Source organism: Oryzibacillus soli, from assembly GCF_051594765.1.
Lineage (GTDB): Bacteria > Bacillota > Bacilli > Paenibacillales > NBRC-103111 > Paenibacillus_AR.
In genome coordinates, this window is record NZ_JBPPGJ010000015.1 from 1 (window position 1) to 115,343 (window position 115,343).

Below are 115,343 nucleotides of genomic sequence, written 5' to 3' on the forward strand. Positions count from 1 at the left end.
CAGATTATTCTCCTTTACGAATGCCTTCACCTGTTCTTTACTAAACCGTGCCACCTGTGTCATCCTCTCAAACCGACCTTTCCTTCTAGTTTACTAGATTTGGTTTTGAGAGTTTACACAAAATATTTTACAGACTCATTATCCCCTTTACTCAGGATAAAAAAAGGATCATTTTGGAAAATCAGCACTGGAAACGGGAACATTTGTTTGGTATAATCTAACTATAGGAACAAACACTCCCGTCTCCAGATCTATCTCGTGATCCAACCGGCCATTCCCTGCCTCGTTGCAATTGGATATCACTACGTTTGATCCCGTTACATCGGCTTCCAAGCCCTGTTTTTATTCGCATCTATGTGAAGGGTGGTGCAGCTCTTGAGCTTTCCTTTCGAATATGTGACGTCTGAATTGAAGACGGAGTCTGCATGCATCCAGTATTTATACCACCACAAGTGGCCCCACGGGTTTTCTTGTCCGGCGTGCGGGCACTGGCGAGCTTACACCATATCCACGCGCAAGCTTCCCTTGTACGAATGCAGCTGCTGCAAGCATCAGACCTCTCTCCTATCCGGGACGGTTATGGAAGGCAGCCGCACCTCCCTTGTGAAGTGGTTCCAAGCCATCCAGCTCATATCGGATCCGGAGCACGGCATAAGCGCCTTAACCCTTTGTCGCATCCTCTGTGTGACCTATAAGACAGCATGGAGCATGCTCCATAAGATTCGCTATGCCATGGGACGCGCCGAAGCCGAGGAGCCTCTCCACGGACAAGTGGTTATCCATGACGCCTGTTATGGGAGACCCCACAATTCAACCGTTTTCCAGCATCCCGAGGAATCGCCCGTTGTGGTAGGTTCAGTTGTATCGGAAGATCAGCCATCCCGTATTATGTTTCGGATGGTGCCGACGGAGTGGATGTTGGGCCGCCAAATTCTCCCGATCGCCGCCCGCTCCTTTATTCGGGACCACGTCAGCGAATCTTCAAAACGTTCCTGCTCCATTCATCTGCTTCGTTTCGCTCCCGCTCGAACCAAGATTGCTCGGCCGCTCTTTCGGGGAGCTTGTCTTTGGCTGAACCAGACCTTCCGCGGAATCGGCAAGAAACATCTTCAAGCCTACTTGGATGAATTCTGCTGCCGCACCAATCTTACTCTAAGCTCTGCCCCCATCTTTGCAGGTATAAGTCACATCTGCGCCGCTTTCGGTACCATTACCTACCGGGCCCTCACAACCAAGCCGGTTATTTCGAAGCAACAGATCGCGCTCCTATACCGCAAAGCGGGATAAGTCTGCCTGCACTTTTATGTCGCTCTAGCACTTACCTCCGCTGCTTCTGCTGCCATTTCGATTCCACTTTTCATTCATGGTGAGAGGGGGAACTTTCCTCATGCATACTTCTACATCCGATCAGATTATCATCAGCCATACGCAACTTCTAATGAGCTCAGATCCCCTGGTCTCTCCCCTTTTCCTGAGCGAGTGGGATAATGGACAGAAGTATCCGTTGGGAGCACCATCACCTCCGCCACCTCCGCCACCTCCGCCACCTCCACCACCTCCACCACCTTCATCACCTTCACCATCTCTATCACTTCTACCACCTACCACCTTCTCCACCAGCATCCTCTCATGTCGACTCTAACAGCAGCAACCTTCTCTACTCCCCTTCCCTCAATCCATATTCAACAAAAAACACCGTTTCCGGCCCTAAAGGGCTGAAAACGGTGTTCGCATAACTGATAAAATTCGACGATCAGATTAAAGAGACAGGCGGGCTGCCAGTTGGTACAGCTCCGTGTTGAACTCCTTCTTGGTGGTGACTACCTTGTGAATATCCGTAGCCACAAGCTCGCCCTTGATGACGCCGCAGGCTTTGCCGGAGTCGCCTTCGATCAGGCGGCGGACGGCGAAGTCGCCGAGGCGGCTGGCCAGAATCCGGTCGTTGTGGGTCGGCGTACCGCCGCGCTGGATGTGGCCCAGTACGGTCAGACGGGCGTCGATGTTGACTCGGGTGGTGATGGACTTGGCGATTTCTTCGCCGCTGCCCACACCCTCGGCCAGGACGACGATGGAGTGGCGTTTGCCGTTATCGAAGTTCTCCTTCATCCGGTCTGCGACCTCGTCCAGGTTGAACGGTACTTCCGGCACAAGGATGGATTCGGCGCCGCTGGCCAAGCCGGCATAGAGGGCGATGTCGCCGCAGTGGCGGCCCATGACCTCGACGATAGAAGCCCGCTCATGGGAGGACATGGTATCGCGCAGCTTGTTGATCGCATCCACCACAATGCTGACGGCGGTATCGAAGCCGATGGTGAAGTCCGTGAAGGAAATGTCGTTGTCGATGGTTCCCGGCAGACCCATGGTCTTGATGCCCAGCTGGCTCAGCTTGTCAGCGCCTTGATAGGACCCGTCTCCGCCGACGACCACCAGGCCGTCGATGCCGTGCTTGCGGAGGTTGTCCGCTGCGGTCTGCTGGCCTTCCAGTGTCATCATTTCCTTACAGCGAGCAGTCTGGAGAATGGTGCCGCCGCGCTGGATGATGTCGCCCACGCTGCGAAGATCCATCTTGCGGATGTCGCCGTGGATCAGGCCGTAATAGCCGCGCTGGATCGCATAGACCTCCAGACCGTTAAAAAGAGCACTCCGGACAACGGCGCGGACGGCCGCGTTCATCCCTTGGGAGTCGCCACCGCTTGTAAGCACTGCAATGGATTTAACTGCGCTCATAATTGTACCTCCTGAATGGATTTTGCCCATATAAAAGGCTGTTAAGCGTATGTCAATGGATACCCGAATTCCTCTTGCCGCGTAATACGTTCTGTCAGGAAGAAGAGAACCGAATCCAAACGCTATTGACCCAGAAAAACATTCTCGTCATGGGGCTGCGCTTCATCAGCTGCTTGGTGATCCGTCTGACGTCGGCTTGGGAACGCACCTTGGGGTCGGACAGATACAAGGCGATGAGGCCTTCGATAATCATGCGGTGGAAGGAGGGGGCGGACAGTTTAGTCACCTTGCCCCGCGCTTCCCGGACGACCATGGAGATGCGTTCCACGGCAGCCTGCTGGCCGCCATAGTAGTTGCAGAAGTTCAAATCTCCACCGATCCGGTCTTCTTCCTGGTCGATCAGATAATCCAGAAGAATATGCAGCCCGCATACGTATGGGAAATAAGCTTCCCGAATGGCTTCTACCTCATCCGCCGTCAGCTCCGGATCCGTCGCTGCCAGGAACAGCATGAACACGCCTAGGGTAGAGCCAGTGGCGGCTGCGAATTCGTTCCATTGCAGATACCGGAACCGTTCCTGGTGCTCCTCCCACCATCGGAGCAGTTCCTTCTCCCGGCAGTCGTGACGGATATGCTTATAGACCTGGAGATCGCAGTACAAGGAGACCAGCTCGCGGATGGGAGCAGCGACCAGTGAATAGGACGGAAGCAGGCAGATGCAGGATTGGCAAGTCGAGACCAGCTGTGCCAGATATCCGCCGTCCTCCTTCTCCTGCCGGAAGGCGTAATAATCCTTCAGCGGTTCCCGGGGATCAACGGCGTCCAGCATGGATTGGTGCAGCATCCGGAAGTCCTCCGGATCCATCGACGTGCTGCGGTCGCACAGGTTGTCCAGATAATCGCTGATGGTCTGGAATGCGACGATCAAGGGGATCAGTACATGGCGCTGCTCCAGATTGGCGGTGGCGTAGACGGCTCCGCCCTGGCAATGGAACTCCTTGTCCGTCATGCTGGCCAAGGCTTGGCGCCGCAGCTCCTCATCCGCCATCCGCTCGGCGGTGCTGCGCCAATGATTCAATTGGCTCCGCACCTCCGGAAGCACGTAACGGTATACCCGCTGCATGAGGCGCAGCGGATTGCGGGGATACGGCTTGGCTTTATCGGTTAAACGGTTCAAGACTATGCCCTCCGCTTGCGTTACGGTATGAATATTCCAATAAACCCACAATCTCGTGCTTCTGCAGAGCGGTCAAGAGGCGTTCCAGCTTCAGCTCATGCCCCGAGGTTACCGTTCCCTGCACCAGATCGATGAAGAGGCAGGGATCCCATGTCCGCTGGAGATAGAATTGGTGCAGGCTCACCCGAAGCTCTACCGCCTCGACCTGCTCCCAATCGCCGTTCCTGAGCAGCTCCGACTTCACCGTCTGAAGGCGCTCGAAAACCGGATGAGGACCTGCTTGAACCATCCAGTACTTGGCGTTCTCATAGTCTCCCTCCATCCGGTGCATGATGCCGTGCCAATAGCTGCCGGTCGGATTATGGATATCCTGGGACAGCACGTGGGACCGGTTCAGGCTCTCATTCCACAGATGCAGTCCGGCCTTGACCGCCAATCCGAAAGCCAGATCGAAACGGGACCGGTCCTCCGCCAGGTCGGAGGTGATCAGATCGGCGATTCTCCGGTCCAGCCCTTCGTCCCATATACCTGTCGGGAATAAGCTTGGATCCCGGTCACGCAAACGTTCGACCAAACGGATGAACGGTTGATCATTCATGGATGCTTCACTCCAATCCGCCGCCGGGACGAGCCGTCGTTGACGGCATCGCCATTTTTACGAAATTTCATTCTTTCATTATATATCAAAGTTTGGCCAAAACACTGCGAAGAATTCCCGAACTTTTGGCAGATCAGCCCGTACGGAACCAGATGTTCAGATCGTTCACTCTGCTGGCCAGCTCGGAGATCTCCCCGTTGAGCCTGCAGCTCTCGTCGAAGGAATCCTCCAACCCCAGCCGCTCCTGCATTTCGATGATGAGGCGCTCGAAGGCCATGATCCGGTCCGGAATGCGCCCGCGGATCTCCTCCCATTCCGTCAGGATGGCGAACTGCTCTTCCGCGGAGTACATTTCCCATTCCTTCGCAAGCCGCGGCACCGGGATTCCCAGTCGTTCGTCATAGCGGAAAAACGGCATCAAAATCCCCATTCCCCTTTTCGTGTCGGCTTTGTTAAGCATTATATTTTAATCTCCCGCTGCCCGTCAATCATGATATACTATGCTTTAATACTTAAATAACCAGACAGGAGCACCTATGGAAAGAGCAAACGCACCTCAACCGAACGTCACCTTAGCCCAAATGTTCGCCTTTTTCATTCCCCTCGGCTTGTCATCCAGCCTGGTTACCATATCCCACGTCATCATCAACGGCACCTTGACCCGCTCCGCCCATCCCGAGGCCGTGCTCTCCAGCTACGCCGTGGCCATGAGCCTTCTCGGCATTACCGAGAAGCCTGCCGTGCTCTTGAGACAGACCTGCTCCGCCCTGGTGCGGGACCGGATCTCCTTTCGGGCCATCTCACTGGTATTCGTCTATCTATTGATCGGGATTCTCGTCGTCGGCGGTCTGGTGTCCTACTCAGACGTAGGCCGTCTTGTCTTCGGCGGCCTGTACGGAGCGTCTCCGGACGAGGTGGAGCCGATCATGCACGTCTACCGGGTGCTGATGTTCGTCAGTATCTTCTCCGGTCTGCGCTGCCTGTTCCATGGGGTCATCATCTTCAATAAAAGAACGCTGTGGCTCACCCTTGGCATGGTGGTTCGGCTGGTCGGCATGTACGCCCTCTCCCAATATTATCTGTCCAAGGGTGTGGAGAGCGGCCAGGTTGGCGCCGTCATCTTCCTGGTGGGCATGGTGGTGGAGGCCGTTGTAGCCGTATGGGAAGGGCTTCGCTTATACCGCAAAGAGCTCCCGGAGAAGAAACCGGACCATCCTTATGAGAAGCCCAGCCAGATCTTCTCCTTCTACCGGCCGCTGCTTTTCTCTTCCTTTATTGCCGTCATCATCGCACCGGCCATCAACATCTGCTTGGGCCAGACGCCGGAATCCCAGCGGTCCATCGCCGCCTTCGCCCTGGCCGGCAGCGTCTGCCAGCTGGTGATCAGCTTCTTCTCTTATCTGCACCAGATCGTCTTGAACTTCTATCGTACGGATGCCCGCAAGGTACGTCAGTTCACCCTGCTGATGGCCTTCATTCCAACCCTTCTGTTGGGGCTCCTAAGCTTTACCCCGCTTGGGTCCTGGGTCATGACGGTTGTTCTCGGCGCCAAGTCCCAATTGCTGCATGAAAGTCTTCTAACCCTGCGGTTCTTCATGATTATGACCCTGGCCTTCACGTGGCTGGACTATTCCAACGGTCTGCTCATGCTCCGCGGCGAGACCAAGGTTATGGTCTGGTCCCAGGCCTCCAACGTGCTGGTCACCGTCCTGATTCTGATCGGCGGGCTCCTGGCCGCTCCCGGCTTGAACAGCCGCATCGGTGTTCTGGCCCAATCCTTCGGAGTGGTGGCGGAGCTCGCGGTGGTGACCTGGTCTCTTCGCTTATCCGCCAAAAACAGCGCCCGGATCCGTCCGGCCGAGCAGCTTCGGGGATAAGAGGCCGCAGGGTCCTATCTCCTAGAAAGGCAAGGTGTTTATCCGCATGTCTCAAGAACCGGTGATCAAGACCTTTTCCTTCTCCTACTTCATGACCATGGCACTGGTGATCTCCTTCTTCCCGTTATACTTCGACTCCCTGGGCTACAGCAAGCTGCAGATCGGCTCCCTGTACTCCATAGGGCCGGCTATGGGCATCGTCTCCAATCTGGTATGGGGGCTTCTGAGCGACCGCTTCCAGACGCTGAAGAAAACCATCCTTGCCGTCCTGGCGGGCCAGCTGATCATGGTCCTCCTGCTGTTCCGGACCGACGTCTACAGCATTCTGTTCATCATCATGACCGGATTCTATTTCTTCCAGACCCCGCTGAACGGCTTGAACGACAGCCAGATCCTGCTCCATGTCAAGTCGACGGGCAAGAGCTATGCCGGCTTCCGTATCTTCGGCTCCATGGGCTTCGCCTTCGCCGCCGTTCTCTGCGGGTTCGTCCTGACCAGCATGGGAGTAAGCGTCATCGCTTACCTGACCATCGGCAGCGTCTCTCTATCCCTGCTCCTGGCACTCTTCCTGAAGGATAATCGGGCGGGGATGAAGCGGATGGAGCTCTCCGGCGTATGGAAAGTGGTGTTCTCGAAACGTTTCCTCTTGTTCCTGGTGCTGATTCTGGTCATGTCCATCGCCCACCGCAGCAACGACGGCTTCCTGGCCTTGTATATGAAGGACTTGGGGGCGGACAAAGATCTGGTCGGCCTGGCATGGATGGCCTCGGCGGTCAGCGAGATCCCGGTGCTGTTCTACTTGAGCAAGCACGGCCACAAGTACAAGGAGCTGCCCCTGCTTGCCGTCGCTTGTGCGGTCTATGCGATCCGATTCTTCCTGATGAGTCTCGCGCAGGGTCCCGGCTGGATCATCGCAATCCAGGCCATGCACAGCCTGTCGTTCGGCATCTTCCTGGTCACGGCGCTCCGCTACATTCAGCAGATCGTACCGGATGAATACCGGGCCACGGGGCAGGCGGTCTACAATATCGCTTGGAGCGGCGCAGCCGGACTAATCAGCGGCTTTGCCGGAGGCCACATCTACGATCTATGGGGCGGAGTGATCCTATACCGCTTCGCGGCCGCTACCGCCGTTCTGGCCGGCATCGGCTTTGTCACCACCCACTTCCTGCAGAGGAATACGGGCGATGTCCCGATTACCATATCGAAAGGGGAATCCGTATGAACCAAGAAATCGAACGCAAATACCTTTTGAACGCTTTCCCGAAGCGCGAAATCGATAGCGGCGAATTGAAGGTGGTCAGCCGCCGGACGATCGAGCAGACCTACCTGGCTCTTACGGAGACGGAGGAAATCCGGGTCCGCAAGCTCTTCGCGGAAGGCAGCAAGCCGGTCTTCACCCACACCTTCAAGAAAGGGCACGGCCTCTCCCGCGGGGAAGTGGAGTATGAGATCAGCGCCGAGATCTATCATCAGCTCCTGGACGACTCCGGCTACTCTCCTCTGATCAAGACCCGCACCAAGGTGCAGGATCCGTCGGGGCGATTGATCGAGATCGACGAATACCACCAATTCGATCTGCTGACCGTGGAGACGGAGTTTCAGTCGGAGGAAGAAGCGCTGGCCTTCGTGGCGCCGGCATGGTTCGGCCCCGAAATCGGCAGCGAGCTCGAATACCGCAACAAGCGGCTGTGGTCCTCTGTCCAGCGCAGGCCTGAGACGGGACTGGGGGATTAAATGCGCACCGCAGACCAAATAAAGCCGATTCCCCCCAACAGGAGAATCGGCTTCTTTAGATTCTACCAAACATATAAAAACGGCTCTCCGTGGAGAGCCGTGGGATTTCGGAAAGTCTCTTACAGTTTAACCACGTTAGCGGCTTGCGGCCCGCGGTTGCCTTGAGTGATGTCGAATTCCACTTGTTGGCCTTCCTCGAGCGTCTTGAAGCCGTCGCCAGTGATGGCGGAGTAGTGCACGAATACATCGTTGCCTTGATCAACTTGGATGAAGCCGTAGCCTTTCTCTGCGTTAAACCATTTCACTGTACCCTTCAAATGAATAACCTCCTATGCTTCCCGCTTAAGCGGAAAAGCATGCCCCGACCGGGCATATAAATGTATATCGCCACGGAAGTGACGAGTAGTTAAATTATACCATGTGGCTAGGGGTTAATCAACGATTTCCTGCCGGGGTTGACTACCCGGAGGAGCCGGACAGAGCCTGGAATAAAGGGCAGCCCGGACTCTATCAGGTCCGGTTCCAGCCCGCTGTAACGCAGCTCAGCCATCAGGTCATCCAAGCGTTCATAGGGCCGCTGCTTCAGATCCAGCAGCGGATAGATCCGCAGCTCTCCCCCCGGCTTGCACACCCGGGCCATCTCCAACAGGGCGCTGAGATGGAACTCATACGGCAGGGATTCTGCATACAGGAACAGGAAGTGGCTGCAGAATACGTAGTCGAAGGCTCCCGACTCAAAAGGCAGCTCGGGCAACCCGGCCCGAACATAGGCACCCGTGCCTTGCATGGCCATATAATCCTGCAGGAACAAGTTCAAGGATTCCCTCCTGCGCCTCGTATGCTCCTCCAGGGAGCCGTAATACGTCCAATCGAACTTATGGGTCAGCCCGGCCAGCTTGCCCGCCGCTTCCTCCAGCTCCCGAAGGCCATGGGCCTCCATCTCCTCCGCCGACAGACCGTACAGCGGGTCTGCCGCAACGGCATGGAGTCCCTTCTGCCGGGCGCCTGCCCCGAAGGAGGAAGCTCCCCCGGCCACATCCAACACGCGTGCACCTTCCCGTAGCGACGGATCGCAGGCGAACATCCGGACATATTCCGGATAAGACCTGCACGTCATCGCAAAGCCATGCTGCTCGTAATACTCCTTGTTTCCCATCGGTATCGCTCCTCTGCTCCGCTCATTCTGCCCCCGGGCAAGCTCTCTTCCCCGGCGGGATCCTCCGGTATCCGGAGGTAACCCGGATTGTAGCATCTTTTCCATCTACTGGCAATCCCTGAACTGCGACACTTGAATGAAACCTCCTACCTGGGGTATAGTAGAAAAACGATGGAAAAGGCCGCAGGGTCAAGAAACGGAGCCGATTAACATGATCAAGAAGGTTGAGATTTACAAGAAGGACAAATGGAACATGCTGACCGTGGAGATTAACGGAAAAACCCTGATTCTCCGGGAAATCTCCGATCAATGGGGCGAGGACTGCCATACTTTCCTGAGCCGTCCGGCCATGATGCAGTGGGCCGAGGAGCGCTTCTCGAAGGAAGCCTACGACGGAAGCGAAGAAGAACGGCAGCAAATTTTGCAAGCTTTCCGCCAAGTTTAGGGATTGACAACCGAATTTGTCTCTTGTTATGATAAGTGTAACAACAGAATACCTCCAAAGGGGAGTAGCTTTACGATATAGTCGTCAGTTCGGGATTCACCATCCCCGGCTATATCAACAACGTGAGTTGTTGCAAGACCTTTGCCTGCCTGAGCGGGTAAAGGTCTTTTTTGATGAAAAAGAGACCGGACCTTATCCGCCAGGGATGAGGTCCTTTTTATTTTTCACCGGGAAGGGGGACGGCAAGACGGGCTTCATGGGTCAGGCATAAGGCGTGGCAAAAGAAAGAAAGATATAAAAACTCGGATATCTGGAGGAAATGCATATGGAATTGTTAAGCGTAGAATGGTTCTCGGCTTTGTTAAGCATCATCCTGATCGACCTGGTCCTGGCGGGAGACAACGCCATCGTCATCGGCATGGCGGCACGCAACGTCCCGAAGGACAACCAGCGGAAAGTCATCTTCTGGGGAACGGCCGGCGCCATCGTGATCCGGATCATCTCCACCATTGCCGTCGTCTGGCTGCTCAAAATTCCAGGCCTTCTGGCGGCCGGCGGCCTGCTGCTCCTGTGGATCGCCTACAAGCTCCTGGCCGATGACAAGGATCATGAAATCGAGGCGAAGAACAGCGTAATGGCCGCCATCCGGACCATCATCATCGCCGACGCCGTCATGGGCATCGATAACGTGCTGGCCGTTGCCGGCGCCTCCCACGGTTCCTTCCTGCTGGTCGTAATCGGCCTGTTGGTCAGCGTTCCGATTGTCGTATGGGGCAGCACCCTGTTCATCACCCTGGTAAAACGGTTCCCCATCATCGTCTATGCCGGCGCCGGCGTCTTGGCCTTCACGGCCATCAAGATGATTATGAGCGAGCCCATACTGAAGGGCTTCACCGAGGACTTGTCCTGGGGGAAATGGATCGTAGTCGCCGCCGGCGTCGCCGCCACCCTGTGGCTGGGCAAGCGCAAGAAGGACCGGTCCGCTGTCCCGGCCCACGGCCAAGCATAATCTTGAATCTTCGAAACGATTTCCTGTATATGCATAAAATGCCGTCTTCCGATCAAACTAATAACGGAAGTGACCATTCGGAAGACGGAGGTATGCGACATGCAAAATTCGCAAAACCAGCGTTACGGCATCCAGCCGGAAAGCAATCAGGCTGCTGATGCGTCCAAGGATTACGGAACCCGCAGCACCGCTGCCGGCTCCGGCACATCGCAAGAATATGGGAATGCGACAAGCAGCTACACCGGCCTGAACGACCGCAATACAACCGCTTACGGCACCGCGACGGGAGCCGGAACATCCGGCACGGTTCAGAGCACGTACACCGGAAGTCCCGTTCAGAGCTCCTACACCGGCACTCCCGTTCAAAGCTCTTATTCCGGCACTCCCGTTCAGAGCAGCTACACCGGCTCCTATGGAACCACAGGGACGGGAGCTGGCTATGGCAATCCGGTCAACACCGGTTACACCTCCGGAAGCTATGGCACTCAAGCAGGCCAAACCGGACTGCAGCAGCAGCCGATGAACCTGACCCAGGCCGGCGTCAGCAATTTCTCCCAACAGGTGAACACCGCTTACCAGCATCTGCAGCAGGTGCAGCGCGAGCTGACCCAGACTCAGAACCAGATCGAGGTGCAAGCCCAAGCCCAGATCCGCCAGATCCGTCAGCTGCAGCAGCTTATCGATACGGCGGGCACGGAGATCCAGCAGATCGAAGCCTTGTCCCGGACCTCCAATGCGGCCGGACGGAATTACATGTCTTAGGAATGAAAAACGGTTGGATCCGGGAGTTATCCCGGTCCAACCGTTTTTTTGGTGATGCTGCGGTGCGGGAATCAGAGCTTCGTATGCGGCACCCGGTCCGGTGCGGTGCGGACCTGGATCAGGGACGGCCCCCGCGCCTGCAGGGATTGGAGCAGTGCTTCCTCCAGCTCCGCCGCCGTCTGCACCCGGTACCCCTTGCCGCCGCATGCCTCCGCCACTCCGGCGAAATCCGGGTTGCGGATGGCGCTGCCCAGCGGAATCAGCGCCGCCCCTTCCATCCGGTTGCGCTCCATGGCGTAAGCGCCGTTGTCGATGATGAGGAGAACCAGCGGGAGCTCCAGCTCCACCGCCGTCTGGAACTCCATCAGCGTCTGAACGGCCCCTCCGTCTCCGGCGATCGCGAGGACCCGGCGCTCCGGTTCCGCCAGGGAAGCCGCCACGGCCGCCGGCAGCGCGAAGCCCAAGGTGCGCCACCGACCGGATACCAGCACCCGCTGGCCCGGCTTGGCCTGGAAGATCCGGTCGAACCACAGCGTGTGGTCGCCCGTGTCCACGCACAGCACGGCGCCCTCCGGCGCAGCGTCGCTGACCGCCTTCATCACCCGCTGCGGCGGCACGGGTGAGCCATCCTTGGCCGCCTCCTCCGTGATGGCGGCCTTCCACGCCTTCGCCTCCCGGGCGATGCGCTCCGCCCAGGGCGCCCGGTCCGGGGGAGCCGCCATAGTCCCGGCTCCCCCCTGCCCTTGCCGCAGGGCGGCGATCAGGCGCGGGAGCACCTCCCGGAGGTCGCCGACGATGCCGTGGTGCAGGGGATGGCCCATGCCGAGCTGCTCCCGCGCTGCGTCCACCTGGACGACGGTGCCCCGGACATCCGCCGGGGCGTAATCGTCGGGCCACCAGGTGGCGCCCAGCAGGAGGAGCAGATCGGCCTCGGCCATTAAGACGCTGGCGGCCTCACTGCCCGCTTGCCCGAGACCACCCGCGTAGAGCGGGTGGTCATTCGGGAAGAGCGGGCGGGCCGGCAGCGTCGTCACCACGGCAGCGGAGGCGAGCTCCGCCAGCTCCCGCGCCTCCGGCGCCGCCGAAGCAATGCCCCGGCCCAGGTACAGGAGGGGCCGGGACGCTTGCCGGAGAAGGGCGGCAGCCTTCTCCACCGGATCATTCGGCACCTGCATGCTCTGGTGCAGGTGCGCGGGATACCCGGCGGTGACGCCCTTCACCGTCATCCGCCACAGATCCCTCGGCACCGACAGATGAGCCACGGTGCCGGCCGTCACCGCCTCCGTCAGCAGCCGCTGCAGCGTCTCCGGCAGAGCGTCCGGATGGGCCAGCAGCTCCGTCGCCGCCGTGATTCCGCCCATCAAACGCTGCTGGTCGATGTACTGCTTCGTCCGCGTCCCCATCTTGGCCGTATCCACCTGGCCGGTAATCGCCATCACCGGCACCTTGTCCGCCGCCGCATCCGCCAGGCCGTTCATCAGATTCACGATGCCCGGTCCGCTGGTGGCCATGCAGACCGCGAGCTTCCCGGTCAGCTTGGCCTCCGCCGAGGCCATCAGAGCCGCCGCTTCTTCGTGCCGGCACGGGACGTACCGAATCCGGTTCTGCTTCGCCATCTCGTCCAATACATATAGGGTAGCGTCACCGATGACCCCATAGATCCGCTCCACGCCCCACTCCGCCAGCTGCTTCAACACATATTGGGCGGCATTTAGGCCCTCTGCCGGGGACGTTTGCCCTGAGTTGACAGGCCGCCATTCCGTGGCCGCCGTGGTCCCGGCCGCATCCGCCTTCTTTTCCATCACCGTCTGTCCCATTTCCCCCGTCCTTTACAATGGTTTCGGCCGGCAGCTTCCGGCCCTACCGGATATGGTTCCCTGCAACGGGAAGGAATCGCTCCGGAAAAAAGGAATTTTCCTCCCGGACGGCGAACACAATAAGAACCGGGGAATGGTGGCATTTTCCAGCGGGCCTCGAGGTCTGCGAGTGAAGGAGCCGGCGGAATGGAATTGTCAGGCGGAAAGGTGAATGTCCATGTCGGATATCGGAACCATTACGACGTTTGTAATCATCTCGTTTAGCTTTGCATTGATCCTGATCATGAAGAAGGATACGCTTCACCCCTCCTTCAAGAGAGGCTTGGCCCTCATGGCGGCGGTCATGATGGCGTTCTCCTTTTTCCTGATCGTCTACAGTCTCTTCACCATGGGATAATCCCGAATAATTGCCAACCGAACGGGCGCATACTAACCTCTAAAACTCGTGCCGCTTCCCAACGGAATGCCGAGCGCCGCCAACGGCGCGTCTCGCGCTTCCGGCAGCGGCCGGAACAAGGAGGCTCCGACCGTATGCACCGGCGCATGCTGCTCTTCACGCTTACCTTCAGCCTGCTTGCGGCCTGTGCCGCACCGGCTGTTCCTACCGCCGTCCATTCGGGCGGCAAACCCAATACGAACAGGAGGGTTCCCATGAACCAAGTTATGAAACGTTCCGAAGTTCCCGCAGAGCACCGCTGGCGGCTGGAGGATCTATTCGCCGACCAGGCGGCCTGGGATAAGGAATACAACGAAGTCAAGGAGCTGCTGAAGAAAGCGGCCGGCTTCCAGGGCAAGCTGGACAACGCCCAGGCGATCAAGGATGTGTTCGCGCTGGAGGACGAAATCTCCCTCCACTCGGAGCGCCTCTACGTCTATGCCAACATGCGGCATCACGAGGATACCGCCGAGCCCACCTATATGGCCTTATCCGAGAAATCCAAGAAGCTCTCCGTCGAAACCGGCGAAGCGCTGTCCTTCATCACGCCGGAAATCCTGAGCCTGTCCGATGAGCAGCTGAACGCCCTGGTGAACGACCCGGTGCTCAGCTTCTACAAGCTGACGCTGGAGGAGATGGTCCGCCAGAAGGCCCACGTTCTGTCGAAGGCCGAGGAGTCTCTGATGGCCCAGGTGGGCAACATCTCCACGGCGCCCGGCACCATCTTCTCCATGCTGAACAATGCCGACATGAAGTTCCCGAAGGTGAAGAACGAGAACGGCGAAGAGGTGGAGCTGACCCACGGACGGTACATCCAGTTCCTGGAGTCCAAGAACCGGGAAGTCCGCGCGGCTGCCTTCAAGGCCATGTACGACACCTACGCCAAGCAGAAGAACACCATCGCCTCCACCCTGAGCGCCAACGTGACGAAGAACATCTTCTACGCGCGGGCCCGCAAGTATCCTTCGGCTCTCGAGATGTCGCTCTTCGGAGACAACATCGACAAGGCCGTCTATACGAATCTGATCGATACGATCCATGAGTCTCTGCCCCTGCTGCACCGGTACATGAAGCTCCGCAAGCGGCTGCTTAAGGTCGATGAGCTTCATATGTACGATCTGTTCGCCCCGCTGGTCGAGGAGTTCGACATGAAGATCACCTACGACGAAGCGAAGGAAACGGTGAAGGACTCGCTGCAGCCGTTGGGTTCGGATTATCTGAAGGTACTGTCCGAGAGCTTCAGCCAAGGCTGGATCGACATCTACGAGAACGAGGGCAAGCGCAGCGGCGCTTACAGCTGGGGCGCATACGGCACCCACCCTTACGTGCTGCTGAACCATAAGGACAATCTGAACAGCATGTTCACCTTGGCGCACGAGATGGGCCATGCCATGCATTCCTATCTGTCCGACACGAACCAGGAGTACCGCTTCGCCCAATACACCATCTTCCTGGCGGAGGTGGCGTCTACGCTGAACGAGGCGCTGCTGATGGATTATCTGCTGAAGAAGTCCACCGACCCCAAGGAGAAAATGTACCTGCTCACCTACTACGCCGACCAGTTCCGCACCACTGTCTTCCGCCAGACCATGTTCGCGGAATTCGAGAAGCTGGTGCACGAGCGCGCCGAAGCCGGCGAAGCGCTCACCCCGCAGGATTTCAGCAAGATCTATTACGACTTGAATCTGAAGTACCACGGCTCCGAGATGGTGGTCGACAAGGACATCGAGATGGAATGGGCCCGGATTCCCCACTTTTACAACAGCTTCTACGTGTACAAATACGCCACCGGCTTTTCCGCCGCCACCAGCTTCTCCAAGCAGATCCTGGATGAGGGCCAGCCGGCCGTGGACCGCTATCTGGGCTTCCTGAAGTCCGGCGGCAGCGACTTCTCCATCAACATCCTGAAGAAGGCCGGAGTCGACATGTCCTCGCCGGAGCCGATCCGTCAAGCCATGGACGTATTCAAGAGCCTGATCGAGCAGATGGAAGAATTGACCAAATAATGTCCCTTTTCAGCCTTCGAGCACCGGTTATCCGGCGTTCGGAGGTTTTTTTGGCGTACGGTGGGAAATCCGCTGCAACCTTCCAGCTCTTGCGCTCGTCAGAGAGGCCAAACAGGAACGTGCACATCCTGCCAATCCAAGTACCCGAGGAGGTCCACTCTCCATGAAATCCCGCACCCTGCTCACCGCTGCCTTGAGCGCGGCCCTATTGGCGGGAGCCTACGGCGTCGCCGCCCAGATGAGAACCGCTGACGCCGCCGATCACGGAGGCTCGCCGCAGATTCCGGCTGATGGCTCCTATGCCATCATCGTCAACGGAAGCGGGCTGGTTCTCGATACCCCCGCCCGTCTAGAGGGCAGCACCATGCTGGTGCCGCTCCGCAACATCGCTGAGGCACTGGGCGCTACCGTCCGCTACGAGGAGGAAACGGAGTCCGTCACCGCCATCCAAGGCGAGACGTCCGTCACCTTCCGCATCGGCAGCACCCAAGCCATGAGGAACGGCAAGCCCCTCGAGCTGGGCACCGCCGCCGTCATGGACGGTACGTACACCATGGTTCCCGTCCGTTTCTTCAGCGAAGCCTTCGGCACGGTCGTCAAGTGGGACGGCACCAACCGCCTGGTAACCATCGATCATGAATCCAAGCTGATTCCCGCCGTGGAGTCCTATTCCAATCTGAAGAAGCTTCTGAAGGAAAGCCAAGCCAGTATGGAGGTCTACGGCAAAGCCGTCACCATGGGCAGAGAAGCGGTTGCCGTTCCGGCTGCAGGAGCGGCATTGGAAAAGGGATCTGCGCCGGCAGCGGAGAGCAAGGCCAAATCCTCTGCCGATTACTCCACGACCAACGTCCAAGTACAAGGCGTCGATGAAGCCGACGTCGTCAAGACGGACGGGGAGTTCATCTACCGGGTGAACCGGGATCAAGTCATCATCGCACGGGCATACCCGGCGGACCGGCTGGAGCTGGTATCGGCGATTCCCATGAACACCAAGGAGCTTCAGCCCATCGAGCTGTATGTGGATGGCGGACGCTTGACGGTCATCGGCATGTCCTATGATGAACCGGCCGGCATCTCCTCTTCTTCTCCACTGATGGAGAAGAAGAGAATGATCGCTCCCAATCGCAGCTCCTCCGTCAAAACCTTGGTCTACGACATCTCTACGCCTTCGGCCCCCAAAGTGGTGAAGGAGGTATCCATGGAAGGCCGGTACGTGACGTCCCGCAAGATCGGCAGCCAGCTGTATGTTCTATCCGATCAGACCGCCGACCGATACACCATCCTGAACGGCGACAAGGAGCTGCCCGCTCCCTCTTACCGCGACACCGCCGTACCGGAAGGCCCGGTTGCGCTGGATTACAGCCGCATCCGGTATTTTCCGGAGTCTCCCATGGATTCGTATCTCGTCATCGCCGGTATCGACATCGCCCAGCCGGAGAAGAAGGCACAGGTCTCCGCCTACCTGGGATCCGCCCAGAACGTGTACGCCTCCGAGAAGAATCTGTACGTTGCCGTCTCCCGGTATAAGCCCATTCCCCGGGTCATGGGGGAAGGCACGAGCACCTCGTCCAAGGAGTCCGTCGCCGTGGCGCCGGAGCATACCACCACCCTCTTCAAGTTCCGGATGGACGAAGGCCAGGTCCGGTTCAGCGCCGAAGGCAGCGTACCCGGGAACATCCTGAATCAATTCTCCATGGATGAGCACGGGGGCTTCTTCCGGATCGCCACCACCAAGGGGGAGAGCTGGAGAAACGACGAATACACCTCCAAGAACAATGTGTATGTCCTGGATGAGTCGCTTAACGTGACCGGCAAGGTGGAGGATATTGCACCCGGCGAGCGCATCTACTCGGTCCGGTTCATGGGTGGGCGGGGGTACATGGTGACCTTCAAGCAGGTGGACCCTCTCTTCGTGCTGGATCTGGCAGACCCGCACCACCCTACTATTCTGGGGAAACTGAAGATTCCCGGATACAGCGACTACCTCCATCCTTATGACGAGACTCATCTTATCGGCTTCGGCAAAGACGCCGTAGCCTCCAAGGATGGCAATGCCGCCTATTATCAAGGCATGAAGATCGCGATGTTCGACGTCAGCGATGTCGCAAACCCGAAGGAGCTGTTCAAGACGTCCATCGGCGACCGGGGGACCGATTCGGAGCTGCTCCGCAATCATAAGGCACTGCTCTTCTCCAAGGAGAAGGGGCTAATGGCCTTCCCCGTGACGGTGATGAACGTATCGGAGGAAGCGAAGAAGAAGCAAGGGTCCTCCGCATACGGCCAGTTCGCTTTCCAAGGCGCCTATATCTATAGAGTGGATCTGCAGGACGGCTTCCAGCTCCGCGGCACCTTAACGCACCTGTCGGAGGACGATCAGCTGAAGTCCGGGGACGTCTGGTACGACGGCTCCCGCTCCATCGACCGCCTCCTCTATATCAGCGACTCCCTCTACACCCTGTCACCCTCCGAGATCCGCGCCCATGAGCTGGGCTCGCTGAAGGAGCAGGGAAGGCTGGTCCTGCCATAAAGCATTTTCATAATCAAACGGCTGGTGCAGGTCCTCCTGCCCAGCCGTTTTGTCGGTGAATCGGTTACAGACGCGCGAATCTTGAAGAAAAATATCGAATGGTCGGAAGGATTTGGACCGTCAATGGGGAAGTATACATAAATTGGACACATCTATCTTCCCAGGGGAGGGGCACCGTTGACGACCCGTGATGAACACGTTATCGAATCCAAAGTAAAACACGATCTGCAGCCGGAGGAAATGCTGCGCGTCATCTTCGACTATACGGCGAAAATCGCCAACGAGCGCCACCTGGACCGGGTGCTGATGCTCATGGCCAACATGGGACGGGAGATGATCGTCTCGGACCGGTGCAGCGTCTGGCTGGTGGACCGGCACCGCAATGAGCTGTACACCACGGTCGCCCATGGCGTAAGCGGCATCCGCATTCCTCTCACCGCCGGGCTGGTCGGTCATGCCATCGGCACGGGCGAGCCCATCTTCATCGATGATGCCTACACGAACGAACCCTATAAGATGGTCCTCGCCACCGGCGCCCTGGCTACCGATAAGACGACCGGCTACCGGACCAAAGCGCTGATGGTCGTCCCCTTCCGCAACAATGACGGGGAGATCATCGGGGCCTACCAGGCCGTCAACAAGCTGACCGAATCCGAGGTGTTCTCCGCGAAGGACCTGGAGTATCTGACCCTCGCCGCTTCCTACGCAGGCAAGTCGCTGGAATCCGTTCAGCTGCATACCGAGATCGAGGAGACCCAGAAGGAGATCATCTTCACCATGGGCGAGATCGGCGAAAGCCGGTCCAAGGAGACGGGCAACCACGTCAAGCGCGTAGCGGAATATTCCTATGTTCTGGCTATTGGATTAGGGATGCCCCGGGAAGAAGCCGAGCTCTTGAAGATGGCCTCCCCCATGCACGACATCGGCAAAGTGGCCATTCCCGACTCGGTGCTGAAGAAGCCGGGGAAGCTGACGGACGAGGAATTCGACATCATGAAGTCCCATACGGACATCGGCTATTCGCTTCTCCGAAATTCGTCCCGCCGGATTCTGAAGACCGCCGCTATTGTGGCCTACGAGCACCACGAGAAGTGGAACGGCAAGGGCTATCCCCGGGGGCTTCGGGGGGAGGAGATCCATCTGTACGGCAGAATCACCGCCATCGCAGACGTATTCGATGCCCTAGCCAGCGACCGGGTCTATAAGAAGGCGTGGGAGCTGGACCGCATTCTGAACCTGTTCCACGAGGAGCGGGGCAGCCACTTCGATCCGGCTGTCGTCGACGCTTTTTTCGCCAACCTGCCTAGGATTCTGGAGATCCGGGAGGAATACCGGGATGAGATGCTGGAGGAGACGGCCAAGAGCTGATGTCTGCTTCTCCGGTTACAACAACAGCGGCTGTCCGAGACCTGTCAGGTCCGGGCAGCCGCTGTTTTTTTGAGGTGGGGCCTTCCATCAACGGATTACATCTATACCAGCTTGATCGAGCAGGAGCCTGCCGGCTCGCCGCCCCAAGCCAGCTCGAAGCGGTCCCCGTCCTGTACGGCGCCGACGCCCTCCGGCGTTCCGGTGTAGATAACATCGCCGGGGCCGATCCCATAATGCTCTGCGCAGAAGTCGAGGATGGTCTGGATGTCGAAGATCATGCGGGACACATTGCCCCGTTGAACCTCGATCCCGTTCCTCGTCAAGGTGAAGTCCTTCTCCGCCAGCGCCGCGGTCCCGGGGAACGGCATCCACTCCCCCAGGGTGGCGGAGCGCAGGAACCCCTTGGCAGGCAGCCACGGAGTACCCTTCGATTTGATGACGGACTGGACGTCCCTCAGGGTCAGGTCCAGCCCGAAGGCGAAGCGGTCGACCAACAGGTCCGCCCGCTTGCCCGGCTCATAGGCGCTGCCGATATGAAGCACCAGCTCCGCCTCGTAATGGACCTCTCCCCGGTTGCCCGGAACGGGGATCGTCCCTCCGTCCATCGCCGTCAAGGCATGGGTCGGCTTCGTGAAGAGCATCGGCTCCTTCGGCAGCTCATTGCCCAGCTCTTCGGCATGGGCCTTATAGTTTCTTCCCACACAATACACGTTCCGAATGCTATCCCACATGTCCATAAGTCCCGCCTTAGTCAGATTTGAGAAATTGGGTGGTGAACGATTGTTTGTCCAGCGCGGCGAACCGGAAGCCCATGTCCTTGAGCCCCCGGATGACCTCGGGCAGCGCTTCGACGGTTGTCTTCTTGACCGTCACGTCGTGCATCAGGACAATAATCCGCTCCTTGCCCCGGGCCAGCGCCATGACGGACGAGATGATGTCCGCCTTGGGCTGGACGGCCTGAGCGGCATCCGTCGAGGTGACGTTCCAGTCGAAGTATTGGTAGCCCTCCGCCCGCACCCGCTTCACCAGCTGGGGCATGATCCAGGGCTCCCCCTTCCGCCGGCCCAGCCGGGTATTGGAGCCGCCGGGGAACCGGAGGATGTCCGAGCCTTGGCCCACCGTTTCCTGCAGGAAGCGGTCCAGCCTCCGGACGTCCTCCATGAAAGCGCCCGGCTCCTTGTACAGCTTGGTGTAATCATGGGTGTATGTATGGTTGCCCAGCTTGTGCCCTTCGGCCGCTATTCTCCGGTAGAGCTCCTTATCCGTCTCGGACTCCTTGCCCGTGACGAAGAAGGTGGCCTTGATGCCGGATTCCCGGAGGATGCGGAGGATCGACTCCGTATTGCCGGAAGGACCGTCATCAAAGGTCAGATAGGCAATGCGGTCCGCCTCGGGCGGCCCGGCAGCAGGCTCACGCTGGGCATCGGCCCCGCTTGCCCCTACGTCCGGCTCCACCGGTACGGTCTGCGTCCCGGACGATCCCGGGGCCAATCCGGAGCCGGCAGCGGGAGACGGGTCGGCCTCGGCCTGATCTGCAGCCGGGGCCGGCATCGATTGGTCAGCGGAGGCGCCGGAGGGAGAAGGGCTTGCTCCTCCGGAATTGCCGGAGGAGGCGCCCTCCCGCCCGCAGCCGCTGACCAAGAAGGAGGCAGCCAGGATCGCCGCCGCGGTAACCGTCCATAACCTGGGGATTCTCGGTGTCATAACCCTCGGTCCTTTCCCTGGTGTTGGTACGGTTATTGTGTTCGCGATTCCCTTGCGCTATGGCTGCCAAATCATGCAAGCCGTCCCTTTACCGGGCGGCTCCGCTAGCCGCGGCTTCGATGCGTCCCTCACGGTCGACCTTCGCTCCGTAAGAGATGGAGGACAGCCGGTCGAACAGCTTATCTCCGTCCGCAGCCTCCATCCGGATGGGACGGGCGAATTTGTTCCACACCGGAACGGCGGACATCCTGCAGTCGCCGGTCTTCGAGCACTCCGCGTTCAGCACGACGGTCTCCCACGTGGCGGGCACCGTATTCGTGGTAAACAGGAAGTTGCCCAAGCTGTAGGCGATCCATCTCCCCTTGTACTGCTCGAAGCCCTGCAGGACGTGGGGATGGGAACCGATGATCAAGTCGGCGCCGGCGTCGATGAACTTATGCGCCATAGTGCGGTGGGTCTCCAGGGGCCGGTCCTTGCGTTCCTCGCCCCAGTGGGTCATCACCACCACCAGGTCCGCTTCCTTCTTGGCCTTGGCGATGGCCTCCAGAGCCGGCTTGGTATCATACAGCTGGGTGGTGCCGGGCTTCGTGGCCCCCGCCTTCCAGGAATTGTCCGGCACCTTATGGCTGAAGCCCAGAAAAGCGGTCTTGATCCCGTTCTTCTCCAGGATCACCGGCTGGTAGGCTTCGGCCACATTCTTGCCGGCGCCGGTCCGGTGGATGCCCTCCTGATCCAAAGCCTTCAAGGTGTCGAGCAGGCCGTCCACGCCGTAGTCCATGATGTGGTTATTGGCCAGATTCACTAGATCGAAGCCAGCTTCCTTGAAGGGCTTCAAGGCCTCGGGTCTGGATCGGTAGGTATACTCCTTCTTCTGCTCCTCTCCGCGGACGGAGATCGGAGTCTCCAGATTGGCTACAGTCCAATCCGGCTGCTGCAGCTCCTGCTTCAGCTCGCGGTAGGGATAATCATACCCCATCTGCTTCAGGGTCGTTTCGACCGTGCTGGCAAACAGGACGTCGCCGACAAAGGCCAGCTTCACGCTGCCTCCGGCAGAGGCCGGAACGCTCTCCGGCTTCGGAGTAACGGGCAGCCCTGCGGCCGCCGACGGAGACGGCTTGACCGAAGGGGCAGAGCTTGCCGCCGGCGTGCTGCTGGCGGCGGGTGAGGCCGGAGCGGTCTTCGCGGCGGTGGAAGCGGATGCACCGGGCGTCGTGCCGGGTGATGCATAGGAGCCGGAGACGGCGGCGGTCTCTTCGCTGCCCCGCTGGGCATAGATCCACACGCCTCCGGCACACACCGCCGCCGCAGCGGCAACGGCCAGCACGGCCCGAAGCGGCGGCCTCTTGCTGTTCCTTCGCGTCCGGCCATGACGTTCCGAACGGGATCTTTCCATGTTCGGGGATCACCTTCTTTATGAAATCAATCGATTAAACCTCCCCTATTATAGCAGAAAACCCGGGCTGCATACGCCGCAGCTCCGGGTTCTTTTCCACTTTTTAGCCACTCCCATGCAGGATTACTGCTGCAGGTTGCTGCTGTTGACATTGTTCATGGCGCTTCCCATGTCGGCGTTCCCGCTTCTCATGCTGCCGCCGCCGGCGCCCATACCGCCCATGGAGCCGGCAGGCATCTGCTGCTGCATGGAGCCCGGCTCGGAGTAACCGCGCTGGCCTTGGCCCTGCTGGCCGGCAGTCATCATGGATTCGTTCATCGGCTGATAGCTGTGAAGGAAGGCTTTGGCCGTATGGTCGTTCATGGTCGGCACTTGATAATAGCCCTGCTGATTCATCAGGATGAAACACTCATACGCTTGGTTCGCGCAGGTGACGGCTCCGTTGATCAGCATCTGGCGGATGTTCGGATCCGCGCACTCCAGGGAAGCATGCATATGGTTGCGGGCGCTGTTCTTGTGACAGGACAGCAGGGAGCCCAGAATCTGCTGGTCGTTCATTTGGCTCTGCTGGGTTTGGGGAGCCTGGTCCATCGGATTGCGGAGGCCGTACTGGATGTTTTGAGGCTGCACGCTTGGCATCCCGTAAGGACGCTGCATGCCGGACGCTGCATTGTAGTCATGGGTATAGCCGACCAGCTGGTCGTAGGACTGCATGGCGGTCTGCATGTGGCGTTCGATCATCTGGCGGAGCTGGCGGTCCTGCACCATTTGGGCATACATGCCGAAATGGTTGATCATGTTGATCTTCTCATTCAGAATCTCATGGACTTCCATCGTTTCGTGGGCACCGTAAGGCATGGTTTTGACATCTCCCTTATTTGGAAAATTTAGCATATTGCTCATACCGGAATATACTGTTCCCCAGTTCCCCCCTCTCTATGCACCGATTCTATGGTAAGATGAGAAAAGTGAACATCGGCGCACCGCAGCGCCGTGATAAGGAGGATGCTCATGCCCGCACCTGCGACCGTCGAACGCAAGCAAGCCCTTGCCCCCGGACAGTCAGGACGGATGGCGGTATTCGCCGCCGTGACCATCCTGTATTGGATCGGATTGTATACGTATGTTCCCGTGCTGTCCCCCTACCTGGAGGACCGGGGGTACTCCTACTCCGTCATCGGCATCGTTCTCGGCAGCTACGGCCTCGTCCAGATTCTTGTCCGCCTTCCCTTGGGCATCTGGTCCGACCGGCTCGGCGTCCGCAAGCCCTTCATCATCGCCGGGATGGCCGCCGCCACCGTCAGCTGCCTGCTGTTTCTCCTGCCTGGCTCCTGGGCCTGGTCCTTGGCCGCCCGGGCGATGGCCGGCGTCGCCGCCTCCACCTGGGTGGGCTTCACCGTCCTCTTCGCCAGCTATTACCCGAAGGAGGAAGCCACGCGGGCCATGGGTACCATCAGCTTCCTGACCGTCATCGGCCAGCTGGCGGGCATGGCGGTATCCGGCCTCCTGGCGGAGCGCTTCGGCTGGAACGCCACCTTCGTGGCCGGGGCATTGGCGGGAGCCGCCGGCATGTTAGCCTCATGGGCCATCCAGGAGCCTCCCGGGGATCCCGGCCGCGCCCCCATGCAGGCCAAGGATCTGGCCTCCGTCGTCCGGAGCCCCATGCTGCTGAAGGTATCCGTGCTCTCCATCCTGGCTCACGGCATTCTCTTCATCACCATGTTCGGCTTCACCCCGTCGCAGGCCATCCAGCTGGGCGCCGACAAAGCCGGCTTGACCCTGCTCAGCGTCTGCTTCATGGTCCCCCATGCGGTGACCGCTATCTTGTCCGGGAAGCGGTTCGCACCCCGGTACGGCCCGTGGAACACGGCCATGGCGGGTTTTGCCGTTAGCGCCTGCTGTACGGCCCTTATTCCCTTCGTCCCCAGCTTCGCCCTATTATGCGTCACCCAAGCCGTCAACGGCTTCGCGCAAGGCCTTCATATGCCGCTGCTCTTGGGGCTGGCCATTCAGGAGATTGAGCCTGCCAAGAGAGCCACCGCCATGGGCTTCTACCAAGCCGTTTATGCCCTGGGCATGTTCTCCGGTCCCTTCGTGGCCGGCTGGCTGAATGAAAGCTACGGATTGGCCGGCGGCTTCTGGCTCGGAGCGGCCATCGGCCTGTTCGCGACCCTATTGACGGCGGTATGGAAGCATTCCCGACCTTGATCATAAGGAGGACTGTGCATGACGGAAGCGCTGTGGCTGGACTGGTACCCGGAATTGCTGCATCACGTGTATTGGCACCGCAAGGAAGAGTTTCAATTGTCCTCCGACCGTTATGCGTATTGGACGCTGTTCGCCGTGGTGGATGGCCGGTTCGCCTACCGGATCGGCGGCCAGGAAGGCACTGCCAAATTCCCCGACTTGGTCCTCTGCCCCCCCGGGTCGGACTTCGAGCGCAGGGTGCTGGAGCCCCTGTCCTTCCACTTCCTCCAGTTCCATCTGGTCCACCGTCACGGCGGCTCCGCGAAGCCTTCGGAGCCTCCCTTCGTGAAGGCCTCCCTGACGGATGTGAAGCGGCTCGCCAATACATACAGCCACCTTCGCACGGCGGTCCGTCAATCCGACGCTTCCGCCGGCAGCTGGGCGGACCACCTGCTGAAGGACCTCTGGCACCAGCACCTGTTCGAGCAGCTGCGGTCCCCCGACTGTCTGTCGGACGATGCCGTCACGACGGAGGATCCGGTAATGGCGGAGGCGTACCGGGTGATCCGGGAGAGCGCCTGCACGCCCTTGAGCCTGTCCGCCGTGGCCGCTTCCTTGGGACTAACGCCGGTGCAGCTCACCCGCAAGTACCGGACGGCCTTCGGCTCCAGTCCCTCGGAGCACGTAACGGCCCTGCGGATGCAGAAGGCCAAGGCCCTTTTGTCCGGAACCTCCTACAGTCTGGAGAAGATTGCGATGGAGTGCGGGTACGAGAACGGCTTCTACTTGAGCCGCATCTTCTCCAAGCGCATGGGCATGAGCCCCTCCGCCTTCCGCAAGACCTACCGGATCTAAGGCAGGCCGTTTGGCGATCAGCTGGAAGTTCGGGTAGGATAAGAGGGACAACCCTTTAGACATGCGAGAGGAGCTTAGCGTCACGTGAATTGGAAAATCAACCTGGCCGTGCTGTGGGCCGGCAACTTCCTGGTCATGGCCGGCATGACCATGATCACGCCGTTCCTGCCGTTATACCTGAAGACGTTGGGTATGGCCGATACCCATCAGGTGGCCGTCTGGGGAAGCCTGATCTTCTCCGTCAACTTCTTATCGTCGTTCATCTTCCAGCCCATCTGGGGCAGTCTGGCCGACCGGTTCGGCAGGAAGATGATGCTGCTTCGCTCCGGCTTCGGCATGGCCGTCATCATGGCGCTCATGGGACTGGCCACCAACGCGTGGCATCTCCTGCTGCTCCGGTTCCTGAACGGCACCATCTCCGGCTTCGTTCCCGCCGCCATCGCACTATTGTCCGCCAACACGCCGAAGAACCGGATCGGCTTCGCCATGGGTACGCTGCAGTCCGGCAGCGTGGCCGGCACCATCCTCGGTCCGCTCATCGGCGGTTTTCTGGCGGATACGGTGGGCTACCGGCCCATCTTCTACATAACGGGCGGGCTCTTGTTCATCGCCTCTCTCCTGGCCATGCTGCTCGTCCGGGAAACCTTCGAACGCAAGGAGGTCCCGGCCGGCACGCCGAAGGTGTCCGCCGTCGATGGGTTCCGCCAGCTTCTGGCCATCCGGGAGCTGCCCTCCTTGTTCACCGTCTGCTTCGCCATCCAGTTCGCCAATCTGGCCAGCATGCCGATTATGGCCCTCTACGTGGAGGAGCTGCACGGCACCGCCGCCAATCTCGCCTTCATGGCCGGACTGGTCGGCTCGGTCAACGGCTTCTCGAATATGCTGGCTTCTCCGCTCCTGGGGCGGCTGAGCGACAAGATCGGAGCCCAGAAGGTGCTTATGCTGGCGCTGATCGGCGCCGCTCTGTCCCTCTATCCCCAATCCATGGCCGGGAATGTGTGGCAGCTCTTCGCCTGGAGGTTCCTGCTGGGCTTATTCCTGGGAGGCCTGCTGCCCTCGGTGTACGCGCTGATACGCAAATCGACGCCGGACGGAATGGAGAGCCGCTCGTACAGCCTGAACAGCAGCTTCCTGAGCCTCGGCAATCTGCTCGGTCCCATCACCGGCGGGCTGCTGTCCGGGTATATCGGCTTCCGCGGCATCTTCGTCCTGTCCGGGTCGCTTATGCTTGTGAACGCCCTCTGGGTGTTCGTAAGCTTGAACCGTCCCCGGCGGGAGAACGCCGGGGCTTGAAGAATAAGATCGCCCACCGCTGGCCCGATAGGGGGATGCGGGGCGATCTTTTCTTTTTTCGTTATCTCGCAGGCCGGAGTTACGTTAATAGAATGATAGAGATAAACCGGTAGAGTGGAGGCATTAAGATTGAACAGGATAACGGGGATTGGCCTGACGGCGGCATTGGCTGCAGGACTGCTTGCGGGATGCAGCGGCTCGGACGGAGATGAGGCTGTGGCCGGCATGAAGAAGCTGGGCAAGGACGAGCAGGCTACGGTCAAAATCATGTATTACGATGAGCAATCGTTCTACTCCAAGTACGGCAATTTGTTCTTGTCCAAGTTTCCGAACATTGACCTGCAGGTGGTCAGCACCAGCGGGCTCTATAAGCCGAATATGGATTACGACAAGGCCGTCGAGAGCTTTATCGAGGAGCAGCAGCCGGACCTCATCATGCTTCAGGAGAACCAGTATGAGAAGTATGCGGCGGAAGGCAAGCTCCTGGAGCTGGACGGCGTCGTCAAGCAGGAGAAATTCGATACGGCCGGCATCCACCCGGGGATTCTGGAGCTTCTCCGCTCCAAGGGCGGGGGCAAGCTGTATGGCTTGGCCCCTGATTTTTACAGCCAGGCCGTCTTCTACAATAAGACCGTCTTCGATCAATATGGCGTGCCTTACCCTAAGGATCAGATGAGCTGGGAGGACCTCTTGAATCTGGCCAAGCGTTTCCCCACCGACGGCGACAAGGAGAAGCGCATCTACGGGCTGTATCAGGCCTACGACCAGGGCTTGTTCGGCTTGGGCTCCCAGATCGGACATACGAACGGCCTGGCCTTCGTCGATGCAGGGGCCATGAAGATGACCATCCAGTCGGACAGCTGGAAGAAGGTCTTCCAGACCGCTATTGATGCTGCCCAATCCAAGGCGATCTATAAGCCTGAGCCGGGGCAGGATGGATTCCGGGGCGGCTCCATGGAAGAATATCTCAAGAGCAATCTGTTCATCGCGGGCCGTGCGGCCATGACGATCGACGGCGGTTATTTTCTGGAAAACCTGAACCGGGCCAAGGATGCTTTGAAGGATACCCCCTTGCCGCAATGGGAGGTCGTCACGGTGCCGGTGGATCCCGCACACCCGGATACGGGGCTGGGACTCTCCCTGAATCAGATTTTTGCGGTGAACGCCAAGTCGCCCAACCTCCGCGCCACTTGGGAGCTGCTGAAGTATATCAGCGGAGACGAATATGCCAAGATTATGTCCCGTTCGTCCTTATCCGGAGGCATGCTGGCCCGAACCGGATACATCAAGGACAAGAACGGCCACAATCTCGAAGCCTTCTATAAGCTGAAGCCGATCTCCGGCACCTTGTACCAGGACTATCAGAAGCTTCCGAACAGCTTCTTCCCCATGTTCCAGGCTATGGCCGAGAAGGAGCTCTCCGAGGTGCTGAATCAGAACAAAACCTTGGATGCCGTTCTCCAGATCCTCCAGACCCAAGGCCAAGCCACGCTGAATCAAACGAAGGAAGAGCAAGAGAAGCAGGCAGCCGCCAAACCGTAATGTCATTGCCACCGGCGATGGGCTAGGCGGGCTAGCGCATGAAGAGGGGCAGGTCAAGAGGCCCCTTTTCACCGACTCACTCGTTAACCGCAACCTTCCGTCAGATCAACGGCATATTGGCCCTTCATTCATCATTTCCCCCTTCATCAGAGTCGATGGAAGGCATTTTTGCCTTTGATTGGGGGCGAGAGCCCCCTCGATCCCTTCTATATGGCAACCGACGGCACATTTGCCCTTGGTCTCGGAGGCTTGTTTTTATCCGGACAAACCAGAGGCATATGTGCCGTTGGCTGCGTTAAGCCCTCGGGACCGAGTTCAGCTTTCTTGAAGCCCCTTATGCAAAAAGGAAACGGTCCCCTCGACGAAGGGACCGTTTCTTTTGTCGGGCCGTGCGTGGCGCTGGCCTGCGCGCCGATTAAAGGCCTCCCTTGGCCTTCATCCCTCCGCCGCCGCATCAACCGCGCGCCCTCGCGTGGGTCAAGGCCTACCGCCACGGTTCCTGCTGTTCGCCAGCAACTCCTCCGCGAAGGCCTCGACCCCGCAGGACCGCGTCTGCTCCGCCCCCCGCTCCCGGATGCTTACACAGCCGGAGGCTGCCTCTTGGTCTCCGACGACCGCCAGATACGGAATCTTCTGGACCTGCGCCTCCCGGATCCGGTAGCCCAGCTTCTCGCCGCGGCCGTCCACCTCCGCTCGGATGCCTGCCTTCTCCAGCCTCCCGCATACCTCTTCCGCATAACCCGCATGGCTTCCTGCCACGGGAAGGATCCGAACCTGAACCGGCGCCAGCCAGACCGGGAAAGCCCCGGCATAATGCTCGATCAGGATGCCCAGGAAGCGGTCGATGGACCCGTACACGGCGCGGTGGATGACAATAGGGGTCTTCCTATCGTTGGATTCATCCACATAGGAGAGCCCGAATTTGTCCGGCATCTGGAAATCCAGCTGGATCGTCCCGCATTGGTGGCTTCTCCGGAGCGCGTCGCGGATATGAAAATCAATCTTGGGCCCGTAGAAGGCCCCGTCCCCCGGATTGACGCGATACGGCAATCCCGCTTCGTCCAGCACCCGGGAGAGCACTGCCTCCGCCTCCGCCCACTGCTCGTCGCTGCCCAAGGATTCCGAAGGGCGAGTTGACAGCTCCAGACTGTACTCGAAGCCGAATATCCCGTACATCTCCTTGATCAGCTCGATGGCCCGGCCCACCTCATGCCCGATCTGCTCCGGTGTCGCGAAGATGTGGGCATCGTCCTGGCAGAACGTACGGACGCGGAACAGTCCGTTCAGGGCTCCGCTGTACTCATACCGGTGGACCTGGCCGAATTCCGCCAGCCGGAGGGGCAGGTCCCGGTAGGAGCGCTGCCGATTCCGGTACACCAGCATGTGCCCCGGACAGTTCATGGGCTTAACGGCATACTGGCGCCCGTCCAGCTCTGAGAAGTACATGTTCTCCCGGTAATGGTCCCAATGACCGGACTGCTCCCACATCTGGCGGTCCATGATAAGCGGGGTGCGGATCTCCTGGTAGCCATACTTCGCCAGGAATTCCCGCGACAGATTCTCCAACGCATTGCGGAGCAGCGTCCCCTTCGGCAGGTAGAAGGGCATACCCGGAGCCTCCTCCGCGAACATGAACAGCTCCAGCTGCTTGCCGAGCTTGCGGTGGTCCCGCTTCTGAGCTTCCTCCTGCCATTGCAGGTACGCTTCCAGCTCCTCGGGTGCGGCAAAGGCCGCGCCGTAAATCCGCTGCAGCACCTCTCTGCTGCTGTCTCCCTGCCAGTAGGCGCCTGCGACGCCCTGCAGCTTGAAGGCCGGTGCTTCCGGAGGCAGCTCCGGAAGTCCGCCGATTGCAGAAGCATCGAGGAAATCCTCCTGCTCCCAGAGGCCTACCGGCTCCTCCGGAGGAAGTGCCTGGAGCCATTCAACTTTCCACTTCTCGCCACGGGATTCCAGCACGCGGATGGCTTCCTCCCGGGATGCCTGCCGGTAGGCCGGTCTCCAGCCCTCGGCAGCAAGCCGCTTCATCTCCGCTTCCAGGGGAGCCAGGTCCGACTCGCTGAGAGGCCGGGGCACATCCAAGTCATAGTGGAAGCCCTCCCCCGCGGTGGCTCCCTGCCCGAGCTTGGCGCCGGGAAAGGTGCGCTGCACCGCACGGGCCAGCAGCAGGGCGGCAAACTGTCGGATTGCTTCTTGATTCCATTCTTCTTTCATGTTCCATCTCTCCTCGTAGGGTCATCTATGAACAAGGGCTGCGTTCAGCGCACCTGCAGCTGTCCGCACCCGACGTTCCACGGCAAAAAGCCCGCTATCCCAATAGGGACGAGCGAGCTCGTGGTTCCACCCTGTTTCAGCCTGCCGGCAGTGCGTCACGCATGGGCGGCAGACCCTTCAGTCCTTCGGTAACGGGAAGTCCCGGCAGCCCCTACACTCCTGCCATCACAGGATTTCGAAGCTGCAGCTCCAAGGGGGTAAACGGTCCGCGCTCTGCCGAAGGGGATCTCAGCCCATGTCCCCTTTCTCTGTCCGGCCGCCATTCGAAGGTTCGTGTCCTTGGTTATCGCTGTTCGCAGTTCTAACACGCCAAAAAGCCCGCTATCCGCAAAGGGACGAGCGAGCTCGTGGTTCCACCCTGTTTCAGCCTGCCGGCAGTACGTTCATGCATGGGCGGCAGGCCCTTCAGTCCTTCGGTAACGGGAAGTCCCGGCAGCCCCTACACCCCTGCGTTCACAGGATTTCGAAGCTGCAGCTCCAAGGGGGTAAATGCCACCCGCTCTGCCGAAGGGGATCTCAGCCCGTGTCCCCTCTCTCTGTCCGGCCGCTTCCGGTAACACTCATGTCCTTGATCAACGCTGTTCCTAACACATCCGCATACATCAAAAAAAGCCCGCTGTCCGCAAAGGGACGAGCGAGCTCGTGGTTCCACCCAATTTCAGTCTGCCAGCACTCGATACAGTACCCGGCGGCAAACCCTTCGGTCCTTCGGTAACGGGAAAGTCCCGGCGGCGCCTACACTCCTGCCGATGCAGAATTTCGATGCCGCAGCTACAAGGGGGTAAATGCATCCGATCTCCGAAGGGGGTTTCAGCCGGGCCCCCTCTCTCTAGGCGGTATCCAGTAGCACTCGTGTCCTTGATCCTTGCTTGAATATGGTTCCTAATTATAGGCGTGAAGAAATGGATTGCAATTGCTGTTCTCAAAAAAATCCGGATCCGGATACGTATAAGGCGAGGCAGGAGCAGGAGTCTTCTCCACCTTGGAGGCCTCCAGCTTCATAATGTCGTTCCCTCTGTACAAGGTATGGCTCAGGGTACCGGTCACCTTGATCCAAGTGTCCTTCTTCAGCTCCTTGCCGCTTCCCGCTTCCACCAGCAGCCCGTAAGGCGCCGAATCCGCCGAGCAGCATTGGACCGCGAACCGGGCCACGACCAGCTGGTTCTCCTCCATATCCTCCTCCCGGTATACGAACCCGCTGATCTCCACCTTCTTGCCCAGGAACCGGTTCATGTAGAAATCCATGGCCGTCAAGGTTTCCATGAAGCCCTTGTCGGATATCGTGATCCGCTCCTTCTGGTACAGCTTCTTCCCCAGCTTGGCCAGATCCTCCGAGAACGTGTCGTATGGAAAAAGCTGGTCGACCGAATCCCCGGCCGCCGCAGGAGGTGAAGCCACGGATCCTGGGGCGGGTGAGGCCGCCGGGGCGGATGGAACGGGAACAGACGGCGCCGGGGCCGGGCGCTGAGCTTGGGATTGGGCTTGTGGGGCTGGGTTCATGGACAGGCTCATTCCTTTTTTCTCCGCCAGGGTGCTGTTAAGGGCCGTATCGGGAAGAGCTAGTCCCAGCAACAGCGGAATGGCGAATAAGCCGTACAGGAAGAGGCTCCCCCAACCGCTCTTGGAGACCGGGGTGCAGGCGCCGCAGGCGCAATCCTCCCCGTCACGGCTGCTCCACAGCGTCAGGAAGGCCACGTACAGCTGAAGCACCGCCAACCCGTAGAAGCCGATAGCTGCCAGCTTCACATACAGCTCCATTCGGGGGGCAATGTAGTAAACCAAGGTACCTTCCCGGACCAGGTGCAGGATGTAATAGGCGAAGAAGGCCAATAGGCCGGTTCTGGCAAAATAATGGACAGCCAAACGTCGATGGGTCATCGTCATCCCCCTCCTTATCCTAAGCCGGCCGCCAAGGCGGAGCCGAACCATACCAAAACGACGATCAGTGCCATGAGCCCCACCACGAAACGGAAGCGGAAGGAAGAGAACAGCATCAGCGTCGACTTCAGATCCAGCATCGGCCCCATGACCATAAATGCCAACAGCGGTCCTTGTCCGAAGGTACCGTAGAAGGAGGCGGCAACGAAAGCGTCGGAGGTGGAGCATAACGACAGCACATAGGCCAGTCCCATCATGAACGGGTACGCGGTCCAGGAATGCTGGCCCAGCTCGAGAAGCGCTGCACGGGAAACGAAGGTCTGGATGGCGGAAGCAATCGTGATGCCGAACAGCAGATACTTGCCCATCTCGAAAAATTCACCCAGCATATGCTCCAGCCACCCGATCCAGCCTCGGGGATTGCCTGCGCTTTCCTGCTGGTCGGAGAAGGAATCCGTACGGTGCTTGAGTGGCTGCCTATGGCAGAACAGATGCACCGCCAAACCGGCCGCCAGCGCCACGGCCAGGGCCAGTCCCATCCTCGGGTATAGATATCCCGGCCTCCCCCGGAACGCATAGGAGGTGGCCAGGAACACCACCGGATTCAGCACCGGCGCAGCCAGAAGATAGGTCACTCCCATGGAGGGAGGCATACCCTTGCGGATCAGCCTCCGCACTACCGGAATCATGCCGCATTCGCATACGGGAAGAAGAATGCCGGCGGATGCCGCAGCCAGAAGCCCCAGCAGCGGACTGCGGGGCAGAAGCTTCCTGAGCCGCTCCTCGGTCACGGCGATCTGCAGCACCGAGGATACGAACACACCCAGGAGCAGGAAGGGAACGGCCTCCAGCAGGATGCCGATGAACATGGTTTTGAAGGATGCCAGCTCTGACAAGGTCATGAAAGCTCCTTCCACCTCGCCAAAACCGTCTCCGGATCCAGCTCCAGCCCGATCAGGACCAGGAACGGAGCTCCCGCATACTCCGATGCCGCCCATTGGACGCGCCCCCCGGCGTAATGCAGAGACACCCTATCATCCGGCTGGTGAGACTGAAGCTGGAGATACCCCTTCGCACGCAGCAGGCGTGGCTTCCAAGATGCAAGATAAGCTTCAACAGTCCGCCGGTCCAGCGGCTTGCCCCCCGGCAGCTCCAGGGTAACCAGCCGGGAATAGGACTTGGCCTCGGCTGCTGGGCTGGCCGTGGCCGTCGCCGCCGACGCTTCCCCCTGCCGGACGATCCGGAAGCGCGGACCTCCACTGATAACCGATCCATCGCGCCTATCAAGCGGCTTCCAGGCGGACAGGAGCGTATGGAAGGGAAAGTCGCAGTTCGTGGTGAGATGCAGCTCGGACCGTCCGTTCAGCTTCCGCACGGTATCCGTCACCTTGCGCAGCTTGGCTTCCTTCACCAGATCCGTCTTGTTGACCAGAACAATATCCGCCAGCTCGACCTGGCTTCGAAGTGTGCGCACCAGCGCACGGTCGGACGAGAAGATGCTGTTGTACTCCAAGACATGCTCGGCGTCCAGTACGGTTATGACCGTTTCCAGACGGACCCGCTCCTTCAGCTTCGGCTCCGTCAGACACTCCGCAATTTCCGCGGGATCGGCCACTCCTGTCAGCTCCATCAGGATGACATCGGGAGAGCCGGCCATCAACCGGAGCATGCAGTCTGCGACATCCTCCTTCCGGTCACAGCAGATGCAGCCGTCGAAGAGCTTCTCTAGCGCCAGACCCGGCATCTTCTCCTGAAGGGTCAACCCATCTACATCCCGCCTACCCAGCTCATTCATCAGCACCCCCGCCTGCAGTCCTCGGGCAGAGGCTTCAGCCAGCAGCTTCAGCAGCAGGGTGGTCTTGCCGCTGCCCAAGAAGCCCGTCAGGATCACTACTGGTATTTTGCCCATGAAACCGGCCTCCTTCCTCATATCCACCATCATACAATTAGTAATCATTACGATCAATAGGACCAAAAAAAGAAATAAACGACAAAATAAAGGGTTGACTCTCTCGTTTGTTATGGGGTAGAGTATGGATCATCCGATCTTAATAGTAATTATTACGATTAAGTCGATACCATCATTCCCAGGGTTCGTACACCTTGGCAAGGAGGACATGTTGCATGAATGGACGTATTCGTAATCTGGGACTGCTAGCCGCCGCCTTCATAATGATCACCGCCGGCTGCAGCCGCAATGCCGCTTCTCCGGCGGAGGGCGTTGGAGACCGGCGTCTGCAGGTAGTCGCCACCTTTTATCCCATGGCGGAATTTGCCCGTCAAGTCGCCGGGGACCGGGCAGAGATCATCACATTGCTGCCGCCGGGAACCGAACCCCATGATTGGGAGCCCAACACCAAGCAGATGAAGCGGGTCCGGAACGCGGATCTTTTCGTTTATAACGGAGCCGGCTTCGAGCATTGGGCGACGAAGGCGCTTAAGAGCATGAAGAAGGATGCATCGAAGGTCGTGGAAGCCGCCGTCGGACTTGAGCTGATGGAGGGCTTGCCGGAGGAGGAAGAGGAACATGGGAAGGAGCACAAGCGCGGTAAGAAGGACGCACAGGAGCCGGATACGAGTTGGGATCCCCATGTTTGGCTGGATCCGGTGTTGGCTCAGCAGCAGGTCCGGTCCATCCAATCCGCCTTGGAGCGGATCGACCCCGGACACGCGGAGATCTACCGCGCCAACGGCGATACCTATGTCGGCAAGCTGCAGGAGCTTGACGCCTCCTATCGGCGGGAGCTTGGCCAGACCCGCCGCAAGGATTTTATCACCCAGCATGCAGCCTTCGGTTACTTGGCCAAGAGGTACGGGCTGACCCAGGTGCCCATCGCCGGCCTCTCGCCTCTTCAGGAGCCGCTGCCCGCCCGGATGAGCGAGATCATCCGGTTCGCCAAGGAGCATGAGGTCCGGACCATCTTTTTCGAGACGCTGGTGGCCCCTAACGTTGCGGCGGCTGTTGCCCGGGAGGTAGGAGCCAACACCTCCGTCCTGAATCCGCTCGAGGGACTCACGGAGGAGGAACAGAAGCAGAATCTGGACTACATTGGCATTATGCAGATGAATCTGAAGGCATTGGTGAAAGCATTGAACGAATAAAGAGACACAGACGCATAACCGGCTTCCATATGGAAGCCGGTCCATGCGTTTCACAGTCACCGGGCGGAAAAATACTTAGGCAGGTACCGTCCCGCCGCACCCAAGAGCTCTGCGTCCGACAAGCTGGTGGTTCGGCCGTCCTTGTACTGCTCCGCCACCCATTCGGTCATCCGCTTGATGCCCTCGTGGCGCTTATCGACCCGGGCCTCCCCCTCCAGCTTCAGTTGGCGGTTCACCCAGAAGGCCACGCCGGCGGCGCCCGCCTTATCCGTCACATGTACGCCCAACGGACGGTTCAGCAGCTTGCCGGTATCGAAGATATTGTAGATCTCTTCATTCTTGACCACGCCGTCCGCATGAATGCCCGCAGAGGTCACATTGAACTGCCTGCCCACGAAGGGCGTCATCGGCGGCACCTCGTAGCCCAGCTCCCGCTCGAAAAATTCCGCCATCTCCGTAATGACCGTCGTGTCAATGGAGGTATCCCCAGTAAAGCCCATGTACTCGATCAGGAGCGCCTCGATAGGCGTATTGCCGGTCCGCTCGCCGAAGCCGAGCAGCGTGCCGTTGATGCCGCCCACTCCGTACAGCCAGGCTGTCCCCGCATTGGTCAGCACCTTATAGAAGTCGTTATGGCCATGCCATTCCAGGAGGTCGCCGGTAATCCCCGTCTCCATCCGGAGAGCGTGAACCAGCTTCGGCACACTTCTTGGCAGCGCCGCTCCCGGGTAGGACACCCCGAGCCCCATCGTGTCGCAGAGGCGCACCTTCACCGGTATGCCGCTTTCCTTGGACAGCTCCGTCAGTCGTTTCACGAAGGGGATCACCATGCCGGGGATATCGGCGCGGGTCACATCCTCCAAGTGGCAGCGGGGACGGATGCCGGCGGCCAAGGCCGCTTCGACGATGTCCAGGTACTGCCTCATGGCCTGCTCCCGGGTCATGCCGAGCTTTTGGAAGATATGGTAGTCCGAGATGGAGGTCAGAATGCCCGTTTCCTTCACGCCCATCTCCTTCACCAGGGCAAAGTCCTGCTTCACCGCCCGGATCCATGCGGTCACCTCCGGGAAACGGTAGCCCTTCTCCATACACCGGTAAGCCGCCTCCCGGTCCTTGGGACTGTAGAGGAAAAATTCCGATTGGCGAATGACGCCGTTCGGACCGGACAACCGGTGAAGTAAATCGAACAGCGCGCTGATCTGATCCACGGTATAAGGCGGGCGGGCCTGCTGCCCGTCTCGGAAGGTGGTGTCCGTAATGAAGATGTCATCCGGCAGGGCCGTCGGGACATCCCCACCGTCGAATACGATACGCGGAGGCGCCGTGTAAGGAAACTGATCCCGGAACAATTCGGGTTGAGCGGTCATCTGGCATCATCGCCCTTCTAGAAGTTCTTCATGACATTCTATGTCTCTCAAAACGATTAGTATAATGAATTATATGTATAATTATGATCAAATTTCATTATCGACATGTCGATTAATGTCGTTAAGTTTTTCCTGTACCGGGTGAACCTTTTCTCCCTTCGCTGCGTCTATATAGGAGGGGTGGAGAGCATGAATTCCAATGTGAATACGAATACAGGTGCCTACAACTTCGAGTACCTGAAATATATAACCGAAACAACCGATACCCGGGCAATCCTCCGGGATCTGATGGCCGCCTATGGGGACCACGTCTGGAACTACGCCTACAGCCTATGCCGCAATTCGGACCAGGCCGACGACATTACGCAAGACGTCTTCCTGAAGGTGTACCGCAAGCTCGGCACCTTCCGCGGGGAATCCTCCGTCAAGACCTGGATTCTGACCATTACCCGCAATACGGCTTATGATATGAAGCGAAGCTCGTTTTGGAATCGGGTGAAGTCTCTGGATTTCTTCCAGCCTGTCAGCACCCAGCCTTCCGCGGAGCATGAGGCCATCGAGAATATGGCCGTCAACGATCTGTGGAAGCAAGTGATGAATCTTCCGGTCAAGTACCGGGAGGTGGTCATCCTGTATGCCCATTATCAATTGTCCATGAAGGAGATGGGCCGCATCTTGAACCTGTCCGAGGGGACGGTCAAGTCCCGGCTGTTCCACGCCCGCGCCAGGCTTGTGAAGATGAAGGAGCGTGACTCCCTTGACGCATCCGAATGATCCCGACTGGAGAAAAGATCTCTCCCCGCCGCCTCTAGCGGGGAGAGGCTTCGACGAGAATCTGCGCCGCCGGATCGAGGAGCAGCTGGACCGCAAGGAGGCCCGGCGCCGGAAGCGGCTGTGGCTCTGGCCGGCGGCCGTCTGCGGTTGCGCCGTGCTGATGGGCGCCGGACTCTGGCAGACCGGTGCGCTGCCCTGGACGCCTTCCGGCGGCCAAGCGGCAGCCGCCGCCGACTCGTCGGCGCTGCTGGCCGCAGGCGACCCGGAAGCGCTGACGGTTCCGGCCGGCCCCGAAGTGGCCGCCGTCGCCCTGCGCTCCGGCGTGCTCATCGGCCTCCGCGAGGACGCGGCCGGCGGCACGGCGGAGAACAGCGCCCGCGACGCAGCCGCCAGCCGCTACCGCACGCTGATGGTCGCTCCGGTGGACGGGCGCGTCCAGGTGGCGGCGGAGGGCAGCGGCATTCTCGTGCCATACGGCCAGAAGTTCTGGAAGATCGATTCGGTCGTCCAAGCGACCGATACCGATCTGATCCAGGTGCTGGCCGCCCATCCGGCCGAGAAGGCCGCCGACCCACTGCCGCCGGTTGCGGACAATCCCAAGGAGCGGGTGGTGCACGCCGAGAAACTGGTCTTCGCCGGCAACCAGTACCTCTCCGTGGCCGAACAGGATCAGGTCAGTACGAGCCGCAGCAACACGATTACCGGCCGCACCTGGGTGCGGAAGCTGAGCCAGATGCCGGGGGCGGGCTCGAACGGCACCAGCGCCGCCTCAGGCTCCAATGCGATGCCGGTCCCCAGCGGCTCCGGCCCGAGCCCTTCTTCCTCCGTCGCGAACAACGCCGCTTCCCGGTACGTTTCCATCCTGGACATTTATGGCGAAGGGGCGGCCTCGACCTTGAAGGAGCTCCTCGGCACCTTCATCGTGCAGGACCGGAAGCTCCAAGCCGCCACGGCGAACAAGCCCTTGGAAGACGCTCCTGCCATCAAGATGAGCGACGCCTCCTTCATGAACTGGACCATCACCCGCAAGCCGGGCCGCTGGACCGCGCAGGTGGCGGCGCCATCAACCGCCTCGGATGGCGGCATGCCCGGATACCGTCTGGCCGATTATCCGACGGCCCTGCCCGAGACGGTGACCGCCCACGACCAGGTGTGCTGCACCTGGGGTCAGGTCCGGAGCCTGCAGCCGGATGCCAAAGATCTGCTGTCCTCCCCGCTGGAGGATATCATGGTGGTCATCACGGACAAGGAAATGTCCGTCTACTATGCGGGCAGCCCGAGCTCCGGCGCCAGCACCAAGCCGCTTCTGCGGGTCCCGCTCAAGCCGGGCGAGAAGCTGGTGTCCGCCCAATGGGCCACCGGTAGCTACGTCCCCGCCTGGGTGGAGAAGACCCGCAAGCTCCTGGAGCCCCAGCCTGCCGCCGAAGCTGCGGTTGGCTATTGATGCGCAAAAAGGCCCCGATCGATGAGATCGAGGGCCTTTTTGGTCTCTAATAATCTGATTAAAATACAAGTGTTGTCATCACGGCGGTAAAAAAGAAACCTTGAAAGGCAAGAAGACAATCAAGGTCCTCTTCTTAAAAACTCACAACCCTCTAAAAGAAAGACATAAACAATTATCGGTCGTACACTTCACTTTGTAGGAATTCCCATTTCTGATGTAAATCAATTTCCCATTACACCTGAGGCATTTTCTCGAAGTATCACCAGTTTTATCCAATTCTTCAGTGGCTTTATTTACATTTTCAAGTTCAGCATCTTCAAACTCTTGGCTACCAATCTTAATATCCATACAAAATACTCCTCATAAAATTATAGTTTTTGATAGGTACCCCTGCTTCTTGAGCTCGAGAAATAGCATCTTGGATTAGGTGATACCGATCAATTTCTGAAAGATTTGGTGTATTCTTAGCCGCCATATAACTAGCCCTGAATTCGTCATTCCAAGAACCTGGGTCTAATCTCGTGCCTCGATATGCAGCATGACCATATTCTTCATGAGCAAGAACTGCTCGCACACTCATTTGTGAACGAGGATGGGCAACATTCTCAAGTGGAAATACATCTCCTCGTACCTGAATAATATTTTTGCTATCCACATAGCTTGTTCCCGATCCTTGATTGAATCGTAACTTGTTTATGTCACCACCAATTTCTGAGAATTCTTGTTTTACAAAGTCAATATCATGTTGATTAAGTTCATTATATGCAGATAGTCTTTGACCTCCGGATTGTCTCGGCCCCTTAGTTCCTCCAAATAACTGCTGGTTTAACTTTGATGTATACCTGCTGGTGGCAGCCTTCTCTACGCCTTCTATTGCTGATTTCTCTGCCACGGTTGTTAATTGTGTGGCTGCCTTAGCTTCCCCTCCCCCTGTAAACAGCGATGCAATTTCAAAAGTTGCACCACCCGCAAATCGAGAACGGCTCTCCAAGTCTCCGTTTATTACATCGTAATAGATGGCATCGCCAATATTCTGACCGATCGCATTGGTTGTGTCTATTGGATGCAGAATCGCATGAACCATTGCTTGATTTTTTTCAAACTGCCCTACAGGATTGGTCAGCCATAGGTACGATTGTACTAGAGGGCTTTGTTCAAATAGAGCTTTAGCTGTCCCCCATGCGGCCTTGGCCGCACCAATTGTAAAATACTTGGCAATGTTACCCGCATCACCAAGGGAAAAAGTGCTCTCTTCCCTACTCAACCCAAACGGGTCAACGAAGCTGATCGGATTCCCGTTCACATAGGCATAGCGGTTCAGGGTTTGCCCTTCGGCTACACTGCCTGCCACTACATCCCGGTTCATAAAACGTTTGATCTCCGGGTTGTAGTATCGGGCTCGCATGTAGTACAGGCCATTCGGGTCGGTCATGACCCCGTCCCGTCCATTGTACAAGAATGGATTCGCCGTGTCTCCCTCTCGGCTCAGGACTTCGCCATATACGCCGTAGGTGTAGCGGTCGGTTATGGCTCCTGTTTCATTGGTAAGAGCCACCGTACTGCAGCGGCGGTCATAGTGATAGACCGAATACCGGCCGCTTGCATCCTCCCGACCGATGAGACCCAGACCATAGAGGTAGGCGGCTTGTGCCTTGCCATCTTCGTCTGTTTCCATGAGCAGCTGGCTGAAGTATGCTTCCGGGTCCGTCACATAGTAGGTGGTTCCCGCATCAGTCGTCATGGAGATCCGGTGGTTCTCCGCATCATACTTATAGCGGGTATCGCCTGCCTGGATCAGGCGATTCCGTACATCGTAGAGGTGCTGCTGCAGCTTCCCGTCCAGCGGGCCGGCCGTCAGATTGCCATCTGCGTCGTAGGTGACCGGTTGTCCGTTCACCGTCGCCAGCCGATTGTCCTTGGTGTAGGTCATGATGTAGTCGCTGCCGATGCTCGTCAGGTTCCCCGCTGCGTCGTAGGCATAGGACATGCCGTTAGCTTCGGTCAAGCGGTTATTGGCGTCATAGCTGTAGCTGCTGCTCTTCTCTTGGGTGACATTCCCGGCTTCGTCGTAGCTGTACCCGTCCTCGACCAGAACGGTACCGTCGGCTGCCACATCCTGGATCAGGAGCAACTGTCCGGCCGCATCATACGTCCTCGTTTCAACGGAGCCGTCTGGACGGGTCGTGGTGTGCAATCGACCATTCGTGTCGTAGGTGTAACGGGTTGTGCGTCCGGCCCAATCCGTGACGCCGGTCATCCGGTTGGCTGCGTCATAGGTGTACTGAACACTTCTCCCGTCCGGATACGTCAGCTTGGTCCGGTTGCCTGCTGCATCATAGGTATAGGAGACTGTGTTGCCTCTTGCATCGGTGTACGACACCACCCGGTTCAAAGCATCATAGGTACGAGTGATGGTTTGCCCGTTTTCCCCGATGGAAGTGGGGTTGCCGTTAGCGTCATATTCGAAACGGATGGTCCCCTCAGCATCGGCCCTTGCGGTCAAATGTCCTCCGTCGTCATAGGTACTCTTGGAGGTCTGGCCCCGTGCATTGGTTCGCTGGGTCATCAGCCCCCGCGGATCGTAACCGTACCTCAGAGTTCCGCCTGCGGCATTGCTCTCCGTCAGTACCCGCCCAGCTTGGTCGTAAGTGTAGGCCAGTTCATCTCCGTTCGGATTGGTGACATGAGCCACTAATCCAGCCGCATCGAAGGTCTGACGGCTGACTCCCGCCAGCGGGTCGGTCACGGTCACGAGACGGCCTAAGCGGTCATACTGACGGGTAGTGGTGCGGCCCAGCGGATCCGTAATGCCGGTCACACGATTCAACTCGTTGTAGGCCATGCGACTCGTCCGATGGAGCGCATCGGTTTCCGTCAACTTGTTGTGCATCGGGTCGTAGGTCGCCTGAAGGATGACGTTCCCTTCGGTATCGATGGTTTGCAGCAGGTTGCCCGCCGCATCGTAGACGCTGCTCAACTTGACGCCAGTCGCATCTGTCGGTTCAATGAGACGACCCAGCGCATCATACCGGTACGTTGTGGTATGGCCCAGCGCATCGGTTTGTGCGGTCTGTCTTCCTTCCGCATCATAGGCATAGGTCGTGATGCCGCCTAAGGCATCGGTTCTGGTGAGCAGCTGTCCGTTCTTGTTATACGAATACAACGTGACGTTGCCCTTGGCATCGGTACTCTTCAGGAGGCGGCCTAGCTGTAACGGACGGTATAACCCAGTGGGTCGGTCCGAGTCAACAGATGCCCTACCGCGTCATAGGTCATGTTGGTGGTTTTACCTGCGGCGTCAGTGGAGGCGGTCAGATGCCCAAAGGCGTCGTAAGTGTAGGTTTCGGTGTGGCCTTCACCATCCGTCTTGCTCGTGATGCGGTCCATCGCATCGTAAGTCTGTCGGATTATGCTGCCATTAGGCGCGCGGGTCTTGATGAGACGGCCTTTGGCGTCATAGCTATAACGGGTCATATCGCCGTTGGCGTCCTCAACCTGGATCAGATGCCCGGCGGCATCGTACGTGTTCCGGGTCGTACCGTTCGCCGCATTCGTGATGGTAATGGGGCGGCCGTTCTTGTCGTACGCATAGCGGATGACGTGTCCGTTGGCATCTGTGGCGGTTTCAAGCTTACCATTCGATCCGTAGGTGTACGTTGTTCCGGCTCCTAGCGGATCGGTCTCCATCAGGACGTTTTCGTTGGCGTCGTAACTCAACGTCGTTTTCCCGCCGAGCGGGTCCGTACCCAGGATCAGACGTCCCGTCGAATCGTAACCAAGCTTGGTGATGCCGCCCAGGCGGTCCGTTTTTTGTGTAACGCGCCCTGCCGCATCATACGCATACGTGACGAATTTCCCTTCCGGATCGGTCTGTCTCACCAGGTGGTCTGCGGGATCATAGCTTAGGGTGGTCACGTTGCCCTGCGGGTCGATGGTCTGGCTAAGCCGGCCTTTGGCATCGTAGAGGGTAGTGGTCACATTCCCCAACGCGTCGGTGACGGCGATCAGACGATCTTCTGCGTCATAGGCGTAACGAGTGATGTTGCCTTGAGAGTCCGTTGCTGTGGTTCGCTTGCCGTTCGCATTGTACGAATAGGTGGTGGTATGACCCAAAGCATCTGTCCGGGACAGCAGATCCCCTATTTTGCTATAGGTCATGGTGGTTGCTCCGCCGAGAGTGTCCGTTACGCGAATCAGATTACCCTGATCATCATAGGTGTTCGTCAAGGTTGCCCCCAACGGATCTGTGATACGGACAAGACGTCCCGCCCCATCATAGGCATAGCGGGTGACGTTTCCTAACGGGTCTGTCATCGCAGTAAGCTGACCCGATTCGTAGCCGTACCGGATGACAGCACCGTCGGCTGTGGTTTTGGCGATTAACAGCCCTTGACTGTCGTAAGTCAGCTCCGTCGTCTTTCCGTCCGCATCCGTTGTGCGGATAAGGTTGTTAGCCGAATCGTACATATTGGTGACCGTATGGCCGGCACTGTCGGTAACGGTGAGCAGATTGCGGCGCTCATCGTAAGTCATGACGGTGGATCCACCGGTAGCATCGGTAACCTGAAGCAGGTTGCCCTTGGCGTCGTAGGTCATCCGCTGCGTGCCCCCAGCCGCATCTGTGGAGCTGGTCCGGTTGCCGTCCGCATCATAGGTGTAAGAGGTGGTCCCTCCGACCTCATCGATGATCTGAACCAGCCGGTATTGGCTGTCATGGATCAGCTTGCGTACTTTTCCTTCCCGGTTGGTCACGGTGGTGATCAGCTTGCCGGGTTGGACGGCTTCGTCATATTCCAGGATACTGACCTGATCCAGAGCATCCAGCTGGCGGATCACCCGGCCCTGGCTATCATAAGTATTCCGGAACAGCCGATTTCCTTCGTTGTCGGTTCCGCTCATCACCCGTCCGTCGGCGTTGTAGGTGTAGACGATGGTTTTGCCGCCTGCGACGCTCAGTTGAATCAGATTCTTCGCCCCATCGAAGGTGAAGCTTACTTGCCGACCCAAGCTGTCGGTCACGCGGTTCAAGAACCCATTGGTGTAGGCGAAGTCCAAGTATTGTCCGGTGATGCGCTGGCTCACCCGCTGCAGGGTGCCGTCCGGGTTGTAGGCCAGATCGAAGCCTTGGCGGCGTCCGTCAACCTGGGACAGGAGTCTGCCGGCAGCATCGAACGTATAAACACTCTGGTCGTTCCGTTGTAAGGTGAAGGTCCCATCCGGGTTCCGGACCAGAATATCCCGTTTGACCGCGGCTTGGCTGGAGGTATACGTATTCGTCCCGGTGAGCCAGAAGGTATTCTGGCGGTTCGCATTCCACTTCAACTGCAGGCTTCCGTCCGGTTGGGGTTCGACCCGGGTCTCGAACTCATGGCTCCAGCCTCTTCCCAAGGGACCTTCTGCCAATAACAGGGAATTGTAGCTCAGATTGAGGGCAAAAGGCTGGCTGCTCTGCTGTGCTAAGAACGTATGGTGAATCACGTGGGCCCCCGTCGAGGTATCGATGGGATCCGCCAGTAGAGACTGCCAGTCCACTTCCTTCGGGTCCAGCTTACCCAGTTGGATGGCGGAGACCGTTCCGGAGATGGAACCGTGGGACGTCAGCGTGATCTTGCCCCCGGCAGGTCCGTTCACCCGGATATAGTAATGTCCGGAAGCTGTCGGCTTGAAGGTGACGGTATTCTTCCCACTGGAGGGTGTAGCTACTGCGGTGCCGTTGTAGGCATTGTAGATTCCAAAAGACGATGCTCCATCCACCGTTAAGGAGAAGGATCCTTCCCGCACCAAAAAGGTCGCATACCAATTGTACCCATCGGTGCTGAGTGTGCTCTCTTGTTTGCCTCCGTCGCTCTTCAGTTGTTCGAAGACTGTAAAGGCTACAGACGCGGGCTGCTCTGGCCCGAACACTCGCAGGTAATATTCCCCGCTGGTCGTGATGGGATAACTCAAGGTGATCGCAGTGCTCCTGCCGATGTAGGTGCCATCCGGTGCATACAGGGCAATACCTTGTCCGGTGCTCTCGGCGAAGGTGTATTCCTTGCCGGCTTCTAGAGCGACCTTGTAGTAGGCGCTGTCGTTGGCCGGTATGGAGTTGGTGGCGGTTCGGACGTTGCCGGGTTGTCTATTAAGGGTGTAGGCTTTCTCGAAGCTGGATCCGTCCCAAGCCGACCACGTAACTGCCTCTCCATTGCTGCCGAATATGACTACGTAATATGTCCCTGATGTCGGTGCCGTAAAGGCTACTCCATTTGTCCCCTGTGCTACCTGACTTCCGCTTCCCAAGCTGCCGCTATAGATCTCTACCCTTCTCTGTGACGATCCCACATCTGCTTTAATCTGTACCGTTCGGTTTGCCGTTAGTTCAAGGGAATACCAAGATGATGACCCGCTTATTGTACTTTTGCTTGGTCCCGGTATTCGAATTTCCTCCGATAGGTAGGCGGTGTAGTCCCTTGTCGTATTGCCCCCTTGGATTTGGATGTAATACGTTCCGCTTTGATCCGCCGTAAAGCTAATCTTGGAGGTAGCACTCGATCCAATCGCTTTTTTGTTGCCGTCATACACGGTAACACCAGTGCTTCCTGCTGCACTGAAAATGTAGTTTCGTTCTGCCGTTAGCTGGATTTGATAATATCCTTCTTCGTTTGCTGGAAGTCTAATGTCCTTTCTCCACCAACTCCCCCTCGACTCCATGGGATATGCCTTGTCCATTGCTGTTCCGTCTGTAAGGACTAGAACAACCTTCGTACCCGGGGTCCCGATTAATCGAACGAAATATTTATTTGAAGTAGGTACATAGAGATTTATATCATTAGTGCCCTGTGCTAGTAGTTCCCCGTTCGGGCTTTTACCATAAACTTGAATATCACCGCTATAGTTGGAAGTCTCCCCTATAACCGATAAACGGTAAGTCCGATAAGCTGTAAGTTCAACCTGGTAATACAATTCTTTATTGCTTCCAATTACCCCGATTTCACTCTGAAATGGGGTTAGTAGCTTCATATCAGTCGTTACTCCTACACTGCCACTGGCCCCCGACACATTCCCCGCCGCATCCTTGGCCTTCACCGAGAACGTATACGAGGTGTATGGAGCAAGACCCGTAATCGTAGTGGAGGTCGCATCACTCACACTGGCAACAACGGCTGCGCCATTGTAAATTTCGTATCCCGATACCCCGACATTATCCGTCGAAGCCGTCCAGGACAGGCTGACCGTGGTATCTGTTTTCCCCGTTACCGTCAGGTTACCCGGCACGGTTGGCGGGGTCTTGTCCGCCAGGGTTGAAGCACAAATCGTAGTGCTGAAGGCGGAGCGATTGCCGGCTGCATCCAGGGCCCGAGCCTTGAACGAATAGGCCACACCCGGACTCAGACCATTTGCCTGGTAAGTCGTTTCGGTTACCGTGGCCGCATAGGTCTCATCCCTATATACCTCATAGCCCGTAACGCCTACATTATCCGTAGAAGCCGTCCAGCCCAAACTGATGGAGCTTTCACTCTGACCTGCAACTGCCAGCCCAGTTGGTACACTGGGTGCTTCGGTGTCAACTCCCGGCTTCGTCGTGATGCTCAATGGGGAGCTCGGCATGGATACATTTCCTGCCGCATCCGCTGCCTTCACGGTGAATACATACACCGTACGGGCTGACAATCCCGTCAGCTGATAACGGTACGTCGTTCCGGTCACCGTTCCCGCCGACACACCGTCCCGCTCGACCTCATAGGAGACCACGCCGGCCAAGTCCACAGAAGCTTCCCATGTCAATGTGACCGAATGGTCGGTCACTTCCACCGCTTGGAGGTCCGTCGGTGCACTCGGAGGTTCAGTATCCGGAAGAAGCATCGTCGGAGCCGATGACGCCGCAGCCGTCCCAACCGGCCCCATACTTCCTGTCTCCGGTATTCCCTGCGCGCCACCAACCGGAATCAATGAAGCTCCCGGACTGTATATGCTTGAAGTAACCGTATCCGCGGCCGCTTCGCTTCCAGCGGGAACAGCCGCTTGTTCCCCTCCGTTCTGCACCGTCCCGGCGTAAGCCGGTTGGCCCTCCATACCGATTCCCGGCGGAACCCATCCGGCCAGCATGCTGATACATAATACTCCTGCAAGGATCTGTCGTAAGATCCTGTATCGCTTCCTCACTAGTCTGCCACCCCTATGGTTATGATTAACATGATTGGTAAACACCACCTTTCAGTCTATAATAGGAAAATCTGTTCGAAAATAACGCAGGTGCGTTATCGACACCCGTAGCCCATATCCGATACGTCCATGTTTGGATGGATATCCATATAAAAAACCGGAGACTCAGCTAAGTCTCCGGTTTTTTATACGTGAGAAGCATAGTATCGGATTATTCCAATGAACACCAAAAAAACAAAACAGATAAGCCCTAGCACTTTGATTACATCTAGAGGCTTCCTTCCTTTTCCGAAAAGTGCCGGGTTTAACTTGCTCTTTATTAATTCACTGAACCGATTCACTTCAGTCAGGTCAGTAAATTGATGCTTCATAAAAACAAGTGCAGCTCTATTTTTCAATAATAGAATATAGGCATCCCCATTGGTAATGACTTTATGAATCTCGTTCCAGAGATACATACCTGAGTGACGGTCCGACCGATATCCGATTCCACGATTTGTGATGTCGTATACAATTCCCGTCCTAAAGACATTGTCCTCAGTGAACGTTCTTTTTAGATTGCCCTTCCTTCTGCGTATCAGCATGAAAGATAAGAAAATTGTTAGTAGGAGAGTTGGGAGGAGATTAAGCCCTATAACCATATCTTCTCCCTTTACTAGAGGCACAATTACAATAAATAAGAAAAACATACCGTATAATATTGAAAGACCTCTGAAAGTACTATTATCCACCATCTTCGAAATCTTGACGTATTCATCAATAGATAATTTGGTAACGTGTGTCATGATCACTTCCGACTCATCTTGAATGGAATACATACGGATGCCTCGCATTCTTTAAGACGTACTTACAAACCATATCCTGATCTATACATATATAGCAATCATACACATGCATTACACAACAAAAAGAAGCCTGCCGAAACACTCCGGCACGCCTCCATTTTCCATCTATTCTATTGTCACCGGCTCCACTGGAACCCGACGCCCTCCAGGAACGCTTTGGCCAGCGTCATGTGTCCGATGTGGTTGGGATGCACCCGGTCCCAACTGACGGCCGCCGGGTACATGTGGGCCAAGAGGCGGTTGAACGCCGCCTGGGTATCCACAAGCACCGCGTCGAACTCGTCGGCCAGCCTGCGGATGACGGCCCCGTACTGATCCATCGTATGCCGCATGGCATCCTGGGGATTCGGCTCCAAGTAATACGGCGTCATCAGCACCAGTCCCTTGAGCGACGGGCGTACCGCCTGAAGAATCTCCCGCAGGGTCGATTCATACTCCTCCAGGTAGACATGGCTTTCCGGCATCCGGGGCAGGTCATGCTGCCGCCAGACGTCGTTGATGCCGATCATGACCGACAGCCAATCGGGCTTCTGGTCCAACACGTCGGTGGTCCAACGATTCTTCAGGTCCCGGGCCGTGTTCCCGCTGGTTCCCATATTGACAACCCGGATCATGTAGTCCGGATACACTTCGCTTAACAATGCGTCTACATACGAGACATAGCCGCGGCCGAGGGCATTGAATAATCCTTCCCCGACGGGTTTGGTTCTTTCGCAATCGGTGACCGAGTCGCCGATCATGACGAGCTTATCGCCTTTCTCCAGCTTGAGCACGAGATCCTCTCCTTTGTCCTTTTGGTTCCGTTTCCATCATACACCTTTTGGATGCGGGAGATAGGTACATTTTTACGTTTTTTTTGCGTATTTCAACTTTTCAGCCGGGCGATGGCCAATCCGTCATAGGCGGGAAGGATAGTGCTCTCCAGTCGGGGATGGGTGGCGATAAGCTCGTTGAACCGGCGGATCCGGCGGGCGGACTGTCCTTGATCCTCTTCATGCAGCGTTCTCCCCCGCAGGAATGTATTGTCGCCCACGATAAGCGCTCCGGGGTTGCCCAGCTTGATGGCCATCTCCAGGTAATTCACGTAATTCCCCTTGTCCGCATCGATAAAAAAGAAATCGAACCGCTCTCCCTCCGCTTCGAATCTCCGGAGCTCGGCGAGTGCCTCGCCGACCCGGTATTCCACGCGGCCGCCAAGTCCGGCGCGGGTCATATTTTCCAAAGCCAGATCGGCAAATTCCTGCTTCAGCTCGAGGGAATACAGCTTGCCGTCCTCCGGCAGGCCCCTGGCCAGGCAGATGCCGCTGTAGCCGCCTAGGGAACCGATCTCGATGATGCGCCGGGCGCCGGAGGTCCGGACCAGAAGGGACAAGAGCCTTCCATAGCCGGGAGCGACGGAGATGTCATGGATGCCGCGCTCGGCCAGAGTGGCACCGACCTGCTCCAGATCGGGGTCGGCGGCGTACAGCGATTCAATATAGGCCTCCTGCTGCTCGCGGGAGTGAGTGGGACGTTCCTTCATGGGTTCTACCTGCCTTTTTTGTCGGGTTCGGGGGCGGTTTGGCATTACATGCCGTTTTCGCCTATACTAAGGTATTATATCGGAAGCGAAGAGAAAAGAGGAACGGTAAACATGGCAAAGCTGCAATTGATCGCAACCGCCCCCATGGGGCTGGAGGCCGTAGTGGCCCGCGAGGTGAAGGATCTGGGGTATCACGATGTCATGGTGGAGAACGGTCGGGTGACCTTCTCGGGGGACGAGCTGGCCATCTGCCGCTGCAACCTGTGGCTCCGGACATCGGACCGCATCCTGATCAAGATGGGGGAATTCAAGGCGACCACCTTCGATGAGCTGTTCGAGGGCACCAAGGCGCTGCCTTGGGACGAGTGGATCCCCGAGGACGGGGAGTTTCCGGCGGAGGGCCGCTCCCACAAGTCCCAGCTGAGCAGCGTTCCGGCCTGCCAGGGCATCGTGAAGAAGGCCATGGTCGAGAAAATGAAGCTCCGCTACAAGCGCGACTGGTTCCCCGAGGACGGTGGCCGTTATGTGGCGGAGGTGTGGCTCCTGAACGACGTCGCCACCCTGACGCTGGACACCACGGGTGCCGGCCTCCATAAGCGGGGCTACCGCAAGCTCGTCACCGAAGCGCCGCTGAAGGAAACCATGGCGGCCGCCATGGTGCTGCTCTCCCGATGGAGACCGGAACGGCCGCTCTACGATCCGTTCTGCGGATCGGGCACCATCCCCATCGAGGCGGCCATGATCGGCTGGAACCTGGCACCGGGGCTGCGCCGGTCCTTCAATTCGGAGACTTGGCCGCGGATCGGCCAGGCGCGCTGGGAGGAGGCCCGCAACGAGGCCATCGACTCGGTCCGGGATGACATCCCGCTGGAGATTGCGGGCAGCGACATCGACCCGAAGGCCATCGAGGTGGCGCAGGCGGCGCTCAAGGCGTCCGGCTTGTCCAAGGAGATCAAGCTGGAGACCCTGCCCGTGGCCAAAGCACGCCTGCGCGGAGACTACGGCTGCGTCATCACCAACCCGCCCTATGGGGAGCGGATCGGCGACCCCGAGGAGGTCCAGATGGCTCTGCGACAGCTGGGCTCCCTAACCGCAGGATCCCCCACTTGGTCCACCTTCGTGCTGACGCCGAGCAAGCAGCTGGAGCATTACTTTGGCCGCGCGGCTACCAAAAAGCGGAAACTCTTCAACGGGCGGATCGAGGTCGCGCTGCATCAATACCTGGGCCCGCTTCCTCCGCGGGACAGGAAGATGAGCCTGGATCAGGAATAGGTTGAGACATACAAGAAGCCCCCGGGTCCGGGGGCTTCTTGTTCTTGCTTGATTATCCGATTACCGAATCGATGAACCGCTCCAACGGCGCCACATCGGTCATATTCTTGTTGCATTCGCGGCTGTCCGTGCAGATATAGTTGCCGACGGACTTGTAGTAGTCAGGCGCAGCATGCTCCGGCCTCTTCTTGGATATGGCCGAGAAGAGAGACAGCTCTTCGAACCGGTTGCATACGAAGCAGAAGTTTTTTTTGCTGGTGGCGGTGAATCTGCCTTCCACCCCGACGAATTGTGTGCCGTCATGGTACACGATGAACATCTTGTTGGTCGAGATATCGATCCAGCTCAGGTAGGATACATACCGGAAGTCGATGGCCGCAAGATCGGGCAGCTTCAGCTTCTTGTTCTTCGGGAAGAGCTTCCGGATCTGATTCTCGGTGATGGCAGGAAATTCGAGCAGATACGGCTCCAGCGCCTGGATATAGTCGTGGAATTCGTCAGCCGTCTTCAACTCTGAGATGGATTCCAGAAGTTTCTTCCGGTTGTCCGTTACGTCAGGGAACAGCTCGGCCACCTTGGCCTGTGCGCTGCCGCGTACGGATTCGAGGATCTTCGGATCTCCCACCGTCCGGAGTGCGCGAAGCACGGTATCGGCCTGATTCTTGATTGCGTTATATTGATAGTTTCTAATAAATGGTCCGCCCATGGACGTCAGCCCCTTATTGGTATTGGTAAAACGAATAAGGTGCAAAGCCATTATTAGAAAACGACCGTTCCTCATTTCGGGCGACTTGATGACACCTGGCCGGCCCCCCATGCAAAGTATCGCCTCCAAATTAGGCTTTGCATGAGGCTGTTCCAATCAGGCAATCTCTGATTGCCATCAGTACCACCTCCCGTTCATCGAATAGGTCCATTATATCCGAACGGAAGGACGAAAAACAGCCATCCCCTGGGATGAAACGATGGAATTTTTCAATATAGCCGAAGATTCGGTTCGCCTGCTCCTGCTCCCTACAGGGTCAAGCGGTAGAACCGGCAAGTGTTCTCGAACAAGATTCTCCCGGTCTCCTCTTCCGTCATGCCCTTGACCCGGGCAATCTCTCGAATGGAATCCCGCATCATGGCCGGATGCGTCCGGCGCCCTGCGTATGGTCCCTCGAACGGCCACGGACCGTCGGTCTCCACCATGAGCAGATGGATGGGATATGCCTCCACCAGCGAACGGGTCCTTTCCTTATACACCACATCCGGCGTGACGGAGATGCAGTAGCCGTTCGCCCTCATACGCTGCAGAGCTTCCGGACTCCCCTTGAACCAGTGGAAATGGGCCCGCCCGACTCCATGCTTCTCCAGCAAATCACACGCCAAGTGCGCGTCCTCATGAACGGCGTGCAGCACCAGCGGCTTCTCCAGCTCAGCCGCCAGTTGGACAAAGCGCTCCAGCAGCTCCACATAGGGCTCCTGATCGAACGGCTCCCCGGAAGCCTCCGCTTCCATCCGCGTATAATAGGGAAGCCCGACTTCCCCGACAGCCGCCATCTCCTCCCGATGCTCCCGAATCCAACGGAAGTACCGATCCATCTCTTCCCGTGACGGCAGGACCTGTTCCGGATGGTAGCCGAACGCCGCGAAGACATGTGAACTCGCACGCTTCTTAAGCTCAAGAAGCTCCCTGGCCGACTCCGCATGCATGGAAACCGCGATCAATCCCTTCACCCCGTGATCGTCCAGAGCGTCCAGCAGCTGTTCCCGCTCCCCCGGTTCATACAGATCCAGATGAATATGCGCATCGATCATCGGATGCATCATCCGTCCCTCCCTCCGGCCCGGATCATTTCTTCTTGTACAACACGTAATCGATGAATCCGCCTTTGCCCGACGCTGCAAAAAACAGCTGGTACTCCCCTGCTTCGTAGCACAAATACCAGGGCACCTCCCCCATCTCGTCCGTTCCCTCGTAGAGAGGCAACCCGATGGCGGTCTTCACATCATCGATGGAGAAGCGGGCGCTGTCCCCCGTAATCACGATGGAGCTTACGCTTCCGTCCGGGTTATGGAAGAAGTAATCATAGTCAAACCACGCCTCATAGCCGAAATTATGCCAGTTCCCGGTCTTATGGGGTTCGCCGTACTCCCGGTGGACCGCATCCTTCGCCGCGCCGATGCCGTAAGGAATGCCCTGAAGCTTCCCGGACGCCGCGGCGGGCAGGAAGCCGGCATCCAGCTGAAGCTTGCGACTCAGGTTGGTGTCTTGTACGGTGATTGTAGTCGTAGCTTCGTCGAATTTCACCAGCGCGCCCATGCTTTCGGCGACAAAACGAACCGGCACGTAAGCATGATCTCCATAATTCAGCGTCACATACCCGTCGCCGATTTCCTTCGCCTTTCCGTTGAACACATACTTCGCGGGATACAGATAGGACTCCGCCACATCTGTAGCATACACGGCCGTTGCGGCCGTCAAGAGGACCCCGCACAATACTCCAGCTGCAAACCGTTTCATCCGCCATCGCTCCCCATGCCTGAATTCTATATCTATATGACATGGCCGGCGCTCCAAATGTTGCACGATAGAACGTCATCCCGCCCGCCGGAAGACGGGCCGAACGGCCAGAATATGGTCCCCCCGGAAGGTACGGGGCCGCTTGGCGGACATGCAGTACGCATACACGAGTGCGCCGCTTACCTTCCGCACCTGGATGAGCCGCTGGGACAGCCGGCCGTCCTGTGCCAGATATACGATCTCAACGGTACGTCCTACATACTTCTCCATTTGCACCGCAATCGCCCCCATTCGCAAATAAACAAGAACGTCTGTTCTTATTTTATCCGAAAAGCGAACGGTTATGCAATCAAAATGAAAAAAGACGAACACCGGAGTGTCCGCCTTTCTCTTGACGGTCATTGGACGCGATGAACTTGAACAGATTGGTGGACCGACCCGATGATCGTGATCGGAACATCCTCCCGCTTCTCCACTCCGTTGGCATAGATCAGCAGGAAGTGAACCGTGCATGTTCCATTGGGCAGACGCTCCGTCAACGAGCCCAGCCGTTCATCATACAGCTCCCCGGTATAAACTGGGTCCGTTCCCGCCTGCAGCAGCACGGCATCGATCCGGATCAGCCCTCCGTCCATCGATTCCTCCTCCAGCCAGGCTCTGGCTTCCCGCACCGGAGCGGGCGCAGCGGTTGTCTGCACCAACAGACGTTCCCCGGAATAAAAATCCTTGGGCACCGTCTCCGTCTGGTGCCCCAGCTCCTGATGCCTCCGAAGCCATTCGGAGGTATGGTTCACCTCCGAACGAATCGTTAACGGAGCGGCGTGAATCGTTCGGACCGCTTCGTCCGTCAGCAGTCCGTCCGATACCCTGAGGCGGACCCGATAATCTCCCGGAAGGGAGAAGCGGCCGAGCCATTCCGGTCCGGAGCCATGTAACACGTCCCCGTCCGGAGACTCCAAGCTCCATTCGTAAGTCAACGGATTGCCGTCCGGGTCAGTGGAGGTGCTGGTGATTCGTACCATATCTCCTTCCCATACCGGCTGAGGGAGCCATTGGAAGCTGGCTAGGGGCGGCCGATTGGTCAAGATCCATTGGGGCGCCGACCAAGGGGATTCCGCCCCGTCCTGATCCCAGACCTTCACTTCGATCTGAAGCTTCATTCCTGCGGGAAACGGATCGGCAATCTGATGCTCATCTTCCGGTTCGGTCGTAGATTTTACGAGGACCGGAGATTGCCAGATCAGGGTTTCGTCCGCTTGACGGATCCGGATCTGGCGGGCGGTGAACACCGTGTTCGGATCCGGATCCTGCTGGCTCCAGCGAATCAACGGCGTCTGCGAGGTCAAGGCCGGATCGTAGAAGGTACCGCGGGGACTCGCAATCTCAGCCCATGGGGGCAGATTGATCCGGAACCATTCGGTCCGGCTCCAGTCCGACCACATCGCATCGTCGTGATCCGTCACCTTCATCCTGACGCCGAGCACCTCGCCGGTCGGCAGGTCCACCGGGATCCGGCAGCCGTTCCAATAGGAGGTGCTATTCTGATAGGCGTCCCAGCCGCTGTTCCAGACCATGGTGCCGTCCGGCCGTATGATCTCCAGGTAATACTTGTTGAAATGAAGCCGGTCCGGATCCGTCTGATACCAGCTGATGACCGGCCGCCTGTCGGATTGAATCACCGCAGGCACGGCTTCGGTGCCGAGCGGATCCGTAATCGCCACTGACGGCTTATCATTGATGGTCATCCAACCGGTATTGGACCACGGGGACCAAGCATTTCCGTCATCCTGGACCATGACTTGGACCTGCAGCTTCCGGGCCCCGGGCAAGGCCGTATCCACGGTCCATTCCCCCGTCGGGGCCGCAGTATTCTGCTGAACCGTCCGGTCGATCAGCACGGTCCCCCATTCCTCCTTCACCGTAATTCGGACCTGTGTGAAGGTTGTGCCGGGATCCGGGTCGCTCTGGCTCCACCGGATGGTGGGGGTATGGGTTGTCGTTGCTGCCGGCTGAATGTACGTGCCGTTCGGATAGGTAAGGACTGCAGCGGGAGGGCCGTTTGGAGGTAGCACCTCCACATAGATGTCCCTTTCGTACCATTCCGACCATGCCCCGTACTCGTCCGCAACCGCCTGCCGAAGAGTGTAAGTCCCCGTTTCCGAGGGCCTTGCCAGCTTGCCGCTCAGCGTATTTCCGCTCGGAGTCGTATAAGAGTACAGATACCGGTAGATTCCCCGGTTCATGGCGAATTCCGGCTTCTCCACGGAATAGCGGGTTTCGCTCAACCACCGGTCCGGATCATAGCTTTGATCCGCATACCCGATGGTATGATCCTCCTTCTGCCACGCCGTAAAAAGACTGACCGGCCTGCGGTGGACCGCCACAAGCTTGGTGTCCGGATCCGCATAGAGACGGAAATCTTCGTAGGCCGGATCCGGGTAGCGCTGATCCGTAGGGGCCGGGTCATCCGGCTCGGAGAAGCTAACCCGGAAGATCCCCACCTTATGGATGCTCGCAAAAGGCGTGTTCACCACCCGGTTCTCGTAGGAGTTGGCTGCGGCCGTATCGGATTTTCCGTCGCCGGCGTCCAGGAATTTCTGCGGCTCCAGATTCGTGAACGTCCACGTCCCCAACTGCGGAATGGCCGGATCATTGTCCGGGTCTGTGAACCGGACGCTGTATTGGATCGGAGCATCGACCAGCACCACATTGTCGAGCATCGTACTGCTTCCCGCAAACTTCTCGACATGATAGTGCTTCATGTACAGATTGGGAGCGTTGGCAAAGATACCGTATTTCCCGCTTGCGAACTGGCTGTCGTACACATCGATCATGGGGACGCCGTTCACGGAGACAACGATGTGGTTCCGCAGGAGTTTAACCTTCAACTCTGAGTACTTGCCGGCGGGCAGCGGGAACACTTCTTTTGCAAGCTGTGTCCGTACCCCATCCACGGTTTTGCTTAGGACCACTCCCTCGGGGGCCAGCTCCGCTTGATAGAAGTTCCGGTTATCCTGTTCACGGAAGGTAATCCCGGCCCCGACCTCGTTTCCGAAGGTGGTATCCGTATACCTCACGGAGACGTACAAGGAACCGTTTTCCAGGTCAGTCGATTGGTCCACAATGTTTCCGTAGGTGTACCGGTTCCCGGAAGTGCTGCTTCCGGAGAAGGAGAATTTACGAATGCCATAACAGTTGTCATTCCAATCTTCCCCATCTCCATCCGTATCAAGGCTACCGTACCACAAATAGCCTTCTCCATCTCCCGTAAGGACAATCTGCGTTCGTCCGCCGTTGTTGTAATTATTGCAAAGGGGGCCAAGTCCCGTTGCTTGAGGGCCCGTAGTCATCAGTTGAGCACCTGTGACCATATCGTACACCCTTACTTCATGCCTGGATGCAAGAACGTTATAAGGGCCCCATTGTGAGGGTTGCTGTTCTACTACATAGGACGGGAAGGGAATCAAGAGCTTTCCATCCGCTGTCATTTCCCCTGTGGTCGTATCATTTACGTTATTGCGAGAATTGGAAGATCCAGATGTCACATCCAGTAAGGTCTGACCCGTGCGAATATTGTATAGGATATGATGGTTGGTGTACTTGGTATAGGAACTGTCCGACCACGGGATCTGTGTAGGAGTAAGCGCCGTGTAGTAGATGACATCCTGGTATTGTTTTTGGAAAATGGGTCTCCAGGTAGAACTGCCATACCCATAATCGAGTCTAGGCCCTGTACAGCCGATACACCAACCCGGAGCGCCGTCATAGAAGGAAAAATCACTGTACGGGATTTGCCCGATATACGCCCCGGTTACGTTGTCATAGATGCCGTCATTTGTGATAATCTTGCTGTTGTCCTGCGTGACATATACGACATCCAACTTGGGTGCTGCATGATAATCCACCGAATTAGAGGATTGCGCTTTATTGGTATATACCTTTGAACCTGTCCAAAGTATGTCTCCCGCCGGACTTATTTTTTGAAGGTTGCAGGAGTATACGGTAAAGATATATGGATTCCCGTCATCATCCCATCCGCTTGCCTCCTGTCTGGACGTACACGAGAACCCATAAGAGTTCCCCTGTTTATCCCGGAAGGACGGCAGCGTTTCTGGGGTATAGCTCTTTGACCCACTGTTGTTAAGATTCCATGTCGGCAAAGGACCATCCGGTTTAACCAGATGAGCCGGTTCGATCCATCCTGCGGGTGGCGGGTTAGTCGGAATCCAATAGGCCGCATATTGCCCTGGGACCGAATACCCTGACCACCTTGTATAAGGACTCTGATAATAAGGGGAATCATTCCCTCCTACCAGACTCGATACCTTGTATAGCTCATCCACCACGTAACCCAACTGCGGACATTTGGTGTAATCATAGTTACATTGATTCGGATGAGACACTTTCCGAACCCACAGCATATCCGCTCCGGGATTTACCTTCACGTAATAAGACCATTGTTGACTAGTCTGGGGGTTATACGTTCGGGCGGTATTGATTCTGGCATCAAAGAGGTGGAGGAGCATTCCATATGGTGCATAATTGCTGTTCGAATCCGCCTCGAAGAAGTACCAGAAATTTTTCCCTGCACGGGTCTGCATGGGAATATATTTCCCTTTATGCCCCATGTGCCAAGGAACCTTTGTATCAAACCCTGTGTTGGAAATGGTAAAGGTGCCGTTGGTTGGAATGTTGTACAGCTGGGTTTGACGATCCGGTGCACCAAGCGCTTGTTCGGTAGCATCATAGAACAGGCCTGGAAGACGGCTCGTTTGTAGGGTGTCCTCTACCCGGAACCGGTTGGAATCCGTCAAAAGGTCCGCCATGCTGTATTGGATGCCGTCCACAACCGGAGGTAGGGGGTTCTCCCCTTTCACGTCAATCTGGTTATCCGGCTGCCGGTTCACGATATCGAAGGGAATTTCCTTCGACGCCGATTTCCCCCAATCTTCTTTGGCGTACACCTTAAGGACGCAATGGGCCAGCTTGTCCGGGGTAAAGACCATATTCCCGTCCGAATCCCGGGTCAGCGTCGTGGCCGGATCATCCGCAAAGCTGCCGTTGAAATTGGTGTCGCAAATTACTGTATCGCTTCGCTCGACCAAGATATCTCCGTCCGGACTGTAGGACGTATCCTTCATGTTCATCGGAACGCCGCGAAGCCCCTTAGACGGCAGGGTGGCATCCGCCAGCGGTGGGAGATCCGGAAGGACATTCAATGTGGCCGTGGCCGGAGATAGCGATCGGAGCCCCATACTGTCGGTGACGTCCAGCTTGATCGGGTAGGCTCCAGCCGTCGGGTATACCGGGAGCTTGGTCCCGTACCAGTCATAACCGGAGATGGTGTAACCCTTCGGGCTGTAACTGTTTGTCCCGCTGATATCCGGCGTAAACGGTCTTCCCTCCACTACTTTAGGTGGAAGCGTGATGATCGGAACCGGGTTCGGGGCAATCACGCTGATCCCCGCCCTCACGGTGTTGGAATTTCCGCAACGGTCCGTGGCGGATACTTCCACATAGTGCGTACCCATATCCGCTGTCGTAAGGATCATGCTGAACGGGAAAGAGAACCGGTTATCGTTTACCCATGGTTGGTAGTCCGTGTAGTATTTCTTCAACCAAGGGTCCCGCGCAGCTGCGCCCTCCCAATCCCACATGTAATAATAGGAATCCCCATCAGGGTCATATGGTGTGGGTGGATCGTCAAGCGACTCCTGGATAATCTGAACGTCCAGCCAATCCCCAGGGAACGCGGAGTCCAACCGCTTCATCGCTCCGGAGTTGCCGTGATTGACAAATCCAGCCGTGAATACGGGGGCCCGGTTCGAAGGTCCACAAGTGGGCGGGGACACAATCTCGTAGGTCTTCGGCCCGTCTGTAGCGGTGCCTCCACAGGTAGAGACCACCTTCAGCTTCACCGTTACCGTTCCGGTAGTTAGCCACTTGGGCCAAGACGGAAGCCCTCCAATGGAGACGGTCCCGTTGTTCGTGACGGTAGTGGTATGCCCGTTTTGGGAAATGGTCCAGATATATTCCTTAAGCGTACAGCCATTCCCACCGGACACGGAGGAGCCAATCGGCTTCGCCAGGTTCGAGTCCCCGAAGCTCACCACCGGGTGCTCAAACTCGAACCGGGCTATGACTTTTTCGGGCTGCTCTGTGGGGGCAGGGGTTGGCGTGGGTGAGGATGATGCAGAAGGGGATGGAGAAGAAGCCGTAGGCTCCTGGTAGTACACAATCTCCATCTGATCGTATTGATACACCCTGGATTGAAGTTTCACTTCCCACGCTGAATAATAACTATTGACCAAGCCAGATCCGCCTGAATAGGGTTCCTGTTTACGCGGTTCCACACGATAGAATGCATCGAACCAGTATTTCAATTCCCGGTTCTCAAAGTCTATGCTGACCGTTCCGGAATCCCCTATATCTCCAGGAGGGATATAGGAATCATCAACATCCATCATTTTTTGATACGTTGGGAGAAGGTATGTTAATTTTTCTACTGGGAAACTATACCCACCCCCATCCAAATACAAGGGAAGGTCTCCAGTCTTGTGTGTCCGCCCCTCATAGCCAACAGCATAAGGCGCAGAGTCAAATTGTAAATTGGTTGGGAAAGGACTCCCGGTTGGTTGTTTGATGAACCTTGCACTAGCTTGGGGTTTATCAAAGACCCCATCCGTTCGAAAATAGTGTCTGTACCCATCCAAGTCGTACATCCACACTCTTGTATTCGTCGGGTCGCGAAACCATTTGAATAAACCGTCAATTTGAGTGATGCTGCCATCTAACGGTATTTCCACACCAGAAATATTTCCGAGCGAATATGTGTCCGATTCCGTTTTGGACAACTTTTTAATTTCTTCTTTGGTAGCTGATTTCCGAAGAATGACTTTCGTAACCTTTTTACCTGGATCGGGCGTAACGCTTACATCTCCATAATATTGGGTTGCATTATTGGAAAAGGCGTAGTAGCTACCCTCTAACACAACGGAGCTCATTTGCACATTCCCCAATACCTTTTCTTCAGCTTGAACCACGTTACTAGGGATAAATACATATACCACGATGACAGATACAAGCAATAATAAAGCGATTAGGGAGATTCGCTTTCGGTTGTATTTCATCCTATCTCACCAATGATGCATCCTTAGTCAATGTATAATTTGCGACAGTGACTGGTTTTTGCCCATAATCCTCAAAGCGGTGATAACCAATGTTAAAAGAATTTATAAACGTGCTCCTTACTACTTCTTTCGGTAATAGTTTTCCTTTCCTGTAAACAAACTCCTTATTACTGGTCCCCGAAGGTATTGAGAAGGCAATTTCACTTTTCCCATTTCTGGTGAAGTTAATAGCTGAGCTGCTATGCAAAACATTGTCAACTACCATGTTATTTGAGTCATAATAAAAGCTGGTGGATGCCTCCATATATCCATGTCTGCTTAATGTTTCTACCCCGCTATAATCCCTTACAAAGATGTGATTCACCGTAACGATCGCGTATGCGCCTCCTGGAATAGGAAGTCGCTCCTCTCTGTTTTTTCCAAATATTGATACTTCATTGCCTGCCAAGAGATGCCGATATGGATCGTTGCTATCGTCCGTGTCGATGACGAAGGGGCCCTCGGACCAGTGTTGAACGTCGCCATTTTCGACCTCTGAATGAGCCAAACTTGGATTGAACCGATTCTCAGGCCGGGTCTTTTGCACATCAATATATATCCCATCCAACATCGATTCGAGATTCGTCCCATGCCACAGCACCTCCGCCCGGCTCACAGCGTATTTGTCTGCTGGCAAACTCTTCCCGGCCTTTACGTCCAAGACCCTCTCGATGATCGTCACCGCTTGCGCCCGGGTAGTGGTCCCCCCCTCGTCCAGCGTTCCTGTCTCATCGGTGCCCTTGATTAATCCCTTCTGCGTGGCCAAGTACATCCATTTCTTGTCCTCGCTGTTCTTCTCCCCCGCAGCTCTAGCGGCCATGCGTGCCATCTCGGATCGGGTCATGGGCGTCTTCCAATCACCAGAGGTGAAGTCGCTCCATGCGTGTATTTCCGAAGTCACAGCCGCATTCACATAGGGCACATACCAATCGGACCCTGAGGCAGAACCGACTACGGGTATTTTCAAGGCACCGATCACCAGCTTGGTGAACTCGGCCCGGGTGACCTCCGCTTCCGGCCGGAAGGTACCGTCCTCATAGCCGTTCACATACCCTTTCTCTACAGCGAGTCTTATGGCGGATTCTGCCCAATGTCCCTCCGTGTCCCGGAAGGCCGGTTTGCCGGCAACCGCCCACTTGTCCGTATCGCCGGTGTTCATCTTGATCCGCTCTGCATCCCCTGCATTCCCCTGGGCCCAGGCCCATCCCATTCCCCCAAAGCCGACGCCTAAGACTAATAGAATTCCGATCGCACTTTTCGTCCACATGTTCATCCTTGTATGTATCCTCCTACAATGGGCAGAATGGCTGCCATGAATATACTCTTCTCTATTACAGACGCCGGAAGATCTTGGATCATTCGCTCAAACCGAATGTCGTTACCCCCTATCGACAATTTTCCAGAGGCCATATAGCGAATTATGCAGGAAATGCAATAATTTGTCAGTGACAAATTCCATCCCGTCTCCGATTTCATAAAGTCGCAGCCACCGACATCGCCGATTGATTCCATTAAACCAATAAGGGGGTGTTACTATGGTGCCAAAAGAAGCTCTGAAAAAGAGTCAATCGGATTGTGCTGCTGTCAAAACCTGCTTTTCTCGCCCCCTCCCATATCTTCCATCTGATCAACGGCATATTTGCCTTTTGTTCATTATTTTCCCTTCATCGGACTCGATGAAAGGCATTTATGCCTTTGGTTGAAATTGATATGCCCCTTATTCCACTCTACCGCGTAACAGGCGGCATATGGGCCTTTGATCTCAGATTTTGTATGTGACCCGAGCAACCAGCGGCATTTATGCCTTTGGTTTGTGTTAACCGAACACACCAAGCGATCCGTGGTTTTTTTGTGACCCGGGCAACCACCGGCATGTATGCCTTTGGCCTATGCTTACCGCACAAAAAAGCCCCGAAACCACAGCACTCAGCTGCAGTCCGGGGCGGTTCTTCCGCACACGTACACGAGAATCATCATCCAGTCTTTCCATACCCTTCCACTATAACCGGGAACCGCCCATTTGGCAACCCCTTGGATCCATCCGCTTTTCTTTTCCCGCCGGATTCCTTACAATGGGGACATTATATGCGAAGCTGCAAAGGAGAGGCCTTTTTACGTGAAAACTCTAGTCTTAGCCGAAAAACCAAGCGTCGCCAAGGACCTGGCTCGGGTGCTGGGCGCCAATCAGAAGCATAAGAGCCATATGGAAGGCCCCGAATACGTGGTAACCTGGGCGCTGGGCCATCTCGTCGAGCTGGCTGAGCCCGAAGATTACAACCCATCCTACAAAACCTGGAATCTGGAGGATCTCCCCATCCTGCCGGACCGTATGAAGCTGAAGGTCATTCGCGAGACCTCCCACCAATTCAAGGCCATCGAGCAGCTGTGCAAACGCCCGGACCTATCTGAACTGATCATCGCCACCGACGCCGGGCGGGAGGGCGAGCTCGTGGCCCGCTGGATCATGGAGCTGGTCCGCTGGCGCAAGCCCTTCAAGCGCCTGTGGATCTCGTCGCAGACCGATCAGGCCATCCGCGAGGGCTTCGCCAAGCTGAAGCCGGGCCAGGACTACAACCGGCTCTACCAGTCGGCGGTATGCCGGGCGGAAGCGGATTGGCTGATCGGGCTGAACGTCACCCGGGCGCTGACCAGCAAATACAACGCTCAGCTCGCCGCCGGGCGGGTACAGACCCCGACCCTTGGGCTTATCAGCGCCCGGGAGCAGGACATCCGCTCCTTCCGCCCGGTGGATTATTGGCTGCTCCAGGCTGACCTGGGCTCCTTCCAAGCCCTATGGAGACACACCTCCACAGGCGAGCAGCGTCTCTTCGACCGCTCTCAAGCGGAGCTGCTGCTGGCCAAGATCCGCAGCAAGCCGGCCCAGGTCCAGCAGCTGAAGCGCACAGAGAAGACCATTCCGCAGCCTCTGGCATATGACCTGACGGAGCTGCAGCGGGATGCCAACAAGCGCTTCGGCTTCTCCGCCAAGACGACTTCCGGGCTGCTGCAGCGCCTCTACGAGCAGCACAAGCTGGTGACATACCCGAGGACGGACTCCCGGTACTTAACCCACGATATGGTGCCCACTCTGAAGGGCCGGCTGCAGAGTGTTGCCGTCGGACCGTACGCGGCCTTGGCCCGTCAAATTCTGAAGTCCCCTCTGCACACGACCAAGCGCCTGATCGATGACACCAAGGTCACGGACCATCATGCGATCATTCCCACGGAGCAGTTCAACAACCTGAGCGCCCTATCCAACGAGGAGCGCAAGCTGTACGACCTGATCGTCCGCCGCTTCCTGGCTTTGTTCCTGCCCCCGTGCCGCTTCGACCAGTTGGCCGTTACGCTCGACATCGGCGGCGAACGCTTCCACGCCACCGGCTCCGTCATGAAGGAACCGGGGTGGAAGGAAGCGTACGGTGCCAGCGACTTCACGGACCCGGATCAAGACGACGAGAACGTCACGCAGGACGACCTGGCCGATCAGCAGCGGCTGCCCGAGCTGCAGCCCAACCAGACGCTGCCGGTGAAGCAGCTGAAGGAGCTGGCCCGTCAGACCCGTCCGCCGGCGCGCTATACCGAGGCGTCCTTGCTGACCGCCATGGAGAAGCATAACCTGGGCACCCCCGCCACACGGGCGGATATTATCGAGAAGCTGGTCAAGACCGACACCATCGAGCGCCAGGGCGCAAGCCTGATGCCCACCGGAAAAGGACGCCAGCTGATCGAGCTGGCTTCCCCCGAGCTCCGCTCGCCGGAGCTGACCGCCAAGTGGGAGCAGGAGCTGGAGAGCATCGCGAAGGGCAAGGGCAGTATGGACGCCTTCCTCGCCTCCATCCGCCAACAGGCAGCCCAGCTCGTCCAGGAAGTGAAAGCCAGCGACACGGAGTACAAGCCCCATAACCTGACCCACAGCAAGTGCCCCGAGTGCGGACAGGCGCTTCAAGAGGTGAAGGGCAAGCGGGGGCGCATGCTGGTCTGCATCAACCGGGAATGCAGCTACCGGCGGCAAGGGGAGCCTACGGTGACCAACCACCGCTGCCCTCAATGCCACAAGAAGATGGAGATTCACGACGGCAAGGCGGGCAAGTACTTCCAATGCCGCCGCTGCAACGTGATCGAGAAGCTGGAGAACACCACTGCAGGTCAAGGGGGCCGGCAAGCCAAAGCCCGGGCCAGCAAGCAGATGGTGGAGCAATTCAGCGACAACGTCCAATTGAGCGGCGGGTTGGCTGAAGCCCTGAAAGCCGCGCTGGAACGCAAGCAGGAATAGCAGGAAGCCTCCGAAACCATCTGAAGAATCAGGTGGAATCGGAGGCTCTTCTTTTGAAACCGGGATCGGCATGCTCCGTATGAAACATCACACCATCCATGAGGAGGTCCTGCCTTGGAAACCTATGAATCCCGGCTGAACATCCGTCTGGATGCCTGGGAGAGAGACGTCCTTCGTCCTGCCGGTCTTCTGGAGCGCACCTCCAAGAAGGTCCGAGAACGCATCAACGCTCTAATCCCCCAAAAAGTCCACGACGCCATAACGGCCGCCGTCCGGACCATCGTCCGCACCTCCCTGTTCGGTGCGGAGTATACCCCGCGGCGCAGCGTTGAGCACCTGGACCTGCCCTTATCCGACGAGACGGCGGAGAAGCTGATCTCCACCTACCAGAAAGTGGCCGCAGCCGAAGGCGCAGGTACGGGCGCCGGCGGGTTCATGCTGGCACTGGCGGATTTTCCGGCGCTAATCGCCATCAAGATGAAGCTCCTGTTCGAGCTGGCCCATGTCTACGGCTATGACACGAAGGATTTCTCGGAGCGGATTTTCCTGCTTAAGGTGTTCCAGTTCACGTATACCTCTCCCGCCCGCCGCAAGACCCTCCTGATCGAGCTGAAGAACTGGCCCAACGAACGGGCCCGTTGGTCCCGGGACCAAGAGTTCTACGCATCTATGGATTGGGAGGACTTCCAGAAGGAATACCGGGACGCCATCGACTTCAAGAAGATGCTTCAGTTCATCCCCGGGCTCGGGGCGGTTGCCGGTGCGTGGGCCAACTACTCCATCGTGGAGGAGCTGGGAGAGAACGCCATGAACCTGTACCGCATCCGCCGGCGCATCGATGAGCTGTCGCACTAAGGGGCAAGACCGTTAGGCATCCGTCCGGGGCTTCCCCGGGTCGCAGGCCGGCGGCGCCACCTCGGATACCCACGACAGCTTCAGGAGATAGTAGCACTCCTCCCGGGCCATGTGATCTGCCATCAGGGGGCTCATCGTGCCGAGCACCTCATGGCGGAGCTCCATCTCCTCCAGCTCCTTCAGGAAGCTCAGGAACAAGGCCATCTCCAGCTCCACCTGCTGATTGAACCGGCCAAGCGCCGGGAAATCCTTCAGGTTCGTCCGCATGAAACCGGCCAGCTCCACGGATTTGAGATAGAACTGCTCGAAGGCTTCGTTGAACGCTTCACCGGTCTCCTTCCATTTCTTCTCCGCAGGGTCCGCCATGTCACGGACCGCAGCCGCATGGCCCGAAGCATCCAGCAGCCAGTGCAGATGGAGCTGGACCGGGTCCAGCAGCGTCGGAATCCGGCCGGAAGCGAGAGACTGGGCGATCCGCAGAAATTTCTCCACTTCGTTCACCATATGGTTCATGAAGCTGGGAGGAAGCGCAAGCTTGATGGCGCCGGTCAGCTGCCGCCGGATCAGATGCAGCTTGAAGGCCCGAAGCTCCGCTCCCTTATGCAGCGAAGTCTGCGCCAATCCCATCCACTCGGCATTGCCCATCTCCATCCGGCTCAGCTCCAGCAGTCCGTCGAATGCCTGAATGAAGCCCCTGGCCCGGTGAATCTCCGCCTGCTCCGACGGCGCCAACGAGTCATGGATGAACCGGGCATGGTCTCCCAGCACCTGCAGCCAGAACCGGAGCTCAAAAGCCGATGCCTCGGCGTAATTCGCATAATTCATCTTGTTCATATCTGTTCCTCCCCAATGGCGGTATCCTGCGCTACACCCACGATATGTGCATCCGCCCAGATTGGTGAGTTCCGGCTCTCAACTTTCAAGCAGCAACAAAAAAGGCCCTCCGTCTTGATACGACGGAGAAGCCTATTCGAGCCTGCGTAGTGGTAGGGTCCTGCGATGAATGCTGCCTGTCATCCCCTGTATCCTCCTAGGGTTCCTTAGAACGGAATGCAGGGCTGTTGAAGCAGCTTGCGGAAAATTCCTTTAATGCGCTTTGCCACGATCGAGTCCTCCCTAAATCTAAATGGCTCCGGTCTTCCGGTCTTTCTGAAGGGACGTCGGCGTCCCCTGTAAGAGAATACCACAAAAAAGGCCGCTTATGGCGGCTTTTTCGTAATTGTTAATGAATTTTTTTTGTAAAGTCAAATGGCAGCGGTTTCACTCTCTTTCCCTTGCCCGGCTAGGCCCGAAGCCAACCGCAACCGCTCCAGCCGGGCGTTCCCTGCCCCATACAAGGCCGGAACCGTCAAGGACAGCGCCGCTATAACCCCAAACAGCACCGAACCGTTCCACACGGAGAGCATAATGCCTCCGAGCCAAGGTCCGATGGAATGGCCCAAATTCGAAAAGGATTGAGCCCCGTAGTACGTGCCTCTCAGGTTTGAAGGAGCCAAGCTGTCGATGAGCAGATTGGTAGAAGGGAAGGTCAGGATCTCGCCGAAGGTGAACACCACCATCGCGAGAATGAACAGCACACGGCCGTCCGCCAAGGCATAGCCGAGATTGCCCAGAGCATACATGACGCTGCCGACCGTAATGGCGACCAGCGGCGTCCGCCGTTCGATGAACCGGGTGATCGGCACCTGGCAGACGATAACCACCACCGCGTTGACGCTCATCAGGATGGAGAAGAGTCCGATCCCTCCGTTCAGTCCTTTGTCGTCGATGTATTGGGACAGGGACGGGCCCATCTGCGAATACCCGATGCTGGCCAGAATGCCTCCCGCCAGATACCAGCGCAGCACCACATCCCGCCGGATCACGTTCCAAGCGGAGCCCACCGTGACCTGCTCCTTCTTCTCCCCTTCGATCCGGCTGATGCCGAAGCGGTTCAACAGCATCAGGAGCACCGCCGCATAGATCAGATAGATGCCTCCCGTAATGAGAAAAGGCAGCCGTCCGGACATCATGCCGAACCATGCGCCCAGAAGCGGCCCAACGGCCACGCCGATATTAATGCAGGTGTACCGGAGCGAGAACACCCGGAAGCGTTTCTCCTTGGGCGTCAGGTCCGCCATCAGCGCCTGGGAGACCGGCTCGTAGAAGGAGCGGCATAAGCCGTTCAGTACGTTCAAGGCCAGGAACATCCAAGTGGCTGTGGCCAGTCCGAAGCCGATGAACATGAGCCCCCAGACATACAGAGCGGCCATCATGACCCGCTTGCGACCGAAGCGGTCGGACAGAGCCCCTCCGAAGAAGCCGCCTATGGTGCCTGCCAGAGGCCCCGCCCCGATTACGGCCCCGATGGTCATGGTGCTCATATCCGTGTGATTCGACAGATACAGAGCGAGAAAAGGCATGCTCATGGAGGAAGCGGCCCGTGCCAGGATCGTTCCTAACAGAATAGAATGGACAATGGGATGGTGCTCGGCGGCGAAGTCCCGTAGGGAATGGAGCTTCCGCTGCACGAAGCCCGGGAAGGAAAAGGAAGGTTTCATCGATGTCGGCACTCCTCATCCCGCGGTAAAGCGTCAAAGTCATGGTGCAACCAATTGACCGCAGGTTATATTATCATGCCATTATAACGGATTCCTCCCTTTTTGCCTACCATATGTTTCCAACCCGCTCCTTGCTACCATTTCCGGAGTGTGATCATCTGATAGACGGGCCGCCGGTCTCCGACGATCCGCAGCTTGTCCAGCTTCAGCTGGGAGGAACCGTCCCCGTCCAGGAATATGCCGTCAAGCAGCTTCCCGGGCGCAATCTTCTCCTTGACGGCGTCCCGGAAGGCCTCGCCTGTGCAGGGCGTGGTCGTAACCAGGAGCCAGATCCGGCCTTCCTTGTCGTACACCATACCGGAACGCAGCCGGTTTTCCTCCATGGCGGGGAATTCCTCGGACAGGGCCTGCGCCTTCCAGCTGTTCTCATTGGCCAGCCCCATGCTGACCCCGCCTTGGGCCCAGTACCGGCCCCGGTCCGTAACCTTAAGCTCGTCGGCCGCCTCAGCGACCTGTACGCTGAGCTTGCCCGTCACTCCGTCCCATACCAGCGTTCCCCGAGCCCGGTCCGTGTTGTACCAGCCCGAGCCGTAATCCCCGGGAGCACCTTTGACCGGTTGATCGTTGAGAACGGCAATGCTGAGCAGCTGCCCTTCCCAGAAAAATCCTCCGTTGATGCCGTTATCCGGCGTATCCGTCACATTGCTCTGGATTGCCGTCAAGCCGATATTGCCGGGCAGGGTGTCGATGGTGTGCAGCTCAACGCCGTTGGAGGCCTTAAGCAGCCGGTAACCGTGATGGCCGCCGGCCAACACGCCCTTTTTTCCCGGGGCCTCCGGTGCGAACAGCCAGACGGTGCAGGTAAAGAATAGAAGGACAACCGCTCCTAGCAAGGGCCAAGGAAGCCCTGGGGCCGGACCATTCCTGGTTATATCCCGGGAAATAAACTGGATTCTCATACGGGCTCCACCTCTAATAACCGGATGGCAAATCTCTTAATCTACTTCCAATATATCAGGTTTCAGAGAAAATATTCCATATGATTTCCGGTTACACTAAAGCCTTCGGTTTGCCTGTAGCGGCCTCGAACGAAAAGTTGTGGCTGCGGAAACGTTTTGCACATGCGCATCTTTTCACGTCCGGGGCAAAACTGTTTCTCTAGACCCACACGGGAACGGTCGGGTAAGATAGGTACAGCTCAAAATTGCTTGGAGGCCTACATTTTGGAAACCTATGAGAAGTTAAAAGAAAGTGAAAAAGGCGCCTGGGTCAGCATCGCCGCCTATATTCTGCTCTCCATGCTCAAGGTGGCCGCAGGGTTCCTCGCCTCGTCCAAGGCGCTCATGGCGGACGGCTTCAATAACATCACCGATATCATCGCGTCTTTGGCTGTTCTGATCGGCCTGAAGATTTCCCGGAAGCCTCCGGATGAGGATCATCCCTATGGACATTTCCGCGCCGAGACGATCAGCGCGCTTATCGCCTCCTTCATCATGGCGACCGTGTCGATCCAAGTGCTGTTCCAAGCCGCAGAATCCTTGTGGAGAGGCACCTACGAATCGCCGGAGCTGTGGGCGGCATGGACCGCGCTGGGCTCTGCAGGAGTGATGCTCGGGGTTTACGTATATAACAAGCGGCTGTCCGAAAGGTCCGGCAGCGAAGCGCTGTCGGCTGCTGCCAAGGACAACTGGTCCGATGCCATGGTCAGCTTGGGCGTCGTCGTAGGCGTCATCGGCTCCAGGCTGGGTATGCCATGGCTGGACCCGCTGGCGGCACTGGTCGTCGGACTCATGATCGGGAGAACCGCATGGGAGATTTTCCGCAGCGCCTCCCACAGTCTGACTGACGGGTTCGACGAGCGGAAGCTGGAGGCTCTCCGCAAGACGGCGGCGTCCACCCCCGGTGTCCGCGACATCAAGGACATCAAGGCGCGGATCCACGGCAGCAACATCCTGGTGGATATGGTTATTCTGGTCGATCCGCACCTGAGCGTGGCCGAGAGTCACGACATCTCCGACGAGATCGAGAAGCGGATGCTGAAGAAGCATAAGGTGTACAACGCCCACGTGCATGTGGAGCCCGATCATGAAGAGGAGCAGGAACGGACCTTCGTCTGACCGCTGCCCGCCATATACAAGAGCCTCGCTTCCGGTTGCGCCGGCCGCGAGGCTCTTCCTGTTTCAGGCATGCGCCTGCTGCTTGGTTCGGTGATCCTGTCTCATCTGTTCCCGCTCGTCCTCACTGATCTTAGGGCAGGTATAGCAGTAGCCGTGGCCCGTGTCGGTCTTGTAAGCCAAACAGCAAGAGCCCTTCAGCCTTACCTGCACCTCTGGATTCTGAAGGCTCTCCACCAGCCTGAATTTGATCTGGAACGGATTGCGGGACCGGCCGAACACCTGGGGCTCCAGACGGTTCACCACGAGATCGGCCAGCTCCTCCAGCCGGTTGCGTCGTTCTCCGTCGGGGACCATTCCCCTCCACTGGTCCAGGATGTAGTACAATCCCGTGGCCATCAACCCCCACACGCTTCCGGCCGGAACACCTCCGGCTGCTGCCACTGCCTCCACCACGGGACGAATTTGGGTGGAATAGTAAGCCGACAGCGCTTCGTGAACCGCATCCGGCCATTCGGCATCGACTACCGGTCGGGCTTGTAACTCTCCGGGATTTAGCCTGAAGGACAAGGCCGCCCCCCTCGGCGTCCGGCACATCTGCAGCGACAGCCGCTCAAGCCGCAGATCCAGCTCTACGCCGTCATGCCACAGCCCGTATAGATACGCCGCGCCTAACCGTCCCAGCCAGGAAGCGAAGTAGGTGGACGCCACATCGGGAGATAAAGCCTTGATCTCAGGTGCGTAAGCACGGACGAAGCCCGCCGCTCCCTCCGGACGGGTCAAGTCCTCCAAGCCGCACTCGTATAGAAGCTCCGGAGCCGAACTCGTGGTCACATAGTAATTTTGCTCGTAAAAAGTCAGGTCAATGAGGGCAGGCACAGCGGACATCGGGCACCTCCAAAAGGGGATATATGTTGTATTATGAGAATGATTATCATTATCATGTTGTTCATTCCAATGATATCCACTTCGCCTGCTCCTGTCAATGCCGATTCACGAGTCCCATCAAAAAACGAAGCCTCCCGATCACGATGCCGGGAGGCTTCTTCATTCAGCTTACTTGACGAATTTCTTGGCTTTCTCCAACGCTTCATCCTCCGTCGCACCGGTCACATACCGGCCGTTGATGAAGATGAAAGCGCTCCGGGCACAGGGGCCGCAGTAGGATTTGCAGCCTACCTTGACCTCCGCTTCAGGGTCCAGCTTCTGCAGCTTGGGCAGAAGGGTTTTCACACGGATGTGCTTGCACTTGTCGCAGATTTGAATCTTATTCTTCGACATTAGTGGTCTCCGTGGTTTCCTTTGGACGGGTTCGTAATGCTGAAGCCTTCCTGCGGCACGTAGAAATAATCGATCCGGATGCCGTCCAGAAGCGGTTCGCTCTTATCGAGGAGCACCGTGATGCCCTTGTCGGTTTCGACGACCGCATCATTCTCCTTCGCCGTATCCAGGTCCATGCCGTAGTGGGCGTGGTCGCCGTGCTTGTGGGTGACGAACACCCGCAGCTTCAGCTCCTTGTTTTCTTCCTTATCGAGTTCTTCCTGAATTTTTTTTGCCGCATTGCGGGAAACCTTGCAGATCATCGCATCGACATCTCCTTCTTGGCTTGGCTGTTGCCTTCTTCCCATTGTATATGAAAAGGGATTTTCGAAGCAAATGAACCGGACAACGAGTCCGGGATCCCTCCGCTAGGCCCCCAGCACCGCTTCGATCTCCGCCAGATCCTCGGTGGACAGCTTGACGCCGGACGCTTTCACATTCTCGTCCACCTGCTCGGGCCGGGACGCCCCAATGATGCAGCTCGAGATGTTGTCGAGCCGGAGAATCCACGCCAGCGCCAGCTGCGCCAGGCTGATTCCGTTTCGCTCGGCGATGGGGGCCAGCCGGGCTACCTTCTCCAGATTGGAATCGGTCAGATAGCGCTGGATGAAGTTGACCGAGCCGGGGTCGGTTGCGCGCGAGCCCTCCGGAAGCGGCGCACCCGGCTTATATTTGCCGGTCAGCACGCCTTGGGCCAGAGGCGAGAAGACAATCTGGCCGATGCCCAGTTCCCGGGAAACGGGAACGACGTCTTTTTCAATATAGCGGTTGATCATATTGTAGACGGGCTGGTTCGATACCAGCTTGTCCAGATTCAGGTCCTTGGCCAGATGCCCCGCCTCCTGCAGCTGCAGGGCGGACCATTCGCTGACGCCCAGATAGAGCACCTTCCCTTGGGTCACCAGATCGTCGAGGGCGCGCAGCGTCTCCTCCATCGGAACCTCCGGATCGAACCGGTGGCACTGGTACAGATCGACGTAATCCAGCTTCATGCGCTTCAGGCTGGCCTCGCACTGTTCGATGATATGCTTGCGCGACAAGCCCCGCTGGTTCGGCTTCTCGCCCATGGGGAAGAACACCTTGGTCGCCACCACGTAGCTGTCGCGGCTGTACTTCTTCAAGGCCTTGCCCATGATCTCCTCCGCCGCGCCGCGGTGGTACACATTGGCCGTGTCGAAAAAATTAATGCCCAGCTCATAAGCCCGGTCAATCACGGCGGCGGAACGCTCCTCATCCACGTAACCTCCGTACGTCAACCAGCTGCCCAGCGAGATCTCGCTGACCTTCAATCCGCTTCTTCCCAAACGACGATATTCCATCCCGGGTTCCTCCTTCGTTAATGGCGGCCGTTCGCAGGTTCTCCCACCATCTTGCCCAAATCTATTGCCATTGTAACCAACATTGTGTAAGGTTGGAAGTAGTGAATTATTTTAAACATTATGATCGTGACGGTAGTTACTAACCTACAGGTAAGTGCCGATCATCCGAATGGAGGACTCTTAATGGCCGAATCCAATACCGTCCCCGCATCCGCGACCCGCGGGAACAGCGCCAACTACATCCCGAAGCAGCCCATCCACATCGAATGCTCCATTGAGAAGACTCTGAACGTCGTCGGCGGCAAGTGGTCCTTTCTCGTCCTCCGCGAGCTGTTCTGCGGCACTAGGCGGTTCGGGGAGCTCCAGCGCGCCATCGCCGGCATCAGCCCCAAGGCCCTGACCGATACGCTCCGCCATCTGGAGGAGCAGGGCGTACTGGAGCGCCATGCCTTCGCCACCGTACCCGTCACGGTCGAATACCGGCTTACTCCCAAGGGGGAAGACCTGCATCAGATCCTGAAGGAGATGAAGCTCTGGGCGGCGAAGTGGACCTAGCAGCCCAATCGTGACAATATCTGCCTTTTCCGCTACAATGACGGTATGTCCGCCAGCGGACCAACACCCTTAGGAGGGATACGCCCGACCTATGATTTCCTTTTACAAACGATACTACAAGACCGTCTTCGACATCGCCCTGATTCTGGTCACGATCTATCTGTTCATGCTCTTGTTCAGCTATCTGTACCGGATCGCCACACCGATCTTCCTGGCGTTCGTCATCTTCGCCGCCATCGAGCCCTTGGCCAAGGTCCTGAACCGTCGGGGGATGAAGAAATCGGCCGCCACGGCCATCTCCATGCTGCTCTTCATCATCGTCATCCTGGCTGTTCTGATCGGTCTCGGCGTCATCTTCGTGTCCCAGATCAGCAGCATCATGAACCAGATCCCGTATTATACGAGCAAGCTGCAGGATCAGATTGCCCTGAACGCCAATTACTATCAGGACAAGTGGGACAACCTTCCCCCGGATCTTGCCGACCGCATCAAGGAGTACGGCACCAAGGCCGCCCAATATGCCTCCCAATTTACCCAATGGGTGCTCGGCATGATGCTGGGCTGGCTGACCTCCTTCACGGCCTTCATCGCCAACTTCCTGGCCGGCATCATTCTCGCCTACTTCCTGAGCGTAGAGATCGACACCTGGAAGCGGCTCAGCAAGGAGCATACGCCTTCCACCTTCAAGACGGCCTTCCTGTTCCTGAAGGATAATGTACTGCTCGGAATCGGAACCTATCTGAAGGCCCAGATGAAGCTGGTTTCCATAACGGGAGTGACGGTATTCGCGGGACTCCTGATCTTCGGGGTGAAGAACGCATTCTCCGTCTCCCTCTTAAGCGCCCTGTTCGACGTGCTGCCCCTGCTGGGGATCTCCACCTTCTTCCTGCCGTGGATCGTCTACCTGCTGATCGTGGGCCAGACCGTTCTCGCCATCAAGATCTCCATCCTGACCGCCATCGTGCTGCTGGTGCGCCAGATCCTGGAGCCGAAGATTACGGGTGACTCCTTGGGCGTATCCGCGTTCACCATGCTCTCGTTCATGATCATCTCCCTGTCGCTGTTCGGGGTGGCCGGCTTGATCCTGTCTCCGGTGCTCATCATTACCATCAAAGCGCTGCACGAGCAGGGCTATCTGAAGCGCTGGATCCGCCTTCCCGAGGACGAATACAAGCCCGAGATCATCGAATAAGCCGGAACTAAACCGTTTGAAGCTCATATTGAATAGGAGGCCGTACCCATGCCCATCGATTTCAGTCAGATCCGAGTCGGCCAAGTGCTGCAGATCGCTCCCTCCGACAAGACCTGGAAGCTGTTCCTGGAGCGCCAGGGCTATTACGTGGGACAGAACGTCCAAGTGACGGAGATCAGCGAGCCCATTCCCTCCTTCAACCCCAGAACCGGCGGAGAGGAAATCTACCTGGCCGTCACCGTGACGAACGGCGGTCGCCCCCTGCAGTTCGACGTCCGGGAATCCGAGGGGTATACGTCGCAATATTTTGCCTAAGGAAAGAAGGTTCCTCTCATGACGACCATCCGGATTCGAGAGTTTACCATGGATGATTACGACGCCGCTTACCGCCTGTGGGCTGCCACCCCGGGCATGGGCCTGAGCGAGGCTGACGAGCCCGACGCCCTCCGGCGCTATCTGAGCCGAAACCCCGGTCTCAGCTTCGTAGCGGTCGAGGAGAACGGAGATCTGGCCGGCACCGTGCTGTGCGGGCATGACGGACGCCGCGGCTTCCTCTACCACCTGGCCGTGCGGACGGACCTCCGCGGCAGGGGCACCGGAGATACGCTGGTGACCGCCGCTCTCGAAGGGCTGCGCCGGGAGAACATCGTCAAGTGCCACATCATGGTCCTGATGGACAATGCCGTCGGCCAGCGCTTCTGGGAGAAGATCGGCTGGCTGAAGCGCCCGAACTTATTCCTCTACTCCTCCAATGTACGGCCGGAGCAGACTGGCTCCTCTCGCGATTGTCCGTGCTAAGCCGGACAGAACCGAAGCCTCCAACCCCTCGAACAGAGGGAATGGGGGCTTTTTTTGATGCATGAAAATCCGGTTGACACCATGCCTATCCCCCTCCTATAATTGCATTGTTGAATTGTTCACTACATGAACCATACATCAAGTGAATTATATTCCCAAAGAAAGGAGGCTGCCTATTGGACAGCACGAAGTTAGACTCGCTAATCCGCCGATATGAAGAGGTCTATATGTTTGCCACCCGCAAAATCTCGTCCATGATTACCGATCTGGTCAGCAAGGATCTGACGATGGAGCAGTATTACGTGCTTCACTTCCTGGACAAATGCGGCAGCTGTGCGTCCTCCGAGCTGGCGGACCACTTCGGCGTCAACCGCAGTGCCATTACCGCCATGATCGACCGGCTGGACACCAAGGGCTATGTCCGGAGAGTCAAGCACGGAGACGACCGGCGCATGGTATACCTCGAGATTACGGAGGACGGCGAGCAGATCCGCGGGATCGTCGAGGAGAAGATCCGTCAGCTGGTCGAGTCTTATCTACAGGAGCTGGGAGAAGAGGATCTGGAGAATTTCGTACGGATCTATGAGAGAATCGCCAACATCATTGCGGAGAAAAACGGAGGCGTATAAAAGATGAGAACCATACTGAAAACCCGATGGCTGGTCATGACGCTCTGGATTGCCGTCGTCGCCGTTCTGGTGGCCACCGCGCCCAATATGGGCGTTCTGGTTCGGGAGAAGGGCCAGATCAAGATTCCGGACGGCTACCCGTCCACCCTTGCGGCACAGCTGCAGGAGAATCATGCGACGAAGCATGATGACGAGCTGTCGTTCGTGCTGGTGTTCCATAATCCGGGCGGATTGGCCGACAAGGACAAGTCGGAGGCCGCCAAGGCCATCCAGCTCCTGAAGGACAACAAGGATAAGCTGGGTGTGGCAGGCGTAACGTCCGTCGTCGACAACAAGGAGCTGGAGAGCCAATTGGTCGCCAAGGACGGCAAGACCATGCTGGCCCTGGTTCAGGTCAAGAAGCTGGACCGCGACGTTGCGGAGATTCGCGAGGATCTGGACGCCGCCTTGAAGGAAGTCCCTGTGGAGCATTATCTGACGGGCTCCAACCTGATCGACGAAGATTTGGTGCTGAGCTCCGAGAAGGGCTTGAAGCGGACCGAGTATATCACTGTCGTCTTCATTCTGCTGGTCTTGATACTCGTCTTCCGCTCCGTCGTCGCTCCGGTCATTCCCCTCTTGACCGTCGGCATCTCGTACATCGCCAGCCAGTCCGTCGTAGCCTTCCTGGTGGACCGACTGAACTTCCCGCTGTCGAACTTTACACAGATCTTCCTGGTAGCGGTGCTGTTCGGCATCGGAACCGACTACTGCATCCTGCTCCTGAGCCGCTTTAAGGAAGAGATGGTGAAGAGTCCGGACCGGATCGGCGATGCCATCATCCGAACCTATTCCACTGCCGGCAAGACCGTGTTCTTCAGCGCTCTGGCCGCCTTGGTCGGCTTCGCCTCCATCGGGCTGGCCACCTTCAAGCTGTACCAGTCCGCATCGGCAGTAGCCATCGGCGTCGCGGTGCTGCTGGCCGCGCTGTTCACTGTCGTTCCCTTCTTCATGTATGTCCTGGGCCCCAAGCTGTTCTGGCCGTCCAAGGCGTCCATGGAGCACCACGAGAGCAAGATGTTCGAAGCGACAGGCCGCTTCTCCCTGAAGCGTCCCGCGGTGGCGCTCCTGTTCGTGGCCGTCATCGTGGCCCCGCTCCTGATCTCCTACAAGGGCAACCTGTCCTTTAATTCACTGAACGAGCTGAGCGACGACTACACGTCCGTGAAGGGCTTCAACATCGTCGCCGACAGCTTCGGCCCCGGGGAAGCCATGACCACCAAGGTGGTGCTGGAGACCGGCCAGACGCTGGATAACGACGCCGCATACGCCGCTATGGAAAAAATCACCCGGGAGCTGCTCCAAACCCCGGGCGTCGCCAAAGTCCGCAGCCTGACCCGCCCTCTCGGCGAAGAGATGAAGGACTTTGCGGTGGCCAACCAGGCCAAAACGCTGGAATCCGGCCTGGGCCAAGGCTCCGACGGACTCCAGACCATCAAGAACGGCCTGGCGGATGCCAGCAAGTCTCTTACCTCTTCGGCTCCCGAGCTGGAGAAGGCTACCGGCGGCATTCAGGAGCTGGTGAACGGAACCAACCAGCTGAAGAACGGTGTGGATGAGCTGAAGAACGGCCTCTCCCGCATCGAATCCGGCGTCCGCAGCGGCTCTATGGGAGCCGGAGACCTGAAGAACGGCATCGCCGAGATCCGCCGCAATGCCGCCTTGCTGGCGGATTCCTCCCAGAAGCTGCTGGCCGGATACCGCAGTGTAGAGGGCGGGCTGCAGCAGATCAGCACCCAGTACAGCTCCATCGAGGCGGGACTGACCCAATCCGCGGCAGCCTTGAAGGGATTGGACCGCAGCTTCGCCGCTCTCACCGAGAAGTATCCGGAGCTGGCGAAGGAAGCGGATTTCCAGATCATCAAGGGTACCGTAGAGCAGACGCGTACGGGCCTGAATCAGCTGGAGGACGGCTTGAAGAAGCTGAACGCAGAGCTGGCCAAGGCTCAAGCGGGTCTGGCCCAGACTACCCGGGGCTTCGCCCAGGCGGCAGCGGGTCAAGCGGCCTTGGCGGAAGGCCTGAACCAGGCGGAAGCCGGTGCGGCCTCCCTGGCGAGCGGATTGACCGCAGCTGCTGACGGCCAGAGCCAAGTGATCGGCAAGCTGCCCGCCATGAAGGAAGGCTTGGGCCAGTTGGCTGACGGGCAGACTTCTCTCTTGAACGGCTTCTCCTCCTTGGGAGGCCAGATGAAGCAGCTGACGGACGGCTTAAGCCAGAGTGCCAACGGCCTGGGCCAGATCCAAGAGGGCCTGACCTCCGCCCGCGGTTACCTGAAGGAGCTTTCGGCTGCGCCGGATCAACAGACCTCGGGCTGGTTCCTGCCGAAGCAGGCTTCCTCCAACGAGCAGTTCAAGCAGGTCTTGAACAACTATCTGTCCGGGGACCGCAAGCTGGCCAGCTTCGATATCGTGCTGAAGCATAACCCGTACTCCACCGAAGCCTTGGCGTCCATGAAAGACATTCAGCATGCGGTAGAGATAGCGGCACAAGGCACCGTTCTGGCGGATGCCAAGATCGGCATCGGCGGCGTCTCGTCCATCCACGCGGACTTGCAGGACATCTCCAACGCCGACTACAAGCGTACGGTGGTCCTGATGCTGGCAGGCATTGCCTTGATCCTGATCCTGCTGCTTCGCTCCATTGTAATGCCGCTCTACCTGATCGTGTCCCTCCTGCTCTGCTACTTCGCCGCCATGTCCATCAACGAGCTGGTCTTCGTGGACATCATGGGCTATACGGGAACCAGCTGGACCATTCCCTTCTTCGGGTTCGTGATCCTGATGGCCCTGGGCGTGGACTACAGCATCTTCCTGATGGACCGGTTCAGCGAGCATAAGGATGAACCCGTAGAGCAAGCGATCTTGACCGCTATGAAAAACATGGGCACCGTCATCGTATCCGCCATGGTCATCCTGGCCGGCACCTTCGCGGCTATGTATCCGTCCGGCGTCATGTCGCTGCTCCAGATCGCCACCGTGACTCTGTCCGGCCTGATCCTGTACGCGCTCTTGTTCCTGCAGTTCTTCGTACCCGTTATGGTTCGGCTGTTCGGCCGCGGCAACTGGTGGCCGTTCATGCCGAAGAAGGCGGAGCACCGGGATTCAGAGCAAGACAGCCTATCCGCTTAACATGACAAAGGCAGCTTGCCAGAAGCCCTCGGGCTATCGGCAAGCTGCCTTTTTGTCATGATCAGGGTGGAGGCGGGGCATCCTTAAAGTACCGGTTTTCCATTCGTCCCGCAAACCACCCTGCCAGAAGAATCGTGACGGCGATATCATCGATGGGCATGAAGGGCATCACGTCGGGCAGCACCCAATACAGTGCAGCCGGTACCGCGAACAGCAGCTTCTCCCCGATCGGCACCCGGGGGGAACGAAGCAGCCGCCAGACCCGGGGAACGATCGTCATCCATCTTCTCCACCTCGAAGGCTTTCCCATCCCGTATCCCCTCTCCTATGCTTGATCTCTTCGCACCGTCCTTTGTCCGGCAGTTCTAGTGTAAGTGAAGAGGCCCGGTTTTAGCCAGCAAATCGGGATCTTTTCACAAACTTCTTTCATTTGCCCGGAGAGGAAATATGCTATAATGGGACGATAAGAGAGAAAAGAACATTTCGGTTGGGATAGTTAGGAGAGAACACATCATGACCAAACGTTTTGAAAACCAAGTCTTCATCTTCGCCGCCATGCTGTTGGCCGTCGGAGACGTGCTTGCGCTGCTTCTGTTCACCTTCTTCGGGACCATGGAGCACCAGATGGACTCGGGCTTCCGGGAGATCTGGAACATTACCCTGCCCTTCATCATCGCCTGGCTGCTGGCCGGCCTCTTAACGGGCGCCTATCGGAGCAAAGCCTATGCCGCCATGTCCCAAGCCGCTTCCTCCACCTTGAAGACAGCCGTCCTGGGGATGCCGATCGGCCTTCTGCTCCGCTGGTTCCTCTACGACAAGCCGGCAACCTGGACCTTCGTAATCGTCGCCTTCGTCTTCGTCCTGTTGTTCCTCCTGCTGTGGCGCTGGGCCTTCACCTGGCTGATCCGCAATATCTGAACCGGCGTACCGCCTGAATAGGCTACCCCTTCAACCCCTCGAGCATGATGGGTGCCGTCTCTTCATAGACGGCATCGAACTGGCCGAGGGGTATTGGATTTACGCCGAAGCCCGCCTCCACCGTAAATCCCGGCCTCCGGTACTCCTGAATGAACCAGTCCTTATACCCCGCATCGCTGCCCGACAGCTTCACCGGCACGTACCCGCTGACCTTGGCGAACCGGTCTGCCCAGACCAGCGCCTCCGGCGGCTCCAGGTCCCGGTAGTTCCAATAGATCTCCCGGCCTTGCATATGGAAGGCAATGACCAGCTGCAGGTCCCGGCTTCTCGTCCAGTCCGCCAGCGCCCTCGCCTCGGGCTCCGTCAGCGGAGCCGCGCCGGTGAAGTCTCTCGGACCCGGTCCCCCCACATCCCTGCGGTCCCGCTCAGTTTCCCAGTAAGCCGGGAACTGGTCGTTCAGATCCACCCCCCGAATGTTCGCTTTCCAGCCGCTGTAGTCCGTTCGGCCGCCATTCCACAGACAGACCTGCTCCGAGTAACCGCCTCCCTCCTCCGCCCCGCGGATGGACAATTCCACCCCGTCGGGATTAACCAGCGGCATCACATATAAGGTGGTGCTCTCGAGCCATTCCGCCACCGGCTCTCCCCGGTATACTCCGCCTGCTCCGTTCAGGGCTTCCGCCACCTCATTGAGAAACCGGACCAGGAGCATCCCCGTCATCCATTCATTCCCGTGCATGGCGCCGTTGTAGTGGATCTCCCGCTTCCCCGTGCCGATGCGGAAGACTCCCAGCTCCCTTCCCAAGACACTGTCTCCGATCCGTTCATACCCGATAGACGGATAGCGGGACAAGAGAATCCGCTTTGCCTCCTCCCATTCCCGATAGCCGAACGGCCGGGATGGATTCACGGCAGGCTGCCGATCCGGTGCGGACCATGTCATGGTTCATCGCCTCCTCCTTGGAATGTGCTAGAAGGTATATGCCCGGCTGCAAAAAAAAGAACCCTTCGATTCCCGAAGAGTTCCATGTATTAAGGTATAGCGCTTCCTCCGGTTCCCAGCTCCAAGTGCAAGGTCCATTCCCACGTCTCCCCGGGCAAGACCGTCTGTGACGTACCGTTCAAGCAGGCCCGGTCCAAGCTGTCGTAATACCCGATGGACGGCTCCAGCGCAACGGCATTCCGGTCATTGAACATGCCCTCGTCGATCCAGATTCCCAGATAAGGAACCCGTCTGGGATCGACCTTGAAACCGAGCCAATCCCCGCTTCTGTCGCCCATCAGGCTGCACCATCCGTCACTATGGATGCCTTGGACATAATACTTCCTTGCATCTCCCGTCTTCCGGTCCGGAACCGTTGACTCTCCGGTCCATTCATAGGAATTCCCTGCAGTTCTGGTAGCTCCCCCGAACACACACAGCACCTTCTGCACCGAAGCCGGCAGGATGACCCTCATCGGCTCGGGAACCGCGAATTGGGGGTGAGGCACCCAGAGAAAAGAAAATGGCTCGCGGCCGTGATTGTAAGCCGAGTAATCCATTCGAATGGCGTTCGCAGCGGTGAAGGTAAGAGTGCGTGTCAAACGGTAGGGTAAGCTCCGGCCGTTCACCCAACAGGAGAGCGAGCCTCCGACGATGGAATACCCCCAAGGCGCGGACCAGACCTCCCCATGGTCGGGGATTCCGCTGAGCCCCTCCTTACCCGCCCGACAGGGATCGATGGAAGGGAAGCATTCGTCCCAGCCGCTCATGTCACCCATGCCAAAAGTCGAACCGGGAGCGGAAGGAAGGAGTTCCCTCCCTCCTGCATCTAGCAGCCACTCCCTGCCTGTAGGCTTATACAGCATGGAGACGATCTTCCCGCCGATCCCGGGGACAAGTTCTACCCGGATCTCATCCGATTCCATGATGACGGACGGTTGCTCCCTGTACCGGGATATTCTTGTACTTATATCCAGGTTATTCATGCTTTCTTTACTTTTGACTGGCCAAGAAAGCAGCGGCCTGCTTCTCCACCTCGGCTTTGACTTTGTCGATTCCAGCCGCTTTCAGCTTACTGTCCAGCGTGGTGAACGCTTCATCCACGCTCTTCACCGCTCCGAAGTAGATCGGTTGGGCATATTGGGTGGAGACATTCTTCATATTGGCTACTTCTGTCTTAATCGTATCGGAGTTAAAAGTGAAGCCCAGATACGGATACGGAACCAAGTACTCCTTAATCTTATTGTTCAGGGCAATGTAAGTGTCCGTCCACGTTGCCATCGGTTTGAACAAATCCTTATTCACGAACCAGAACCCTGCCGCATCCGGGGGATACGTATTCGTTTCGTTGGTAACCCCGTTAGGAAGTCCAATTTTTCCGTCGCTTGTAACCACGTAGTTCTTCCCTTCGACCCCGAAGTAGATCAAGTTCACATAGGACGGATCCTCCATGATCAGGTCCAGCGCCTCCAGAGCGCGTTCTTTATTCTTCGTATGAGCCGATAGAGCGATCCCGTTGTTGACCCAGCTTGTTTGGCCCGCATGTCCGGAAGGGTAGAGCATCGGCTTGATATAGACTTCGATCCCCTTCTCCTTGGCGGAAGTGATGACGGAGGCCATATCAATGGAGTTACCGAAGGCGATGCTTGTTTTTCCGGTAACGAAGTTATCCTTGGAACGTACCTTGTTCGCATAAGGATTTTTGTTAATATAGCCCTTATCGTACCAATCCTTCATCACACCTGCGGCATACTTTTGGGCACTCAGGAAGGGCTCCTCCAGCATGCTGTAGATTTTGCCGTTCGGATCATCGTTGTTGAATACAATGCCCTGTGCCAGCGGATCACCGGAATCGATGGGGGCTCCCGGCCAGCCCACCTTCTCATTTAACAAGTGCTGGTATGGGGTCGGCAGATCATACTGAGACTCCAGGTTAAGGGGGATCATATCCGGGAAGCTCTTCTTGGCTTCGGCCAGATACGGCTCGATCTCGGAGAATTTCTTGATCTCCTTCAAGCCGGCTTTGTCCATGATATCCTTCCGGAATACCGCCACATTTACCTTACGGTCCGGAGTTGAGGTCGGAATCATGAACACATTTCCGTTAACCTTGGCCGCTCTCAAAGCAGCAGCAGGCAGCTTCTCCATATGCTTCGGCATGTAGGTCTTTAACAGCTTCTCATCCAGCTTCATGAAGCCGCCTTTGGTCGCTTCCGATACATAGAAGTTCCAGTCCGCAGCGAAGATAAAGTCAAAGTCGCCGCCCGAAGCAAGCAGAAGAGGATATTTGGAAGCCACATCGCCCCATCCGATATAATTGATCTCCACGGTTGCATTAATATCCTTTTTCAACTTGGCGTTCAAGGCCTCCATGACGGCCGGCATCCCCTTAGGCGCCTCACCAAGGAGATACCCCACCAGCTTGACTTCCTTGGAATGGTCGCTGCTGCTTGGCGCAGCCGAATTCGCTGCAGCCGTCTGGCCTGCAGTCGCCACCGGGGATGGGCTTGAATCCTCCTTATCGGAGGAGCAAGCGGACAAGACCATCGAAGTCAAGAACACGGCAGGAATCGTAAGGCGGGTAATCATTTTGAATCCGTTCAACACAGAGACCTCCCTTAGAATGATGGTAGATTTGTATATGTAATCCCCTTGCGGGTGATTTACCGTGGTCGGTTATCCTTTGACGGCACCGATCGTCACCCCTTTGACGAAGTACTTCTGGACGAACGGGAACACGAGGGCAATCGGCAGGGTGGTGATGACCGTTAGTGCGAGCTTGAAGGTCTCTTTGGGATCACTCGTCGTTACGTGCTGCGCGAAGGTGGAGGACAGATTGATCGAGGAAAGCATTTTGTAGAGAAGGTACTGCAGGGTGACATATCGCTCCTTGTCCGTGAACATCATGGCTGTCCACCAGTCGTTCCAATAAGCCAGGGCGGTGAACAGACCGATGGAGGCTAATGCAGGCTTGCTGAGCGGCAGGATCATCTGGAAGAAAATCCGGAAGTCGCCTGCCCCATCCATTCTGGCGGACTCGACCAGAGGCTCAGGAATACTTCCGTTAATGAAGCTCCTAAGAATGAGTACATACATGACATTGAACATCGGAACCAGGAGGAGGACCAAGTAAGTGTTCTTCATATGGAGAGAGTTGCTTAACCACAAGTAATACGGGGCCAGCCCGCCGTTGAACAGCGTCGTGAAGAAGAGGAAGAAGGCCATTGCATTCCGGTACTTCACTTCCTTCCGATACAGCACATACGCCGCCATGGTTGAGATCAAGAGGGAGACGGCTGTTCCAACCACCGTAATCAGAACGGTCAAGGTGAAGGAATGGAGCACATCCTCCGGATATCGGAAGATAAAACGGTAAGCCTGGAGCGAGAACGAGCGGGGCCAGAACCAATACCCGTCCTTCAAGACGGAGGCTTCGGAAGAGAAGGAGCCTGATACCATGACGACAAAAGGAAGAAGGCAAAAAAACGAAATGAGGCAAACGGCCGTATACGAAGTCACCTGAAACAATAAATCCTGCTTGGATATCCGGATCTTGGAATGGGCTTCCATACGAATCCTCACTTTCTGTAGTTGATTTAGAATAAGGCATGATCCGGCTCATAACGCTTGACCCAATAATTCGCGGTCAGGATAATCACCAAAGTGAGGATGGATTGGTAGAAGCCGACGGAAGAGGCCATTCCGAAGTCCAAGGTGCCGACCAGAGAACGGAACACCAAGGTATCGATGATATCCGTAGCATCCATCAGGGACCCGTTATTCCCGATCAATTGATAGAACATATCAAACTCTCCCCGCATAATCCGTCCAAGTCCCAGCAGAAGGAGAATGACCATAGTCGGCTTGAGAAGAGGAAGCGTAATTCTGGTAATCCTCTGGAACCGGCTGGCTCCGTCGATGGTCGCCGCTTCATAGATCTCCTGATCAATTCCGACAATCGCCGCCAGATACAAGACGCTGCCGAAGCCCACCCACTTCCATACGTACATCAAGGGAAGAATGAAGTACCAGTAAGAGCTGTTGGAGTAGACGTCGATCACCTGCATGCCGAAGCGCTCCAGCAAGCGGTTGATGATGCCGTACTCATAATTCAGGAAATTATAGATGAAGGCCGAAACGGTCACCCAGGAGATGAAATAGGGGAGAAACATCAGGGTCTGGGAAACCTTCTTGAACCACTTGGTGAGAATCTCGGAGATGAACACGGCTGCGGTGATCGAGAAGAAGGTATAGGCTCCCAGAAAAACGGCGTTGTACAGAATCGTATTCCGTGTGACCAGCCACGCCTTGCCGGAGGTGAAGAAGTATTCAAAGTTATCCCAGCCGTTCCACGGGCTCATGAAGATCCCATCCCGGTAGTTAAATTCTTTAAAGGCCATCACCACTCCGGCCATCGGGATATACGCAAAAACGATAAAGAACGCCGCGATTGGTACAAACATCAGGTACAACGGCCAACGAACTCGCAGTTCTCGAATGACTCCCACGCCTGTTTCCCTCCATCCATGTCTTTAGAAGCTCTGTCTTGTCTAACCAAATCATACAGGGATGGGCAGGGAGTCCATACATGAAAAACCTACGATATTCTTCGAAATGCTAATCCCCCGGGTGGTAGGGCACGCGAACCGTTACGCGGGTGCCTTCTCCGGGAACGCTGCAGTACTTCAAGCCGTACGACGGTCCGTATGCGAGCTGCAGGCGTTCTTGAATGTTCCGTACGCCGTACCCGCTTCCCTTGCTTGTAGAGGCGGGCCGGGCTTCGAAGATATGCCGGACATGCTCCAGATCCATACCGACACCGTTATCGGCCACCTCGATCAGAATATCTCCCTCCTCCATCCACGCTGAGAGACACAGGGTCCCCTTCTCCGTATCCTTCTCCATAATTCCGTGAAGGATTGCATTTTCTACAAGCGGCTGAAGCAAAATCTTGGGTACCCTACATTCGTAAAGAGTCCGCGAGACTTCGATTCGGAGCTCGACTCCCCCCCCGAAGCGCCTATTCTGGATTCGGACGTAGGCCTCCACATGCTGGAGTTCATTCCCCAAGGTGACGATCTCATTCCCGTTGGAGAGGCTGAGCTTGTAGAATCTAGCGAGCTCCTCCACAACGTGGGAGATATCGGAATTCCCCGACTTAATCGCCATAACATTAATCAAATCCAGCGTGTTATACAGAAAGTGGGGATTGATCTGCGCCTGCAGGGCCTGCAGCTCCTTGTTCTTCACCTCTCTGCCCAGCAGATAAGTCTCATCCATCAGATGGGTGATATTCTGAGACATCACATTAAAATTGCGTGCCAGCTCCCCGATCTCGTCCTCGCTGATTGGCAGTGGAGCCACCGGAAAGCGGCCATTCTTGATCTGCCGGACATGGGTAATCAACTGGAGTATCCGCTTCGTCGCCCTGTGGGTAACGATAAAGGATACCGGCAGCATGAGGGGAACAATCATGAGGAAGATCATGACAATCCGATTCCGGTCTCTGTTGCTGGTAGCAAGAATATCCGAATAGGGAACCAGGATTGCCGCTGTCATATCGGTATGCCGGACGTCCTGTATCCCGATCAGATAGCGGCTGCCGTCCAAGGCATATTGCTCGTTCCAATAGTTGGTGGATTCGGAAGACCTATAAGCCTGGATCATGGACCCGACCTGATCTGACAAGAACGGGAAGCGATCGGTGGAGCTCAATACAACGCCACGGGTATTGAAAAGAAAGGTATAAGTACCCGGGGTTAACCTTGCATGTTCCATCACATTGCGGATCCCGTCATACTTGACACGCGCCCTCACGATTCCGTCGAACGCTTGAAGATTATGGGGGTTCGGGATCTTGCGGAGCACACTGATTTCCCTGGAGTCCCGCTTCCCCTCCTGCGGCTCCAGTTCTACCGACGGTAACCAGGTGAACGCCGTACCGGATTCCGCGAACCGCCTGAACCACTCTTCATTCTCCACCCTCCCCATATTCAGAAATTCGGAGTCTTCCGTGGCTCCGGCTAAGCCTTGCTTCATATAGAGCTGTACGGAATCGATATCTTCGTTGTACCGGAACTGATTCACCAGCATAGACAGTCTTAGGGCATCCATATGCCACAGGTTTACATCCATATACGGCGCCGAGTCAGCCACCACATTCTCGTGCACCAAGTTATTGAAGGCGATGAAATTTAGCACCTCGGAGATCGCCTGGGTCTTATACTCCAAGTAGGAGTTGGTCTCCTCCAGAATCTTGCGGGCCAGATAGATCGCGTTGGTCTTGTTCTCCTCGCGGCTGGAATGGATGTTGATGAACAGGAGCAGCAGGAATGGCAGCAGGATTACCAGGACATAGGAAGCCAGCAGTTTGTAGCGGATGCTGACATTCTTAAGAGAGATAGGCTTGTTCATCCTTAACCTCCCCACCTGTCCCGGTATTCGCTGGGAGTCATTCCCTCATATCGCTTGAAGAAGGTTGTGAAATAATTGGCATCCGCAAAACCGAGCCGCGTCGCCACCTCATACAGCTTCATATCCGGCTCCCGAAGCAGCTCCTTCGCCTTCTCCAGCTTGGTTTCCGTTATGAACTCCTTGATCGTCTGGCCTCGCTGCTTCTTGAAGTAGGAACAGAGGTAATTCTCGCTCAGCTTCACATGCTTCGCTATAGCCGGGATGCCGAAGCCCTTCTCATGAAAATGGGCATGGGTGAATCGGATGATCTCCCGTATTTTCCCACTTCCCGCCATGCCCTCTTCGGCAGGAGTGTCAAAGGACTCCACAGAGGACAGCAGGTACGCTTCGAGCAGATCCAGACTCGGCAGCCGGTCCAGTTCCTTCCAGATATACCGGCGTTCCACATTGTCGGCATCCTCCGCCACACCAAGCTGCACAGCCGTATCCGTGACGGCCAGGAGCATCTGGAAGTAAGTGTCCTTCACCCGTGGGATATCCAGATCACGGGCAGCTCTGGCTCTGGCCGTCCAACGGCGAATCGTTTCCTTCACGCCCTGGATGTCGCCCTTGCGCAGTCCGTCCCGGAGACGACGAATTTTATCCCAGTCCGTTTGGAGCGGACTTCCGCTTTTTCCCATATCACTGGCGAAGACGGGGGATTGGCCATCGGTATAGAAATGATAGGCGGTTGCATTCCAAGCCTGCCGGTAAGCGCGAGGGATCTCCATTAGCTCCGCCGCAGGTTCTCCGAGCCCGAGCCGCAGATCGATCATGGGCCCTGCCATCTTTTTCAGTTCATCCTGCAGATCCTCTACCCACTTCCTGCCCGTCTGGTAAGCGCTGCCGAAGGAACCGGGAAATATCAGGACCAGATAGTTGTTATCATCGAAGCCTGCCAATACCTGATGTCTCTGGAGCCTGGGATGCTGTCCGATGAGGTCCAGCATTCGTTCCTGAACCATAACCGGATTCTCCGGGTGATCAGGAGGGCTCCAATAAAGCGAGGCTACCGCCACACTGTAGGGCCCTCGGGGCGGAAGGAGGAAGGTGTCGGTATTCCGCAGAGCCTGAAGCGTATGCCCGCCGGAAGGATTGGAGATCAACCGCTTGACCATCTCCTGTCTCAGAACAGACAGGCTGCGGTCTAATTCCGCTTCCCTGACCCTCGCGTTCAAGGATGTCCTTCGCTCTTCCCTTCGAAGCGCCACGGCTTCCTCCACGGTCCGGCGTACTTCATCCAGATTGATCGGCTTCTCCAGGTATGATAACGCTTTCAAATGAATGGCGGATTTCAGATACTCCTTATCGGAGAATCCGCTTAAGAAGATGATCTGACTGCTAGGGTCCTCCCGCCGGTAAGCTGTTGCAAATTCGATCCCGTTCATCTTGGGCATTCGAACATCACAGAGTATGATGTCGGGACACAGCTCCTTGGCCACAGCAAGAGCCATGATCCCGTTCTTGGCGGCTGCTACCTCGGAAATCCCGATCTCCTCCCATGCAACAAATTGCTGCAGCAGGTCTCGGGTCTGGCACTCATCATCTATGATCAACAATTTCATACAGAATGCCTCCTTCCTCTCCGTATCGGATATCCGTTTCCATTCCAATAAGATCGATAAAGAGGAGTCCGTCAGGACGAACCCCTCTTCCTTCATACCTATGGCCAAGATATCCCTATAAATATAGCATCTCCCATTCGGGAAACCAATTGATGATATACGGATACAGATGGACTATATGCGGGTTTCGGCCATATCCGTCCGGAGAGTGGGGACGTTCAATTTTTCACGAAGCTCCAGTCATCCACCCTAACCCATTGGTTCGCGCCCGCCACCGAATAAACGCCGATTTGTGCCGATCCGTTGGTGACTGCAATATTGGGAATGGTGATTTGCGTCCAAGTATTGATTGCCGTATTGATGGGATAAGTTTTCTCCGTCCCCCCGTAATTTTTTACATAGATCTGCGCGGTGGACTGGCCTCCGCTGCTTTTAACCCATACCTTCAGGGTATAAGTGCCATTCGGCAGATTGGACAAGTTCTGATACCGGCTCGCGCTGTATGCTGCTGTCGAGGATTGGGTGGCCGCCCATCGACCGCTATGGCCCCCCGTTATATTGATGTTCGGATCCGTCGTAATGTTGCTCCAAGTCATCCAGCCGGCAAGAGCATTCTGCGAGACCCGGTCCGCCTCATAGCTCGGGTTCAAGCTGTAGTTGTTGCCGCTGCCCACGCTCCATGTGCCTGCCGCCGCATCAAGATTCCATTGGCTTAACGACTGGAAGGCCGGTGTTGTGCCGCTGAACGACAATGGGACCCATTGGTTGTAGCCGATCCCGTTGCCTGCGAAATCACTCCAGCGGTCCCCTGCGAATAAGACAGTGGTGCCGGATGTCCCCTGAACCTTGATGAACATGGAGGTTTGCGAGACATGTGAAAAGTCCGCTGCCGTTCCCTTCATGACGGCTTCAGTGGAATAGGGCCCCTTGATATTGGTTGCGGTTATGTAATAGGTTTGGGACGCATTCCATCCATGCAGGTCCGAGGAGCATAAATAATACACCCCGTTATATTTGAACATGGCATTCCCTTCACGCCCTCCTGTTGAGCTGTTGTACACATTCGTCGCCGGTTCCACATTCAGATAGTCCGATGGCCGGAGCTCCGCCACGTAGAGATGGCTCCGCCCTTCCGCATTGCTCAGGACCAGGTAGGCTTTGCCGTCGTCATCCACGAAGGTCGACTGGTCCCCCGACATGTTGTTCACAACATTCGTTATGGATGTCTGGACGTGATGGAAGGCAAATGTCCCCGTCGGTGTACTGCTGGTTGCAAAAGCGATTCCGCTGCCCGCCGGTCCGACATATTGGGTGACCAGGACGTATTGGTGGGTATTGGAATTGTACACGACCCCCAGTCTTCCTAACCAGTCCGCATCCCAGGTTGACCCATCCGTTGCACCGGTAATGACATTCCCCTCGAAGGTCCAATGAACCAAATCCGTCGAGGAATAGCAGGTGACTGCGGCGAAGCTGGTATCGCTGTTCTTGCCGGCAGGGTTATTGTAATAAGTCACGGCACCGTTGTACTTCACCCCGTACCAGTAATAGGTATTTCCTACCTTCAGTACATTTCCGCCTTGGGAATAGATCGGGTTGTTCGATGTATCCTTCCAGAACACATCATTCATTAACGTTTGGCTGGACGCACTGACGCCCGTGACTCCTGCAGCGAACAAAGCAATCATCACAAGAAGCACATAGGGGATCCACAAGAACCTTTTTACCATTCTTTTCATCATTTTCATCCTTTCGTGATTAAGGTGGGATATTTCTTTGAGCTTCGGCTCCTTTCCGATTGATTTCCTTGCCATTCAAGTATAGGAGATCACCAATCCATGGAAAACATGGGAATCAATCGATTTCCTTTGAAAAGCTACGCTTTCCCCCCGATGTGATCCCGGTCTAAATAAAAGAAACCCCATCTTGGGAATGAATGGTCGCTCGACACATTCATTCCTATCAAGATGAGGTTATGGGTTCGAATTACAGCCGGCAAGCCGGGTACGCCCCGATCTTAGCGGACCTTCGATAACATTCCTGTCACCTGCGTGACATCAATAGGCCGGCGCAGCCATGCTTCGGCAATCCTGCCGAAGAGGACCGGGTCTCCGCTGCAGAAGAAGCGGTGCTCCGGCGGCTCGCTGCTCGGGTTCTGCATGCTGCCGGCATACAGAACGGCGCTGATCTCGCGGGCCGTCTCGTCCGCAGAATTGATCAGCTTCACCCTGGGCCCCATGGCCTCAGACATAAAGCCGCTCAGGAACGGATAATGGGTACAGCCTAGAATCAGACAATCCAGCTGCTCTCCCGCCAAGGGCGCCAGGCTCTCCCGAACGATCCGGCGCGCCGAATCCGTCCGGTACAGTCCCTGTTCCACAAGCGGAACGAAGGCGGGACAGGCCAGACCGGTGACCCGGATCCCGGGAGAAATGTCCTCCAGCGCCTTCACATATGCACCGCTCTTGATGGTCCCCTCCGTTCCGATCACACCGACGGTCCGGCTGCGGGTATGCTTGATGGCCGCGCGGGCACCAGGCTCGATCACGCCGATGACGGGGATGGTGACGGAGGAACGGATGGGTTCAAGCGCTGCGGCAGTGGCGGTATTGCAGGCCAACACAATCATTTTGGGTCGATGGAGCAGGAGAAAATCCACAATCTGTTTCGTAAAATGCAAGACCTCCGACGTCGACCGGGGTCCGTAAGGGGCGCGTGCAGTATCGCCGAAATATAAGATCTGTTCCTTCGGAAGCTGTCTCATGATCTCGCCTGCAACCGTCAGCCCGCCTACGCCCGAATCCAAAACTGCTATCGCCTGCTGCACGCACACACGCATCCTTTACCAGTTAGGGTGAATTCCTATTCCGTTCTACAGAATATGAATACGCCATCCAAAAGGTACCGGACAAACTCACCGGAGAGGACGCAACCATTTTTATTTCATCAGATCTTCCAATCCGGCGAATTCGTAGCCGGCCTTCCTGACATCCTGGATGATCCGTTCCAGGGCTTCGATATTTTCCTTGGACCCTTGGTGCATCAGGATGACGTTGCCGTCATGAAGACCGTTCATGATATCGTTGTAGGGATCCTCGGCACCGTTGGCCCGTGGCTCCCAATCCTTCATGGCCGTCGACCAGAAAACGGAGGTGTAGCCCATCTCGCTCACCAGATCCAGAAGGTGCATGCTGTAAGCGCCGTAGGGGAAGCGGAACAGCGGCGCCACCGGCTTGCCCGTCACGTCCTTGATCAGCTGGGCAAAATCACCCAGCTCCTTCCGCACCTCGTCGTCGCTCATGGTCGTCAGGTCCTTGTGGGTCATCGTATGGTTGCCGATGAGATGGCCTTCGTCCGCCACCTTCTTGGCGAAAGTCTTATACTGCTTCACATTATAGCCTACGAGGAAAAAAGTCGCCTTCACGCCGTTATCCCTGAGAATCTGGAGCAGCTTGTCCGACTCACCTAAGGGACCGCCCGTGTCGAAGGTCAGATAGACCTTCTTGCCCGTCCCGACCCAAGCGACCTTCTGATTCGGTGTCAGCTGCTTCATTTCGTTCGGGAAGCCGGGAACCTCGCCCTTCTTCTTCTTCATGTAATACCAGGACACGGCCTTGGTGGAAGCGCCGCCCGGTGCCGGCACCGGCTTAACCGTCGGCTTCGGGGTGGCGGATGGCGAAGCCGATGAGACGGCCGAAGGACTGGGACTCGGTACGGGGCTCGGGGATGGGCCCACGCTGGGAGAAGAGGACGGCTTGCTTGCCGGCGGCTCCGGTGTCGGAGAGACCGCGGCTGCCGCAGACGATGCCGGGCTCATGCTTGAAGCCGCGGATGGCTTCGGAGAAGCGCTTTCCTCTTCAGCCGAGCAGGCGGCGAACAGAAGCGCGCAAGCGGTGACGGCAGGCAGAATGCGGGTATGGATCGGATGCTTCAAGCCGGTTCCCTCCTATGTATGGACTCCCTGACTTCTTCGACACCATACGCGCCTTTTCCTGTCCTTTGCGATAACTTCACACTCCCCTCGCTACTCCCGGGGGCCCCCTCCTTGTCCGCGAAGCACCTCCATGCTGAGAAGCAGCGACCGGTATTCCTCGTCCGTCAGCTCCTCCACCCGCTCCAGCCAGCCTGCCGCTTGGCGCTTCAGCTCGTCGTGGACCCGGTTGGAGGCTGTCTCCGTCTGGGGCTCCTTCTGCTGGAAGTACTCCACCCAGTGGTTGGCCAATGCCGCCGTCACCGTTCCGATCATGCCGATGCCGGTCATCATCAGGAATGCGGCGATGATACGTCCTCCGAAGGATACGGGAGAGATGTCCCCGTAGCCGACGGTGGTCGTGGTGACGATGGACCACCACAGGGCGTCGCCGTAGTTCTTGATATTGCCGTTCACGCCGTTCTCCAGGAAGTAGATCCCGGCGGAGCTCCAGACCATCACCACCGTAGCGAAAACCAGCATCATCTGGATCTGCTTGGACCGGACGATGTTCCACAGGAGCGGGGAAGCCTTGATGATGCGGATCAGCCGGATGACCCGGATCAAGCGGGCCAGCCGGAAGGTGGAGTTGATGGGGATCAGCGCCACCAGATCGAACCAATTACGCTGCACGAAGCGCCATTTGTCAGCGGACCGGACTACCCGGATCATGTATTCCACGGCAAAGAAGGCGATCACCGCCCAATCGATCCGGTCCAGATTCGTTTGGGTCAACAGGGGATGGCCCGTCGGGGCGGACACCAGGAGAATCGCGTAGGTGACCACCATCAGAATAACTAAGGATTCGTAGAGAGCTCGCCAAGATTTCATAGAGATACCGCGCTCCGTTCTGCTTCCTGCGGCCCCGGCAACCTGCCGCGGCCGAACTGTCGTTGCCCTAATCATACGCCAACGGACGCAGGACGAACAGTTCAAATTCGGGCGAATGCCCCTTTTTTCCTGAAGGCGGATGTACAAAGTGGCGGATAGGCGCATATTCTGTAACATGGCGACAGCCGAACCATCGGAGAGGGGGCCGTTCACCATGAAATTCGCCATCCAATACCTTCCCTTGGATCAGATCAAGCCCGGCGCAGCGGTCAAGTGGAACGCCAAATCCAAGGCGCTCCGCCAGACCGCCTGGGACTGCATGCACCTCTTGGTCGTCCGCAAGAACAAAGGCGGCGGATACACGGTTCTCGTGGGCAATGACCGCTACGAGCAGCTGCGGAAGCACTCCAGGAGGACCCAGGTTCCCTGCCTGGTCGACGGCCGGTCCGCGCCCGACCGCCTCCAGGGCTGGTGGGACCGCCTGCGAAAGCCCAAGCTGCCGTTCCCGGTGCCGGATCTGAGCCGGGACCGGGTGGAGCCTGCAGCTTGGTCCATCATCCGCAGCTTCATGAAGCAGGAGCCCCGCTTCCGCCGGCTGACCCGCAAGCAGCAGCTCCGCGTGCTCATGCTGGGCATCCGGTACAAGCGGACGACGGTAGCCTCCATGAAGCGGAAAGTAGACGACCTCCTGAAATAATCAGGAGGCCGTTTTATTTGTAATCCAAATGAAATATTCCATTCATGTTCCTTTAATGTTCACGGGGTATATTGTACTCAACCCCCTTTTGATAATATAGCAATTCTTCCGACCCGCAGCTTGGAGCTGCGGGTACTTTTTTTTGCCGCCAACCGGTTACTTGAACTTGGGCAGCCAGTCCCCATGCGCTTCGATCAGATCGTCGCAGAGGGACACGATGTCGTCGATGGACAGCTCGGCGGAGGTATGCGGGTCCAGCAGGGCTGCATGGTAAATATGCTCCTTCTTGCCGGTTCTGGCTGCTTCCAGCGTCAAGAGCTGGGTGTTGATGTTCGTCCGGTTGAGTGCAGCCAGCTGCGGAGGCAGGTCTCCCACATAAGTGGGGGTAATGCCGCTCCGGTCCACCAGGCACGGCACCTCGACGCAAGCTTCCTTAGGCAGATTGGGGATAAGCCCCGTATTGATGACGTTGCCGCCGATCTTGAAGGGGTGGTCGGTCTCCATGGCATCCAGGATGTAGGAGGCATACTCCCGGGAACGGCAGTGCTCCAGGCTCTTATTGTTCACAAGCTCCTCGCGCATGGACTTCCAGCCCTCTATCTGATTCACGCAGCGGCGCGGGTACTCGTCCAGAGGAATGTTGAAGCGCTCGATCAGCTCCGGATAGCTGCGTTTGATGAAGTAGGGATGGTACTCCGCGTTGTGCTCGGAAGACTCGGTAATGTAGTAGCCGAAGCGGAACATCATCTCATAGCGGACCATGTCGTGGTGCGGAGTCTCCTGCTTCTCTCTTGCGCGGCGCTTGATCTCCGGATACAGATCCTGCCCGTCCTTGGTCACTTCCAGCAGCCAGGCCATATGGTTGATGCCCGCGATCTTCGACTGCACCCCGGTATCGTCCATGCCCAGATCCTTGAAGAGATGCGGCACGCAGACCTGTACGCTGTGGCACAGCCCCACCGTCTTGATCCCGCCCAGGGTGATCATGGCGTTGGTCAGCACGGCCATCGGATTGGTGTAATTTAGGAACCAAGCGTCCGGACAAACCTCCTGCATGTCACGGGCAAAATCCAGCATGACGGGGATGGTCCGGAGGTTCCGGAAGATGCCGCCGATCCCCAGGGTATCCGCAATGGTTTGGCGCAGCTGATACTTCTTGGGAATCTCGAAATCCGTAATGGTGCAGGGATCATAGCCCCCGACTTGGATGGCATTCACCACGTACTTGGCGCCGCGCAGCGCTTCCTTGCGATCGGTGTAGGCCTTGACGGTGCAGCTGCTGTCCAGGGATTGCTTCAGATTCTGCAGCATGTTCTCCGAATCCTTCAGCCTCTCCAGGTCGATGTCGTAGAGCGCCAGCTCAAATTCCTGAAGCGCGGGGGTGAGCATGCAGTCGCCCAACACATTCTTGGCGAAGACGGTGCTGCCGGCACCCATAAAGGTGATCTTGGACATGGATTTCATCCTCCTGCGGTGTGGTCATTGGGCTTCGCCGGAAGCCCTTACAGCCCTAATCTTAACGGATGGGGCCGGGGACATACCATGGAAGGAAGCCACTTCCGCATGGAGGAATGTCGTTTAGTTCCACCGGTTCTGAACGCGGCGGAGCATGATCATCGCAACCGTGATTAGGATGAATGCCACCAGGGCAAGGAACGGAATGGTCACGAAGCCGAACCAGTTGATGTATTCGATATCGCAAGGATTCTCCCCGCAAAAGTTGCTGGCCGCATGGAACCAGTCCGTCTTCTCGTACAAATAATGATAGAGGGACACCAGCCCTCCAGGGATCGTAAGGGAAAGAACATACCCGGTGATTTTGTAGTCTTTCTTCACGGTGGCGATCCCCAGCAGGATAGCCAGCGGATACATGAAGATCCGTTGGATCCAGCACAGCTTGCAGGGAATGTACTGCATGATCTCCGAGAAGTACAAGCTGCCCAGCGTAGCCGTTACGGCCACCACCCAAGCCAAGAACAAGCTGTTTTCCTTCGTAAACTTGGTGCTCATGTCATAATCCTCCTGAACTCAATTGGCATACGAAACATATTCTTGCTTTCGCCTTCTTGTTCCTGCATCATGAAGAAAGAATCGCAGCCGCCGGGCGGCAGCGATATGCGAACTTGCGGGGTGCATCTATGGATCTGAACTACACCGTCGCCATCAATCCCCATCCAGCGCGGGGCGGGGAGCTGGGCATTCTGTTCAGCGGCTATTCCCAGACCTCCCACGACCACCGGGTGGGCCCCTTGGTCCACGACCACTATCTCCTCCACTTCGTCCTGTCCGGACGGGGCACCTACTACTGCGCGGGCAACAGCTACCCCGTCGGCAAGGGCGGCGCCTTCATGATCTTCCCCGGCGAGCTGGTCCGGTACGATGCGGACCCGGCGGAGCCCTGGGAATACCGCTGGATCGGCATGCGGGGCCGGCAGGCGGACGAGCTGCTGGGCCGCCTGGGCATCACGCCCCACCGTCCCGTCATGGACGTACCCTACAGCAATCGGACGGCCGGCCTGTTCAAGCGGATCGAGCAGGTGCTCCGCAAGGGCGGCCCGGCCTGCGACCTGGAGGCCGGGGGCTGGACCCGCTTGGCACTGGCGGAGCTGGTGCAGGGGCGAGCCGGGGACCTTAAGCGGGGTCTGGAGCCGACCTCCGAGATCAAGCGCCAGGTGGAGCAGGCCGTCCGCTGGCTGACCCTCCAGTATGCCCAGCCGATCTCCATTGAGCATATGGCCCAGAACCTGGGGTACCACCGGACCCACCTTTCCAAGATGTTCAAGCGTGAGACCGGCATGTCCCCCATGGAATTCCTGCTGCAGATCCGCATGGAGCGGGCCAAGCTCCTCCTGGCGGAGCCCTTGACAGTGGAGCAGGTTGCGGCCTCCGTCGGCTATACGGACCCGCTGTACTTCTCCAAGCAGTTCAAAAGAAGCTGCGGTCAATCTCCTACGGAATACCGGCGGAGCTTGGCGGCCGGTCCGGCAGTACCGGAGGGGACGGAATAAATTCGCCAATTCCCGTTACATTTCGACACTCCGTCCTGTCTTAACCGTTAGACACCCATCACGGAGGCGATACCTGCCATGATTCCCGATTCCACCCTTCCGCCTGAACCCGAGCCGTCCGAATCTTACCGCTGCGGCAAGCAAGCGCTTCCCGATCCGGACGGCTCCGCCGATCCGGTAACCGGTCTGCCGGATGGCCGCCGGTTTCCCGTCCTGCTGGACCGGTACGTGGGCTGCGGCTCCCATCGTCCCGCCTGCAGAGCCTTTGCCCTGGTTCTTCTGGATCTGGACCGCTTCCGGTCCGTGAACCTTCGTTACGGCCACCGGCTGGGAGATCTATTGCTGGCGGAGACCGCCCGCCGCCTCACCGCATGCTCCCCTGAAGGCACGGTCTTATACCGGTATTCCGGAGATCAATTCTATCTGATTGTCCCCGGCATGGGCCATACGCCGGAGCTCTGCCGCCGGCTGAAGCGGATGCTGGCTGCGGTCTCCTCCCCCTTCATGCTGGACGGAGAGCCGCTGACCGTGTCCGCCAGTGCGGGGGTCAGCCTGTACCCTTACGATGGGCCCAGGGCCGATGAGCTGATGCACCGGGCCGTTCTGGCTCTGCATGCCGCCAAGAAGCATGGCGGTGGCTGTTACCGGATGTACCTGCCGGAGATGCGGGCCGCCTCGGACCGGGTGCTGTCCATCGAGAGCGAGCTGTCCCGCGCGGTTTCTCTAAGCCAGCTCACCGTCTATTATCAGCCCATCGTCGAGCTGGACACGGGAAAGCTCACGGGCGCAGAGGCTCTGCTGCGATGGAGCCATCCCCGCTTGGGGGACGTCCCCCCCTCCGCCTTCATCCCTGCCGCCGAACAATCGGACCTCATGGTTCCCATCGGAGGCTGGGTACTGGAGGAGGCCTGCAGCCAGCTTGCCGCCTGGATACGGTCGGGACATGCGGATCTGGAGCTGTCCGTCAATGTCTCCGCCGCCCAGCTGGCCCATCCCACCTTCGGCGATCTCGTCGAAGAGACCGTCCGGAAGCACGGTCTGCCGCCCTCCTCCCTCATGCTGGAGATCACGGAGAGCATGCCTATTGGCAGCACGATATCGATAGAAGAAACGCTGCAGCGGCTGAAACGGTTTGGAATCCGCCTGGCGCTGGACGACTTCGGCACCGGTTATTCCTCCTACAGCTGTCTGGTTCGTTACCCCTTCCATACGCTGAAGATCGACCGTTCACTTCTGCCCGAGGCCCTCTGCGATCCCAAGGGCAGAGCCATGCTGGCCTCCTTGATCTCCATGGCCCGAAGCCTGGGGATGCGGGCCATGGCAGAAGGTGTGGAAACCGAGGAGCAGCGCCAGTGCCTGAACCAGCTCGGGTGCGGCTTTGCACAGGGCTTCCTGTTCAGCCCTCCGGTTCCAGCCTCCCGTTTTGCTTCCCTGCTGGAGCGCTCTGCGCCCTAGCTTCTTGTCTCCGGCCGTCTGGACGAGGCGGAAGGCTGCAACTTTTGGCGCCAGGGCCGCGTATATAGGGTGAGCAATCGATCGATTGAATGGAGGCTTATTCCTGTATGTCATCCTTACCGTCCGGCCCGTCCGCCGCACCCGTGCAGCTCGAGCCCGGTCTTCCGCCCAAACGAAGCCGGAAGCGCTCCCGCTCCCGGCATCCTTTTCTTAAAGTGCTCTCTTATACGGCCATCATCGGCACGCTTGTATGTTCCGTCTTCCTGGCCTGGTTCTATCTGACTCCCTCCGGAACCCGGCTCCGCAATGTTATGGTGGACACCCTGATCACCACCCAGCACCGCCATTGGGGCAAGTACCTGGTGGGACAGCGGGAGCTGGACCGGAGGGTTCAGGCCTATTGGGACCGCTTCGATGAGTACGCCGACGAAGCCGTCGTCCAGGTCCCGGTGATCCCTTCCTCCGCCCCGGCCTCCGAAGTGAAGAAGAAGGAGCTTCTCGAGGTGGAGCCCGTAGAAGGCAAAGGCTTCAAGGGCTACATCCTGTACGTTCATGACCCCAAGAAGCTGCGGATCGTCGTTCCTGAGAAGTACGGCAAGGGGGAAAAGGTCTCCAGCATGGTCAAGCGCACGGGAGCCTTGGCCGGCGTCAACGCCGGAGGCTTCGTCGATCCGGAATGGAAGGGCAATGGCTTCCAGCCGGCCGGAATCGTCATGTCCGGAGGCAAGATCTTCTATCTCGACGCCGATAAGAACGCCAAGATGCATATTGTGGGCATCGATGCCGAGGGCAAGCTCATCGCCGGCAAGTATTCCCCCAACGAGCTCCTCCAGATGAAGGTCAACGAGGCGGTCACCTTCTCGCCGCGCTTCATCGTCAACGGGGAGGGCGCCATCAAGGGACCGGAGGACGGCTGGGGCATCGCGCCCCGGACCTCCATCGCCCAGAAGGCGGACGGCACCATCATGTTCGCGGTCATCGACGGCCGCCAGACCCACAGCATTGGCGCCACCCTCTATGACGTGCAGAAGCTGTTCCTGGAGCGGGGAGCCATCATCGCCGCGAATCTGGACGGCGGCTCCTCCACGGTTCTCGTGAAGGATAACCAGATTATCAACAAGCCTTCCAGCGAATACGGAGAGCGGTATCTTCCCACGGCCTTCCTCGTGTTCGAGGATTCCACCGTCAACATCAAGAACGTATGGGAAGGGATCGATCCCAAGAAGATCGACCCCTCCAAGTGGTAAATCTATTCGTGTCCGGGGCAGTCCTCCCCGAGAAGCCGGCTGATCGCGGGGATCAGCCGGTAATGCTTGAGCTCCTCCGGCGCCAGCTCCTGCACCTTGTGGTAGCAGTCCTTGCAGACCGCCTCCCCGGCCGCATCGATCAGCTGCTCGGGCAATCCCCGCTTCCGCAGCTTCTCCCTTCGTCCCTCCACCTCCACCTGCTCGACGTACACCGCTGATTTCGAAACGACCACAAGCCCCGTTTCCCCAGCAAAATCCTCATCATGCCGCGCCGTTACCGGCTTGCCGGCAGCCTGAGCCAGCTTCTTGTATTTGTCCAGCGCCTTGCTGCTGATATCCCCGTGTACGACCATATAGGAGGCTCTCGGATCCTTCAAGGCGGACTCGATCTCCGGGTATGCCACCGGCTCTCCCACCTGGCTGCGGGTCAGCATCCGGAGCACCCGTTCCCGGAATTCGCCCAAAAACCGGTTCTTCTCCTCCTTGTGGAGCTCGGGAGCACCGTGAATCCCTGCCTGGAGTGTCTGCTCCAGCCCGCTTTTTCCTGCAAAGCCCGTTAGGGCCTCATCCTTCGGAGACTGTCCGTTCATTCCGCTTCCTCCTCTATTGTGACTGCAGCGTACAGATTTCCATCTTATTCCCTTATTCTACGGTATTATGCACAGAATCGCTTCGCCTTCAGTTGGGACTTTTGTGTGAACGTTAGACAAGCAAAAAAGGAGCTTCCCTTCCGGAAAGCTCCCTCGGTCCTACTGGCGGGAATCAGCATCAATACACGCGCTTGGCCCCCATATACTTAGGTCCCCAATAGGTGCTGTCGAGGGATTGGGGATAGATCCCGGCGGAACGGGTGGCGGACATAAATTGATTGTTGCCCAGATAGAAGCCGACATGGTCCACACTTCCGGTGCCCCCGATGCTGAAGAACACCAGATCTCCCGGTTGGAGAGATGCGCGGGGGACGAAGCTGCCGGTCTTGTAGAGATTGTCCGAAGTCGTCCGGACGGTGCTGACTCCGAACTTGGTGAACATGAAGTACACGAAGCCCGAGCAGTCAAAGCCCGGATTCGGCGTGGCTCCCCCCCAGACATAGGGCGTTCTCAGATAAGTATACGTATCGGCAGCGAGCTTCTTCTTGACCAGTGCATGGTCAATGGAGGTCAGTGTAGCCGGATCCGCATTACCGGTGGCAGGCAGTCCATAGGCGGACTGGTAAGCGCTTACGGATGCAGTTGTGATACTGCCGTAATAGCCTGTAGCCGTCGGGTATGTAAAGTAGCCCAGCTCCTTCAGATTATTCTGAAGAACGGTGACGGCCGTACTGCTGGTTCCCGCTTTCAGCGTAACCGAATAGACCGTTTCGGCACGGGCGGGAGAGGGGAGAATAACTTCGGATGCGGCGGAGCCTAGCAGAAGGGAAGCGGCGGTGAACAAGATCAGCGGTTTTCTCATGATGGTGTTCCTCCTCATCTTCGTTGGTAGATTCTTGTTGATAGAGGCCTGCTTCCACCATACCCCACAGGGACGCATTTGCGAATAGGACTATAGGTCCTTTTCCACCAGGGAACGGCTGGAAAGAAAGCGTCCGCCGGAGTCGATCGACTCCGGCGGACGCTGGGATCACGCGGGTATTCCCGGCATTACTTCGTTTCTTCTTCCACGGCGTGTACGACCGCCACCGGCTCTTCCTCTACGACTGAGCCTTCGATCTCCACTGCCTCCGCACCGGCGGACGCTTCCTTCCGAGCTTCCCTCCAAGCCTTCACTTCGGTAGCGACAACCCCGGCTACGTCCTTGGCTTTGCCGACGATCTCACCGGTATGCTCGCCTACGGTCTTGGCGATCTCTTGGCTCTTCGCACCGACCACGCCGGCAATCTCATGCGTCTTGGCACCGACGACCCCTGCAATTTCCTGGGTCTTGGCCCCGACAACACCTGCAATCTCCACGGTCTTGTCGCTGACCTTGCCATACTGCTCAGAGAGGTCCGAACGCAGCTCCTTCCCGGACTTGGGTGCCAGGAGAAGGGCCGTTACCGCTCCCAGTACGCTGCCTACTACGGCACCGACCAAAAACTCTTTTCCGTTCCGCTTGTTCGTCATCGCTCATTCCTCCATCGTTTGGACTTGGGCTTTGCTTGCTGCCTTCGCCGTTCTGTGCGACTGCCACTTCTGCCACAGCTGGACTCCCATCGCCGCATATTCCGCTATCTCGGAGAACCGGACGGTATTGCGCTCCAGCGTCTGGCCAATGCCGGAGGCGGACCGGGAAACCGCTGCGGATACCTCCTTCATGGAGGTGGTCACCTGCTCGATGGCTTCTCCCGTCTGCTTCACGCTGCTGGCAATGGGATCCAAGGTATGGAGCTTCGCTTCCGCTTCCTTCACCAGCTTCTCGCCGGCCGCCATCAGACTGACGCTCTGGATGCGGACGCTCTCGATCTCCGTACGAATGAGATTCAGAGTCTCATTCGTATGATCGAGAGAACGTTTGGCCGTCTGGATGAGCGTGATGAGATAGACGGCCAGCACGGCAAATGCGGCTGCGGCAACGGCGGCGCTGATTCCGATCAGCATGAGGATCACCCCGTTTCATAGACTTCATATTCTGGTAGGACCGTTGGAGCCTCTAGACGAATGCCCAATTCATAGTTCCATTATAAGACGGTCCGGACTTTTTGACACAAAAAAACAAAAAAAATCCCGCAGGGAGCGCAGGCTGGAAGCCCGGCTCCCCGGAGATCATGTGCGAAGCTATACGTCATCGGGCTAGCGGACCGCTTGCAGGAGCTTCTCCGCCGCCTCCTCCGTTGTCCGGGCCGATATCACTACGGGCTCCTCCGCATATTGGGAAGCCGCATGCTCGTAGCGCGGGTCATAGTAATGGATCAGGAGGAGCTCCACGGCTTCGGCATAACGCGCCGCCAGCAGGTGAGCCTTGATCTCATTAGCTACCGGGGTATGGATCCGGCGTTCGATCACGTCGAAGGCCTTCAAGCATTCCTCCCTGTGCTCCTCAGGGCGGTAATCCTCGATGATGTTGCGTACCCGCTCCTCCATCGGTAGGTCGATGCGGAAGTGCTTCCCGCTCTCCTTAGCCGCAACCAGGAACTCGGGCAGGACCACCTTGCCTACGCGCTTGCTTTCCGCCTCCAGCCAGATCCGTTCGGCTGTATCCGTGCGGAAGAGATCCGCCACCAGAAGCGATTCGAAGGTCTTCTGGTTGTTGGGCTTCAGACCGACCTGACCGAAGATGGAGCCCCGGTGGCCGGCCAAGCCCTCCAGATCGATCGCCGCTTCTCCCTGATTCGTCAGCATCTTCAGAATCTTCGTCTTGCCGGTGCCGGTATGGCCGTGGATGACATAGCAGGGCGGCCGGACCGCATAGGACTCCAGCGTCTCGACAACCCACTTGCGGTAAGCCCGGAAGCCGCCGTACAGCCGGTATACCCGGATGCCGTACAGGCTCATCAGGGTGGCCGTGGTCTTGGACCGCATGCCGCCCCGCCAGCAGAACACCGCCTTCTTGCCCGGCAGAGACTCCAGCTCCTTGATGAATGCAGGCAGCTTGCGGGATACGATCTCCAAGCCCTTTTCCTTGGCCGCATCTACACTGACCTGCTTATAAAGGGTGCCGACCTCCCGGCGCTCCTCGTCATCGAACAAGGGGATGTTCCGGCTTCCCGGGATGCTGGAATCCTCATATTCGGATTCGGAGCGGACGTCTACCACCGTCAGCTCCCCGTTCTTCATTCTCGTCAAAAATTCTTCGATCGTCAGATCCTGAAACAAGACCAACCGCTCCTCTTATGCTGTTATCGATCCGGTGATCGTGATGCGGCCTTCTTGTTCCTCCGTCACGGAGCCGATCAGGGCCGCCTGAACGCCGCGGCTCTGAAGATCCTGGAGCAGACGCTCGGCCTCGGAGCCCTCCACCGCGATCAGAAGACCGCCGGAGGTAACGGCGTCGCACAGCATGAAGCGGCTGACGGCGTCCATGGGTTCCGGGAAGTCCACCGAGCATTCCACATGGGCGTGGTTATTCTTGGTGCCGCCCGGGATGAAACCGGCCTCCGCCAGCTCCCGGACTCTCGGCAGGAAGGGAACGGCTCCGGCATCGATGGTGATGCCCACTCCGCTACCCTTGGCCATCTCCAGAGAGTGGCCCATCAGCCCGAAGCCCGTAACGTCCGTGCAGGCGTGTACGGTGTAAGGCTCCATGGTCTCGGCTGCCGTCTTGTTCAGCGTGGCCATGACTTCGGTTACACGCGCCACCTCGGCCTCGTTCAGCTGATCCTTCTTGATGGAGGTGGTCAGAATGCCGACTCCGATGGGCTTCGTCAGGATGAGCCGGTCGCCCGGCTTGGCCCCTGCATTGGTCCGGACCCGGTCCGGGTGGACCAAGCCGGTCACGGCCAATCCGAACTTGGGCTCATTATCATCGATGGAGTGGCCGCCCACCAGTGTGACGCCGGCCTCCTTCATCTTATCTCCGGCGCCGCGAAGAATATCGGCCAGGACGGATTTGTCCAGCTTGTGGATGGGGAAAGCCACGATGTTCAGCGCCGTCAGCGGCTTGCCGCCCATGGCATAGATGTCGCTGATGGCGTTGGCCGCAGCGACCTGGCCGAAGGCATAGGGCTCGTCCACGATGGGAGTGAAGAAGTCTACCGTCTGGACCAGAGCCAGCTCGTCGGTAAGCTTGTACACGCCGGCATCGTCGCTGGTGTCAAGACCGACCAGCAGGTTGGGGTTCGCTTCTGCGGGCGGAAGCTGGCGCAGGACTTGGGCCAGGTCGGCGGGACCGATCTTGCAGCCGCAGCCGCCTTTGGAGGAGAGGGAGGTGAGCTTCAGTTTATCGGGTTGGGACATGGGTTGAACATCCTTTCTTCAGCGATCTTCTATGTATTGAGATTACCATACTCTCCGCCGGAAGTGAAACCATCGAGGCCGTGCCCAAGATGCGATGGGCAGGGAAATGGTGTATCATGGTAGGCAGATGGGAAAACTTCGGAAGATGATTCCATTCAAGGATGGGGGAAGCCGCTATGGCAATGGACCGCGAGGAAGGCCTGGAGTTATTCGAGAAGACCCGTACGGTCGTGATCGTGCGCGGGGTGGAACGGGACAAGATCCTCCCTCTGGCGGAGGCGCTTTACGAGGGTGGCATCCGGATGCTGGAGGTCACCTTGAATACGGTGGGGGCTTATTATATGATTAAGGACCTGCACAAGCACCTGGGACGCAAAATGTTCCTCGGCGCCGGCACCGTCCTCGACACGTCGGACGCCAAAGCCGCGGCGGAGGCCGGGGCGTCGTTCTTCGTGACGCCGAATACGGACAAGCGCGTGATCCAATACGGGGTGGAGGAGAACCTCCCCGTTTATCCGGGCGCGCTGACCCCCACCGAAGTGGCCAAGGCTTGGAAGTCGGGGGCCACGGCCGTGAAGCTGTTCCCGGCCTCCACCTTCGGGCCGGGGTATGTGAAGGAGCTGATGGGGCCATACAGCCACATCCCGCTCCTGGCCGTGGGCGGCGTCCACGAAGGGAACGCCGCGGAGTATTTGCGCGCCGGCTGCAGAGGCATCGGCGTCGGCAGCGCCGTGATCAACCGGCAGGAGCTGGCGGCCGGTGATTACGAGGCGCTCAGCAAGCGGGCCGCCGCGCTGATCGGCACCGTGCGCGCCACGGTGGCCGAGCTGGAAGCAGAGTAGATCCGAGCGGGTGCGGGGCGGGTGAGCGGTGCGCAGTGTTTGGAGTGACTGCGCAGTGCGGCTGCGGTGCGGGGAGCGTGGCTTCGTGCGGCTGCGCAGATGGAGCTAGCGTCGGGTGTACGCTTGCACCGGTGAGCGCCGCTGGATGGGCTGGCGGATGGCGGCTCTCTACAGCTAGATGGATTTCTTGTCCTTAGCCGACCCACACGACGCGGTTCGGAGGGACTAAGCGGATTTTCTGCACTTCGTTTCCGCCATTTTGCAATAATCCCGCGTATGCTCGCCAACTAAATACCGTTTTTGCACTTAGTCCCGCCGAATCCCGCCGAATGCTCACAACTAACTACAAATGCAGTCAATCCATCATCCCGGAACGCGATATACAAACGGACAGCCTATCTCGGCTGTCCGTTTTATTGTTGCAGTGGCTCAGAGACGGCCATCCTAAGCGCCAGTACACGCCCCGCCCTGCCAGCCACATTTGCCCAGTGGGCTCGTCCACCGCAGCTGATCTGCACAACGCCGTCACCCTCAGTCTGCCCGTGCTCTTGCCAGTACCGATGCGAGGGTCCCGTCGAATATCCCGGCTATCCAACCTTCCCCTCCTGTGCTATAGTGTGGGCATATTCAAAATGGGGAGGCTCCCAACTCCATGCCGCCACTCACAAAATCACCTCGATGGAACCGGATCTTGCTGCCGGCCGTCGTATTCATCGGTTTCCTGGTTTTCGGCTTCTCGGAAAATGTCAAAGGCCCGGCACTGCCCCGAATCCAGTCCGACTTCAGCCTTAGCGAGCTGCAGATCGGGCTCTTGCTGGCCCTGAACTCCTTCGGTTATCTGCTGGCCTGCCTGTTCACCGACCGGCTCGCCCATCGGATCGGGATCCGCTGGACCACGATCCTGGCGTTTGTCTCCATGACCGTATCCGGCGTACTAATCAGTGTATCCGCCAGCGGCTCACTGTTCGCGGGTTCCTACTTCCTGATGTACATCGGCAACGGCATGCTGGAGATCGCGCTGGCCATCCTGGCGGCGCGGATCTTCCTTCGGAACACAGGGACCATGATGAACCTGGCCCATTTCTTCTACGGACTCAGCTCCGCCGCCGCTCCACTGGCCGCCTCGTCGCTGATGGATGTCCCGTATCACGGGACCGGACTCGGCTGGCGCGGGATGTACCTCATCATGCTCGCCCTATCCCTGATTCCGGTGATCCCCGCCCTGGCGGCCCGCTTCCCGGACGAAGCGGCATCCGGCTCTTCAGAACCCCGGGTTCCTCTTCGGGATTACGTTAAGGACCCCACGGCTTGGTGCATCGTGGCCATTCTTTCCTTCGGCGTCATCTCCGAGCTGGCCGTCGGCGGATGGCTCGTCAACTACATGGAAAAGGTATACCGCTGGGAGCCTGCCGCCGCCTCCGGGATGCTGTCGGCCTTCTTCATCTGCTTCATGCTCGCGCGGCTGCTGTTGGGGCCGGTGACCGACCGGTTCGGCTACCTGCCCTCCATCGCCGTCTTCTCGGCCTTCTCCGGGCTGTGCAGCCTGTTCGCGGTGTTCACCGGGGAGAATGGCGCTTTCCTGTTTGCCGCGGCCGGCATCGGCATCGCGCCGGTGTATCCTACGGTCATGGCGTTCCTCTCCAAACGTTATCCCCGCAGCACCGGCTCGGCCATCACGTTCACGGTCACCCTGATGGGTGTTTCGACCGTGACGGGCAACCTCTTGATCGGCTTCATCACAGATGGGGTCCAGGCACTGGCCTCCTCAGCAGGCCGCGACTCGGAGGAAGCGCTCAAGGCCGGTCTTCAGGCAGGCTATCTGTTCATCGGGCTCTGCGCTCTCTTGTGTACCGCCTTCGCCATTCTGCTGAAGCGGCGCACGAAGGCCTCCGGCGTGTCCCCATCCTCCTCCGCCATCAACGGATAAAAAACGGACCATCCCTCATTCGGATGATCCGTTCTGATGTTCTTCCGTTTTTCCTTCGGATGCCGGAGTGATCCGGTAGGAGCATTTGCCCCCGCCCTTCGAGATGCATTCGGTCCGTTCCACATCGGCGTCCAGGAGTCTCCTGAACAAGCTCAGCTCGCAGGAGCAGGCTTCGTCGTACTGGTTGGCCACCTGGGTGATGGGGCAGTTGAACTCGTTCAACACGAAGCCGCCATCCTCTTTTTTCACCACATCCACCATATACCCGCTGGAATTCTGGATGTCGGCCAGCTCTGCTACCCGCTCCTCCAGATCCTTGCCTTCCATCCGAGCAGCGTACTTGTCGAGCAGCTTCTGCTTCCGCCGCTCGAACAGGCGTCCGACCGTGCTCTGGCCTTCCTCCGCTCCCAGCTCCTCCAGGAGGTCCAGGGTCAGCATGTGATAGTTCTTGGGGAAGAGGTCGTCAGCCGCCATCGTCAAGGAGTAGAGGTGAGAGGGCCGGCCCATGGCTTGCCGGGAGATCTTCGCTTCGATCAATCCGTCCCGCTCGAGGGTATTCAGATGCCGGCGAACCGCCATTTCCGTGATCCCCAGCTCCTTGGCCATCTCGTTGACCGACAGGCAGCCCCGCGTCTTCATCATGGTTAACAGCACTTTTCGAGTAGACGAATCTTGATCTTTGCTCAAACTATCACCTCCCTGTCAGCCTTAATTGTAACGGATTTGTGAACACAAGTAAAATTAACATACATAAATGTTTCGAAAATCGGGCGGATGCCTCCATCCGGCCTCCTTCCAGCCCTAATCGGCCCTCGTCAGGCCGTTTCCTTGGCGACGAAGGCGCGGACACCCTCCATAAACACCGGAAGCTCCGTGCCGAAGTGCCGGGCTACCTCCACCAGCTCCCCGTGGTCCAAGGACCGCACGTCCTGCACCAGCGGCCGGCGGAGCCGGACCAGACGAATTAGATAATCCGCATGGGCGCCCTCCGTAATCTTCTCGTCGCGCATGATGTCCACGATGTCCTCGTAGCTGGCCGCATCCCGCATGATGAAGCCGTCGATGAGAAGACTTCCGATATCCGTGACGGCCTCCAGAGCCAAGTGTACCACCCGTTCCAGAGCCGCTCTCAGCACGGGATCCTCCGGATTCCACGCCCCCGTGATCCGTTCGGCCGTATCCGTGAGACCAGGCAGGAGCTCCAGCCGGTCCTCGATCTGTCCGAGATTCACAAAGTACATGGGCTCATCCCTTCTTTCCTTTGTTCCGTTTTTTCCACTTCGTCCACAGGAGCATGCCCGCAAAGGTTACCGCCAATACAAAAACCAGCGTTACCGCTTGCATCGGGTACTCCAACGACATCTTCGGTTCGGTCATGATGGATTCACCTCTTCCGGGAGTAAGCCCAATGGTTGGTCGGACCGTGTCCTGCGCCGATGCCGAGCTCCTCGCGGATGGCACAGGTAATGAAATCCTTGGCGGTTCGTACGGCGGTCTCTAAGCTGTCGCCCCGGGCCAAACAGGCGGTGATGGCCGCGCTGAACGTGCAGCCCGTGCCGTGAGTGTGGCGGGTTTCATAACGGACGCCCTGCAGCAGCAGGCTCTCCCTGCCGTCATACACCACGTCCACCGGCTCGCCCTCCATGTGGCCGCCCTTCACCACCACCGCCTTGGCGCCCTGCTCCTCCACGATGATGCGCGCGGCGGTAAGCATGTCCTCCCGGCTCCGGATAGGCCGGCCGATCAGCACCTCCGCTTCCGGCACATTCGGCGTCACCACGGAAGCCAGCGGCAGCAGCACCCGCCGCAGGACGTCCTTGGCTGACTCGGCTAGGAGCGAGGCGCCGCCTTTGGCGATCATGACGGGATCCACCACCAGGTATGGAAAACCGTGCTCCTTGACCTTGGCGGCAACCAGCTCGATGACGGCGGGCTGGGAGAGCATGCCCGTCTTGACCGCATCCACGCCCAGATCCGACGCCACAGCGTCGATCTGCTTCTCGATTCCCTCCAAGGGCACGTCGTAAATGCCCGTAACTCCCAACGTATTCTGGGCCGTCACCGCAGTGATGGCGGACATGCCGAAAACATCCAGCATCTGAAATGTCTTCAGATCCGCCTGGATGCCCGCCCCGCCTCCGCTGTCGGAGCCGGCGATGGTCAATGCTTTGGCTACGCTTGGCATCGGAATTCCTCCTGGTAATGGGAACATAATGGTCTGTAGTTGTTCTAAACTATTTACCAGTTTATCGGCGGGCCCGTTCACCGTCAAGCCGACCATGGGCGGGGTCTTCCAGTGACGCACGCTCCTTTGGTATAGTAAGGAGCAAGCAGGTTCGCCATTCATCGTCTTCAACGGGAGGTCCCCTTCATGAAGCAGCATGCCTTATTCCTGATTACCACCGGCAAGCAGGAGCTGTCGGAGCTCACCGCCATCGTGCGCCGACTGCCCCACGGCCAGGCCGATGCGCTGCATATCCGCGAGAAGCACCGGGGAGCCCGGGAGATCGCGCAGTGGTATGGCGCGCTCCGGGAAGCCGCATCGACCTCCGGGCTCCCGCTCTATATCAACGACCGGCTGGACGCGGCGGCAGCAGTGGGCGCACCCGGCGTCCAGCTGGGCTACACGAGCCTGCCGCCTGCCGATGCCCGGCGTATCCTCGCCGCAGGAACCCGAATCGGCGTCTCGGTCCATTCGCCGGAGGAAGCGGCGGCTGCAAGGGAGGCCGGTGCCGACTACGTCCTGTTCGGTCACATCTTCGCCACGGCCTCCAAGGAAGGCGCCGCTGCCCGGGGGACGGACGCGCTTCGCCAAGTGGTGAAGGCGTCGCAGCTGCCCGTCATCGCCATCGGCGGCATCGAGCCGGACAACACGGCGGAGGTCTTGGCCACCGGCTGCTCCGGCATCGCCATCCTGTCCGGCGTGCTGCTGCACCCGGATCCGGCCGGGCGGCTGCGGGCATACCGGGAGGCCATGGACCGGGCCGGAGCCCGCCCGATGCAGCCTTGGCTGCCTTAAGCACCGCCCTCGCCGCTTCGCCACACGCCGCTACCTCCGCCTACGCCGCTCCACCTACACCGCTACGCCACACGCCGCTCCCCCAGCCGGAGCGCCAAAAGCCCTGCCTGCCTAGTCCGCGAACGGACCGGGCAGGCAGGGCTTTTGGCGTCAATGGCGGTTACTTCATGCGGGCCAGCAGCGCCCACTTCCGCTCCGACTTGCGCTTGTACTTGGGCAGCCCCCGGTAGATGCGGACCGCCTCGGCGTAGGCATCCGCCGCCTCACTCTTGCGGCCCATCAGCTCGTAAAGCTGACCCAGCCGGTAATAGGCTTCGCACGAGGACGAGTGCACCTCCCGGAACTGCTGCAGATACCGCACCGCCTTCTCCGGGTCGCTGGTCTTGAAGGCCTCACCCAGCCGCAGGTACGGCTCGCCGTAATGAACGCGGGGATTCAGCTCCAGCCCCTGCAGGATCGAGGCCTCGCCGCCTTCGGTATCTCCCGTCTTCAAGCGGCAGATTCCGGTCTCCACCAGCACCTCCGCCGAATCATCCATAACGGGCAGCACCTGCTCCAGATAGTCGAGGGCTTCCCGGTACTTCTTCTTCTCCATGAGAAGCCGTGCGGCCTCCAGCTTGCTTCTCGTATCATGCGGACGGCTTTCCAGCTCTCTTCGGACTGCCGACAGCCTCCGGTTTCGCTTGAAGGGCCGGGTGATGCTGGGGCTAAGCCCGATGAACCGGCGGTCCAACACATAGAAGATGGCCAGAATGACCACAATTGCGATGAAGGGATTGCCGATTAGGCGCCATAAGATCAGAAATAAGAAGAACTTCCCCACTTGCCCGCCTCCTGTTCAAGGAATTCCCTTCCATCTTACCATGGCCCGTTGCGGGAAGAAAGGACTCCTTGCGCCAAAAATCGGCACGTGCAGCAGGCGGGGCGGCCTTGCGGTGGCCTATACCTCGGGGCGAGCCCCAGTCTCTCCACCGCCCGCTTCCTTAGCGAACGCTCCGAATACGGCACCCTCGGACAAATCCCGCTCCGTTTCCCACAGACGCTGCTCCATCGCCGGCGCCACGTCGGCGAAGTCCAGCACCTCCCGCTCGAACTGGGTTCGGTTGCAGCCCCCCTCCCGCTCCTGCTGGGTGAACCACTTGTCCGTCACATCGGCAAAAGCCTGCCGCAGATCATTGTCGTACCAGTCCAGCTCCAGCTCCTCCTGCTTGCGGATCAGCTTGGCCAGCGTCAGACAACCGTCCTCCCCCCGGACGAACCAGGCCAGCATGGGGGCTTGTTCGTTCACCGGCCACACCTTGACTTCACCGAACAGAATGCCGTCGCTTGGAATCACTCGGGTAAACTCCGCTTTGCGGATATGCATGGATTACGCCTCCGTTCTCGGTATACAGCTTCCCAGGTAGGATTTCCCGGAGAAAGCCCCATTATTACCAGCAGTCACGGCGCGCATCCGGTAAGCTGCGATTCACCACGCGTCCGGTCTATGGCCTGGCCCACCCTGCCGTGGTACAATGAATTCCATCCGTCATGCCCCAAAAAAAGGAGCTCGTATCATGAATAATCCACTCGACAATATTATGGGCGTCACCGAAGCCTCCGCCCGTTGGGGGCTCACCCCCGAAGCCATCATCCGTCTCTCGCAGGAGGGGAAGCTGCAGGCGCTGCACCTCCCGGATGCCGGAGGGGTATGGGTGCTGGTGAAGGACCAGCCCGCACCGCTGGCCGCCGAGACTGCCGCAGCCGAAGCACCGAAGCCGGCGGCTCCGAAGCGCACGGCTGCTGGCGATAGAGGCTCCAGCATGCACAGCCGCCTCCGGGACGCGCTGTACGAATAAGCCGGTGCAAGGAGGGACGCTTGCAATCGCCCTCCCGCAGGTATATAATGACCATGGTCATAAATGACCTCGGTCATTTTTTTTGTGCAGAGAGGGGTGGATCCGTTGCTGCGGGATGCCAAGAAGAAGCAAACCAAAGATCTGATTATCCGCAACGCCATGGGACTGTTCAAGGAGAAGGGCTACGACCAAGTGACGGTAGAGGAAATCGCGGCCATGTGCGGCATCGCCAAGGGAACGTTCTTCAACTACTTCCCCAAGAAGGAGCATCTGCTGCTGGAGGTGTCCGGATCCTATATGCCGCTGTTGAGCCAATGGATCGGGAAGCACCGGGAGGGCCCTCTGAAGGAGCGGCTGCTTCTCATCCTCCGGGAGGTGCTGGGGGTCTATGTCAAGCATGCGGGCGTGCTCCGGGTCACGCTGATCGAGACGATCCGCGCGGCCATGGAGAGCGGAAGCGAGAGCTCCAATCTGATCTTGTTCCAGGAGGCCATCCGGTCGGTGCTGGAGGAAGCCCGGAAGGAAGGGTCGCTCCGCATGGAGACCGACTGCGGGAGCTTGGCCTCAGTCATCGTCGGTGTCCTTGTGCATACCGTAGTTACCCGGGCCACCTGCCTCGATCCGGACGAGCTAATGAAAACGCTGCGGCTACAGCTGGACCTGATATGGGGAGGCATCGGCCGTGAATAGATGGAAACGGCTTTTGCTGCGCAAAAGGGTGCTCCTGCCTCTCTTGATGATCCTGTTGATATACGGCAACAACAGCTCCCTGCTGGCGGTGAGGCATCAGGAACATCCCATGCTGCTGGCCCATAGGGGATTGGCCCAGACCTTCACCATGGAGGGAATCACCAGCGATACCTGCACGGCGCAGCGCATCTATCCGCCGGAGCATCCTTATCTGGAGAACACCATCCCCTCTATGGAAGCAGCGTTCCAGGCGGGGGCGGACATGGTTGAGCTGGATGTGAAGCCGACCAAGGACGGACAGTTCGCCGTCTTCCACGACTGGACGCTGGGCTGCCGGACCAACGCGGAGGGAATGGCGAAGGATTACACCATGGCGGAGCTCAAAACGCTAGACGTCGGCTACGGCTACACCCCGGACAATGGCAAGACCTACCCGTTCCGGGGGCAAGGAGTCGGACTGATGCCCTCGCTTGACGAGGTGCTGGAGCATTTTCCCGGCCGGGCCTTCCTCCTGCATATCAAGAGCAACGACGCGGAGGAGGGCAGGATGATGGCCCGCTTCCTCGAGCGGCTTCCCGAGGCGGAGCGGAGCAAGCTGGCGGTATACGGAGGCGATGAACCCATCGCCTCCCTTCAAGATGCTCTGCCCGGTGTCCGGTCCATGTCCAAAGCAACCATGAAAAGCTGCCTGATCCCCTACATGGCCGTAGGCTGGACCGGTTACGTTCCCTCCGCATGCCAGGGCACGGAGCTCCATCTCCCCGAGAAGATCGCATCTTATCTATGGGGCTGGCCCAACCGGTTCCTGAACCGGATGGATGGCGCGGACACCACGGTCATCGTCGTTGGGGGCGACGGCAGCGACTTCTCCAGCGGATTCGATACGCCGGAGGATGTGGAACGCCTCCCAACAGGGTATTCCGGGGGAATCTGGACCAATCGGATCGACCGCATCGCGCCCTTGTTTCCCAAGCGGTAAGGCTTCCACCAGGAAGAAAAGAGAAGGACAGCCCGCAGCGGCTGTCCTTCTTCTTGCTTATGGGGCCTTGCGGTCATCCATGAACAGCACGTTCCAGCGGTGTCCGTCCGGGTCGGCGAAGCCGGCCCCGTACATCCATCCCTGGTTCTCCGCCGGAGCCCCATAGACGGTCCCTCCCGCTGGAACCACGCGGCTGATCAGCTCGTCCACCTCCGCCCGGCTCTGGGCGCCGATGGAGATGAGAACCTCCGCTCCTTGCCTCGCATCCGCAACGGGACTACCCGTGAAGCCGCGAAAGGTGTCCTCCGGGAACAGCATCACATTCACCGCCGGCTCCCCGACGACCAATGCTGCCATGTGTGCGTCTTCCCCATGGCGGG

The 115,343-nt window shown here is 57.9% G+C and carries 102 protein-coding genes and 1 pseudogene (1 of these 103 running past the window's edge); 40 read left to right on the forward strand and 63 right to left on the reverse strand.

The features are described 5' to 3' along the window. Positions 1-396 precede the first annotated feature (396 nt). Positions 397-543, forward strand: a pseudogene (locus ACSEXW_RS19530) (transposase family protein); the annotation flags it as partial. Between the two features lie 36 nt (positions 544-579). Next, on the forward strand, positions 580-1,287 hold the full coding sequence (locus ACSEXW_RS19535) for a hypothetical protein (protein WP_438448012.1): 708 nt from the start codon (positions 580-582) through the stop codon (positions 1,285-1,287). Between the two features lie 131 nt (positions 1,288-1,418). Here ACSEXW_RS19535 and ACSEXW_RS19540 read toward each other — a convergent pair whose 3' ends face one another. The 5 genes from ACSEXW_RS19540 to ACSEXW_RS19560 all read right to left on the reverse strand — a co-directional run bounded on the left by ACSEXW_RS19540 (position 1,419) and on the right by ACSEXW_RS19560 (position 4,920). Continuing rightward, positions 1,419-1,601, reverse strand: a complete 183-nt coding sequence (locus ACSEXW_RS19540) for a hypothetical protein (protein WP_438447858.1) — start codon at positions 1,599-1,601, stop codon at positions 1,419-1,421. Positions 1,602-1,758: 157 nt separating this feature from the next. After that, complete coding sequence (gene pfkA / locus ACSEXW_RS19545) at positions 1,759-2,727, reverse strand: 6-phosphofructokinase (RefSeq protein WP_438447859.1); 969 nt, start codon at positions 2,725-2,727, stop codon at positions 1,759-1,761. A gap of 94 nt (positions 2,728-2,821) precedes the next feature. After that, positions 2,822-3,850: a tetraprenyl-beta-curcumene synthase family protein gene (locus ACSEXW_RS19550; protein WP_438448003.1), complete on the reverse strand. Its 1,029-nt coding sequence runs from the start codon at positions 3,848-3,850 to the stop codon at positions 2,822-2,824. A gap of 34 nt (positions 3,851-3,884) precedes the next feature. Beyond that, on the reverse strand, positions 3,885-4,502 hold the full coding sequence (locus tag ACSEXW_RS19555; RefSeq protein WP_438447860.1) for a hypothetical protein: 618 nt from the start codon (positions 4,500-4,502) through the stop codon (positions 3,885-3,887). 133 nt (positions 4,503-4,635) lie between these two features. After that, positions 4,636-4,920 carry a hypothetical protein gene (locus ACSEXW_RS19560; RefSeq protein ID WP_438448004.1) on the reverse strand — a complete coding sequence of 95 codons (285 nt, stop codon included), beginning with the start codon at positions 4,918-4,920 and terminating at the stop codon, positions 4,636-4,638. Positions 4,921-5,038: 118 nt separating this feature from the next. Here ACSEXW_RS19560 and ACSEXW_RS19565 point away from each other — a divergent pair, with 118 nt between their 5' ends. From ACSEXW_RS19565 to ACSEXW_RS19575, 3 genes are read left to right on the forward strand one after another with little or no spacing between them, the layout of a single operon-like run. Further along, complete coding sequence (locus tag ACSEXW_RS19565; protein ID WP_438447861.1) at positions 5,039-6,379, forward strand: multi antimicrobial extrusion protein MatE; 1,341 nt, start codon at positions 5,039-5,041, stop codon at positions 6,377-6,379. A 46-nt stretch (positions 6,380-6,425) separates the two neighbouring features. Beyond that, entirely contained in the window at positions 6,426-7,604 is a 1,179-nt protein-coding gene (locus ACSEXW_RS19570; RefSeq protein ID WP_438447862.1) for an MFS transporter, read from the forward strand. Next, entirely contained in the window at positions 7,601-8,116 is a 516-nt protein-coding gene (locus tag ACSEXW_RS19575; protein WP_438447863.1) for a CYTH domain-containing protein, read from the forward strand. Before ACSEXW_RS19570 ends, ACSEXW_RS19575 begins: the two co-directional genes overlap by 4 nt. 119 nt (positions 8,117-8,235) lie before the next feature. Here ACSEXW_RS19575 and ACSEXW_RS19580 read toward each other — a convergent pair whose 3' ends face one another. Then, positions 8,236-8,433, reverse strand: coding sequence for a cold shock domain-containing protein (locus ACSEXW_RS19580; RefSeq protein WP_438447864.1), 198 nt, complete (start codon positions 8,431-8,433; stop codon positions 8,236-8,238). 107 nt (positions 8,434-8,540) lie between these two features. Then, the gene (locus ACSEXW_RS19585; protein ID WP_438447865.1) at positions 8,541-9,272 is read right to left on the reverse strand and encodes a class I SAM-dependent methyltransferase; all 732 of its coding nucleotides are present in this window, start codon (positions 9,270-9,272) and stop codon (positions 8,541-8,543) included. A 211-nt stretch (positions 9,273-9,483) separates the two neighbouring features. Here ACSEXW_RS19585 and ACSEXW_RS19590 point away from each other — a divergent pair, with 211 nt between their 5' ends. The 3 genes from ACSEXW_RS19590 to ACSEXW_RS19600 all read left to right on the forward strand — a co-directional run bounded on the left by ACSEXW_RS19590 (position 9,484) and on the right by ACSEXW_RS19600 (position 11,488). Continuing rightward, positions 9,484-9,717, forward strand: coding sequence for a hypothetical protein (locus ACSEXW_RS19590; protein WP_438447866.1), 234 nt, complete (start codon positions 9,484-9,486; stop codon positions 9,715-9,717). Between the two features lie 325 nt (positions 9,718-10,042). Further along, entirely contained in the window at positions 10,043-10,726 is a 684-nt protein-coding gene (locus ACSEXW_RS19595) for a TerC family protein (protein WP_438447867.1), read from the forward strand. A gap of 99 nt (positions 10,727-10,825) precedes the next feature. Next, positions 10,826-11,488 (forward strand): hypothetical protein, encoded by a 663-nt coding sequence (locus ACSEXW_RS19600; RefSeq protein ID WP_438447868.1) that lies wholly within the window; start codon positions 10,826-10,828, stop codon positions 11,486-11,488. Between the two features lie 71 nt (positions 11,489-11,559). Here ACSEXW_RS19600 and ACSEXW_RS19605 read toward each other — a convergent pair whose 3' ends face one another. Then, positions 11,560-13,305 (reverse strand): thiamine pyrophosphate-binding protein, encoded by a 1,746-nt coding sequence (locus ACSEXW_RS19605; RefSeq protein ID WP_438447869.1) that lies wholly within the window; start codon positions 13,303-13,305, stop codon positions 11,560-11,562. Between the two features lie 211 nt (positions 13,306-13,516). Here ACSEXW_RS19605 and ACSEXW_RS19610 point away from each other — a divergent pair, with 211 nt between their 5' ends. From ACSEXW_RS19610 to ACSEXW_RS19625, 4 genes are all read left to right on the forward strand, one after another. Next, positions 13,517-13,702, forward strand: a complete 186-nt coding sequence (locus tag ACSEXW_RS19610) for a hypothetical protein (RefSeq protein ID WP_438447870.1) — start codon at positions 13,517-13,519, stop codon at positions 13,700-13,702. Positions 13,703-13,956: 254 nt separating this feature from the next. Then, positions 13,957-15,747 carry an oligoendopeptidase F gene (gene pepF / locus ACSEXW_RS19615; protein ID WP_438448005.1) on the forward strand — a complete coding sequence of 597 codons (1,791 nt, stop codon included), beginning with the start codon at positions 13,957-13,959 and terminating at the stop codon, positions 15,745-15,747. Positions 15,748-15,910: 163 nt separating this feature from the next. After that, positions 15,911-18,274 carry a beta-propeller domain-containing protein gene (locus ACSEXW_RS19620; RefSeq protein WP_438447871.1) on the forward strand — a complete coding sequence of 788 codons (2,364 nt, stop codon included), beginning with the start codon at positions 15,911-15,913 and terminating at the stop codon, positions 18,272-18,274. Between the two features lie 177 nt (positions 18,275-18,451). Further along, positions 18,452-19,642, forward strand: coding sequence for an HD domain-containing phosphohydrolase (locus tag ACSEXW_RS19625; protein WP_438447872.1), 1,191 nt, complete (start codon positions 18,452-18,454; stop codon positions 19,640-19,642). Between the two features lie 101 nt (positions 19,643-19,743). Here ACSEXW_RS19625 and ACSEXW_RS19630 read toward each other — a convergent pair whose 3' ends face one another. The 4 genes from ACSEXW_RS19630 to ACSEXW_RS19645 form a co-directional block, all read right to left on the reverse strand. Then, the gene (locus ACSEXW_RS19630) at positions 19,744-20,373 is read right to left on the reverse strand and encodes a fumarylacetoacetate hydrolase family protein (RefSeq protein ID WP_438447873.1); all 630 of its coding nucleotides are present in this window, start codon (positions 20,371-20,373) and stop codon (positions 19,744-19,746) included. Positions 20,374-20,389: 16 nt separating this feature from the next. Next, positions 20,390-21,346, reverse strand: a complete 957-nt coding sequence (locus ACSEXW_RS19635) for a polysaccharide deacetylase family protein (protein ID WP_438447874.1) — start codon at positions 21,344-21,346, stop codon at positions 20,390-20,392. An 88-nt stretch (positions 21,347-21,434) separates the two neighbouring features. Further along, on the reverse strand, positions 21,435-22,739 hold the full coding sequence (locus tag ACSEXW_RS19640; protein ID WP_438447875.1) for a CapA family protein: 1,305 nt from the start codon (positions 22,737-22,739) through the stop codon (positions 21,435-21,437). A 123-nt stretch (positions 22,740-22,862) separates the two neighbouring features. Further along, positions 22,863-23,597, reverse strand: a complete 735-nt coding sequence (locus ACSEXW_RS19645) for a spore coat protein (RefSeq protein WP_438447876.1) — start codon at positions 23,595-23,597, stop codon at positions 22,863-22,865. 153 nt (positions 23,598-23,750) lie between these two features. Between ACSEXW_RS19645 and ACSEXW_RS19650 the strand changes: the two genes are divergently transcribed. From ACSEXW_RS19650 to ACSEXW_RS19665, 4 genes are all read left to right on the forward strand, one after another. Then, entirely contained in the window at positions 23,751-24,947 is a 1,197-nt protein-coding gene (locus ACSEXW_RS19650; protein ID WP_438447877.1) for an MFS transporter, read from the forward strand. A gap of 18 nt (positions 24,948-24,965) precedes the next feature. Continuing rightward, positions 24,966-25,781, forward strand: a complete 816-nt coding sequence (locus tag ACSEXW_RS19655) for a helix-turn-helix domain-containing protein (protein WP_438447878.1) — start codon at positions 24,966-24,968, stop codon at positions 25,779-25,781. An 84-nt stretch (positions 25,782-25,865) separates the two neighbouring features. Continuing rightward, positions 25,866-27,074, forward strand: a complete 1,209-nt coding sequence (locus tag ACSEXW_RS19660; RefSeq protein WP_438447879.1) for an MFS transporter — start codon at positions 25,866-25,868, stop codon at positions 27,072-27,074. Positions 27,075-27,203: 129 nt separating this feature from the next. Continuing rightward, the gene (locus ACSEXW_RS19665; RefSeq protein ID WP_438447880.1) at positions 27,204-28,616 is read left to right on the forward strand and encodes an ABC transporter substrate-binding protein; all 1,413 of its coding nucleotides are present in this window, start codon (positions 27,204-27,206) and stop codon (positions 28,614-28,616) included. Positions 28,617-29,093: 477 nt separating this feature from the next. Here ACSEXW_RS19665 and thrS read toward each other — a convergent pair whose 3' ends face one another. The 4 genes from thrS to ACSEXW_RS19685 all read right to left on the reverse strand — a co-directional run bounded on the left by thrS (position 29,094) and on the right by ACSEXW_RS19685 (position 34,674). Beyond that, complete coding sequence (gene thrS, locus ACSEXW_RS19670) at positions 29,094-30,827, reverse strand: threonine--tRNA ligase (protein ID WP_438447881.1); 1,734 nt, start codon at positions 30,825-30,827, stop codon at positions 29,094-29,096. Positions 30,828-31,769: 942 nt separating this feature from the next. Next, the gene (locus ACSEXW_RS19675) at positions 31,770-32,765 is read right to left on the reverse strand and encodes a TIGR03943 family putative permease subunit (protein WP_438447882.1); all 996 of its coding nucleotides are present in this window, start codon (positions 32,763-32,765) and stop codon (positions 31,770-31,772) included. 14 nt (positions 32,766-32,779) lie between these two features. Further along, the gene (locus tag ACSEXW_RS19680) at positions 32,780-33,667 is read right to left on the reverse strand and encodes a permease (RefSeq protein WP_438447883.1); all 888 of its coding nucleotides are present in this window, start codon (positions 33,665-33,667) and stop codon (positions 32,780-32,782) included. Beyond that, positions 33,664-34,674 (reverse strand): CobW family GTP-binding protein, encoded by a 1,011-nt coding sequence (locus ACSEXW_RS19685; protein WP_438447884.1) that lies wholly within the window; start codon positions 34,672-34,674, stop codon positions 33,664-33,666. Before ACSEXW_RS19685 ends, ACSEXW_RS19680 begins: the two co-directional genes overlap by 4 nt. A gap of 215 nt (positions 34,675-34,889) precedes the next feature. Between ACSEXW_RS19685 and ACSEXW_RS19690 the strand changes: the two genes are divergently transcribed. Then, positions 34,890-35,867, forward strand: a complete 978-nt coding sequence (locus ACSEXW_RS19690; RefSeq protein WP_438447885.1) for a metal ABC transporter solute-binding protein, Zn/Mn family — start codon at positions 34,890-34,892, stop codon at positions 35,865-35,867. A 56-nt stretch (positions 35,868-35,923) separates the two neighbouring features. Here the strand turns inward: ACSEXW_RS19690 and ACSEXW_RS19695 are convergent, their stop codons facing one another. After that, positions 35,924-37,234 carry a hydroxymethylglutaryl-CoA lyase-like TIM-barrel protein gene (locus tag ACSEXW_RS19695; RefSeq protein ID WP_438447886.1) on the reverse strand — a complete coding sequence of 437 codons (1,311 nt, stop codon included), beginning with the start codon at positions 37,232-37,234 and terminating at the stop codon, positions 35,924-35,926. A 189-nt stretch (positions 37,235-37,423) separates the two neighbouring features. Between ACSEXW_RS19695 and ACSEXW_RS19700 the strand changes: the two genes are divergently transcribed. Together ACSEXW_RS19700 and ACSEXW_RS19705 are read left to right on the forward strand one after the other, a co-directional pair. Then, positions 37,424-38,008, forward strand: a complete 585-nt coding sequence (locus ACSEXW_RS19700) for an RNA polymerase sigma factor (protein WP_438447887.1) — start codon at positions 37,424-37,426, stop codon at positions 38,006-38,008. Next, positions 37,992-39,452 (forward strand): hypothetical protein, encoded by a 1,461-nt coding sequence (locus ACSEXW_RS19705; protein WP_438447888.1) that lies wholly within the window; start codon positions 37,992-37,994, stop codon positions 39,450-39,452. The genes ACSEXW_RS19700 and ACSEXW_RS19705 overlap by 17 nt, the downstream gene beginning before the upstream one ends. Before the next feature lie 141 nt (positions 39,453-39,593). Here ACSEXW_RS19705 and ACSEXW_RS19710 read toward each other — a convergent pair whose 3' ends face one another. The 6 genes from ACSEXW_RS19710 to ACSEXW_RS19735 all read right to left on the reverse strand — a co-directional run bounded on the left by ACSEXW_RS19710 (position 39,594) and on the right by ACSEXW_RS19735 (position 49,961). Beyond that, positions 39,594-39,800, reverse strand: coding sequence for a hypothetical protein (locus ACSEXW_RS19710; protein WP_438447889.1), 207 nt, complete (start codon positions 39,798-39,800; stop codon positions 39,594-39,596). Further along, complete coding sequence (locus ACSEXW_RS19715; protein ID WP_438447890.1) at positions 39,790-42,615, reverse strand: RHS repeat-associated core domain-containing protein; 2,826 nt, start codon at positions 42,613-42,615, stop codon at positions 39,790-39,792. Before ACSEXW_RS19715 ends, ACSEXW_RS19710 begins: the two co-directional genes overlap by 11 nt. Before the next feature lie 41 nt (positions 42,616-42,656). Further along, positions 42,657-47,537: a fibronectin type III domain-containing protein gene (locus ACSEXW_RS19720; protein WP_438447891.1), complete on the reverse strand. Its 4,881-nt coding sequence runs from the start codon at positions 47,535-47,537 to the stop codon at positions 42,657-42,659. Positions 47,538-47,779: 242 nt separating this feature from the next. Further along, positions 47,780-48,379 (reverse strand): YcxB family protein, encoded by a 600-nt coding sequence (locus tag ACSEXW_RS19725; protein WP_438447892.1) that lies wholly within the window; start codon positions 48,377-48,379, stop codon positions 47,780-47,782. A gap of 176 nt (positions 48,380-48,555) precedes the next feature. Next, on the reverse strand, positions 48,556-49,179 hold the full coding sequence (locus ACSEXW_RS19730; protein ID WP_438448006.1) for an SGNH/GDSL hydrolase family protein: 624 nt from the start codon (positions 49,177-49,179) through the stop codon (positions 48,556-48,558). Between the two features lie 125 nt (positions 49,180-49,304). Then, positions 49,305-49,961, reverse strand: coding sequence for an O-methyltransferase (locus ACSEXW_RS19735; protein ID WP_438447893.1), 657 nt, complete (start codon positions 49,959-49,961; stop codon positions 49,305-49,307). Between the two features lie 111 nt (positions 49,962-50,072). Here ACSEXW_RS19735 and ACSEXW_RS19740 point away from each other — a divergent pair, with 111 nt between their 5' ends. Beyond that, a complete protein-coding gene (locus ACSEXW_RS19740) occupies positions 50,073-51,233 on the forward strand; it encodes a THUMP domain-containing class I SAM-dependent RNA methyltransferase (RefSeq protein WP_438447894.1) in 1,161 nt (386 codons plus the stop codon). A gap of 52 nt (positions 51,234-51,285) precedes the next feature. On the opposite strand, the gene ACSEXW_RS19745 is transcribed toward ACSEXW_RS19740, so the two are convergent. The 6 genes from ACSEXW_RS19745 to ACSEXW_RS19770 form a co-directional block, all read right to left on the reverse strand. Further along, positions 51,286-51,939 carry a FusB/FusC family EF-G-binding protein gene (locus ACSEXW_RS19745; protein WP_438447895.1) on the reverse strand — a complete coding sequence of 218 codons (654 nt, stop codon included), beginning with the start codon at positions 51,937-51,939 and terminating at the stop codon, positions 51,286-51,288. Positions 51,940-52,247: 308 nt separating this feature from the next. After that, complete coding sequence (locus ACSEXW_RS19750; RefSeq protein WP_438447896.1) at positions 52,248-53,045, reverse strand: TatD family hydrolase; 798 nt, start codon at positions 53,043-53,045, stop codon at positions 52,248-52,250. Between the two features lie 22 nt (positions 53,046-53,067). Beyond that, complete coding sequence (locus ACSEXW_RS19755; RefSeq protein WP_438447897.1) at positions 53,068-53,739, reverse strand: stalk domain-containing protein; 672 nt, start codon at positions 53,737-53,739, stop codon at positions 53,068-53,070. A gap of 75 nt (positions 53,740-53,814) precedes the next feature. Then, positions 53,815-54,009, reverse strand: coding sequence for a hypothetical protein (locus ACSEXW_RS19760; protein ID WP_438448007.1), 195 nt, complete (start codon positions 54,007-54,009; stop codon positions 53,815-53,817). Positions 54,010-54,137: 128 nt separating this feature from the next. Continuing rightward, positions 54,138-59,849, reverse strand: coding sequence for a glycoside hydrolase family 78 protein (locus ACSEXW_RS19765; protein WP_438447898.1), 5,712 nt, complete (start codon positions 59,847-59,849; stop codon positions 54,138-54,140). Between the two features lie 1,021 nt (positions 59,850-60,870). Beyond that, on the reverse strand, positions 60,871-62,181 hold the full coding sequence (locus tag ACSEXW_RS19770) for an S-layer homology domain-containing protein (protein ID WP_438447899.1): 1,311 nt from the start codon (positions 62,179-62,181) through the stop codon (positions 60,871-60,873). Positions 62,182-63,024: 843 nt separating this feature from the next. On the opposite strand from ACSEXW_RS19770, the gene ACSEXW_RS19775 reads away from it, so the two are divergent. Beyond that, on the forward strand, positions 63,025-65,181 hold the full coding sequence (locus tag ACSEXW_RS19775) for a DNA topoisomerase III (RefSeq protein WP_438447900.1): 2,157 nt from the start codon (positions 63,025-63,027) through the stop codon (positions 65,179-65,181). Positions 65,182-65,295: 114 nt separating this feature from the next. Beyond that, positions 65,296-66,036: an EcsC family protein gene (locus tag ACSEXW_RS19780; protein ID WP_438447901.1), complete on the forward strand. Its 741-nt coding sequence runs from the start codon at positions 65,296-65,298 to the stop codon at positions 66,034-66,036. Positions 66,037-66,048: 12 nt separating this feature from the next. Here ACSEXW_RS19780 and ACSEXW_RS19785 read toward each other — a convergent pair whose 3' ends face one another. The 3 genes from ACSEXW_RS19785 to ACSEXW_RS19795 all read right to left on the reverse strand — a co-directional run bounded on the left by ACSEXW_RS19785 (position 66,049) and on the right by ACSEXW_RS19795 (position 69,535). Next, complete coding sequence (locus tag ACSEXW_RS19785; protein ID WP_438447902.1) at positions 66,049-66,870, reverse strand: DUF2935 domain-containing protein; 822 nt, start codon at positions 66,868-66,870, stop codon at positions 66,049-66,051. Positions 66,871-67,280: 410 nt separating this feature from the next. After that, positions 67,281-68,576 (reverse strand): MDR family MFS transporter, encoded by a 1,296-nt coding sequence (locus ACSEXW_RS19790; RefSeq protein WP_438447903.1) that lies wholly within the window; start codon positions 68,574-68,576, stop codon positions 67,281-67,283. Between the two features lie 134 nt (positions 68,577-68,710). Continuing rightward, positions 68,711-69,535, reverse strand: a complete 825-nt coding sequence (locus ACSEXW_RS19795; RefSeq protein ID WP_438447904.1) for a hypothetical protein — start codon at positions 69,533-69,535, stop codon at positions 68,711-68,713. Positions 69,536-69,799: 264 nt separating this feature from the next. Here ACSEXW_RS19795 and ACSEXW_RS19800 point away from each other — a divergent pair, with 264 nt between their 5' ends. After that, complete coding sequence (locus ACSEXW_RS19800) at positions 69,800-70,693, forward strand: cation diffusion facilitator family transporter (RefSeq protein WP_438447905.1); 894 nt, start codon at positions 69,800-69,802, stop codon at positions 70,691-70,693. Between the two features lie 63 nt (positions 70,694-70,756). On the opposite strand, the gene ACSEXW_RS19805 is transcribed toward ACSEXW_RS19800, so the two are convergent. From ACSEXW_RS19805 to ACSEXW_RS19820, 4 genes are all read right to left on the reverse strand, one after another. Continuing rightward, positions 70,757-71,578: a (2Fe-2S)-binding protein gene (locus tag ACSEXW_RS19805; protein ID WP_438447906.1), complete on the reverse strand. Its 822-nt coding sequence runs from the start codon at positions 71,576-71,578 to the stop codon at positions 70,757-70,759. 168 nt (positions 71,579-71,746) lie between these two features. Continuing rightward, complete coding sequence (locus ACSEXW_RS19810) at positions 71,747-71,971, reverse strand: YuzB family protein (RefSeq protein WP_438447907.1); 225 nt, start codon at positions 71,969-71,971, stop codon at positions 71,747-71,749. Next, complete coding sequence (locus tag ACSEXW_RS19815; protein WP_438447908.1) at positions 71,971-72,273, reverse strand: HesB/IscA family protein; 303 nt, start codon at positions 72,271-72,273, stop codon at positions 71,971-71,973. Before ACSEXW_RS19815 ends, ACSEXW_RS19810 begins: the two co-directional genes overlap by 1 nt. Positions 72,274-72,378: 105 nt before the next feature. Beyond that, on the reverse strand, positions 72,379-73,329 hold the full coding sequence (locus ACSEXW_RS19820; protein ID WP_438447909.1) for an aldo/keto reductase family protein: 951 nt from the start codon (positions 73,327-73,329) through the stop codon (positions 72,379-72,381). A gap of 183 nt (positions 73,330-73,512) precedes the next feature. Here ACSEXW_RS19820 and ACSEXW_RS19825 point away from each other — a divergent pair, with 183 nt between their 5' ends. From ACSEXW_RS19825 to ACSEXW_RS19850, 6 genes are all read left to right on the forward strand, one after another. Beyond that, positions 73,513-73,884 (forward strand): winged helix-turn-helix transcriptional regulator, encoded by a 372-nt coding sequence (locus tag ACSEXW_RS19825; RefSeq protein ID WP_438447910.1) that lies wholly within the window; start codon positions 73,513-73,515, stop codon positions 73,882-73,884. A 91-nt stretch (positions 73,885-73,975) separates the two neighbouring features. After that, positions 73,976-75,076: a sporulation integral membrane protein YtvI gene (gene ytvI / locus ACSEXW_RS19830; RefSeq protein WP_438447911.1), complete on the forward strand. Its 1,101-nt coding sequence runs from the start codon at positions 73,976-73,978 to the stop codon at positions 75,074-75,076. Between the two features lie 48 nt (positions 75,077-75,124). Beyond that, positions 75,125-75,391, forward strand: a complete 267-nt coding sequence (locus ACSEXW_RS19835; RefSeq protein ID WP_438447912.1) for a hypothetical protein — start codon at positions 75,125-75,127, stop codon at positions 75,389-75,391. A gap of 18 nt (positions 75,392-75,409) precedes the next feature. Further along, a complete protein-coding gene (locus tag ACSEXW_RS19840; RefSeq protein ID WP_438447913.1) occupies positions 75,410-75,874 on the forward strand; it encodes a GNAT family N-acetyltransferase in 465 nt (154 codons plus the stop codon). Between the two features lie 176 nt (positions 75,875-76,050). Then, positions 76,051-76,503 (forward strand): MarR family winged helix-turn-helix transcriptional regulator, encoded by a 453-nt coding sequence (locus ACSEXW_RS19845; RefSeq protein ID WP_438447914.1) that lies wholly within the window; start codon positions 76,051-76,053, stop codon positions 76,501-76,503. 3 nt (positions 76,504-76,506) lie between these two features. Continuing rightward, a complete protein-coding gene (locus ACSEXW_RS19850; RefSeq protein ID WP_438447915.1) occupies positions 76,507-79,671 on the forward strand; it encodes an MMPL family transporter in 3,165 nt (1,054 codons plus the stop codon). 61 nt (positions 79,672-79,732) lie between these two features. Here the strand turns inward: ACSEXW_RS19850 and ACSEXW_RS19855 are convergent, their stop codons facing one another. Then, on the reverse strand, positions 79,733-79,951 hold the full coding sequence (locus ACSEXW_RS19855) for a hypothetical protein (protein ID WP_438447916.1): 219 nt from the start codon (positions 79,949-79,951) through the stop codon (positions 79,733-79,735). A gap of 233 nt (positions 79,952-80,184) precedes the next feature. Here ACSEXW_RS19855 and ACSEXW_RS19860 point away from each other — a divergent pair, with 233 nt between their 5' ends. Then, positions 80,185-80,589 carry a DUF3054 domain-containing protein gene (locus tag ACSEXW_RS19860; RefSeq protein WP_438447917.1) on the forward strand — a complete coding sequence of 135 codons (405 nt, stop codon included), beginning with the start codon at positions 80,185-80,187 and terminating at the stop codon, positions 80,587-80,589. Positions 80,590-80,611: 22 nt separating this feature from the next. Here ACSEXW_RS19860 and ACSEXW_RS19865 read toward each other — a convergent pair whose 3' ends face one another. From ACSEXW_RS19865 to ACSEXW_RS19915, 11 genes are all read right to left on the reverse strand, one after another. Beyond that, positions 80,612-81,532: a M14 family metallopeptidase gene (locus tag ACSEXW_RS19865; RefSeq protein WP_438447918.1), complete on the reverse strand. Its 921-nt coding sequence runs from the start codon at positions 81,530-81,532 to the stop codon at positions 80,612-80,614. An 89-nt stretch (positions 81,533-81,621) separates the two neighbouring features. After that, positions 81,622-82,497, reverse strand: a complete 876-nt coding sequence (locus ACSEXW_RS19870; RefSeq protein WP_438447919.1) for an aldose epimerase family protein — start codon at positions 82,495-82,497, stop codon at positions 81,622-81,624. 67 nt (positions 82,498-82,564) lie between these two features. Continuing rightward, positions 82,565-84,175 (reverse strand): ABC transporter substrate-binding protein, encoded by a 1,611-nt coding sequence (locus ACSEXW_RS19875; protein WP_438447920.1) that lies wholly within the window; start codon positions 84,173-84,175, stop codon positions 82,565-82,567. A 72-nt stretch (positions 84,176-84,247) separates the two neighbouring features. Then, a complete protein-coding gene (locus ACSEXW_RS19880) occupies positions 84,248-85,141 on the reverse strand; it encodes a carbohydrate ABC transporter permease (protein ID WP_438447921.1) in 894 nt (297 codons plus the stop codon). A 26-nt stretch (positions 85,142-85,167) separates the two neighbouring features. Continuing rightward, positions 85,168-86,034 carry an ABC transporter permease gene (locus tag ACSEXW_RS19885; RefSeq protein ID WP_438448008.1) on the reverse strand — a complete coding sequence of 289 codons (867 nt, stop codon included), beginning with the start codon at positions 86,032-86,034 and terminating at the stop codon, positions 85,168-85,170. Positions 86,035-86,188: 154 nt separating this feature from the next. Then, positions 86,189-87,985 carry a cache domain-containing sensor histidine kinase gene (locus ACSEXW_RS19890; protein ID WP_438447922.1) on the reverse strand — a complete coding sequence of 599 codons (1,797 nt, stop codon included), beginning with the start codon at positions 87,983-87,985 and terminating at the stop codon, positions 86,189-86,191. A 2-nt stretch (positions 87,986-87,987) separates the two neighbouring features. Continuing rightward, the gene (locus ACSEXW_RS19895; protein ID WP_438447923.1) at positions 87,988-89,589 is read right to left on the reverse strand and encodes a helix-turn-helix domain-containing protein; all 1,602 of its coding nucleotides are present in this window, start codon (positions 89,587-89,589) and stop codon (positions 87,988-87,990) included. Positions 89,590-89,807: 218 nt separating this feature from the next. Then, positions 89,808-91,328, reverse strand: coding sequence for a family 43 glycosylhydrolase (locus tag ACSEXW_RS19900; RefSeq protein ID WP_438447924.1), 1,521 nt, complete (start codon positions 91,326-91,328; stop codon positions 89,808-89,810). Between the two features lie 278 nt (positions 91,329-91,606). After that, complete coding sequence (racE, locus tag ACSEXW_RS19905; RefSeq protein WP_438447925.1) at positions 91,607-92,416, reverse strand: glutamate racemase; 810 nt, start codon at positions 92,414-92,416, stop codon at positions 91,607-91,609. Between the two features lie 111 nt (positions 92,417-92,527). Beyond that, the gene (locus ACSEXW_RS19910) at positions 92,528-93,523 is read right to left on the reverse strand and encodes a polysaccharide deacetylase family protein (protein ID WP_438447926.1); all 996 of its coding nucleotides are present in this window, start codon (positions 93,521-93,523) and stop codon (positions 92,528-92,530) included. A gap of 90 nt (positions 93,524-93,613) precedes the next feature. Continuing rightward, positions 93,614-94,390: a potassium channel family protein gene (locus tag ACSEXW_RS19915; RefSeq protein WP_438447927.1), complete on the reverse strand. Its 777-nt coding sequence runs from the start codon at positions 94,388-94,390 to the stop codon at positions 93,614-93,616. Positions 94,391-94,604: 214 nt separating this feature from the next. Between ACSEXW_RS19915 and ACSEXW_RS19920 the strand changes: the two genes are divergently transcribed. After that, positions 94,605-95,087, forward strand: coding sequence for a hypothetical protein (locus tag ACSEXW_RS19920; protein WP_438447928.1), 483 nt, complete (start codon positions 94,605-94,607; stop codon positions 95,085-95,087). A gap of 156 nt (positions 95,088-95,243) precedes the next feature. Here ACSEXW_RS19920 and ACSEXW_RS19925 read toward each other — a convergent pair whose 3' ends face one another. Both ACSEXW_RS19925 and ACSEXW_RS19930 read right to left on the reverse strand, forming a co-directional pair. Beyond that, on the reverse strand, positions 95,244-96,542 hold the full coding sequence (locus tag ACSEXW_RS19925) for an alpha-glucosidase/alpha-galactosidase (RefSeq protein ID WP_438447929.1): 1,299 nt from the start codon (positions 96,540-96,542) through the stop codon (positions 95,244-95,246). Between the two features lie 123 nt (positions 96,543-96,665). After that, complete coding sequence (locus ACSEXW_RS19930; RefSeq protein WP_438447930.1) at positions 96,666-97,097, reverse strand: disulfide oxidoreductase; 432 nt, start codon at positions 97,095-97,097, stop codon at positions 96,666-96,668. Between the two features lie 128 nt (positions 97,098-97,225). Between ACSEXW_RS19930 and ACSEXW_RS19935 the strand changes: the two genes are divergently transcribed. The 3 genes from ACSEXW_RS19935 (at position 97,226) to ACSEXW_RS19945 (ending at position 100,797) form a co-directional block, all read left to right on the forward strand. Then, positions 97,226-98,095, forward strand: a complete 870-nt coding sequence (locus ACSEXW_RS19935; RefSeq protein ID WP_438447931.1) for an AraC family transcriptional regulator — start codon at positions 97,226-97,228, stop codon at positions 98,093-98,095. 78 nt (positions 98,096-98,173) lie between these two features. Continuing rightward, positions 98,174-99,550, forward strand: coding sequence for a putative bifunctional diguanylate cyclase/phosphodiesterase (locus ACSEXW_RS19940; RefSeq protein ID WP_438447932.1), 1,377 nt, complete (start codon positions 98,174-98,176; stop codon positions 99,548-99,550). Positions 99,551-99,657: 107 nt separating this feature from the next. Then, on the forward strand, positions 99,658-100,797 hold the full coding sequence (locus ACSEXW_RS19945) for a phosphodiester glycosidase family protein (RefSeq protein ID WP_438447933.1): 1,140 nt from the start codon (positions 99,658-99,660) through the stop codon (positions 100,795-100,797). A gap of 2 nt (positions 100,798-100,799) precedes the next feature. Here ACSEXW_RS19945 and ACSEXW_RS19950 read toward each other — a convergent pair whose 3' ends face one another. From ACSEXW_RS19950 to selD, 6 genes are all read right to left on the reverse strand, one after another. Then, complete coding sequence (locus ACSEXW_RS19950) at positions 100,800-101,387, reverse strand: YueI family protein (RefSeq protein ID WP_438447934.1); 588 nt, start codon at positions 101,385-101,387, stop codon at positions 100,800-100,802. 178 nt (positions 101,388-101,565) lie between these two features. Further along, positions 101,566-102,249 carry a C40 family peptidase gene (locus ACSEXW_RS19955; protein WP_438447935.1) on the reverse strand — a complete coding sequence of 228 codons (684 nt, stop codon included), beginning with the start codon at positions 102,247-102,249 and terminating at the stop codon, positions 101,566-101,568. A 188-nt stretch (positions 102,250-102,437) separates the two neighbouring features. Then, positions 102,438-102,899, reverse strand: a complete 462-nt coding sequence (locus ACSEXW_RS19960; protein ID WP_438447936.1) for a YtxH domain-containing protein — start codon at positions 102,897-102,899, stop codon at positions 102,438-102,440. Between the two features lie 3 nt (positions 102,900-102,902). Further along, positions 102,903-103,373 (reverse strand): DUF948 domain-containing protein, encoded by a 471-nt coding sequence (locus ACSEXW_RS19965; RefSeq protein WP_438447937.1) that lies wholly within the window; start codon positions 103,371-103,373, stop codon positions 102,903-102,905. A 192-nt stretch (positions 103,374-103,565) separates the two neighbouring features. Next, positions 103,566-104,588 carry a tRNA 2-selenouridine(34) synthase MnmH gene (gene mnmH / locus ACSEXW_RS19970; RefSeq protein ID WP_438447938.1) on the reverse strand — a complete coding sequence of 341 codons (1,023 nt, stop codon included), beginning with the start codon at positions 104,586-104,588 and terminating at the stop codon, positions 103,566-103,568. A 15-nt stretch (positions 104,589-104,603) separates the two neighbouring features. Then, entirely contained in the window at positions 104,604-105,668 is a 1,065-nt protein-coding gene (selD, locus tag ACSEXW_RS19975; RefSeq protein ID WP_438447939.1) for a selenide, water dikinase SelD, read from the reverse strand. 176 nt (positions 105,669-105,844) lie between these two features. Here selD and ACSEXW_RS19980 point away from each other — a divergent pair, with 176 nt between their 5' ends. Together ACSEXW_RS19980 and ACSEXW_RS19985 are read left to right on the forward strand one after the other, a co-directional pair. Continuing rightward, positions 105,845-106,510, forward strand: coding sequence for a bifunctional 4-hydroxy-2-oxoglutarate aldolase/2-dehydro-3-deoxy-phosphogluconate aldolase (locus ACSEXW_RS19980; protein ID WP_438447940.1), 666 nt, complete (start codon positions 105,845-105,847; stop codon positions 106,508-106,510). 652 nt (positions 106,511-107,162) lie between these two features. After that, a complete protein-coding gene (locus tag ACSEXW_RS19985; protein WP_438447941.1) occupies positions 107,163-108,437 on the forward strand; it encodes an MFS transporter in 1,275 nt (424 codons plus the stop codon). Positions 108,438-108,452: 15 nt separating this feature from the next. Here the strand turns inward: ACSEXW_RS19985 and ACSEXW_RS19990 are convergent, their stop codons facing one another. From ACSEXW_RS19990 to thiD, 4 genes are all read right to left on the reverse strand, one after another. Further along, positions 108,453-109,124 carry a helix-turn-helix transcriptional regulator gene (locus ACSEXW_RS19990; RefSeq protein ID WP_438447942.1) on the reverse strand — a complete coding sequence of 224 codons (672 nt, stop codon included), beginning with the start codon at positions 109,122-109,124 and terminating at the stop codon, positions 108,453-108,455. Between the two features lie 128 nt (positions 109,125-109,252). Beyond that, positions 109,253-109,678 carry a DUF86 domain-containing protein gene (locus ACSEXW_RS19995; protein ID WP_438447943.1) on the reverse strand — a complete coding sequence of 142 codons (426 nt, stop codon included), beginning with the start codon at positions 109,676-109,678 and terminating at the stop codon, positions 109,253-109,255. 4 nt (positions 109,679-109,682) lie between these two features. Then, positions 109,683-109,814 (reverse strand): hypothetical protein, encoded by a 132-nt coding sequence (locus ACSEXW_RS20000; RefSeq protein WP_438447944.1) that lies wholly within the window; start codon positions 109,812-109,814, stop codon positions 109,683-109,685. A gap of 7 nt (positions 109,815-109,821) precedes the next feature. Further along, the gene (thiD, locus tag ACSEXW_RS20005; protein WP_438447945.1) at positions 109,822-110,622 is read right to left on the reverse strand and encodes a bifunctional hydroxymethylpyrimidine kinase/phosphomethylpyrimidine kinase; all 801 of its coding nucleotides are present in this window, start codon (positions 110,620-110,622) and stop codon (positions 109,822-109,824) included. A gap of 186 nt (positions 110,623-110,808) precedes the next feature. Between thiD and thiE the strand changes: the two genes are divergently transcribed. Further along, on the forward strand, positions 110,809-111,456 hold the full coding sequence (gene thiE, locus ACSEXW_RS20010) for a thiamine phosphate synthase (RefSeq protein WP_438447946.1): 648 nt from the start codon (positions 110,809-110,811) through the stop codon (positions 111,454-111,456). Between the two features lie 160 nt (positions 111,457-111,616). Here thiE and ACSEXW_RS20015 read toward each other — a convergent pair whose 3' ends face one another. After that, positions 111,617-112,279: a tetratricopeptide repeat protein gene (locus tag ACSEXW_RS20015; RefSeq protein ID WP_438447947.1), complete on the reverse strand. Its 663-nt coding sequence runs from the start codon at positions 112,277-112,279 to the stop codon at positions 111,617-111,619. 117 nt (positions 112,280-112,396) lie between these two features. Then, positions 112,397-112,822 (reverse strand): hypothetical protein, encoded by a 426-nt coding sequence (locus ACSEXW_RS20020; RefSeq protein ID WP_438447948.1) that lies wholly within the window; start codon positions 112,820-112,822, stop codon positions 112,397-112,399. Positions 112,823-113,012: 190 nt separating this feature from the next. Between ACSEXW_RS20020 and ACSEXW_RS20025 the strand changes: the two genes are divergently transcribed. The 3 genes from ACSEXW_RS20025 (at position 113,013) to ACSEXW_RS20035 (ending at position 114,963) form a co-directional block, all read left to right on the forward strand. Then, entirely contained in the window at positions 113,013-113,294 is a 282-nt protein-coding gene (locus ACSEXW_RS20025; RefSeq protein ID WP_438447949.1) for a hypothetical protein, read from the forward strand. 105 nt (positions 113,295-113,399) lie between these two features. Continuing rightward, a complete protein-coding gene (locus ACSEXW_RS20030; RefSeq protein ID WP_438447950.1) occupies positions 113,400-113,984 on the forward strand; it encodes a TetR/AcrR family transcriptional regulator in 585 nt (194 codons plus the stop codon). Next, a complete protein-coding gene (locus tag ACSEXW_RS20035; protein ID WP_438447951.1) occupies positions 113,977-114,963 on the forward strand; it encodes a glycerophosphodiester phosphodiesterase family protein in 987 nt (328 codons plus the stop codon). Before ACSEXW_RS20030 ends, ACSEXW_RS20035 begins: the two co-directional genes overlap by 8 nt. Before the next feature lie 57 nt (positions 114,964-115,020). On the opposite strand, the gene ACSEXW_RS20040 is transcribed toward ACSEXW_RS20035, so the two are convergent. Then, a protein-coding gene (locus ACSEXW_RS20040; protein WP_438447952.1) for a VOC family protein crosses the window boundary here: on the reverse strand, positions 115,021-115,343 show its 3' portion. The gene runs 88 nt beyond the window's last position; only the last 323 of its 411 coding nucleotides appear in the window; its start codon lies off the right edge, out of view; it ends in the stop codon at positions 115,021-115,023.

Excerpts from the sequence above, each read along its gene's own strand:
- ACSEXW_RS19865 (WP_438447918.1), bottom strand. The coding sequence starts at position 81,532 with ATGACATGGTCCGCACCGGATCGGCAGCCTGCCGTGAATCCATCCCGG.
- ACSEXW_RS19600 (WP_438447868.1), top strand. The coding sequence starts at position 10,826 with ATGCAAAATTCGCAAAACCAGCGTTACGGCATCCAGCCGGAAAGCAAT.
- ACSEXW_RS19925 (WP_438447929.1), bottom strand. The coding sequence starts at position 96,542 with ATGTCCAAGATCACCTTTATGGGTGCCGGCAGCACCGTCTTCGCCAAG.
- ACSEXW_RS19680 (WP_438447883.1), bottom strand. The coding sequence starts at position 33,667 with ATGACCTTGTCAGAGCTGGCATCCTTCAAAACCATGTTCATCGGCATC.
- ACSEXW_RS19885 (WP_438448008.1), bottom strand. The coding sequence starts at position 86,034 with ATGTTTGTACCAATCGCGGCGTTCTTTATCGTTTTTGCGTATATCCCG.
- ACSEXW_RS19610 (WP_438447870.1), top strand. The coding sequence starts at position 13,517 with ATGTCCATGTCGGATATCGGAACCATTACGACGTTTGTAATCATCTCG.
- ACSEXW_RS19620 (WP_438447871.1), top strand. The coding sequence starts at position 15,911 with ATGAAATCCCGCACCCTGCTCACCGCTGCCTTGAGCGCGGCCCTATTG.
- ACSEXW_RS19595 (WP_438447867.1), top strand. The coding sequence starts at position 10,043 with ATGGAATTGTTAAGCGTAGAATGGTTCTCGGCTTTGTTAAGCATCATC.
- ACSEXW_RS19820 (WP_438447909.1), bottom strand. The coding sequence starts at position 73,329 with ATGGAATATCGTCGTTTGGGAAGAAGCGGATTGAAGGTCAGCGAGATC.
- selD (WP_438447939.1), bottom strand. The coding sequence starts at position 105,668 with ATGTCCCAACCCGATAAACTGAAGCTCACCTCCCTCTCCTCCAAAGGC.
- ACSEXW_RS19725 (WP_438447892.1), bottom strand. The coding sequence starts at position 48,379 with ATGACACACGTTACCAAATTATCTATTGATGAATACGTCAAGATTTCG.
- ACSEXW_RS19860 (WP_438447917.1), top strand. The coding sequence starts at position 80,185 with ATGACCAAACGTTTTGAAAACCAAGTCTTCATCTTCGCCGCCATGCTG.
- ACSEXW_RS19685 (WP_438447884.1), bottom strand. The coding sequence starts at position 34,674 with ATGGGCAAAATACCAGTAGTGATCCTGACGGGCTTCTTGGGCAGCGGC.
- ACSEXW_RS19955 (WP_438447935.1), bottom strand. The coding sequence starts at position 102,249 with ATGAGAAAACCGCTGATCTTGTTCACCGCCGCTTCCCTTCTGCTAGGC.
- ACSEXW_RS19880 (WP_438447921.1), bottom strand. The coding sequence starts at position 85,141 with ATGGAAGCCCATTCCAAGATCCGGATATCCAAGCAGGATTTATTGTTT.
- ACSEXW_RS19590 (WP_438447866.1), top strand. The coding sequence starts at position 9,484 with ATGATCAAGAAGGTTGAGATTTACAAGAAGGACAAATGGAACATGCTG.
- ACSEXW_RS19795 (WP_438447904.1), bottom strand. The coding sequence starts at position 69,535 with ATGAGAATCCAGTTTATTTCCCGGGATATAACCAGGAATGGTCCGGCC.
- ACSEXW_RS19730 (WP_438448006.1), bottom strand. The coding sequence starts at position 49,179 with ATGATCGGCGACTCGGTCACCGATTGCGAAAGAACCAAACCCGTCGGG.
- ACSEXW_RS19675 (WP_438447882.1), bottom strand. The coding sequence starts at position 32,765 with ATGACCCATCGACGTTTGGCTGTCCATTATTTTGCCAGAACCGGCCTA.
- ACSEXW_RS19700 (WP_438447887.1), top strand. The coding sequence starts at position 37,424 with ATGAATTCCAATGTGAATACGAATACAGGTGCCTACAACTTCGAGTAC.
- ACSEXW_RS19805 (WP_438447906.1), bottom strand. The coding sequence starts at position 71,578 with ATGTCCGCTGTGCCTGCCCTCATTGACCTGACTTTTTACGAGCAAAAT.
- ACSEXW_RS19935 (WP_438447931.1), top strand. The coding sequence starts at position 97,226 with ATGGATCTGAACTACACCGTCGCCATCAATCCCCATCCAGCGCGGGGC.
- ACSEXW_RS19840 (WP_438447913.1), top strand. The coding sequence starts at position 75,410 with ATGACGACCATCCGGATTCGAGAGTTTACCATGGATGATTACGACGCC.
- ACSEXW_RS19825 (WP_438447910.1), top strand. The coding sequence starts at position 73,513 with ATGGCCGAATCCAATACCGTCCCCGCATCCGCGACCCGCGGGAACAGC.
- thrS (WP_438447881.1), bottom strand. The coding sequence starts at position 30,827 with ATGAAAGAAGAATGGAATCAAGAAGCAATCCGACAGTTTGCCGCCCTG.
- ACSEXW_RS20000 (WP_438447944.1), bottom strand. The coding sequence starts at position 109,814 with ATGACCGAACCGAAGATGTCGTTGGAGTACCCGATGCAAGCGGTAACG.
- ACSEXW_RS19950 (WP_438447934.1), bottom strand. The coding sequence starts at position 101,387 with ATGAACGGACAGTCTCCGAAGGATGAGGCCCTAACGGGCTTTGCAGGA.
- ytvI (WP_438447911.1), top strand. The coding sequence starts at position 73,976 with ATGATTTCCTTTTACAAACGATACTACAAGACCGTCTTCGACATCGCC.
- ACSEXW_RS19555 (WP_438447860.1), bottom strand. The coding sequence starts at position 4,502 with ATGAATGATCAACCGTTCATCCGTTTGGTCGAACGTTTGCGTGACCGG.
- ACSEXW_RS19900 (WP_438447924.1), bottom strand. The coding sequence starts at position 91,328 with ATGAAAAGAATGGTAAAAAGGTTCTTGTGGATCCCCTATGTGCTTCTT.
- ACSEXW_RS19770 (WP_438447899.1), bottom strand. The coding sequence starts at position 62,181 with ATGAACATGTGGACGAAAAGTGCGATCGGAATTCTATTAGTCTTAGGC.
- ACSEXW_RS19720 (WP_438447891.1), bottom strand. The coding sequence starts at position 47,537 with ATGCTGGCCGGATGGGTTCCGCCGGGAATCGGTATGGAGGGCCAACCG.
- ACSEXW_RS19850 (WP_438447915.1), top strand. The coding sequence starts at position 76,507 with ATGAGAACCATACTGAAAACCCGATGGCTGGTCATGACGCTCTGGATT.
- pepF (WP_438448005.1), top strand. The coding sequence starts at position 13,957 with ATGAACCAAGTTATGAAACGTTCCGAAGTTCCCGCAGAGCACCGCTGG.
- ACSEXW_RS20025 (WP_438447949.1), top strand. The coding sequence starts at position 113,013 with ATGAATAATCCACTCGACAATATTATGGGCGTCACCGAAGCCTCCGCC.
- ACSEXW_RS19750 (WP_438447896.1), bottom strand. The coding sequence starts at position 53,045 with ATGATGCATCCGATGATCGATGCGCATATTCATCTGGATCTGTATGAA.
- ACSEXW_RS19695 (WP_438447886.1), bottom strand. The coding sequence starts at position 37,234 with ATGACCGCTCAACCCGAATTGTTCCGGGATCAGTTTCCTTACACGGCG.
- ACSEXW_RS19645 (WP_438447876.1), bottom strand. The coding sequence starts at position 23,597 with ATGCCTTACGGTGCCCACGAAACGATGGAAGTCCATGAGATTCTGAAT.
- ACSEXW_RS19810 (WP_438447907.1), bottom strand. The coding sequence starts at position 71,971 with ATGTCGAAGAATAAGATTCAAATCTGCGACAAGTGCAAGCACATCCGT.
- ACSEXW_RS19870 (WP_438447919.1), bottom strand. The coding sequence starts at position 82,497 with ATGGAATCGGATGAGATCCGGGTAGAACTTGTCCCCGGGATCGGCGGG.
- ACSEXW_RS20020 (WP_438447948.1), bottom strand. The coding sequence starts at position 112,822 with ATGCATATCCGCAAAGCGGAGTTTACCCGAGTGATTCCAAGCGACGGC.
- ACSEXW_RS19640 (WP_438447875.1), bottom strand. The coding sequence starts at position 22,739 with ATGGAAAGATCCCGTTCGGAACGTCATGGCCGGACGCGAAGGAACAGC.
- ACSEXW_RS19890 (WP_438447922.1), bottom strand. The coding sequence starts at position 87,985 with ATGAACAAGCCTATCTCTCTTAAGAATGTCAGCATCCGCTACAAACTG.
- pfkA (WP_438447859.1), bottom strand. The coding sequence starts at position 2,727 with ATGAGCGCAGTTAAATCCATTGCAGTGCTTACAAGCGGTGGCGACTCC.
- ACSEXW_RS19575 (WP_438447863.1), top strand. The coding sequence starts at position 7,601 with ATGAACCAAGAAATCGAACGCAAATACCTTTTGAACGCTTTCCCGAAG.
- ACSEXW_RS19790 (WP_438447903.1), bottom strand. The coding sequence starts at position 68,576 with ATGAAACCTTCCTTTTCCTTCCCGGGCTTCGTGCAGCGGAAGCTCCAT.
- ACSEXW_RS19710 (WP_438447889.1), bottom strand. The coding sequence starts at position 39,800 with ATGGATATTAAGATTGGTAGCCAAGAGTTTGAAGATGCTGAACTTGAA.
- ACSEXW_RS19995 (WP_438447943.1), bottom strand. The coding sequence starts at position 109,678 with ATGTACTTTGTGAATCTCGGACAGATCGAGGACCGGCTGGAGCTCCTG.
- ACSEXW_RS19550 (WP_438448003.1), bottom strand. The coding sequence starts at position 3,850 with ATGCAGCGGGTATACCGTTACGTGCTTCCGGAGGTGCGGAGCCAATTG.
- ACSEXW_RS19535 (WP_438448012.1), top strand. The coding sequence starts at position 580 with ATGGAAGGCAGCCGCACCTCCCTTGTGAAGTGGTTCCAAGCCATCCAG.
- ACSEXW_RS19930 (WP_438447930.1), bottom strand. The coding sequence starts at position 97,097 with ATGAGCACCAAGTTTACGAAGGAAAACAGCTTGTTCTTGGCTTGGGTG.
- ACSEXW_RS19655 (WP_438447878.1), top strand. The coding sequence starts at position 24,966 with ATGACGGAAGCGCTGTGGCTGGACTGGTACCCGGAATTGCTGCATCAC.
- ACSEXW_RS19740 (WP_438447894.1), top strand. The coding sequence starts at position 50,073 with ATGGCAAAGCTGCAATTGATCGCAACCGCCCCCATGGGGCTGGAGGCC.
- ACSEXW_RS19965 (WP_438447937.1), bottom strand. The coding sequence starts at position 103,373 with ATGCTGATCGGAATCAGCGCCGCCGTTGCCGCAGCCGCATTTGCCGTG.
- ACSEXW_RS19690 (WP_438447885.1), top strand. The coding sequence starts at position 34,890 with ATGAATGGACGTATTCGTAATCTGGGACTGCTAGCCGCCGCCTTCATA.
- ACSEXW_RS19945 (WP_438447933.1), top strand. The coding sequence starts at position 99,658 with ATGTCATCCTTACCGTCCGGCCCGTCCGCCGCACCCGTGCAGCTCGAG.
- ACSEXW_RS19585 (WP_438447865.1), bottom strand. The coding sequence starts at position 9,272 with ATGGGAAACAAGGAGTATTACGAGCAGCATGGCTTTGCGATGACGTGC.
- ACSEXW_RS19815 (WP_438447908.1), bottom strand. The coding sequence starts at position 72,273 with ATGATCTGCAAGGTTTCCCGCAATGCGGCAAAAAAAATTCAGGAAGAA.
- ACSEXW_RS19745 (WP_438447895.1), bottom strand. The coding sequence starts at position 51,939 with ATGGGCGGACCATTTATTAGAAACTATCAATATAACGCAATCAAGAAT.
- ACSEXW_RS19635 (WP_438447874.1), bottom strand. The coding sequence starts at position 21,346 with ATGACACCGAGAATCCCCAGGTTATGGACGGTTACCGCGGCGGCGATC.
- ACSEXW_RS19940 (WP_438447932.1), top strand. The coding sequence starts at position 98,174 with ATGATTCCCGATTCCACCCTTCCGCCTGAACCCGAGCCGTCCGAATCT.
- ACSEXW_RS19760 (WP_438448007.1), bottom strand. The coding sequence starts at position 54,009 with ATGGAGAAGTATGTAGGACGTACCGTTGAGATCGTATATCTGGCACAG.
- ACSEXW_RS19565 (WP_438447861.1), top strand. The coding sequence starts at position 5,039 with ATGGAAAGAGCAAACGCACCTCAACCGAACGTCACCTTAGCCCAAATG.
- ACSEXW_RS19920 (WP_438447928.1), top strand. The coding sequence starts at position 94,605 with ATGAAATTCGCCATCCAATACCTTCCCTTGGATCAGATCAAGCCCGGC.
- ACSEXW_RS19855 (WP_438447916.1), bottom strand. The coding sequence starts at position 79,951 with ATGACGATCGTTCCCCGGGTCTGGCGGCTGCTTCGTTCCCCCCGGGTG.
- ACSEXW_RS19835 (WP_438447912.1), top strand. The coding sequence starts at position 75,125 with ATGCCCATCGATTTCAGTCAGATCCGAGTCGGCCAAGTGCTGCAGATC.
- ACSEXW_RS19560 (WP_438448004.1), bottom strand. The coding sequence starts at position 4,920 with ATGCCGTTTTTCCGCTATGACGAACGACTGGGAATCCCGGTGCCGCGG.
- ACSEXW_RS19630 (WP_438447873.1), bottom strand. The coding sequence starts at position 20,373 with ATGTGGGATAGCATTCGGAACGTGTATTGTGTGGGAAGAAACTATAAG.
- ACSEXW_RS19980 (WP_438447940.1), top strand. The coding sequence starts at position 105,845 with ATGGCAATGGACCGCGAGGAAGGCCTGGAGTTATTCGAGAAGACCCGT.
- ACSEXW_RS19570 (WP_438447862.1), top strand. The coding sequence starts at position 6,426 with ATGTCTCAAGAACCGGTGATCAAGACCTTTTCCTTCTCCTACTTCATG.
- ACSEXW_RS19755 (WP_438447897.1), bottom strand. The coding sequence starts at position 53,739 with ATGAAACGGTTTGCAGCTGGAGTATTGTGCGGGGTCCTCTTGACGGCC.
- ACSEXW_RS19985 (WP_438447941.1), top strand. The coding sequence starts at position 107,163 with ATGCCGCCACTCACAAAATCACCTCGATGGAACCGGATCTTGCTGCCG.
- ACSEXW_RS19785 (WP_438447902.1), bottom strand. The coding sequence starts at position 66,870 with ATGAACAAGATGAATTATGCGAATTACGCCGAGGCATCGGCTTTTGAG.
- thiE (WP_438447946.1), top strand. The coding sequence starts at position 110,809 with ATGAAGCAGCATGCCTTATTCCTGATTACCACCGGCAAGCAGGAGCTG.
- ACSEXW_RS19735 (WP_438447893.1), bottom strand. The coding sequence starts at position 49,961 with ATGAAGGAACGTCCCACTCACTCCCGCGAGCAGCAGGAGGCCTATATT.
- ACSEXW_RS19960 (WP_438447936.1), bottom strand. The coding sequence starts at position 102,899 with ATGACGAACAAGCGGAACGGAAAAGAGTTTTTGGTCGGTGCCGTAGTA.
- ACSEXW_RS19895 (WP_438447923.1), bottom strand. The coding sequence starts at position 89,589 with ATGAAATTGTTGATCATAGATGATGAGTGCCAGACCCGAGACCTGCTG.
- ACSEXW_RS19605 (WP_438447869.1), bottom strand. The coding sequence starts at position 13,305 with ATGGGACAGACGGTGATGGAAAAGAAGGCGGATGCGGCCGGGACCACG.
- ACSEXW_RS19915 (WP_438447927.1), bottom strand. The coding sequence starts at position 94,390 with ATGAAATCTTGGCGAGCTCTCTACGAATCCTTAGTTATTCTGATGGTG.
- thiD (WP_438447945.1), bottom strand. The coding sequence starts at position 110,622 with ATGCCAAGCGTAGCCAAAGCATTGACCATCGCCGGCTCCGACAGCGGA.
- ACSEXW_RS19650 (WP_438447877.1), top strand. The coding sequence starts at position 23,751 with ATGCCCGCACCTGCGACCGTCGAACGCAAGCAAGCCCTTGCCCCCGGA.